This window comes from Streptomyces sp. NPDC088733 (genome assembly GCF_044751185.1).
Lineage (GTDB): Bacteria > Actinomycetota > Actinomycetes > Streptomycetales > Streptomycetaceae > Actinacidiphila.
Window position 1 is genome coordinate 113,294 of the sequence record NZ_JBIVLH010000002.1, and the last position, 111,898, is coordinate 225,191.

General features: G+C 72.1%; 106 protein-coding genes, 2 tRNA genes and 1 pseudogene (2 of these 109 cut by a window edge). 55 read left to right on the top strand and 54 right to left on the bottom strand.

Annotated features, from left to right (window positions below):
• On the bottom strand, positions 1-987 hold the 5' portion of the coding sequence (locus tag ACIP64_RS03870; protein ID WP_401581431.1) for an oxidoreductase. Its footprint begins 15 nt before the window's first position; 987 of the gene's 1,002 nt are visible here — the first part of the coding sequence; the start codon lies at positions 985-987; its stop codon lies beyond the left edge, outside the window.
• 127 nt (positions 988-1,114) lie between these two features.
• On the opposite strand from ACIP64_RS03870, the gene ACIP64_RS03875 reads away from it, so the two are divergent.
• On the top strand, positions 1,115-1,531 hold the full coding sequence (locus tag ACIP64_RS03875; RefSeq protein WP_401581433.1) for a MerR family transcriptional regulator: 417 nt from the start codon (positions 1,115-1,117) through the stop codon (positions 1,529-1,531).
• On the opposite strand, the gene ACIP64_RS03880 is transcribed toward ACIP64_RS03875, so the two are convergent.
• Both ACIP64_RS03880 and ACIP64_RS03885 read right to left on the bottom strand, forming a co-directional pair.
• On the bottom strand, positions 1,474-2,418 hold the full coding sequence (locus ACIP64_RS03880; protein ID WP_401581436.1) for an NAD-dependent protein deacetylase: 945 nt from the start codon (positions 2,416-2,418) through the stop codon (positions 1,474-1,476). The genes ACIP64_RS03875 and ACIP64_RS03880 overlap by 58 nt on opposite strands.
• A 58-nt stretch (positions 2,419-2,476) precedes the next feature.
• Positions 2,477-2,998 carry a universal stress protein gene (locus ACIP64_RS03885; RefSeq protein ID WP_401581439.1) on the bottom strand — a complete coding sequence of 174 codons (522 nt, stop codon included), beginning with the start codon at positions 2,996-2,998 and terminating at the stop codon, positions 2,477-2,479.
• Between the two features lie 357 nt (positions 2,999-3,355).
• Here ACIP64_RS03885 and ACIP64_RS03890 point away from each other — a divergent pair, with 357 nt between their 5' ends.
• Positions 3,356-3,817 (top strand): DUF3558 family protein, encoded by a 462-nt coding sequence (locus ACIP64_RS03890; protein WP_401581442.1) that lies wholly within the window; start codon positions 3,356-3,358, stop codon positions 3,815-3,817.
• Between the two features lie 123 nt (positions 3,818-3,940).
• On the opposite strand, the gene ACIP64_RS03895 is transcribed toward ACIP64_RS03890, so the two are convergent.
• Complete coding sequence (locus ACIP64_RS03895; RefSeq protein ID WP_401581443.1) at positions 3,941-4,816, bottom strand: helix-turn-helix transcriptional regulator; 876 nt, start codon at positions 4,814-4,816, stop codon at positions 3,941-3,943.
• A 140-nt stretch (positions 4,817-4,956) separates the two neighbouring features.
• Here ACIP64_RS03895 and ACIP64_RS03900 point away from each other — a divergent pair, with 140 nt between their 5' ends.
• Both ACIP64_RS03900 and ACIP64_RS03905 read left to right on the top strand, forming a co-directional pair.
• Complete coding sequence (locus ACIP64_RS03900; RefSeq protein WP_401581445.1) at positions 4,957-5,385, top strand: nuclear transport factor 2 family protein; 429 nt, start codon at positions 4,957-4,959, stop codon at positions 5,383-5,385.
• A gap of 524 nt (positions 5,386-5,909) precedes the next feature.
• Positions 5,910-6,344 (top strand): NUDIX domain-containing protein, encoded by a 435-nt coding sequence (locus ACIP64_RS03905; RefSeq protein ID WP_401581448.1) that lies wholly within the window; start codon positions 5,910-5,912, stop codon positions 6,342-6,344.
• Positions 6,345-6,582: 238 nt separating this feature from the next.
• On the opposite strand, the gene ACIP64_RS03910 is transcribed toward ACIP64_RS03905, so the two are convergent.
• A complete protein-coding gene (locus ACIP64_RS03910) occupies positions 6,583-7,467 on the bottom strand; it encodes an HAD family hydrolase (protein WP_401581451.1) in 885 nt (294 codons plus the stop codon).
• Between the two features lie 245 nt (positions 7,468-7,712).
• On the opposite strand from ACIP64_RS03910, the gene ACIP64_RS03915 reads away from it, so the two are divergent.
• Positions 7,713-9,251, top strand: coding sequence for a carboxylesterase/lipase family protein (locus ACIP64_RS03915; RefSeq protein WP_401581454.1), 1,539 nt, complete (start codon positions 7,713-7,715; stop codon positions 9,249-9,251).
• On the opposite strand, the gene ACIP64_RS03920 is transcribed toward ACIP64_RS03915, so the two are convergent.
• Positions 9,241-10,758, bottom strand: a complete 1,518-nt coding sequence (locus tag ACIP64_RS03920) for an FGGY-family carbohydrate kinase (protein ID WP_401581457.1) — start codon at positions 10,756-10,758, stop codon at positions 9,241-9,243. The genes ACIP64_RS03915 and ACIP64_RS03920 overlap by 11 nt on opposite strands.
• Before the next feature lie 223 nt (positions 10,759-10,981).
• Here ACIP64_RS03920 and ACIP64_RS03925 point away from each other — a divergent pair, with 223 nt between their 5' ends.
• Positions 10,982-11,899: an NADP-dependent oxidoreductase gene (locus ACIP64_RS03925; protein WP_401581459.1), complete on the top strand. Its 918-nt coding sequence runs from the start codon at positions 10,982-10,984 to the stop codon at positions 11,897-11,899.
• Positions 11,900-12,175: 276 nt separating this feature from the next.
• On the opposite strand, the gene ACIP64_RS03930 is transcribed toward ACIP64_RS03925, so the two are convergent.
• On the bottom strand, positions 12,176-13,345 hold the full coding sequence (locus tag ACIP64_RS03930; RefSeq protein ID WP_401581462.1) for a PP2C family protein-serine/threonine phosphatase: 1,170 nt from the start codon (positions 13,343-13,345) through the stop codon (positions 12,176-12,178).
• An 849-nt stretch (positions 13,346-14,194) separates the two neighbouring features.
• On the opposite strand from ACIP64_RS03930, the gene ACIP64_RS03935 reads away from it, so the two are divergent.
• Positions 14,195-14,857 (top strand): enoyl-CoA hydratase-related protein, encoded by a 663-nt coding sequence (locus tag ACIP64_RS03935; protein ID WP_401581465.1) that lies wholly within the window; start codon positions 14,195-14,197, stop codon positions 14,855-14,857.
• Between the two features lie 4 nt (positions 14,858-14,861).
• Here ACIP64_RS03935 and ACIP64_RS03940 read toward each other — a convergent pair whose 3' ends face one another.
• A complete protein-coding gene (locus tag ACIP64_RS03940; protein WP_401581468.1) occupies positions 14,862-15,638 on the bottom strand; it encodes a class I SAM-dependent methyltransferase in 777 nt (258 codons plus the stop codon).
• A 322-nt stretch (positions 15,639-15,960) separates the two neighbouring features.
• Between ACIP64_RS03940 and ACIP64_RS03945 the strand changes: the two genes are divergently transcribed.
• Both ACIP64_RS03945 and ACIP64_RS03950 read left to right on the top strand, forming a co-directional pair.
• Positions 15,961-17,382: a hypothetical protein gene (locus tag ACIP64_RS03945; RefSeq protein WP_401581470.1), complete on the top strand. Its 1,422-nt coding sequence runs from the start codon at positions 15,961-15,963 to the stop codon at positions 17,380-17,382.
• Between the two features lie 38 nt (positions 17,383-17,420).
• The gene (locus tag ACIP64_RS03950) at positions 17,421-17,945 is read left to right on the top strand and encodes a DUF4232 domain-containing protein (protein ID WP_401581472.1); all 525 of its coding nucleotides are present in this window, start codon (positions 17,421-17,423) and stop codon (positions 17,943-17,945) included.
• A gap of 82 nt (positions 17,946-18,027) precedes the next feature.
• Here the strand turns inward: ACIP64_RS03950 and ACIP64_RS03955 are convergent, their stop codons facing one another.
• From ACIP64_RS03955 to ACIP64_RS03970, 4 genes are all read right to left on the bottom strand, one after another.
• Complete coding sequence (locus ACIP64_RS03955) at positions 18,028-18,324, bottom strand: GYD domain-containing protein (RefSeq protein WP_401581474.1); 297 nt, start codon at positions 18,322-18,324, stop codon at positions 18,028-18,030.
• Positions 18,325-18,453: 129 nt separating this feature from the next.
• Positions 18,454-19,119 carry a GntR family transcriptional regulator gene (locus ACIP64_RS03960; RefSeq protein WP_401581477.1) on the bottom strand — a complete coding sequence of 222 codons (666 nt, stop codon included), beginning with the start codon at positions 19,117-19,119 and terminating at the stop codon, positions 18,454-18,456.
• Positions 19,120-19,187: 68 nt separating this feature from the next.
• The gene (locus ACIP64_RS03965; protein WP_401581479.1) at positions 19,188-19,787 is read right to left on the bottom strand and encodes a DUF309 domain-containing protein; all 600 of its coding nucleotides are present in this window, start codon (positions 19,785-19,787) and stop codon (positions 19,188-19,190) included.
• A gap of 71 nt (positions 19,788-19,858) precedes the next feature.
• Positions 19,859-20,623: an alpha/beta hydrolase gene (locus ACIP64_RS03970; RefSeq protein WP_401581482.1), complete on the bottom strand. Its 765-nt coding sequence runs from the start codon at positions 20,621-20,623 to the stop codon at positions 19,859-19,861.
• A gap of 309 nt (positions 20,624-20,932) precedes the next feature.
• On the opposite strand from ACIP64_RS03970, the gene ACIP64_RS03975 reads away from it, so the two are divergent.
• The 4 genes from ACIP64_RS03975 (at position 20,933) to ACIP64_RS03990 (ending at position 26,407) form a co-directional block, all read left to right on the top strand.
• Positions 20,933-21,256 carry a CATRA system-associated protein gene (locus ACIP64_RS03975; RefSeq protein ID WP_401581484.1) on the top strand — a complete coding sequence of 108 codons (324 nt, stop codon included), beginning with the start codon at positions 20,933-20,935 and terminating at the stop codon, positions 21,254-21,256.
• Positions 21,257-21,302: 46 nt separating this feature from the next.
• A complete protein-coding gene (locus ACIP64_RS03980) occupies positions 21,303-22,844 on the top strand; it encodes a CATRA conflict system CASPASE/TPR repeat-associated protein (RefSeq protein WP_401581485.1) in 1,542 nt (513 codons plus the stop codon).
• 76 nt (positions 22,845-22,920) lie between these two features.
• Positions 22,921-25,602, top strand: coding sequence for a CHAT domain-containing protein (locus ACIP64_RS03985; RefSeq protein ID WP_401581487.1), 2,682 nt, complete (start codon positions 22,921-22,923; stop codon positions 25,600-25,602).
• A gap of 37 nt (positions 25,603-25,639) precedes the next feature.
• The gene (locus tag ACIP64_RS03990; protein ID WP_401581489.1) at positions 25,640-26,407 is read left to right on the top strand and encodes an NUDIX hydrolase; all 768 of its coding nucleotides are present in this window, start codon (positions 25,640-25,642) and stop codon (positions 26,405-26,407) included.
• Between the two features lie 21 nt (positions 26,408-26,428).
• On the opposite strand, the gene ACIP64_RS03995 is transcribed toward ACIP64_RS03990, so the two are convergent.
• Both ACIP64_RS03995 and ACIP64_RS04000 read right to left on the bottom strand, forming a co-directional pair.
• Positions 26,429-26,860, bottom strand: a complete 432-nt coding sequence (locus tag ACIP64_RS03995) for a response regulator (RefSeq protein ID WP_401581492.1) — start codon at positions 26,858-26,860, stop codon at positions 26,429-26,431.
• The gene (locus ACIP64_RS04000) at positions 26,857-27,216 is read right to left on the bottom strand and encodes a hypothetical protein (protein WP_401581494.1); all 360 of its coding nucleotides are present in this window, start codon (positions 27,214-27,216) and stop codon (positions 26,857-26,859) included. Before ACIP64_RS04000 ends, ACIP64_RS03995 begins: the two co-directional genes overlap by 4 nt.
• Positions 27,217-27,365: 149 nt before the next feature.
• On the opposite strand from ACIP64_RS04000, the gene ACIP64_RS04005 reads away from it, so the two are divergent.
• Positions 27,366-27,899, top strand: a complete 534-nt coding sequence (locus tag ACIP64_RS04005; RefSeq protein WP_401581497.1) for a GNAT family N-acetyltransferase — start codon at positions 27,366-27,368, stop codon at positions 27,897-27,899.
• A gap of 84 nt (positions 27,900-27,983) precedes the next feature.
• Here the strand turns inward: ACIP64_RS04005 and ACIP64_RS04010 are convergent, their stop codons facing one another.
• Positions 27,984-28,991 carry a serine protein kinase RIO gene (locus tag ACIP64_RS04010; RefSeq protein WP_401581498.1) on the bottom strand — a complete coding sequence of 336 codons (1,008 nt, stop codon included), beginning with the start codon at positions 28,989-28,991 and terminating at the stop codon, positions 27,984-27,986.
• 249 nt (positions 28,992-29,240) lie between these two features.
• Between ACIP64_RS04010 and ACIP64_RS04015 the strand changes: the two genes are divergently transcribed.
• Together ACIP64_RS04015 and ACIP64_RS04020 are read left to right on the top strand one after the other, a co-directional pair.
• Positions 29,241-29,615 carry a DUF6328 family protein gene (locus ACIP64_RS04015; protein ID WP_401581500.1) on the top strand — a complete coding sequence of 125 codons (375 nt, stop codon included), beginning with the start codon at positions 29,241-29,243 and terminating at the stop codon, positions 29,613-29,615.
• Positions 29,615-30,175: a hemerythrin domain-containing protein gene (locus tag ACIP64_RS04020; RefSeq protein ID WP_401581502.1), complete on the top strand. Its 561-nt coding sequence runs from the start codon at positions 29,615-29,617 to the stop codon at positions 30,173-30,175. The genes ACIP64_RS04015 and ACIP64_RS04020 overlap by 1 nt, the downstream gene beginning before the upstream one ends.
• Positions 30,176-30,205: 30 nt before the next feature.
• Here the strand turns inward: ACIP64_RS04020 and ACIP64_RS04025 are convergent, their stop codons facing one another.
• A complete protein-coding gene (locus tag ACIP64_RS04025) occupies positions 30,206-30,838 on the bottom strand; it encodes a UdgX family uracil-DNA binding protein (protein ID WP_401581504.1) in 633 nt (210 codons plus the stop codon).
• A 391-nt stretch (positions 30,839-31,229) separates the two neighbouring features.
• Complete coding sequence (locus ACIP64_RS04030) at positions 31,230-31,433, bottom strand: cold-shock protein (protein WP_319662387.1); 204 nt, start codon at positions 31,431-31,433, stop codon at positions 31,230-31,232.
• A 290-nt stretch (positions 31,434-31,723) separates the two neighbouring features.
• On the opposite strand from ACIP64_RS04030, the gene ACIP64_RS04035 reads away from it, so the two are divergent.
• Entirely contained in the window at positions 31,724-33,778 is a 2,055-nt protein-coding gene (locus ACIP64_RS04035) for a PQQ-binding-like beta-propeller repeat protein (protein ID WP_401581506.1), read from the top strand.
• A gap of 13 nt (positions 33,779-33,791) precedes the next feature.
• On the opposite strand, the gene ACIP64_RS04040 is transcribed toward ACIP64_RS04035, so the two are convergent.
• A complete protein-coding gene (locus ACIP64_RS04040) occupies positions 33,792-34,322 on the bottom strand; it encodes a YbhB/YbcL family Raf kinase inhibitor-like protein (protein ID WP_401581509.1) in 531 nt (176 codons plus the stop codon).
• 243 nt (positions 34,323-34,565) lie between these two features.
• On the opposite strand from ACIP64_RS04040, the gene ACIP64_RS04045 reads away from it, so the two are divergent.
• From ACIP64_RS04045 to ACIP64_RS04055, 3 genes are all read left to right on the top strand, one after another.
• Entirely contained in the window at positions 34,566-35,639 is a 1,074-nt protein-coding gene (locus ACIP64_RS04045; RefSeq protein WP_401581512.1) for an NAD(P)-dependent alcohol dehydrogenase, read from the top strand.
• Between the two features lie 80 nt (positions 35,640-35,719).
• Positions 35,720-36,106: a nuclear transport factor 2 family protein gene (locus ACIP64_RS04050; protein WP_401581515.1), complete on the top strand. Its 387-nt coding sequence runs from the start codon at positions 35,720-35,722 to the stop codon at positions 36,104-36,106.
• 153 nt (positions 36,107-36,259) lie between these two features.
• The gene (locus ACIP64_RS04055) at positions 36,260-39,394 is read left to right on the top strand and encodes a carbohydrate-binding protein (protein WP_401581517.1); all 3,135 of its coding nucleotides are present in this window, start codon (positions 36,260-36,262) and stop codon (positions 39,392-39,394) included.
• Between the two features lie 89 nt (positions 39,395-39,483).
• Here ACIP64_RS04055 and ACIP64_RS04060 read toward each other — a convergent pair whose 3' ends face one another.
• Positions 39,484-40,302 (bottom strand): SDR family NAD(P)-dependent oxidoreductase, encoded by an 819-nt coding sequence (locus ACIP64_RS04060; protein ID WP_401581519.1) that lies wholly within the window; start codon positions 40,300-40,302, stop codon positions 39,484-39,486.
• A 193-nt stretch (positions 40,303-40,495) separates the two neighbouring features.
• Between ACIP64_RS04060 and ACIP64_RS04065 the strand changes: the two genes are divergently transcribed.
• Positions 40,496-41,386 (top strand): helix-turn-helix transcriptional regulator, encoded by an 891-nt coding sequence (locus ACIP64_RS04065; protein ID WP_401581521.1) that lies wholly within the window; start codon positions 40,496-40,498, stop codon positions 41,384-41,386.
• 36 nt (positions 41,387-41,422) lie between these two features.
• On the opposite strand, the gene ACIP64_RS04070 is transcribed toward ACIP64_RS04065, so the two are convergent.
• Complete coding sequence (locus ACIP64_RS04070; protein ID WP_401581524.1) at positions 41,423-42,190, bottom strand: SDR family oxidoreductase; 768 nt, start codon at positions 42,188-42,190, stop codon at positions 41,423-41,425.
• A gap of 66 nt (positions 42,191-42,256) precedes the next feature.
• Positions 42,257-43,165, bottom strand: a complete 909-nt coding sequence (locus ACIP64_RS04075) for an NmrA family NAD(P)-binding protein (RefSeq protein WP_401581526.1) — start codon at positions 43,163-43,165, stop codon at positions 42,257-42,259.
• A gap of 118 nt (positions 43,166-43,283) precedes the next feature.
• On the opposite strand from ACIP64_RS04075, the gene ACIP64_RS04080 reads away from it, so the two are divergent.
• Positions 43,284-43,847, top strand: a complete 564-nt coding sequence (locus tag ACIP64_RS04080; protein WP_401581529.1) for a winged helix-turn-helix transcriptional regulator — start codon at positions 43,284-43,286, stop codon at positions 43,845-43,847.
• Positions 43,848-43,885: 38 nt separating this feature from the next.
• Positions 43,886-44,545: an MSMEG_1061 family FMN-dependent PPOX-type flavoprotein gene (locus ACIP64_RS04085; protein ID WP_401581531.1), complete on the top strand. Its 660-nt coding sequence runs from the start codon at positions 43,886-43,888 to the stop codon at positions 44,543-44,545.
• A 97-nt stretch (positions 44,546-44,642) separates the two neighbouring features.
• Here ACIP64_RS04085 and ACIP64_RS04090 read toward each other — a convergent pair whose 3' ends face one another.
• A complete protein-coding gene (locus tag ACIP64_RS04090; protein ID WP_401581534.1) occupies positions 44,643-45,707 on the bottom strand; it encodes a PP2C family protein-serine/threonine phosphatase in 1,065 nt (354 codons plus the stop codon).
• 319 nt (positions 45,708-46,026) lie between these two features.
• On the opposite strand from ACIP64_RS04090, the gene ACIP64_RS04095 reads away from it, so the two are divergent.
• The gene (locus ACIP64_RS04095) at positions 46,027-46,716 is read left to right on the top strand and encodes a hypothetical protein (RefSeq protein WP_401581537.1); all 690 of its coding nucleotides are present in this window, start codon (positions 46,027-46,029) and stop codon (positions 46,714-46,716) included.
• Positions 46,717-47,054: 338 nt separating this feature from the next.
• On the opposite strand, the gene ACIP64_RS04100 is transcribed toward ACIP64_RS04095, so the two are convergent.
• The 4 genes from ACIP64_RS04100 to ACIP64_RS04115 all read right to left on the bottom strand — a co-directional run bounded on the left by ACIP64_RS04100 (position 47,055) and on the right by ACIP64_RS04115 (position 50,458).
• Positions 47,055-47,513 carry a MarR family winged helix-turn-helix transcriptional regulator gene (locus ACIP64_RS04100; protein WP_401581539.1) on the bottom strand — a complete coding sequence of 153 codons (459 nt, stop codon included), beginning with the start codon at positions 47,511-47,513 and terminating at the stop codon, positions 47,055-47,057.
• A 208-nt stretch (positions 47,514-47,721) separates the two neighbouring features.
• A complete protein-coding gene (locus tag ACIP64_RS04105; RefSeq protein WP_401581542.1) occupies positions 47,722-48,537 on the bottom strand; it encodes an aldo/keto reductase in 816 nt (271 codons plus the stop codon).
• 169 nt (positions 48,538-48,706) lie between these two features.
• A complete protein-coding gene (locus ACIP64_RS04110) occupies positions 48,707-49,126 on the bottom strand; it encodes a heme-binding protein (protein ID WP_401581544.1) in 420 nt (139 codons plus the stop codon).
• Positions 49,127-49,255: 129 nt separating this feature from the next.
• Positions 49,256-50,458, bottom strand: coding sequence for an MFS transporter (locus ACIP64_RS04115; RefSeq protein ID WP_401581546.1), 1,203 nt, complete (start codon positions 50,456-50,458; stop codon positions 49,256-49,258).
• A 566-nt stretch (positions 50,459-51,024) separates the two neighbouring features.
• Between ACIP64_RS04115 and ACIP64_RS04120 the strand changes: the two genes are divergently transcribed.
• Positions 51,025-51,513 (top strand): hypothetical protein, encoded by a 489-nt coding sequence (locus ACIP64_RS04120; protein ID WP_401581549.1) that lies wholly within the window; start codon positions 51,025-51,027, stop codon positions 51,511-51,513.
• A 96-nt stretch (positions 51,514-51,609) separates the two neighbouring features.
• Positions 51,610-52,122, top strand: coding sequence for a signal peptidase II (locus ACIP64_RS04125; RefSeq protein WP_401581552.1), 513 nt, complete (start codon positions 51,610-51,612; stop codon positions 52,120-52,122).
• 16 nt (positions 52,123-52,138) lie between these two features.
• Here the strand turns inward: ACIP64_RS04125 and ACIP64_RS04130 are convergent, their stop codons facing one another.
• The gene (locus tag ACIP64_RS04130; protein WP_401581555.1) at positions 52,139-52,702 is read right to left on the bottom strand and encodes a TetR family transcriptional regulator; all 564 of its coding nucleotides are present in this window, start codon (positions 52,700-52,702) and stop codon (positions 52,139-52,141) included.
• Positions 52,699-54,177 (bottom strand): MFS transporter, encoded by a 1,479-nt coding sequence (locus ACIP64_RS04135; protein ID WP_401581558.1) that lies wholly within the window; start codon positions 54,175-54,177, stop codon positions 52,699-52,701. Before ACIP64_RS04135 ends, ACIP64_RS04130 begins: the two co-directional genes overlap by 4 nt.
• Before the next feature lie 416 nt (positions 54,178-54,593).
• On the opposite strand from ACIP64_RS04135, the gene ACIP64_RS04140 reads away from it, so the two are divergent.
• Entirely contained in the window at positions 54,594-55,091 is a 498-nt protein-coding gene (locus tag ACIP64_RS04140; protein ID WP_401581560.1) for a hypothetical protein, read from the top strand.
• A 67-nt stretch (positions 55,092-55,158) separates the two neighbouring features.
• On the opposite strand, the gene ACIP64_RS04145 is transcribed toward ACIP64_RS04140, so the two are convergent.
• Positions 55,159-55,539, bottom strand: a complete 381-nt coding sequence (locus ACIP64_RS04145; RefSeq protein ID WP_401581563.1) for a hypothetical protein — start codon at positions 55,537-55,539, stop codon at positions 55,159-55,161.
• A 94-nt stretch (positions 55,540-55,633) separates the two neighbouring features.
• Here ACIP64_RS04145 and ACIP64_RS04150 point away from each other — a divergent pair, with 94 nt between their 5' ends.
• Complete coding sequence (locus tag ACIP64_RS04150) at positions 55,634-56,164, top strand: GNAT family N-acetyltransferase (protein ID WP_401581565.1); 531 nt, start codon at positions 55,634-55,636, stop codon at positions 56,162-56,164.
• 82 nt (positions 56,165-56,246) lie between these two features.
• Here the strand turns inward: ACIP64_RS04150 and ACIP64_RS04155 are convergent, their stop codons facing one another.
• A complete protein-coding gene (locus tag ACIP64_RS04155; protein ID WP_401581568.1) occupies positions 56,247-57,257 on the bottom strand; it encodes a multicopper oxidase domain-containing protein in 1,011 nt (336 codons plus the stop codon).
• 280 nt (positions 57,258-57,537) lie between these two features.
• Between ACIP64_RS04155 and ACIP64_RS04160 the strand changes: the two genes are divergently transcribed.
• On the top strand, positions 57,538-59,952 hold the full coding sequence (locus ACIP64_RS04160; RefSeq protein ID WP_401582380.1) for a ThuA domain-containing protein: 2,415 nt from the start codon (positions 57,538-57,540) through the stop codon (positions 59,950-59,952).
• A gap of 53 nt (positions 59,953-60,005) precedes the next feature.
• The gene (locus ACIP64_RS04165; protein WP_401582381.1) at positions 60,006-62,165 is read left to right on the top strand and encodes an OmpL47-type beta-barrel domain-containing protein; all 2,160 of its coding nucleotides are present in this window, start codon (positions 60,006-60,008) and stop codon (positions 62,163-62,165) included.
• Positions 62,166-62,239: 74 nt separating this feature from the next.
• Here ACIP64_RS04165 and ACIP64_RS04170 read toward each other — a convergent pair whose 3' ends face one another.
• From ACIP64_RS04170 to ACIP64_RS04180, 3 genes are all read right to left on the bottom strand, one after another.
• Positions 62,240-62,881: a TetR/AcrR family transcriptional regulator C-terminal domain-containing protein gene (locus ACIP64_RS04170; protein WP_401581570.1), complete on the bottom strand. Its 642-nt coding sequence runs from the start codon at positions 62,879-62,881 to the stop codon at positions 62,240-62,242.
• Between the two features lie 131 nt (positions 62,882-63,012).
• A complete protein-coding gene (locus tag ACIP64_RS04175) occupies positions 63,013-63,390 on the bottom strand; it encodes a nuclear transport factor 2 family protein (protein WP_401581572.1) in 378 nt (125 codons plus the stop codon).
• A 32-nt stretch (positions 63,391-63,422) separates the two neighbouring features.
• Positions 63,423-64,970, bottom strand: a complete 1,548-nt coding sequence (locus tag ACIP64_RS04180; protein ID WP_401581574.1) for an MFS transporter — start codon at positions 64,968-64,970, stop codon at positions 63,423-63,425.
• A 206-nt stretch (positions 64,971-65,176) separates the two neighbouring features.
• On the opposite strand from ACIP64_RS04180, the gene ribB reads away from it, so the two are divergent.
• From ribB to ACIP64_RS04200, 4 genes are all read left to right on the top strand, one after another.
• On the top strand, positions 65,177-65,833 hold the full coding sequence (gene ribB, locus ACIP64_RS04185) for a 3,4-dihydroxy-2-butanone-4-phosphate synthase (RefSeq protein ID WP_401581577.1): 657 nt from the start codon (positions 65,177-65,179) through the stop codon (positions 65,831-65,833).
• A gap of 4 nt (positions 65,834-65,837) precedes the next feature.
• Positions 65,838-66,524: an HAD family hydrolase gene (locus tag ACIP64_RS04190; protein ID WP_401581579.1), complete on the top strand. Its 687-nt coding sequence runs from the start codon at positions 65,838-65,840 to the stop codon at positions 66,522-66,524.
• A gap of 266 nt (positions 66,525-66,790) precedes the next feature.
• Positions 66,791-66,865: transfer RNA gene (locus tag ACIP64_RS04195), tRNA-Met, on the top strand.
• A gap of 66 nt (positions 66,866-66,931) precedes the next feature.
• Positions 66,932-67,252 (top strand): hypothetical protein, encoded by a 321-nt coding sequence (locus tag ACIP64_RS04200; RefSeq protein ID WP_401581582.1) that lies wholly within the window; start codon positions 66,932-66,934, stop codon positions 67,250-67,252.
• A gap of 13 nt (positions 67,253-67,265) precedes the next feature.
• Here the strand turns inward: ACIP64_RS04200 and ACIP64_RS04205 are convergent, their stop codons facing one another.
• Positions 67,266-69,476, bottom strand: coding sequence for a HelD family protein (locus ACIP64_RS04205; protein ID WP_401581584.1), 2,211 nt, complete (start codon positions 69,474-69,476; stop codon positions 67,266-67,268).
• Positions 69,477-69,708: 232 nt separating this feature from the next.
• On the opposite strand from ACIP64_RS04205, the gene ACIP64_RS04210 reads away from it, so the two are divergent.
• Positions 69,709-69,780: transfer RNA gene (locus ACIP64_RS04210), tRNA-Pro, on the top strand.
• 3 nt (positions 69,781-69,783) lie between these two features.
• Complete coding sequence (locus tag ACIP64_RS04215; RefSeq protein WP_401581587.1) at positions 69,784-72,069, top strand: hypothetical protein; 2,286 nt, start codon at positions 69,784-69,786, stop codon at positions 72,067-72,069.
• 317 nt (positions 72,070-72,386) lie between these two features.
• On the opposite strand, the gene ACIP64_RS04220 is transcribed toward ACIP64_RS04215, so the two are convergent.
• Together ACIP64_RS04220 and ACIP64_RS04225 are read right to left on the bottom strand one after the other, a co-directional pair.
• A complete protein-coding gene (locus tag ACIP64_RS04220) occupies positions 72,387-73,631 on the bottom strand; it encodes a hypothetical protein (protein ID WP_401581590.1) in 1,245 nt (414 codons plus the stop codon).
• Positions 73,632-74,063: 432 nt separating this feature from the next.
• Positions 74,064-74,927 (bottom strand): alpha/beta fold hydrolase, encoded by an 864-nt coding sequence (locus ACIP64_RS04225; protein ID WP_401581593.1) that lies wholly within the window; start codon positions 74,925-74,927, stop codon positions 74,064-74,066.
• 61 nt (positions 74,928-74,988) lie between these two features.
• On the opposite strand from ACIP64_RS04225, the gene ACIP64_RS04230 reads away from it, so the two are divergent.
• From ACIP64_RS04230 to ACIP64_RS04245, 4 genes are all read left to right on the top strand, one after another.
• Positions 74,989-75,492 (top strand): MarR family winged helix-turn-helix transcriptional regulator, encoded by a 504-nt coding sequence (locus tag ACIP64_RS04230; protein WP_401581595.1) that lies wholly within the window; start codon positions 74,989-74,991, stop codon positions 75,490-75,492.
• 196 nt (positions 75,493-75,688) lie between these two features.
• Positions 75,689-76,828, top strand: coding sequence for an ABC transporter ATP-binding protein (locus ACIP64_RS04235; RefSeq protein WP_401581597.1), 1,140 nt, complete (start codon positions 75,689-75,691; stop codon positions 76,826-76,828).
• Positions 76,825-77,478: an ABC transporter permease gene (locus ACIP64_RS04240; RefSeq protein WP_401581599.1), complete on the top strand. Its 654-nt coding sequence runs from the start codon at positions 76,825-76,827 to the stop codon at positions 77,476-77,478. Before ACIP64_RS04235 ends, ACIP64_RS04240 begins: the two co-directional genes overlap by 4 nt.
• Positions 77,475-78,143, top strand: a complete 669-nt coding sequence (locus ACIP64_RS04245) for an ABC transporter permease (RefSeq protein ID WP_401581601.1) — start codon at positions 77,475-77,477, stop codon at positions 78,141-78,143. The genes ACIP64_RS04240 and ACIP64_RS04245 overlap by 4 nt, the downstream gene beginning before the upstream one ends.
• A gap of 70 nt (positions 78,144-78,213) precedes the next feature.
• On the opposite strand, the gene ACIP64_RS04250 is transcribed toward ACIP64_RS04245, so the two are convergent.
• The 4 genes and pseudogenes from ACIP64_RS04250 to ACIP64_RS04265 form a co-directional block, all read right to left on the bottom strand.
• A complete protein-coding gene (locus ACIP64_RS04250; RefSeq protein ID WP_401581603.1) occupies positions 78,214-78,816 on the bottom strand; it encodes a GTP-binding protein in 603 nt (200 codons plus the stop codon).
• Positions 78,806-79,241 (bottom strand): annotated as a pseudogene (locus ACIP64_RS04255) (DUF742 domain-containing protein); the annotation flags it as partial. The pseudogene ACIP64_RS04255 and the gene ACIP64_RS04250, both read right to left, overlap by 11 nt.
• A 37-nt stretch (positions 79,242-79,278) precedes the next feature.
• Positions 79,279-79,740, bottom strand: a complete 462-nt coding sequence (locus ACIP64_RS04260) for a roadblock/LC7 domain-containing protein (RefSeq protein ID WP_319662430.1) — start codon at positions 79,738-79,740, stop codon at positions 79,279-79,281.
• Complete coding sequence (locus ACIP64_RS04265) at positions 79,737-82,274, bottom strand: ATP-binding protein (RefSeq protein WP_401581604.1); 2,538 nt, start codon at positions 82,272-82,274, stop codon at positions 79,737-79,739. The genes ACIP64_RS04260 and ACIP64_RS04265 overlap by 4 nt, the downstream gene beginning before the upstream one ends.
• Before the next feature lie 315 nt (positions 82,275-82,589).
• Between ACIP64_RS04265 and ACIP64_RS04270 the strand changes: the two genes are divergently transcribed.
• Positions 82,590-83,552, top strand: coding sequence for an ABC transporter substrate-binding protein (locus tag ACIP64_RS04270; protein ID WP_401581607.1), 963 nt, complete (start codon positions 82,590-82,592; stop codon positions 83,550-83,552).
• A gap of 11 nt (positions 83,553-83,563) precedes the next feature.
• Complete coding sequence (locus ACIP64_RS04275; protein ID WP_401581609.1) at positions 83,564-85,186, top strand: aromatic amino acid ammonia-lyase; 1,623 nt, start codon at positions 83,564-83,566, stop codon at positions 85,184-85,186.
• 15 nt (positions 85,187-85,201) lie between these two features.
• Here the strand turns inward: ACIP64_RS04275 and ACIP64_RS04280 are convergent, their stop codons facing one another.
• Both ACIP64_RS04280 and ACIP64_RS04285 read right to left on the bottom strand, forming a co-directional pair.
• The gene (locus ACIP64_RS04280) at positions 85,202-85,858 is read right to left on the bottom strand and encodes an FMN-dependent NADH-azoreductase (protein WP_401581612.1); all 657 of its coding nucleotides are present in this window, start codon (positions 85,856-85,858) and stop codon (positions 85,202-85,204) included.
• A 39-nt stretch (positions 85,859-85,897) separates the two neighbouring features.
• Positions 85,898-86,623, bottom strand: a complete 726-nt coding sequence (locus ACIP64_RS04285) for a DsbA family protein (protein WP_401581614.1) — start codon at positions 86,621-86,623, stop codon at positions 85,898-85,900.
• Positions 86,624-86,787: 164 nt separating this feature from the next.
• Between ACIP64_RS04285 and ACIP64_RS04290 the strand changes: the two genes are divergently transcribed.
• Both ACIP64_RS04290 and ACIP64_RS04295 read left to right on the top strand, forming a co-directional pair.
• A complete protein-coding gene (locus ACIP64_RS04290; protein WP_401581617.1) occupies positions 86,788-87,168 on the top strand; it encodes a winged helix-turn-helix transcriptional regulator in 381 nt (126 codons plus the stop codon).
• 182 nt (positions 87,169-87,350) lie between these two features.
• A complete protein-coding gene (locus tag ACIP64_RS04295; protein WP_401581618.1) occupies positions 87,351-88,100 on the top strand; it encodes a hypothetical protein in 750 nt (249 codons plus the stop codon).
• Here the strand turns inward: ACIP64_RS04295 and ACIP64_RS04300 are convergent.
• Positions 88,097-88,483: a hypothetical protein gene (locus ACIP64_RS04300; protein WP_401581620.1), complete on the bottom strand. Its 387-nt coding sequence runs from the start codon at positions 88,481-88,483 to the stop codon at positions 88,097-88,099. The two genes, ACIP64_RS04295 and ACIP64_RS04300, sit on opposite strands and share 4 nt — an antisense overlap.
• A 221-nt stretch (positions 88,484-88,704) precedes the next feature.
• On the opposite strand from ACIP64_RS04300, the gene ACIP64_RS04305 reads away from it, so the two are divergent.
• Positions 88,705-89,763, top strand: a complete 1,059-nt coding sequence (locus ACIP64_RS04305; RefSeq protein WP_401581622.1) for an MBL fold metallo-hydrolase — start codon at positions 88,705-88,707, stop codon at positions 89,761-89,763.
• A 31-nt stretch (positions 89,764-89,794) separates the two neighbouring features.
• Here ACIP64_RS04305 and ACIP64_RS04310 read toward each other — a convergent pair whose 3' ends face one another.
• Positions 89,795-90,283, bottom strand: a complete 489-nt coding sequence (locus tag ACIP64_RS04310; RefSeq protein ID WP_401581624.1) for a MarR family winged helix-turn-helix transcriptional regulator — start codon at positions 90,281-90,283, stop codon at positions 89,795-89,797.
• Between the two features lie 108 nt (positions 90,284-90,391).
• Here ACIP64_RS04310 and ACIP64_RS04315 point away from each other — a divergent pair, with 108 nt between their 5' ends.
• Genes ACIP64_RS04315 through ACIP64_RS04325 form a run of 3 tightly spaced genes read left to right on the top strand, consistent with a single transcriptional unit; the run spans position 90,392 to position 93,230 of the window.
• The gene (locus ACIP64_RS04315) at positions 90,392-91,441 is read left to right on the top strand and encodes an LLM class flavin-dependent oxidoreductase (RefSeq protein WP_401581626.1); all 1,050 of its coding nucleotides are present in this window, start codon (positions 90,392-90,394) and stop codon (positions 91,439-91,441) included.
• Positions 91,434-92,465 (top strand): LLM class flavin-dependent oxidoreductase, encoded by a 1,032-nt coding sequence (locus tag ACIP64_RS04320; protein WP_401581628.1) that lies wholly within the window; start codon positions 91,434-91,436, stop codon positions 92,463-92,465. Before ACIP64_RS04315 ends, ACIP64_RS04320 begins: the two co-directional genes overlap by 8 nt.
• A 51-nt stretch (positions 92,466-92,516) precedes the next feature.
• Entirely contained in the window at positions 92,517-93,230 is a 714-nt protein-coding gene (locus ACIP64_RS04325; protein WP_401581630.1) for an NADPH-dependent F420 reductase, read from the top strand.
• Positions 93,231-93,266: 36 nt separating this feature from the next.
• Here ACIP64_RS04325 and ACIP64_RS04330 read toward each other — a convergent pair whose 3' ends face one another.
• From ACIP64_RS04330 to ACIP64_RS04360, 7 genes are all read right to left on the bottom strand, one after another.
• Positions 93,267-93,677: a DUF732 domain-containing protein gene (locus ACIP64_RS04330; protein ID WP_360907800.1), complete on the bottom strand. Its 411-nt coding sequence runs from the start codon at positions 93,675-93,677 to the stop codon at positions 93,267-93,269.
• Positions 93,678-93,808: 131 nt separating this feature from the next.
• Positions 93,809-94,915, bottom strand: coding sequence for a DNA alkylation repair protein (locus tag ACIP64_RS04335; RefSeq protein WP_401581632.1), 1,107 nt, complete (start codon positions 94,913-94,915; stop codon positions 93,809-93,811).
• 209 nt (positions 94,916-95,124) lie between these two features.
• The gene (locus tag ACIP64_RS04340) at positions 95,125-97,923 is read right to left on the bottom strand and encodes a DUF5682 family protein (RefSeq protein ID WP_401581635.1); all 2,799 of its coding nucleotides are present in this window, start codon (positions 97,921-97,923) and stop codon (positions 95,125-95,127) included.
• Positions 97,920-99,032, bottom strand: coding sequence for an AAA family ATPase (locus ACIP64_RS04345; protein ID WP_401581638.1), 1,113 nt, complete (start codon positions 99,030-99,032; stop codon positions 97,920-97,922). The genes ACIP64_RS04340 and ACIP64_RS04345 overlap by 4 nt, the downstream gene beginning before the upstream one ends.
• A 21-nt stretch (positions 99,033-99,053) precedes the next feature.
• Positions 99,054-100,517 carry a VWA domain-containing protein gene (locus tag ACIP64_RS04350; protein ID WP_401581641.1) on the bottom strand — a complete coding sequence of 488 codons (1,464 nt, stop codon included), beginning with the start codon at positions 100,515-100,517 and terminating at the stop codon, positions 99,054-99,056.
• On the bottom strand, positions 100,514-101,905 hold the full coding sequence (locus ACIP64_RS04355) for a hypothetical protein (protein ID WP_401581644.1): 1,392 nt from the start codon (positions 101,903-101,905) through the stop codon (positions 100,514-100,516). The genes ACIP64_RS04350 and ACIP64_RS04355 overlap by 4 nt, the downstream gene beginning before the upstream one ends.
• On the bottom strand, positions 101,905-102,375 hold the full coding sequence (locus ACIP64_RS04360) for a hypothetical protein (protein ID WP_401581646.1): 471 nt from the start codon (positions 102,373-102,375) through the stop codon (positions 101,905-101,907). The genes ACIP64_RS04355 and ACIP64_RS04360 overlap by 1 nt, the downstream gene beginning before the upstream one ends.
• Before the next feature lie 222 nt (positions 102,376-102,597).
• Between ACIP64_RS04360 and ACIP64_RS04365 the strand changes: the two genes are divergently transcribed.
• Together ACIP64_RS04365 and ACIP64_RS04370 are read left to right on the top strand one after the other, a co-directional pair.
• Entirely contained in the window at positions 102,598-102,936 is a 339-nt protein-coding gene (locus ACIP64_RS04365; RefSeq protein ID WP_401581649.1) for a hypothetical protein, read from the top strand.
• Between the two features lie 150 nt (positions 102,937-103,086).
• Positions 103,087-103,368: a hypothetical protein gene (locus ACIP64_RS04370; protein WP_401581652.1), complete on the top strand. Its 282-nt coding sequence runs from the start codon at positions 103,087-103,089 to the stop codon at positions 103,366-103,368.
• A 32-nt stretch (positions 103,369-103,400) separates the two neighbouring features.
• Here the strand turns inward: ACIP64_RS04370 and ACIP64_RS04375 are convergent, their stop codons facing one another.
• A complete protein-coding gene (locus tag ACIP64_RS04375) occupies positions 103,401-104,858 on the bottom strand; it encodes a hypothetical protein (RefSeq protein ID WP_401581655.1) in 1,458 nt (485 codons plus the stop codon).
• A 697-nt stretch (positions 104,859-105,555) separates the two neighbouring features.
• Here ACIP64_RS04375 and ACIP64_RS04380 point away from each other — a divergent pair.
• Both ACIP64_RS04380 and ACIP64_RS04385 read left to right on the top strand, forming a co-directional pair.
• Positions 105,556-106,302 (top strand): SDR family NAD(P)-dependent oxidoreductase, encoded by a 747-nt coding sequence (locus ACIP64_RS04380; protein WP_401581658.1) that lies wholly within the window; start codon positions 105,556-105,558, stop codon positions 106,300-106,302.
• Positions 106,303-106,388: 86 nt separating this feature from the next.
• Positions 106,389-106,910 carry an ATP-binding protein gene (locus tag ACIP64_RS04385; protein WP_401581660.1) on the top strand — a complete coding sequence of 174 codons (522 nt, stop codon included), beginning with the start codon at positions 106,389-106,391 and terminating at the stop codon, positions 106,908-106,910.
• Here ACIP64_RS04385 and ACIP64_RS04390 read toward each other — a convergent pair.
• Together ACIP64_RS04390 and ACIP64_RS04395 are read right to left on the bottom strand one after the other, a co-directional pair.
• The gene (locus tag ACIP64_RS04390) at positions 106,888-107,382 is read right to left on the bottom strand and encodes a MarR family winged helix-turn-helix transcriptional regulator (RefSeq protein WP_401581663.1); all 495 of its coding nucleotides are present in this window, start codon (positions 107,380-107,382) and stop codon (positions 106,888-106,890) included. The two genes, ACIP64_RS04385 and ACIP64_RS04390, sit on opposite strands and share 23 nt — an antisense overlap.
• Positions 107,383-107,576: 194 nt before the next feature.
• The gene (locus ACIP64_RS04395) at positions 107,577-108,095 is read right to left on the bottom strand and encodes a MarR family winged helix-turn-helix transcriptional regulator (protein ID WP_401581666.1); all 519 of its coding nucleotides are present in this window, start codon (positions 108,093-108,095) and stop codon (positions 107,577-107,579) included.
• 466 nt (positions 108,096-108,561) lie between these two features.
• On the opposite strand from ACIP64_RS04395, the gene ACIP64_RS04400 reads away from it, so the two are divergent.
• From ACIP64_RS04400 to ACIP64_RS04410, 3 genes are all read left to right on the top strand, one after another.
• The gene (locus tag ACIP64_RS04400) at positions 108,562-110,103 is read left to right on the top strand and encodes an MFS transporter (protein ID WP_401581669.1); all 1,542 of its coding nucleotides are present in this window, start codon (positions 108,562-108,564) and stop codon (positions 110,101-110,103) included.
• 16 nt (positions 110,104-110,119) lie between these two features.
• Entirely contained in the window at positions 110,120-110,803 is a 684-nt protein-coding gene (locus tag ACIP64_RS04405) for an alpha/beta hydrolase (protein WP_401581670.1), read from the top strand.
• A 137-nt stretch (positions 110,804-110,940) separates the two neighbouring features.
• On the top strand, positions 110,941-111,898 hold the 5' portion of the coding sequence (locus ACIP64_RS04410; RefSeq protein WP_401581672.1) for a hypothetical protein. It continues 134 nt past the right edge of the window; 958 of the gene's 1,092 nt are visible here — the first part of the coding sequence; it begins with the start codon at positions 110,941-110,943; its stop codon lies beyond the right edge, outside the window.

Sequence of the window (111,898 nt, forward strand, 5' to 3'; positions counted from 1 at the left end):
CGTGGCCGTGTTCGCGGCGCGGGAGGTGTCCCAGTCGATGCCGGTCAGCTGCTGCGAGCGCTCCCACAGGCGGCGTCCGAGCTCCGGGTCCTGAGCCGCCGCCGACAACGGCACCGGGTGGGGGTGCCCCGACCGTCCGCCCCGGCCGTCGGGCCCGATGTAGGTGCCGGTGGCGAGACCGGGCTCGGTCGCCGCGTACAGCTGCGGCAGGGCACCCATCTGCGGACTCTGCGCGAAGAGTCGACCGGACATGCGCATGAGCAGCCCCGTGATGCCGCTCCCCTTGCTCTGCATCGGCGTGTTGCTGTAACCCGGGTGTGCGACAAGGCTGGTGATCGGCGTCGGCGACGCCTGCTCACGCCGGGCCAGCTCCACGCCGAAGACCGCGTTCGCCAGCTTCGACGCCGAATAGGCCGCGAGGGGCGTGTACGTCCGTGTCCAGGCGACGTCGTCCATATCGAGTTCGCCCTTCTCGTGCAGGTACGAGGTCACGGTGACCACCCGCGGCGACGGCGAGCGCCGCAGCACCGGTGCCAGCAGCGCCGTGAGCGCGAAGTGGCCGAGGTGGTTCGCGGCGAAATGACGCTCGGCGCCCTGCGCGGTGACACCGTGCCCGACCATGGAGATGCCCGCGTTGTTGATCAGTGCGTCGACGGACTCCTCCCGGCCGATCTCCTCCGCCGCCCGGTGGATCGAGTCCAGGTCCAGCAGGTCGACCTGCCGCACCTCCGCCTCGGCCCCCGGGTATGCGCTGCGCAGTGCGGACGCCACCTGCTCTCCCCGTGCCGCGTCGCGCACGGCCAGCAGTACCCGGCCGCCGTGCGCCGCGAGCTCGCGCGCCGTCACCAGGCCGAGGCCGCTCGTCGCACCCGTCACGACGAAAGTCCGGCCCTTCTGCCCGGCCATGCGCTCCGCGGTCCATCCGCCGGCGCCCGGCTTGCCCTTGTCCGGCCTGGAACCCGTCGTCGTCATGTCGCGATCTCGCATTTCTCCTCGAAGCGGCCTCGGTCAACGCGCCTGAGCAGGGCTGGGCCGTGGAAAAAAGCTAAACCTTTCCATTAATGTGAAGGTCAACCGGCGCGCGATCGCCGGCCGACACCACGAAGGAGAGTGCATGAAGATCGGAGACCTTGCCGCAAGGACCGGCGTGGCACCGCGGCTGCTGCGGTACTACGAAGAGGTCGGCATCCTGCACCCCTTCCGGGGCGCCAACGGATACCGCACCTACGGCGAACCGGCCATCGACCGCGTCCTGCAGATCCGCGAACTCCTCGAGGCCGGCCTCACGACGGACATGATCCGCGAGGTGCTCCCCTGCCTGGAGGCCGGGAAGGTGAAGACCGACCCCTCGAACTGCCCGGCGGCCAAGGACCTGGACGGACTGCGCCGCCAGCTCAGCAGCATCGAACGCCGCATCGACGTGCTGCAGCGCAACCGGCAGGCCATCCAGACGTTCCTCCGTGCCTGGGAGGACTACGCCGTCGCCGCGCCCGCGTCCGCCACCGCGGCTTCGGACCCGGCCGCGGAGTGAGCGGGCTCGACGGGGACGCCCAGCCGCCCGGCGACGGTGGTGAGCGCCGTTCCCAGCGGGAGCGCGACCCGGGTGAGCGCATGGCGGTCGCCGCGCGTGACGTCCCGGTTGACGATCAGCACCGGCTTCCCCTCCTGGGCCGCCTGACGAACGAACCGCAGCCCGGACATCACCGTCAGCGATGATCCCAGCACCAGCAGCGAAGCCGCCTCGCTCACCAGCGCGCGGCACTGCTCGACCCGCTGCTGCGGCACGGCTTCGCCGAAGAAGACCACGTCGGGCTTGAGGACACCGCCGCAGACCACGCAGGGCACCACGTGGAAGTCCCCCACCTGATCGTCGGTGAGGTCGGCGTCGCCGTCCGGATTGATCGCCGCGGCCACCGGCTCGAAGCCCCGGTTGGCCTCCTCCAGCCGCCGGGCGAGCTCGCCGCGCGGGCTGAACGCGCCGCAGGAGAGGCAGACCACCCGGGCCAGGCTTCCGTGGAGTTCGACGACCCCCTCGCTGCCGGCGGCCTGGTGCAGGCCGTCCACGTTCTGGGTGATCACACCGGACAGCAGGCCGCGCCGCCCGAACGCCGCCACCGCCCGGTGACCCGCGTTGGGCCGGGCCCGGCCGAAGGTGCGCCACCCGAGATGGCTGCGCGCCCAGTACCGGCGCCGCGCCCGGGCGTCCCCGGTGAAGTCCTGGTAGGTCATCGGGGTGTGCCGGCTCAGGCTGCCGCCCTCGCCCCGGTAGTCCGGGATGCCCGACTCCGTGGAGATGCCGGCCCCGCTGAGCACCAGCACACCGCCGGCGCCCAGCGCGTCGGCGACCGGCTCCAGATCCGTGGTGGCCGCAGGCAGGTCCTCGGTGGGGGTCCAGCTCAAGGTGGGGCGCATACGCATGCCGCCAGGGTACGGAACGGACGGGCGCCGGCGGCTGCCGCCTCGGTACGCCGGCCGGTCAGGGGACGACGATGACCGGCCGCTGGGCGCGGTGGGCCAGGGTGCGGGAGATCGAGCCGAAAAGCCTGCTGCCGGGCCCCCGCGACTGACCCACGATGATGGCGCGTGCCCGGTACTTGCGGCCGGCCGTCTCCAGCTCGTCGGCGATGACACCGCTGCGCCGGACTAGGGTCCAGGGCACATCCGCCAGGTGCTCCTCGCGGGCGAGCCGGCGCGCCAGCGTGCGCATCCCGTCCGGCCCGCCCCGCTGGACGCGCGGCGCCTCGAACCCGAAGAAGGACGCGAGGGCGTTCTGCCTGGTGACATGGACGACGATGAGCACGGTGCCGGCACGCCGCGCCATCCCGGCCGCGTAGGACAGCGCCCTCCTGCTGGACACGGAGCCGCTGTAGCCGACCAGGACGCCGTACCTGTCCATGGTCGTGTGAACGCTGTCACAGCCGAACGCCTGCTCCCAGGCACCGGCCGACCACGGGAGCGGGCCGTCGCCGTCACGTTCGGGAGCATCATGGCCTGCCATGAGAAACCTTTCCGGGAACGTCGTCCGGGACGAAGCGCGACTGCTTCGCCGTCCTCAGGCACGACCGGGAACGCCGGTGATCCGTGACAACCGCCCGCCGGGAACGCGCGGGGCGTACCGACGCCCGGACGCCTCGACGCATGAGCGCCGAGGGAGTTGAACGCCCGGTGCCACCCCTGTGATCCAGTGGTGACACTCGGTTGCCCGCCTGTGACACCGGTCCGCAACCCGTCCCGTCAGGGGTGACGTCTTCTTGATCGAGAGCGCGGGTCGTGCCGGCGGACCGGACACACGCACCGCGGACCGTGTCCACCGAGGGCCGCGCTCCATCCGTTGCACCACGATCGGAGGACAACAGTGAAGTCTTCACCCCTGGCGATTGTCGGCCTGGTGCTCCTGGCCGCGACGGCCACCGCCTGCGGCTCGTCGGACACTTCTTCCTCGGCCTCGGGCACCTCCGCTCCGGCGACCGGAGCGGCCTCCGGCAAGGACTCCTCGCAGAGCGGCAAGAAGGTCGACGCCTGCACGCTGCTCAAGCCCGACGAGATCACGCCGATCATCGGCGAGAACGACGGCGGGCACCCTGATGCCGGTGTGGGCGAGAGCGTGTGCAACTGGGAGAACCCGGACACCTACCAGTCCGTGACGCTGAGCATCGGCTCCCCGAACACGGCCGGTTCGGAGCAGATCGACAACTCGATGATGACGGGGTTCACCCTCGACGACCGGCTCTGCACCATCCAGGTCGTCACCCTCAAGCGGGACGCGGACAAGAAGACCGAGGCGAAGCTCATCGCGCTGCTCCAGGACCGCATATGACCCCCTGATGCAGAGGCCGCGCAGACAGTCGTCGCCGAACACCTTTGACATGACAAGAGCGGATCGGGCCGGGTACGGCCATCGCGCCGTACCCGGCCGATCCGTCGTCCGGCACGCCGCCCATCACGCCTGCCCGGCGTCCTGCTCCCGCCCGGACGTGGCGGACCAGGCGGCGAGCAGCTTCAGGCCGTCCGCGGCCGCGGTCCCGGGAGGCGCGCTGTAGACGACCACGCTCAGGCCGCTGTCGTCCGGCAGGCTCATGGTCTCCTGGTCGAGTTCCAGGTCACCGACAAGCGGATGGTGGAGGCGTTTCGTGGTGTCGCGGAAGACATGCACGCTGTGGGACCCCCACAGCACCCGGAACGCGTCGCTGCGGGTGGACAGTTCACCGATCAGGTTCGACAGCTCGCGGTCGTGGGGGCTCTTCCCCGCCTCGACGCGCAGCGCGCCGACGGCGAAACGGGCCATGCGCTCCCAGTCGGTGTAGAACCGCGTGGCAGCGGCGTTGAGGAACGCGAACCGGGCGACGTTCGCCCCGCACACCGGGTCGGCGAACATCTCCGCATACAGGGCCCGGCCCAGCGGGTTGGCGGCCAGCGTGTCGAGCCGGTTGTTCATCACGTACGCCGGCATCTCCGGCATCCCCTCGACGATCCGCGCCACGCTGGGCCGCACCGCCGAACGGGTCTCCCGCCGCGGGGCCCGCACCTGGGGCGCCGGGCCCGCGGCGCGGGCGAGGTCGCGCAGGTACATGCGCTCGGTGTCGTCGAGCCGCAGCGCCCGGGCGAGGGCGTCCAGCACGCTGTCGGAGACGCCTTTCAGATTGCCGCGCTCCAGGCGTGTGTAGTACTCGACGCTCACCCCGGCGAGCGCGGCGACCTCGCCCCTGCGCAGCCCGGCCACCCGCCGCTGCCCGTACACCGGCAGACCCGCCTGCTCGGGCGTGATGCTGTCGCGTCGGGAACGGAGGAATGCGCTGACTGCGTCCCGGTTGTCCATGAGGACAGGGTAGGCAGGCAGCGTGAGGGGTGGGGGTCCCTGCCAGTACCCCTCACGGCAAGGACTCCCCCGGCGCCGCCGTCCGGCGTTGCATGGTGCGTGCCCCGATCCTCCGGGGCCCGAACGAAAGGACGCCCAAGATGAGCGAGCGGACCGAGGCCGTGACGGAGAACCCCGCGGACGTCGTACGCGGGCTGTACGACGCGTTGGCCAAGGGCGACGTGGCGGGTGTGCTGGCCAGGCTCGCCCCCGGGGTGATCGTCGACGAGCCGGCCCAACTCCCGTACGGCGGTGTCCACCGGGGCCGCGAGGCCTTCGCGCAGTCGGTCCTGGGCGCGATGACGGCCCACGCAGGCGTCGCCATCACCGATGCCCAGGTGTTCCAGGGCCCGGCCGGCGTCGTCGGAACACTCACGGGGACCCTCACCGCGCACACCACCGGCGAGGTGTTCCCGCTGACCATGGTGGAGATCCACCAGGTCGCCGGCGGCGTGGTGCACAAGATCGACGTCTACACCAAGAACCCCCACGAGCTCGCCGCGTTCTACGCCCGCGCCGCAACCCGGTAACCCGGAAGCCCCGGAGCCCGCTTCGGCCCCGGCTCCGGGGAAACTCCCCGTCTGGACCCGCAGAACATCCTCATCGGGGCGGGGCACCCCGTGTTCGACGGGGTCGAAGCCAAGCGCGTGGATCCGGCGGTCATCCTGGGACAGCTGATCGCTGCCATTCATCGGATTCCCTGGCGAGTGGACCTGGTGGAGGCGACGACCGTGTGGCCGGCCTCCCCCACTCCGGGCCCCCACGGCCTCGTGGACGAGGACAACCCGGGGGTGACGGGACCCTGGGTATCAGAACTCCGTCCCCCGACACGGGACGCTCTGGCGGCTTTACGCGACGCCGACATGCCCGCCGTTGTCGCCCGCTGGGTGCAGGCGGAGGAACTGCACGGAGCGGACGTGGAGGCCGTGCAGCCGCTGGCCGAAGAGCTCATCCTGCTTGCCAGGCGCGCTCGCCGAGTCGGCGAACAGCTCTACTGTGGGACATCTTTGCAAGGCCGCCGAGCCGGAAGAGCGAATGCACTACCGTCACGAGGATGAAGGTGCGGCACAGAGTTCGCGCGGTTCTCCTTGACCACGATCATCTGGTGTTCCTGCGACGCGGATGGCCGGGCGGGTCCGTCTACTACACAACTGTGGGCGGGGGCGTCGAACCCGGCGATGACAGCCTCGAAGGCGCCTTGCGTCGCGAGGTCATGGAGGAAATCGGCGGCACCATCGGCCCGGCCGGCGAGTTCCTGACCACGACCGAGCCCGGCGAGCGGATCACGGTCGTCCAGCACTATTTCCGTGCCGACCTCGTGGACATGGACGTGAGCCGCCGCAACGGCCCCGAGCTGGACGACCCGAATACGGGGGACTTCTCGCCGGTGCGCGTCGCGTTGGACGTGGCAGCCGTGGCGGCGCTCGACCTTCAACCGGTCGAGCTCGCCGATTACTTGCGGGACAACCTCACGTCGTGGAGCGTCTGACCGCCGCCTCTTCGGGAGACTGCAGACGTTCATGCCCTGCTTTTTGGGCTCTCGATCTGGCGACGAAACCGGAGTGGACACATGCAGGCCGCACGATGTCGCACCAACCATCTGCCAGGGAAGTCGGCAGGGCCTCAATGCGTGGAAAGCACCGATAGCATCGCAGCGTGTCCTCCCCGCCACAGCAGGGTCGTCAGCACGTATCGGCGGGCATCGCGGCTTTGGTTGGATTCGGCTCCTACGCTCTGCACCCGGTACGGGAAGCTTGCACGCTGACCTCCGATCCGTACGGCCCCGCCTCCAGCCTGAGCAGCGTCAAAGCCTCGGGCAGCGGCCGGTGCGGGGAAGAACGCAGGTGTTTCCTGACCTGGCTCAGGGCGACATGACGCGGGGCGTCGAGCGCATGCCTGGGCTGCAGCCCGCTGTCAGTGGGTGCGAATGCCGCAGGCCGCGAGTGCGAGGTGCAGTCGTTCCTCGTCGCCTTCGTCAACGGCGGGACGAGCAGGGTGGGGATCCCGGCTTCGACGGCTGCGCCGTCGTGGCTGGGGCGATCGCCGACCATCAGTGCCTCTTCGGGCTGTACTCCGAGCCGGCTGAGGGCGACGCGGAAGATGGCGGGGTCGGGCTTGGCCACGCCGTGTTCAAAGGACAGGACAAAATCGTCGATATACGCATCAAGGCCGCGCTCCACGAATGCGGGGCGGATGTCGACGTGGATGTCGCTGATGATCGCCACTTTCAGGCGGGCTGCCTTGAGCGCCGCGAGAGTAGGTTCGACATCGGAGGCAAAGGCGTTGTCGACCGCATCGGACAGTGCGGTGTACATCTGGTCGCCCAGGGCCGAGTCCGCTCCTGCGGCATCGATCCACCGATCGTAGCTGTCGCGGTGTGCTGCCGCCGACAGGTCGGCTCCCGCCCAGCCCTGCACGACGTGAGGGAGCTCGCCTGCTGCACTCAGGGCCGCACTGATCCGCTGGATCTCCGCCTCGGAGGAGTCACGCCCAAGTTGCCGCAATGAGTGTCGGATCCACGAAGCCCCCCTGTGCCCGGTCCGGGTGGGACCCCACTTGGGGACGATGAGTGTTCCGACCCAGTCGAACAGAACGGCTTTGAAGAAGGGCATGTCTCCCCCGTGGTCATGCGGCCCGCGATCGCCGGCGAGGTGTCACCCGTCCTTGACCGCATCACTCTGGCGAAGTGGCTCACAGCGTACTCGCGGTGATCTTGTTCGGCTTCGCCTCACCCGGCGCCGCAGCCCGTCCCCCCGAAAAACCGCTGGCGCCGCATCCCCTCGCCGTGGAGGATCCGCAGGGCCGGGGGTGTCACTGCCAGAACTCACCCCCTCCGCCCGCCTGAGAGGACGTTGTGATGACCGTTGCCGAGTCCGGCCCGACCGGGTCGCGGCCCGAGGTTCTCGCGGTGGGTGGGAGGCTGCGCGGGAGCCGGGAGGCGGGCGTGGCGGTGTTCCGGGGCATTCCGTTCGCCGAGGCCCCGGTCGGGGCGCTGCGCCTGGGCGCGCCGCGACCGGCGGAGGGGTGGAGCGGGGTGCGGGAGGCGGTCTCGTACGGTCCGCCGCCCCCGCAGGGCGGCCACTTCGGCATGGACGCGCTCTCGGGGGACGCCGCGGGCGGCGACTGGCTGACGGTCAACGTCTGGTCGCCCGAGCCGGATCCCGGCGCGGACCTGCCGGTGATGGTGTGGATCCAGGGCGGCGGCTATGTGTTCGGCATGTCCGGCCTCCCCGAGTACGACGGCGGCCGGCTCGCGCGCGACGGCGGTGTCGTCGTCGTGACGTTCAACTACCGCGTGGGGATGGAGGGCTTCGCGCAGATCGAGGGGGCGCCCGCCAACCGGGGCCTGCTCGACCAGGTCGCGGCTCTGGAGTGGGTGCGCGACAACATCCGGGTCTTCGGCGGGGACCCGGGCCGGGTCACGGTGTTCGGCGAGTCGGCGGGCGGTGGGTCGGTCGCGGCGCTGCTGGCCATGGACCGTGCGGCCGGGCTCTTCCAGCGGGCCGTAGCGCAGAGCGTGCCCGGCACGTTCTTCTCGCCGGAGCTCGCCGCGGACATCACGGCCGCCTGTGCCGCCGAACTCGGGCTGCGGCCCACAGTGGCCGATCTGTCCGGCGTCGCGCCGGACCGGCTGTCCTCCGCCGGTGACGCGGTCGGCGCCAAGATGGGCCAGTGGGCCGCGCGGTGGGGCCTGCCCGCCCACCGGGCGATCGCCTTCTCCCCCGTCGTCGACGGCGACGTCCTGGCCGTCACGCCGTGGCAGGCCCTCGCCGGCGGCGCCGGCCGCGGCATCGAACTCCTCGTCGGCCACACCCGCGACGAGCACCGCCTGTTCACCCTCCTCGGCGGTCTGCTCGGCGAGGTGGACGAGGAGCAGGCCGCCGACGCGCTGCGCGTCTTCGCGCCCGGTCCCGACGGCGTGCGGCGCTACCGCGACGCCTTCCCGGCGGCGGGCCCGGACGAGCTGTACGAACTCGTCCACTCCGACTGGCTGTTCCGCATGCCGTCGCTGCACCTCGCCGAGGCGCAGTCGGCCGCCGGAGGCCGCGCGCACGTCTACGAGCTGGTGTGGCCCGCCCCCGGTATGGGCGGCATGCTCGGCGCCTGCCACGGCCTGGACGTACCGCTCGTCTTCGGCAACCTGGACCGCGGGCAGCCGGCCATGCTGATCGGTGAGGCGCCCTCCCCGGAGGCGGAGGGGCTGTCCGGCCGGATGCGGGCCGCTTGGACGTCGTTCGCCGCCGACGGCGACCCCGGATGGCCCGCGTACGACAGCGAGCAGCGCCTCGTGCGGCTCTTCGGCGGTGAGCCGGCCGTCGCCGCGTACCCGGAAGAGGCGTCCCGCCTCATCTGGCGGGACCACACCTTCGCCGCGCTGCCACTGCTCAGCCGCTGACGCCGCCCGGCCGGGCGGGCCCGGTGACCTGGCCTCCTTCGGCTTCGCGCCGGAACCGGGCCAGGGCATGGACCGTGTCGCGGGTCGCCGGATACAGGTCCCGGTACAGGCGGTGCAGCCCGTCGTACACGGCCCCCGCCTCCGGGTCCGGTGTGCGCCGCTCGCGCACCGGATTCCACATCGCGGTGTCCGCCTCGCCGGACAGGCCGGCGGCCAGCCGGGCGGCCCCGTAGGCGGCGCCGACCGTGATCGTGGGAATGTCCTGCGGCAGCCCGGTGACGTCGGAGACGATCCGCGTCCACAACTCGCCCTGCGTGCCCCCGCCCACCGCGACGACCCGCCGGATCCCGGCGCCCGCCTGCCGCATGGCCTCGATGTTGTGGCGCACTCCGTGCGCGGTCGCCTCCAGCGCGGCCCGGTAGAGGTCGCCGCGGGTGTGCTCGACGGTGAGACCGGCGATCACCCCGCGGGCGTCGGGGTCGGCGATCGGGGTGCGCTCCCCGGCGAGGTACGGGAGCATCGCGAGGCCGCGCGCACCGACGCCGCTGTCGGCGGCCTCCGCCAGCAGGGCGGCGTGGCCGGGTGACCCGAACAGGCCGCGCAGCCACTCGGTCACCGCTCCGGACGTGGCCATGCCGCCGGCGAGCGAGCGGGTGCCGGGGAACGCACCGACGGTGCTCCACAGTTCGGGCACGCGCAACTGCCCGGTGACGGTGGCGACGAGGAACATCGTCGTGCCGTACATCAGCATCAGGTCGCCCGGGTGTGTCGCGTCGACGCTGACGGCCTCGGTCCAGGCGTCGATGGTTCCCGTGATGACGGGCGTGCCCGGCAGGAGCCCGGTGGCCGCCGCCGCACCGGCCGTCACCGTTCCGGCCTGTTCCCCGGGCCAGCGCAGCTCAGGCAGCTCCGCGTGCGGCCATACGGCGTCCACCCACGGGCGGTACCAGTCCTGCGCCCGCGCGTCGTAGAACGGGACGGACTGGCTGGCCGAGTGGTGGTCGAGCACATAGGCGCCGGTCAGCCGGTGGGCGAGAAGGGAGGCCGGCATGAGCAGGCGCCGCGCGGCCGCGAACACCTCCGGCTCGTGCTCGGCCACCCAGGCCACCTTGGGCCCCACCGCCTGCGTCGACAGCACACTGCCGCACCGGTCGAGGACGGCCTCCCGGCCGAGCTCGGCGTCGAGCCGGGCGATCTGCGCGACGGCCCGCGTGTCCACACCGTAGAGCACGGCCGGGCGCAGCGGCCGGCCCGCGGCGTCGGCCAGGCAGACGCACGGGCCCATGCCGCTGACACCGACCGCCTCCACCCGCACGCCACCGGTCAGGAGCTCGCGCGTGATGCCGCGGAACTCCTGCCACCACACCTCGGCGTCCATCTCGGCGTGTCCCGGCCTCGGGCGGGAGACGGCGTGCTCGCGCACCGCGGTCGCGCGCACGGCGCCAGAAGCGTCGACCAGGACGCCCTTGCTGCTGGATGTGCCGACGTCGACACCGAGAAAGGCCATACCTGCATGTCCCCGCGCAGGTGGACCGTCACTCCGGGTACGCTGTCCCGCCCTGCGGACGGCGTGCGCCGGCCACAGGAACGCCGCAGGCGGTGCCCCGCCCCTCCAGGGCGGGAATACGGGCCCCTCGCTTGGCCTTTGCACGCGGTGGCACGGTCGGCGCCGGCTTCCCGGCGCCCGGCCGGCAGGTCTTGTCCGGACGAGAGAGTGCGGTGGTCACGCGATGCGGGCGGTGCGGTTTCACGAGTACGGCGGGATCGATGTGCTGCGGGTGGAGGAGGTCGAGCGGCCGGTGCCCGGGCCCGGGCAGGTGCTGGTCGAGGTCCGCGCGGCCGGGATCCAGCCCGGCGAGGCGCACATCCGCGCGGGCGCGCTGCACGCCCGCTGGCCGGCGGTGTTCCCGTCCGGGCAGGGCAGCGATCTGGCCGGTGTCGTGGTCGAGGCGGGCCCGCACCTCCGGGGCTTCGCCGTGGGCGACGAGGTCCTGGGCTTCACTCACCGGCGGGCCAGCCACGCGCAGTTCGTCGTGGTCGACGACGTGAATCTGGTGTCCCGTCCGGCGGGGCTGGCGTGGGAGGTGGCCGGGGCGCTGTACGTGGCCGGCACGACCGCCTACGCCACCGTGTTCGCGGTGGACCCCGGCCCGGAGGACACCGTCGTCGTCTCCGGTGCGGCGGGCGGCGTCGGATCGCTGGCCGTCCAGCTCGCGCGGCGGCGCGGCGCCACGGTGATCGGCCTGGCGAGCGAGCGGAACCACGCGTGGCTGAGGGACCACGGTGTCCTGCCGGTCGCGTACGGACCCGGTGTCGCCGAGCGGATCGGCCAGGCGGCCGGCGGCAAGGTCGACGCGTTCATCGACACCTTCGGCAACGGCTACGTGGCGCTGGCGGTCGAGCTGGGCGTGCGGCCCGAGCGGATCAACACCATCAGCGACTGGCAGGCCGCGGCCGAGGTCGGCGCACGGACGTACGGAGAGGGTGCGGCGGCGTCCGCGGTCGTGCTGGGCGAGCTGGCCCGGCTGGCCGTGTCCGGCGGGCTGGAGGTGCCGATCGCCCGCACGTACCCGCTGGACCAGGTGCGGGACGCCTTCCACGAGCTGGAGCAGCAGCACACCCACGGCAAGATCGTGCTCCTGCCCTGACCACGCGCACACCGGCCACGGTGGCTCCGCCGCGACGGGGGAGACACGGCGGAGCCACCACGGCCAGTGTGCGACGGGGACCGCGAGGGCGGGTCCGATTCGGCCAAGTGCCTGGTCACCGCGGTGCAGCGGGTTGACGCGGGGCACATCCCGCCCTTCAGGGGCAGACCACGCGTCGGTGAAGGCGCATGCTGAAGGTGCGGCCCCGCTCGCGCTTGCCGGGTCTCCATGCCCATCGCAGCGGGGTCGCCCGCCGTTGCCGCTTTCGGTGGTGCGTCACCGCGTACACGGGCCCCGCCAGTCCAGGCAGAGGATCGTGGCGTCGTCCCGCAGGTGCCCCAGGCACGCCTCCAGCACGGCGGCGGTGGCCGTGATGACCACTTCGCGGGGGTGCTCGGCGGCGGTGTCGCGGATCAGCGCCGCCAGGTCCACCGCGCCGGCCCGGCGTTCCTGCATGCCGTCGGTGTAGAGGACCAGCCGGTCGCCGGCCCGCAGGTCGAGGGGCTGGACGAGGAAGGGGGTGCGGGCGGGCACGCCGAAGGGCAGGTGGACGTCGACGCGGACCTCCTCGACCGCGCCGTCGCGCAGCCGCAGCGGCCACGGATGGCCCGCGTTGACCAGCTGCGCGCCGGTGCCGTCCATGGCGATCCGGATGAGCTGGCCGGTGGCGAAGCCGCTGCGGCTGTGGTCCAGGAGCGTCCGGTGCACCCGGTACGCCTGCTCGGCGAGGTCGCAGCCGGCTCTGCGGGCGCCCCGGGAGGCGTTGACCAGGAGCGTGGCCAGCAGCGCGGATTCGACGTCGTGGCCCATCGCGTCGGTGATGGAGACGTGCAGGATGTCGTGCTCGACCGCGTAGTCGTACGTGTCGCCCCCGATGGAGTCGGCGGGCACGAGCGCGCCCGCCAGGGCGAACCGGTCGCCCTCGCAGCTGGCGGCCGAGGGCAGCAGCCCGTGCTGGATCTCGGCGGCCAGGCTGATGGACGTGGTGCGCCCGGCCCAGTGGTAGAGGTCGGTGAAGCGCCGGTCGGTGACGATGAGGTACGCGAGCGCGTGGGCGGCCTCGCCGACCTGTGCCAGGACGTCCGCGTCGGCGCCGGGGAGCGTCAGTTCCAGCAGGCCGAGGGCTTCGCCCCGATGGCTCACCGGCACGACCAGGCGCAGGCCCTGCCCGTCGCCCGAGTGCTGCACGATCCGCTGGCCGCGCAGCGCCTCCTCGTACGGGGTGCCGGACAGCGGGATCTGCTCCGCGCCGCGGCCTCGCCGCGACTGGCCGCCGTCGCCGATCCGCACCAGCTTCCGGCCGATGACGTCGGCGAGGAGGAACGACACGGAACGCGCCCCGAACCGCTCCCGCAGGTTGCGGCCGATGACCTCGACGGAGTCGGCCGGCGCGACCGCCTCGGCCGCCGCGAGGACCTCGCCGAGTCGGAGCTGCTCGTGGGTCACAACGGTCTCCCTGCTGCCGGGGCCTTCGGCCACCCGCCCCGGCATCCCTGCCTCTGCCCACCGTCTACGGCCCATGCTGGCACGGCGCGGGCGTCCCCGCCGACGCGAAGCCGGCGCCGGGTCCGGCAGCCGTGTCACGGGTACGCCCGGACGGTCACGGTGGGTGAGTACGGTATCCGTGACCGTGACGGACCGGCTCGTCCGCGTCGGGGCCGCGGGTTCATGACCGGTCGCCTCTCGGGTACCGCGGCGGCGCCTCCGCCGCGTCGCCGGCATCGTGCGAGCCGAAGTTGCCGAACCCCTTCATCGAGTGCGGACGGCGCCGGATCCCCGGCTCGGGCCACTCGTCCGGCACGCGCCTCTGCCGGCCGCTGTGGCGGACGCCGTCCTGGTGCCCGGGACCGCGGTCCGACGACCGGCCCGTCTCGTGCTCGTCGTACGGGTGCCACGCTCCGGCCCGGGGTTGCGGCCGTTGTGCGGGGGCCGGCTGCCGCGCGCGGTGACGGCGGCCGAGGACAACGGCGCCGACAAGGATCCCCGACGATCACGCCCACGATCAGCGGCACGATGCCGACCACGAGGTGGTGCGCGGCGGCAAGCTGAAACCCGTTCATCGATCCCGTACGTCGCGGCCACCCGTCCCGCACCGCTCAACGCCGTCTCCCCGAAGGGGGCTTGTGCGCGCCGAGCATGCTGTCGATGCCGGGGTCGCCGCGGGTCGGCCCGTCATGGACCATGGAAGCGGAGCCTCCTACGGGCCGCGGCCTGATCGCGGTGCCGCACCGGTCGACGGAGCTGGGCTCCGGACAGGACACGGCCACGGACTCGGCAGACCCCCGGGAGCTGCAGATGCCCACCCTTGACCGCCAGGAGAACGTCTTCGTGCTCGACATCGGGGACGGCGAGAACCGCTTCCATCCCGACTGGCTCGCCGCGGTCGGTGCCGCCCTCGACGAGGTGGAGAAGGCGGAGGGGCCGCGCGCCCTGGTGACCGCCGCGACGGGCAAATTCTTCTCCAACGGCCTGGACCTGGAGTGGCTCGGCGCCCACGCCGAGCAGCAGGAGAGCTACCGGAACTCCGTCCACGGGCTCTTCGCCCGCGTGCTGTCCCTGCCGATGGTCACGGTGGCCGCGCTGCAGGGGCACACCTTCGCCGCCGGCGCGATGCTCTCCCTCGCCCACGACTTCCGTGTGATGCGTGCCGACCGCGGCTTCTGGTGCCTGCCCGAGGCCGACATCAACATCCCCTTCACGCCCGGCATGTCCGCCCTGATCCGGTCCCGCCTCGCGCCGCAGACCGCGCACGAGGCCATGGTCACCGCCCGCCGGTACGGTGGCACGGACGCCGCGGCCGCCGGCATCGTGGACCGGGCGGTGGAGGAGGGCGCCGTGCGTTCCGCCGCCCTGGAGCTCGCCGCCGCGCAGGCGGGCAAGGCGGGCGACACCCTCGGCACCATCAAGGAACGGATGTACGCCTCGGCGCTGGCCGTCCTGCGCGGTACGACCGGCTGAGCGCTCACGCGACGGGCAGGCCCTGCTCCGCGTGCAGGACGAAGAACAGGAAGCACAGGAACCGCGGCTCGGCCGCGATGGCCTCGGGGAACAGCTCGCGGGCGGCGGGGTCGGGATCCGGCTCGCTGACGACCGTGATCCGGAAGCCCGCCGCGGTGAAGGCGTCGGTCATCGCGTGGAGGGGCCGGTGCCAGAGACTCATCAGGGCGGTTCGGCCGCCCATCGTCCATTCCTCGGTCCAGTTGGTCGTGTCGAAGTAGTTGTGCTCGGCCTGGCGGCCGGCCTCGCGGTGCATGAGCGCGATCACGAAGGGGTGGTCGACGGACACGAGCAGCCGGCCGCCCGGCTTCAGTACGCGCCGTAGCTCGGCCAGCGCCGGCCCCCAGTCCTCCAGGTAGTGCAGCACCAGGGAAGCGACGGCGTCGTCGAACGTGCCGTCGGCGTAGGGAAGGGGCCCGGCCAGGTCGGCGACCCGCAGGTCCGCGTCCGTACCGAGGCGGCGCCGGGCCAGCTCCAGCATCCCTGCGCTCGCGTCGAAGCCGCTCATGACGGCGCCGCGGTCGCGCAGCGCCGCGGACAGCGCCCCGGCGCCGCAGCCCACGTCGAGGATCCGCCGGCCGGCCACGTCCCCGGCAAGAGCCAGCATCGCGGGCCGTTCGTAGTGGGCGTTGACGAGGTTGGTCTCGTTCTCGCTCGTGTACGCCTCGGCGAAGCCGGTGTAGTCGTTGACCGCGGCGCGCTCCGCGTGGCTCGTGGGCGCTTGCCGATCGTCGGAAGTCATGGAGCGAGGGACGTTCGCCGCGGCGGTTCGGTTCCCCGCCCGCCCGCGCGCCCGCGCGCCCGTGCACGGCCACGACCATGTCCCCCGTCTTCCGCCGGCAGTTCCGCGCGGACGAGAACTTTCCGCGTCCCGGGTGCATCTGAACGGATCAACAGGTGCGCCGAGGATCAACGGCGCCCGGCGGCTTGTACGGCGAAGGGCAGTGGGGCGTGGCGTGCTGGGGGTCTCCGCAGAAGACGAACGCGACCGCTGCCCCGGGCCGGGGAGCCGCGTCGCACCGGGCCGCACGGCCCGGCTTCAAGTGGAGAGGATTCATGGACGCGTGAGCAGATTCATGTCGCGGGACCGGATCGCGCGGATGCGGGGAACGTTGCCGAACCGCTTCGCCAAGGTCTCGCTGGTGGCGGTGGCCGCCGCGGCGCTGACCGCCGCCACCTTGCACCCCGGGCTCGCCGCGGCCTCGTCGCCGTCGCCGTCCCCGGTGCCGACCGGCACGGCCGGCGCGCCCTCCAACGCCCGTGCCAACAGCGGCGAGAGCGTGTCCGCGCTGCGCCAGGCGGTGGGCACCGGACGGCTGCTGGACTCGCACGGTGTGCGTTCGGTGTGCCCGCGATGCCATGCCGAGGTGGTCACGGAGCACAAGGGCAGTGACGCGCCGCTGCGTTCCCCGCTGCCCGCCGGCTACGGTCCCGCCGACCTGGGCAAGGCGTACGGACTGCCCCGTACCTCGTCCGGCAGGGGCATCATCGCCGTCATCAACGCCGGCGTCGACCCGGCCCTGGAGAGCGACCTGGCCGCCTACCGGCGGACGTACGGACTGCCGCCCTGCACGAGGGCGTCCGGCTGCCTGCAACTGCTGGACTACACCGGTGGTGCCCAGCCCGCCCCGCAGACGGACCCCCACGGCGCCTTCGTGGAGGAGGAGGTGGCGCTGGAAACCTCGCTCGACCTCGACATGGCCTCGGCCGCCTGCCCGTCCTGCCGCCTGATGGAGATATCGGTGCCGTGGCAGGACGCCGAGGACGACAACGACGTGTCCACCGGTGACTTCGCCCGGGCGGTGAACACCGCGGTGGCGCACCACGCTTCGGCCGTCAGCATCAGCTACGGGTACTCAGCGGACGTGACGAACACCAGCGGCCGCACGCTCGCCGCCCTCCACCACAAGGGGGTGGCGATCACCGCGTCCACCGGGGACTCCGGCTTCAACGGCGGCATCCACCAGTCGTGGCCGTCGAACCTCCCGTCGGTCATCAGCGTCGGGGGCGTCACCTTGCCGGCTTCCGGCCCGGCGACCGCGTGGTGGGCCGGCGGCAGCGGATGCGAGACGCGGTTCCCCGCGGCCGGCGGCCAGCCGTCCTCGGTGACCGCGGCCTGCGGCGGGCACCGTGCCGCGGCGGACGTGTCGGCGGACGCCGACGCCGCCACGGGCGTGGCGGTCTACGACACGTACGCGCCAAGCACCGGCGAACCGTACAACTGGGTGATCGCCGGCGGGACCAGTGCCTCCGCGCCGTACATCGCGGGCCTGTTCACCCGGGTGGGCCACCTCGCCGCGGTCGACGGACCCCGGACCCTCTACCGCGCCCCTGCCGCCGCCTTCACCGACATCACCAGCGGCAACAACGAGGCGTACCACACGTGCGCCGACTACCCCGGGCTCAGCGCGTCGGTCTGCAACGCGCGCGCCGGCTGGGACGGTCCGACCGGCCGGGGCATGCCGCACGGCCTCGGCGCCTTCTGAACACCCCTCTCCCACCCCTAGGAACTCCCATGCGTCGAATGACCCTTGCCGCAGCGGGCGCGGCGGCGATCGCCGCGGCCGTACTGACCGTTCCCGGCATCGCGAGCGCGAAAGTCTCCGGTACGTCGGCGACACCGCGGCCCTGCCGCACCAGTGACGTCTCGTTCTACTTCGGCGGGCTCACCTCGGGCCTCAGCCGCCGCGCCTTCGACATCACCCTGCTGGCGCACGACGGCATCGCCTGCACGCTCAGCGACACCCCCCAGGTGAGCCTGAGCGGACCTCCCGACCAGACCGCGGCGATCCCGCTGTACGTCAGCGGCCGGGGCGGCACGCTCGTGCTGCGCCCGGACTCCCCTCTGCACGCCACCGTCCGCTACAGCAAGCCGGACCTGCCGGAGCACACGCTCAAGGTCAACGCGCTGCATCTGTCGATGCCGGACCACAGCTCGCTCTCCACGTACTTCGCCGTCCCCGGCGAGACCGACATCAGCCAGGGCGGCGTGGTGATCACGTCCTGGACGACGGGCATCGGTCTGGGCCAGGGCGAGGAGTTCGAGTGACGGGGCCCCTCGACGGGCCGGCGTGACATGCCCGCGGACGCGGAGGCCGGCATCGGCCTCCGCGTCCGCGGGCACCGGGGTCTCAGACGGAGGCCTTGGCGACGACGCCCTCGATCTCGTCCCGCCCGAAGGCCCGCATCGTCGTGCTGCGGACGTTGCCCACCACCCCGAGGCGCAGCAGCGCGGCGGCGGCGGTCTCGTCGTCGGGCGCCTCGACGATGGCCACGAGGTCGTGCGGGCCCACCGTCCAGTAGATGCCGACGAGCCGCGCCCCGGCCCGCTGCAGTGCGGCACCGAAGGCGTCGGCACGCTCCGCGGTGTCCGCGGAGGCGCGGATCCCCTGGTCGGTCCAGTTCAGCAGCGTGATGTAGGTCGGCACGGTCACTCACCCCGGAAAGAGAGATATGTCCGGCAAGAGCCTATGCGCGCCACCGGGCCGTCGCATCCGGCGTCCGTCGGACCGGCCGATCGGGCTCCCAAAGGGTGTGCCACCCGCGGGCGCCCCGCGTCAGACGGCCGGGCGCGGGGGGAAGCGGGTTCTGGCGTCCTTGGTGTGGGCGCGCATGACGCGCTGGGCGCGGGCGTCGTCGCGGGCGGCGATCGCGGCGATGAGCTCGCGGTGCTCGGCCCAGGCCTGGTGGACGATGGGCGTGTAGTAGCGGCGCACCCGGTTCTCGACACGGGCCGCCAGGTCCGCGAGGACCGCGTTGCCGGCCAGTTCCATGACGCACGCGTGGAACGTGGCGTTCGCGGCGACCGCCCCGTCCACGTCGTCCGCGGCGACCGCCGCCTCGCCCGTCGCGCACAGCTCGCCGAGCCGTTCGATGCCCTCGGCGGACGGGCCGGCCGCGGCCAGGCGCGCCCCCTCGGTCTCCAGCAGGGTGCGGACGACGAAGAGCTGGTCGGTCTCCTCCCCGGTCGGCTCGTGGACGAAGGCGCCCTGCGCGGGGCGGAGGTCGACCCACCCTTCGGTGTTCAGCCGTTGCAGCGCCTCGTGCACGGGCTGCCGGGAGACCCCGAGCCGGGCCGCGAGCTCGCTCTCCACCAGGTGCTGCCCCGGACGCAGCGACCGTGAGCCGACGAGATCCAGCAGGGCCTGGTAGACCTGCTCGCGCAGCGGTCCGGGGCGCTCCAGCCTGGGCACGGATCCGTGCGGCAGCCCGTTGAACGGCATCGCGGCCTCCAGTGTCCCTACTCCCGCGCCTTCACCCGGCGTTGGGCAACGTACCGACCCCCGGCGCCTCAGCTCAAGCGCGGGGGCGGCTGCGTGCGGTGCTCGTCCGCGGCCCGCGCCCGGGACCACGTCACCAGCGCGCCGACGTCGACACCGTGGGGCGACGTGCCGGCGTAGGGCGTGAGCCCGTCGGCCGCTCGGGACAGCAGGGCCGTGGCGCCCTTGGTGTTCCCGCGCGCGGCGTGCGTCAGGCCCACCGCGAGCTGGGCGAGTGCGCGCCACAGGGCCCGCTCCTCGCCCGGGGCGGCCTTCCACATGTCCTCCAGGACCTCGTGGGCGTGGAACGGGCGGCCGGCGTCGAGCAGCCGCTGCGCCTCCACGAGCGTCTCCTCCGGGGAGCGGGGCACTCCCTCCGGCTGCCGGGCGACCCCTTCGGCACCGTACGGCAGGGGCCTGCCCAGGCCGTCCCTCGGCCGGGCGTTGCGTGCCCGGCCGGCGCTGTCGCGGTCGCGGTCGGCCGCGTCCGGCCCGGGCTCGTCCCCCAGGCGCACGCCGCAGTGCTCGCAGACGGCGCTGCCCGGCCGTTCGCGGACCCGGCCGCACTCGGGACACACCAGGTGCAGCATGCAGGCGGGCTCACCGCCCTGGTGCCACGGCTCATCGCTCATGAGCCCATTGTCGCGCGGTCCGCCCGGTGTGCGGCGCCCGGCCGGCGGGCCGGGCGCCGCGACCGCGTGCGTCAGGCGGTCGAGGGGACCGTCCGGCCGAGGTGCCGGGCGAAGAACCTCACCGCGCTGTCGGCCTCGAACCGGGGCAGTTCCTTGTGCCGTCCCGCGTTGGCGTGCAACGTCTTCTCCTTCGAGGCGAAGGCGTCGAACAGCGCGAGACCGGCCTCGCGCGGGATGTGCTCGTCGTCCCACTGCAGGGCGAACTCGACGGGCACCGTGATCCGCCTCGCGTGCGCGGCCAGGGCATCGGGCCAGTGCTGGCCGAAGACCGCGGCCGTGATGCGGGGTTCGGCGGCCACGAACGGCACTCCGATGGCGGTGCCCATGTTGATGCCGTAGTAGCCGACGGGCCCGTCCGCGCCGATCTCGGGAAGTGCCTGGAGGGCGTCCAGGGTCGCCCGCCACTCGGGGACGGCGAGGTCGGCCAGGTGGGCGTTGTAGCGGACGACGACCGGCCCTTCCGGTTCGCCTGCCGCCCTGGCCCGGTACAGCTCGGCGATCTCCGCGTCGTCGTGGGCCGTGCGCGGCCGGTCGCCGTGACCGGGCGCGTCGACGACGGCGACGTGGAAGCCGCAGCCGGTCACCAGGAGCCGGGCGCGGCCCGACATCGCCGCGTGCTTCTTGTGGGTGCCCCCGCCGTGGCCCATCAGGATCAAGGGCGCGCGATCGGCGCCGGAAACCGGCGACCAGAGGACTCCGGGGACGCCGCCCACGGTGAAGTCCCGCTCGCGCATGCCGTCGGACGGGACGTCGGCGGTGAACTGGGGAGAGTGCACAGGTGTTGCCTTTCGGGAGTGCCTTGGTGTCGAGGCGCTCCCGGCGACGCCTGCGTCAGTCGCCGGCCATGACGCGAAGGGGGAGCACCCATGCCGATACAGCGTTCACGGGTCTCACCTCCTCGGGCGGTGTCACGGTCAACTGCAAGGTAGCAGGCCGGGCATGGTCCGCTCCACCCCCTTTTCCAGCGGCAAGTGCACGGCCCTTGCGGAGAATTCCGTCCGCGGACGACCACGGAGCGCTACCCTGGGGATCTCGTTCAGTGACCAGGCGCAGTGCGGCAACGGGGGCCTTCGGTGGATGCAGACGTGACGCGACGCGTCGTCAACCGCTTACGGGCGCTGGACGACTGGTTCCTGTCGGCCGAGGGCTGGCTCGACGTGGGAAGAGTGCTCGGGGAGTTGGACGCGGCGGTCGCCGCGGACTCTCCGGGCGCGGTCGACGAGGCTCTCACAGGGTTGCAGGCGCTGGAGTCCGCCTATCGCGCCCAGGCCCTGCCCGGTACGCGCAAGACCCTCATCCCCCCGGACCGGCGCGAGCAGCGCAACGTCCTGGTGGGCAGGCTCACCCTCGATCTGGACGGCCCCGCTCAGCGGGGCGGCACGACGGGCACGACACCCTCCGCCGACTGAGCGGCTCCCGCCCCCGCCCGGAAGCAGGTAACGCCTGGTGCACGGCATGGTGAAACCGTCACTGATCATCACCTGCTTCGTGCCGGCCGTCCCGGAGCCGGGGGACTCCGCGCCCCTCGACCACCTCGCACGCCTGTGGGCCGCGTGCGGCAGGCTCGGGATGACGTCGGCGTTCGGCGGCCTGCCGCTGCCCGACCGGCCCTTCCCCGATCCGCCGGTCCCCGCGGCGGACTTCACCGTCCTGGCAGCGGCGGCACGCGACGACACCTCCCCCGGCCTGCACGCCGCCTTCCTGTTCGCCGAGCACGACGTGCTCGGGCTGGTGGCCCTCCTCGCGCCCAACGACCTGGATGCCGGACTGCCGCAGTGGACCACCCTGCTCGGCGAGTGGACGGCGGCCTCGGCCGGGGCAGGCGTCACCGGTCCCCCGCCGGACGGGATCCTGGGCGAGTTCCGGGTGTTCACCGCCCTGTACCGGAACGAGTCGCCCCGCTCCCGTCAGTCGACTGCCGAACTGGTCCGCCGGCATGGGCCGTTGCCCGGCGAGAGCGACGACACCTGGTGGCGTGGGCACGACGTGACGGAGCACGGGTTCTCGATCTGGCGCACCGGCCGGGGAGATCCGAGGGACGCGCTCGCGCACTTCTGCGTGCTGGCGCCGATGCGGGCGGAGCGCGCACTGGACGAGTGGGCGTGGGCGGCGGAGGGCGAGAACGGCCTGCGCCCGCTGACGCACTATCTGATGCATGCCTCCAAGGCGGGCTACGAGGCGCGCCGGTACGAGGAGTACGTCTCCGGGGAGCCCCTCCACGCGCGCCGCGCCCGCAGCGACCGGGAGGCGCTCGCGCTGCTGCGGGCACTGGAACCCAGTGCGTCCGGCCACCCGGTGAGCCTGCGCGCCGTCCTGGCCGCGGCCGCCGTGCTCGACCGGACCCAACTCGGGCCGCAGGGCGCGCTGTGGACGATCACCCGCCACCGGGAGCTGGCCCGTACGGTGGCCATCGCGGTCGCGAACATGCGCCTTCACGCGCCCCGGCTGCGCCGCGTCGGGGAGGGGAGTTCCTGGCCCGCGCGCGACCTGGCCGCCGCCGACGCCCTCATCACCCAGATCGAGAACGACCAGGAGTACCTCACGGCCGCCCGCGAACGGGCCGAGGCGGCGCGCGCGGCGGCCACCGCGGTCACCGACCGGGCGCTCAACGAGTACCGGAACCGGCTGAGCCTGGTGCAGACCTCGGTCCTGGGCTCCGTGCTGACCGCGCTGACCGTGGTGCAGACCCTCGGCTACCACCTGCCGCTCCCGCACGCCGCCCAGTCACCGACGATCCTCGTCCTCGCGGCCGTGGCGCTCTTCCTGCCGCTGGCCGTGCTCAGGCAGGCCGCGATCCCGGCGGTCGCCCTTCCCTACCGCTGGATCGACACGCTCGCCTCGGGCCTGCTCGGATCCTCCCTGTGCTGGCTGGCGCTGACGGCCTGGGGCATCCAGCACGGCGACGGCCTGCTGCCGGCCGTCGTGACGGCGCCGGTCTGCGTCGCCGTGGGGCTGGCCGCCGCCCTCGCCCACCGCCGGGCGGAGCAGCGCGGTTGAGCCCCCGGCCGTCCGCCCCCGCCGACCGCTGCCCGTCATCACACCCGTCCTCACAGAAACGGGAGCCGCAGACGCCATGACCCTGTCGACGAGCCCGCAGCCGGAAGGTTCTTCCCCCACGGTTGCCGCGATCCTCGCCCTCATCGGCGAACTGGACGTCGAGGACCTCGTCCTCCGTTTCGACGTCGACTTCGACGTCCCCATGCGCCAGGAGGACGCCTTGCGCCTCCTGACGCTGACCGGGGTCCTCGACCGGTCGCCGCAGGGCGACGTCAGGGACACCGCGCGCCGGGTGGGGGCCCACTGGTGCGAGATCGTCCGCGCGGACGTGGCGTACCGGCTCTTCTCCGGCCTGCAGCTGATCAAGGCCTCGCGCGCCGACGCCCAATGGCTCCACGATCTCCACCGCCGCGGCGGCCTGCCGGCCGACGACCTGTTCGCCCCCTACGCGCTCGCCCGGTGGTTCGACGCGGAGGGGCGGATCCGGTACCGGCTGGGCAGCTTCACCTCCGCCCGGATCTCGTTCGGCACCGCCGTCGACATCGCGCGGGAGGCGGGCCTGTGGTGGGCCCTGCCGGATCTGCGCAGCAACCGCGAGCGGGCCCGGTTCGAGGAGCAGGGGCAGCCCGCCCGGGAGGGCGGGAAGGGATCGGCCGCCGCCGGGTTCGTCGCGGAACTCGAGGCGGTCATCGGCGGGATCGAGGACCTGGCGCGGCGGCACGGGGTCGATGTCGCCGTACCTCCCGTGCCCGGCACTCCCGCCCGGCACCGGGAGTTCCTCCGGGGCTACTCCAACGCGCTGCACAATCTGGCCATCGCCCTGCGGGAGGCCGGGCGGCCGGACCGGTCGCTGGAGGTGACCGCGCGGTCTCTGGCGATCTCGCAGGGGCTCGGGGACTCCTACCGGATCGCGCAGTCACGCACCAACCAGGTGCTGTGCGACCCGGACAACGCCCGGTCGCACTTCGAGGAACTGCTGACCCTGCCCTGGGAACGCGGGAAGTCCATCGCCCGGCAGAACCTCGCCCTGCGCGACGGCGGCGCCTCGGGACTGGCGGAACTGGGACGGCTGCTCGACGAGGCGGAACGGTACGACTCCGCGGACGGGCACCACGCGGGTCTCGACGTCGACTTCTACGCCTACACCGTGCGCGGTTACCAGCGGACCGCCGCGGAGCTTCCGCCCGCCGACCGCCCGGACGACGTTCTGGCGCGGCGGCTGCGCCTGGCGCGTTCGGTCCGGTCGGCCATCGCCCTGCCCGCGTACAAACGGGCGTACGCCCGCCACATGCGGCCGGCGTTCCTCCATGCGATCGCCGACGCCGTCGTCCGCGGCGACGGCTCCCAGGGGGACCAGGAGAAGATCCTCTCCCTGGTCGAGGAGTCCTCCGGCCGTGAACTGCTGGACCTGCTCGGCTCCTCGCGCCCTTCTTCTTCCGGGCCGCCGGCCCACCGCATCGCCGGAGCCCCGTCGCCCGCGCCCGCCGGCGGCGGCGGACCGAAGGTGCGCGCCGCGCTCCAGCCCGCTTCGCCCGAGCTGGCGCGTGCGCTGCGCGAGGTGCTGGCGGAACGCGAGCGGGAGTACGAGGAACGCTTCCTGGACGCCCCGTTGACGTCCGTCGCCCACGACGAGGACGTCGCACACCGTCTCGTCCAGTACACACTGAACCACCCGGGTTCCTGCGTAGTGCGCTACTTCCGCTACGCCGCCCCCGACGGCGCCGGGCCGGGCGCCGCGGCGGTGCCCGACGCGCTCGGCATGATGGTCTGCCGGGACGGACGCCTGACCACCGTGCCCGGCATCCCCTACGAGAACGTCGCCCGCCTGGCCGACCAGGTGTGGGCGGACATCTCCGACCCCGCCTCCCCGTGGCCCTCCGAGCAGACCTGCCGCCGGATGTGGGACCTGCTCGTCGCGCCCGTGTGGGACCGCGTCGGCGACGGCGGCGCCACGACCCACCTCACCCTGATCCCCACCGACCACCTCTTCGCCCTGCCGCTCCACGTCGCGGTCGGCCCCGGCGACACACGGCCGCTGGCGGCGCGCGTCCCGCTCTCCCATTCTGTCAGCGTGGCCGCCTTCGTCACCCAGGGCAGGCATCTGCTCAAGCGCCAGCTCATGGAGGACGACGACGACCTGGCGGCCCTGCTGTCCACCGACTCCGACGCCTCGGGCCGTGAACTCGTCGGCACCGGGTGGCGCGGCGAGCACGTGGTCGTGGCCGGAACGCCTCCCGAGGGGCTGGAGTTCGCCCGGCCGGCGCACGCCGCCGACTGGGACGGTCTCGGCACCCTCGTCGCCCGCGAGCCGGAGTTCTTCGTGTACGCGGGCCACGGGACCTACCTGGACGGGCCGGAGGCCGCCGGCCCGCTGCTGCACCTCGGCGGCCAGGACGTGCTCACCCAGTTCGACCTCGCCCTGCACCTGAGCCTGCCCCGCAACAAGCTGACCGTCCTCGGTGCCTGCGTGGCGGGGCAGGGCATGCGCTCCGACGGGGGCGACGTGCTGGGCTTCATGCGCTCCCTCGTCATCAGCGGCGCCGGAGCCGTGTGCCTGCCCCTGTGGTACGTCCTGGACACCGCGATGGTCGGGACCGTCCGCGCGCTGCTCGCCGGGAGCCGGCAGGTCCTGGGGGACGCCGATGCCGCGCCCTTCGACGTCGTCCAGGCCCTCCACGAGCACTACCTCTCCGTCGCGCTCGACTATCCGGACCTGGCCGGCCGGATCCAGCACATGCCCCTGGCCCTCTATCTGTGAGACCCCGACACGGCACCACGAGAGACGAGGCGGACACATGACGGAGACCGACAGCGAGGACATGCGGGCCCGGGAGCGCAGGGAAGCACGGCTGAGCGCCTACGCCGCCCTGCGGGAGCAGCGGCCGGAGCTCTTCGTCAACCCTCCCGGAGCCGCCTACGAGATCCTGCTCGACCGCGGGGACCAGGACCGCGTGGCCCGCGAAGTGGGCGAACTGGCGGTCGCCTTCGGATTCCCCGAGGAGTGCGCGGACATCGGCGTCGTCTACCGGGACCCCTACGTCTGCCTGGTCCGCGACGCCGTGCGCTTCCGCTCCGGGCGCGTCAACACCTATATCCGCTTCGTGTCCGGGGCCGAGGGGGGAGGCGCCGCCGTCCTGCCCGTCCTGGACGACGGAAGGATCGTCCTGCTCCACCACTTCCGGCACGCCGACCGGGACTGGCACTGGGAGATCCCCCGCGGATTCGGCGAACCGGGCGAGGGCGGTGCCACGACCGCGCGCCGCGAACTGCTGGAGGAACTGGGCGGCGACATCACGGAGATGATCCGCCTGGGCGAGTACAGCGCCGACACGGGACTGCACGGTGGCCGCGACCAGCTCTACCTGGCGCGGCTCGCCTCGTCCTCGTTCTCCGGGAGCCTCGGCCCCGACGCGCACGAGGAGGGGATCGACTCCCTCCGGGCGCTGTCCCCCGGCGAGATGCGCACCATGCTCGCCGAGGGCCGCATCCACGACGGCTTCACCCTGGCGGCCTGGGGCCTGGCCACCGCCCGCGGGTTGCTGGGCCCGGCGGGCGGCGCCTGACCGGCACGGCGGTCTCCGGCTTTACGCCCGGGGCAGTCGGGTGACGGTGTCGAGGTAGAAGGCGTCGATGCTCTGCACGGCCCGTTCGAAGTCGTCGAGGTTGACAGGCTTGGTGACGTAGGCGTTCGCGTGCCGCCGGTAGGCGGCGGTGACGTCGTCGGGCGCCGACGACGTCGTCAGCACCACCACCGGGATGGTCCGCAGGTCCTCGTCGGCCTTGATGACGGAGAGGAGCTCGCGGCCGTTCATGCGCGGCATGTTCAGATCCAGCACGATCAGGTCCGGCCGCGGGTTGGCCGGGTCGCGCAGGTACTCCAGGGCGGCGGCGCCGTCCTGGGCCTTGCCCGGACGGCGGGTGCCGCGCGCGGTGAGGGCGTCCTCGATGAGCATCACGTCGGCGGGATCGTCCTCGACCAGCAGCACGTCGTGGGGGCGAACGGGGGCGAACGTCATCGGGAGCTCTGGGAGTCGGGCGTTGCCGTGGGCGACGAGGTGTTCAGCCCCGGCCAGCGGCGACGGGCGCCCTGCCGGGTCATGTTGGACGCCCTGCCGATCTGCGGGTAGCCGGCGCCCGCGTCGGCCGCCTCGTGGGCGGCGGTCTCCTCGAGACGCTCGACGGCCTGCCTCAGGTGGATGAGCATGTGCAGGTGCGCCAGGGCCTCCGCCTGGGCCGGCGCCTGCTCGCCCCGGCCGGGAAGCGGCTGGAAGGCACGTCGGACCAGGTCGCGGACGAGGTCGTCGACCGCGCTCGTGGCGAGAGCGGCGATCTCCTCCTCACTCATCCGCAGCGAGAAGTGAATGCCGGGCATGCCCACACAGTAGGCGACACCGGTATCGATGGACAACATCGGTTGTCAGGGGACGCCGAGCGGCGTATACGCACCGTCGCCGTCCCCATGGCCCTGACCGGCGCCGCGCCGGTTGCCGTCGCTCCCCCGCCCTTCGGGACAATGGACCCATGACCGAGATCCAGACCCCCCGCCTTCTCCTGCGCCGCTGGCAGGACGACGACCTGGTCCCCATGGCCGAGATCAACTCCGACCCGGGCGTGATGCGCTGGGTCGGCGACGGCTCCGTGCGCGACCTGGAACAGACGGCGGAGGCCGTCGAGCGGTGGGAGGAGGAGTGGGACGAGGAGGGCTTCGGCCTCTTCGCGGTCGAGCTGCTGGCCTCCGGCGAACTGGCCGGGTTCACCGGCCTGACCCTGCCGGAGTTCCTGCCGGAGGTGATGCCCGAGGTGTCCGTCTGCTGGCGGCTGGGCCGGCAGTTCTGGGGTCAGGGCTACGCCTCGGAGGCCGCCCACGCCGCGATGGAGTTCGCGCTCCAGGACCGGGGCCTGGAGCGCCTGCTCGGCATCGCCCGGATCGGTGACACCGCCTCGGAGAACGTCATGGGCAAACTCGGCATGACGCCGCTGCGCGAGACCACCCACCCCGAGTACGGCCTCCCCTTGCGTATCCACGCCATCGACCTCACCGAGTTCCAGGCCTGATACGCGGCACCCGCGCGGACCCGGACCCGGGCAGGGGTCCGGGTCCGGGTCCGGGCCGGCGGGCACAACGCGAGCCGCGGGCGCTCAGTCCAGGCGCGCGTCGAAGGCGAGCGCCCGCGCCAGTTCCTCGACACGTCGTTCCGCCAGCCCGCGGGAGACGAACCAGGCGCCGACGTTGCGGACGTCCCGCTCCAGGAACGAGCGGCCCCGCGGGTTGGCGATGACATCGACGATCTGGGGCACGTCGATGACGACCAGACGCCCCTCGTGGACCAGGATGTTGTAGGCCGAGAGGTCGCCGTGCGCGTATCCGTCGCGTGCGAGCAGCGACAGGCTGCGGCCGAGCTGCTCCCACAGGTCGTCCAGCTCGGCTTCCTGCGCGCGGATCTGGGCCAGGCGCGGAGCGGCCGTCCCCGACGGGTCCCCGATGAACTCCATCAGGATCTCGGTCCCGAGGATCTGCACGGGGTAGGGCACGGCCACCCCCGCCGACCACAGCCGGGACAGCGCCGCGAACTCGGCGCCGGCCCACTGGCCGGCGATGGCCTCCTTGCCGAAGGCCGTGCGCTTGGCCATGGCCCGGCTGACCCGTGACTCCTTGTGGCTGCGCCCCTCCAGGTATCCGGAGTCGCGGTGGAACATGCGGTGCTGCCCGTCGCGGTAGCGCTTGGCGGCCATCAGGGTGCGGCGGCCGGTTCCGGGCACCGACCGCTCGATCAGGAAGACGTCGGCCTCCTTGCCCGTCTTGACGATGCCGAGCTCGGTGTCGACGGCGGCCAGGTCCGTCACCACCCACGAGGGGCGCGGCTCGGGGCCCTTCTCGGTCGGGGTCGACCGGTCCCAGGTGGACCAGCGGTCGCCCTGGGGAGGCCCGTCGGGCGAGGCGGTGGTGTCCTGGCCGTAGGTGTCCTCGTCGCCTTCGGCGAAGGCATCGGCGGTGCTGTCGGCACTCCCGGCTGCGACGGGCCACCGCTCCGCGTACTCGGGGAAGGCCCCCTCGAACGCGGCTTCGTCGTCACGGCCGTTGCGCCGGTTCTTGCCCTTGGGGCGGATACGGGCGAAGGACTCGCCGTCGGCAAAGCGCTCACGCACTGTGGTGATCTCCTGTGGAAAGGACCCACCGGAGGGCGCGTCAGCGAACGCGCGGTATCAGCCGGTGGGAAGGCAACGAGGGAAGGCGTCTGGCGCGCACACGAGGGCGCGCCGCATCACGGCGGCAACCACGACGACGCACCCCCTCTCTCTCGTCACGACCGGGCCGCATTCCGCGCCCGGCACTCCAGGATCGTCAGGATCCTAGCGGGCGCCTCACACCGCGCAACCGATTTGTTTCCGGCCCGCATGTATTCGCCCCCTGGCGTGCCCCGGCCCGGTCGGGCCCCCTCCACGCTGCGGTGGGCGTCGAGGTATCGGAAGGCGATCTGCATCGTCACGGTCGTCCTGGGAGCCTGCGCGACGGGGGTGCTGATCGGCCCGGTGTCCTTCAGCCGCCTGGCGTCGGGGCGGCGCATCGAGCCCGAAGCCGTCCGCTGGACGGCGCGGCTCACGTTGGCCGGGTGGTCCTGCTCCGGTACCTGCTGTGCCGGTTCGTGCTCCCGCTCTGGGCCCGCATCCGGCTCGCCGCGGACTGAGGCCCGCGGCAGTGACGGACGCGTGCCCGCCGCGAGACCGGGCAGCCGACTGAGAGGAAGCCTCCGTCCGGAAAGGAGATCGTGATGGGACACGGCGGCAACGTCATCGCAGAGCTCACGGCGGACCACCGCGAGGTCGAGGAGTACTTCACCCGCCTGCGGGCCCTCCCCCTCGGCGACAAGCAGCGCCGCGACGTGCTCGACGACCTGACCATCGAGCTCGTACGGCACTCGGTCGCCGAGGAGATGTACCTGTACCCGGCCGTCCGCGAGCACGTACCCGGCGGCGGGCCGATGGCCGACAAGGAGATCCAGGAGCACGCCGAGGTCGAACAGGTCCTGAAGGACCTGGAGGACGTCGACGTGGACGACACGCGGTTCGACGCCCTGGTGCTCAAGCTGATCACCGACGTCACGGAGCATGTGCGCGAGGAGGAGCAGCAGCTCTTCCCCAGCCTGGCCCGGGCCTGCACCTCCGAACGGCTCATGGAACTGGGAAACCAGGTCCGCCGGGCCAAGAAGGTCGCGCCCACCAGGCCGCACCCGAGCGCACCGGACACCCCTCCGGTCAACAAGCTCCTCGCCCCCGGCGCAGGCCTCGTCGACCGGGTCCGGGACTTCGTCGGCGGACGCGGCACGTCCTGACCGGCCCCGGCACCGGCGCCGGCCCGCCTCTCAGGACAGGAGGGCGGCCACGATCCGCAGGTCGGCGACCAGCCCCTGGAACATCGCCTCCCGGTCCTCGCCGGCGCGCAGCACCGCCGCCGGGTGGACGGTCGCGAGGAGGCGCGCGCCGTCGAGCGGCACACCCGGCGTCAGCAGCTCGCCGCGTTGGCGGGTGACCCGGAACTCCGGTCCCATCAGGGCCTTGGCGGCGGTGGCGCCGAGGGCCACCACGATGTCCGGGGAGAGCAGTTCGAGCTCGGCGGTCAGCCAGGGTCGGCATGCGGAGACCTCGCGCAGGGTCGGCTGCTTGTGGATGCGCCGCTTGCCGCGCTCGGGCACGGTGAACTTGAAGTGCTTGACGGCGCTGGTCACGTAGACCTCGCCGGGATCGATCCCGGCCTCCGCCAGCGCACGGTCCAGGACCTTCCCGGCGGGACCGACGAAGGGTCTGCCCTGACGGTCCTCCTGGTCCCCCGGCTGCTCCCCCACCAGCACCGCGCGCGCCGACGGCTCACCCCGGCCGAAGACGGTCTGCGTGGCATCGGCGTACAGCGGGCAGCCACGGCACCCGGCCGCCGCCCGCCGCAGTCCGGCCAGGTCGACGCCGCGGGGGACGTAGGGGCCGGCGTCGTATGCGGCCATGACGGGCGCCTACCCGGTACGACCCGCGCAAAGCGTACATCCGGGGCATCCGATGCCGACCGGGGTGGTGACCGGGGCCTCGATCCTCGCCGCGGTCGATCCGGTGTCCCTTGTCGGACCGGACTCCAGCCCTGAGGTGGCGGGCCGTGAGGTGCCGCTCCGTCACCCGTCGGGCCGATGACAAGGTGACACGCCGTGCGGGAACGGGACTCGGCCCTTATGGTCGAAGAGCAGGCAGGACTGGCACTGGAACACTGCATCCACGAACGGCCGCCCCTCGTCGGGGGCGGCCGTTCGTTGTGCGCGTCCGGCCCGGGCCGGACGCACGTGTGCGGGGCCGTCCCCCGGAGAGGGCGGCCCCGCACGAAGTTCTCGCCCGGAGGGGCAGGAGTCAGCCGCGGACGATGTTCTCCGCCTGCGGGCCCTTCTGTCCCTGCGTCACGTCGAAGGTGACCTGCTCACCCTCGACGAGCTCGCGATAGCCGTTGCCGGAGATGTTGGAGTAGTGGGCGAAGACGTCCGGCCCACCTCCGTCTTGAGCGATGAAGCCGAAGCCCTTCTCCGAGTTGAACCACTTCACGACGCCTGATGCCACTGTGTTCGTCCCTCACATCATGCTGATGCGACGCACCCGATGGGTACGCCGGCGGATCCCGTATGGGGTCCTGGTATCTACTTACCCGATGATCCAGTTCCTCCGCCACCAAATACGCCGCGTCGTGTCCCACACACGCAGGGAAACGGGCGAAACGGGTGGTCGTCCGCCGTCCCTGCCGGAGGTGGGACGGCCGCGGCCGGAGCCGGCCGGAGGCGGTCCACTAGCATGCCCTGGTCCTGCTTCCGAGTCCGGTGAGGCAGGGCGGGGGTGACCGGGTGGGGGTTGGCGTGGGGCGCGTTCTGGCGGGCCGGTACGAGTTGCGGGCCGAGTTGGGCCGGGGCGGGATGGGCGAGGTCTGGTCGGCCCGTGACCGGGTGATCGGCCGCGACGTCGCGGTCAAACTGCTGCGGTCGCACGCGACGGGTGACAACGCGACGCAGCTGTTCTTCCGTGAGGCGCGGACGGCCGGCGCGCTCAACCATCCCGGTGTGGTCACCGTCTTCGATCTGGGCCAGGACGCGGACGGGACGCTGCTCCTGGTGATGGAGCTGGTCAAGGGGCGCAATCTGCGGCAGGTGCTGAACGAGGCCGGGACGCCTTCGATCGCCGAGGCCGTCACCTGGGCGGCGCTCATCGCCGACGCCCTGGCGGCCGCCCATGAGGCGGGCATCGTCCATCGCGATCTGAAGCCGGCCAATGTGATGCTGACCGGGTCCGGGGGCGTGAAGGTCCTGGACTTCGGCATCGCCCGCCACGTGGACACCGGCACGCTGTCCGACACCCGGGTCATGGGCACCTTGGCGTACATGCCGCCGGAGCGGTTCGACAAGGGCCGCCAGGACGCCCGGGGCGACCTGTACGCGCTCGGGTGCGTTCTGCACGAGCTCCTCACGGGCAGCAGCCCTTTCGGCGACCTGTCGACGAGTGCGCTGATGTTCGCCCATGTGCACCGGGAGCCGGAGGCGCCCAGTGCCCGGCGGCCGGAGGTCCCCGCGGTCCTCGACGAGCTGATCGCGCGACTGCTGGCGAAGAAGCCCGATGACAGGCCCGCTTCTGCCGTGGAGGTGCGTGACATCCTTCGCGCCATGACGCCCTCCGGGGCCGCGGCGTCGACGGCGGAGCCGGGGAAGGAACCCGCACGGACGGCCCCGCTCACCGAGGCGGACCCGGGCGCCGGCGCGGTGTCCTCCGACACGGACCACCCGCCGGATCGCCCCCCGGGCCGTCGCGCGCGCCGGCTCGTGACGGCGTGTGCCGCGCTGCTCCTGACGGCGGGTGCGGGCGTGGGAGTGGCCGCCTGGGTCGGGGGCGGTGACCACGGAAGGGGCGATCGGCACGACCCGGTGGGCGCCGGGAAGAAGCCGCAGGTGAAGCAGGTGTGGGCCGTCAGCCTCGGGGAGAAGGTGTCCGCCAGGCCCGTGGTGGCCGGCGGGACCGTGTACGCGGGAGGTGAGGACGGCACGGTGTACGCGCTGGACGCGGCCACCGGCCGGACGAAGTGGTCGTACGGCGCCGGAAGCTGGAAGGACGCGTCCCCCGCGGTGGACGGCGGCACCGTGTACGCCGGCGGCAAGGACGGCAGCCTGTACGCGCTCGACGCGGCGACCGGCCGGCTGAAGTGGAAGTCCTTCACCCCCTTCGGGGTCCGGTCCACTCCGGCGGTGGCCGGCGGTGCCGTGTACTTCGCGACCGACAACGGTGAGGTCCACGCGGTGGACGCCGTCACCGGCAAGGAGAAGTGGACCTACCGCACCGGCGCGAAGATCATGTCCTCGCCCGCGGTGGCCGACGGTGCCGTCTACATCGGCAGTTACGACTACCGTCTGTACGCGCTGGACGCGGCCACGGGCCGGAGGAAGTGGTCGTACGACACACGGAGTTACCTCGACGCAACCCCCACCGTCGCCGACGGCACCGTGTACGTGTACAGCGATTACCGGCACACCACGTACGCGCTCCGCGCCGACACCGGGCAGCCGCGGTGGACGAACGAGGGCGTCGACGTGCAGGCGGGCGCGGGCGGCGTGATGTTCGGCTGGGCGGCCGGCGCGGTCGACGACACGGGGACCGCCGGGAAGTTCGCGGCGGTCGACGCGGCCGACGGCGGCAAGCGGTGGCTCGTCAGGCTCACGGACGCCGCCTTCGCGACAGGCTCCGCGGCGGTGGGCGACACCGTTTACGCGGGCGACGGCAAGCTGTACGCGGTGGACACGGCCTCGGGCAAGGTCCGCTGGTCCTACGCCGCCGGCGGTCAGGTCACTTCGGCACCGGCCGTGGCGGACGGCGTCGTCTACGTGGCCGGGGACGACGAGAAGGTGTATGCGCTGACCGCCGGGGACTGACCGCGCGCTCCGTTCACGGCCGCTCGAAGGTGCCGTGCATCATGGCCCTGGCGACGGCGTGGTCGAACAGAAGGAAGTCCATGTAGGCGGGGGTTGATGTCGCGGAGATCTCCAGCCCTTCCACGTCGACGGCGTGCACGACGAGGAAGTAGCGGTCCGGGCCGTTGCCCGGAGGCGTCGCCGGGCCGAGGTATCTCCGGTGCCCCGCGTCGTTCAGCAACGTCATCGCGCCACCGGGCAGATCCCCGCCGTCACCGGCCCCGGCCGGGAGAGCGGTCACGGAGGCGGGCAGCCCGGCCACCGCCCAGTGCCAGAAGCCCGAGGCGGTGGGGACGTCGGGGTCGAACATCGCCACCGTGAAGCTGCGCGTCCCCTCGGGGAAGCCGGACCAGCTCAGCTGGGGCGAGACATCCGACCCGCCCGCTCCCAGGATGCCGCTCACCTGCTCGCGGGCCAGTCGCCCGCCGTCGGCCACGGACTCGGAGGTCACGGTGAATTCCGGGATGGGCGGCAGGAAATCGTAGGGGCCGTACGGTTTGATCATGGCAATCCTTCGGGAACGCCGAATCGGGCAGTCCCGACCCCGGGAAGCGGGCGGCGAATCCTGGTCAAGAACCACCATTTTACCGCCCCCTCGCATCGCCGCACGTCACCACGGGTGTCGGCCGGACACCGGATGCGGGGCACGAACAGGCACGCGAGCATGGAGGTATCCGGAGCGGCGGGCGCGGCGGCCGCGGCACTGCGGGTTCCAACGCTGCCTGCCGGTGAAAGCGAGGCACATTCCATGCAGATGCGAGCAGCCCGGATGTACGGATATCAGGAACCCCTTCGAATCGACGAGGTGCCCGTGCCCCAGCCCGGGGCGGACGAGATTCTGCTGAAGGTCGCCGCGACAGGCATGTGCCGGAGCGACTACCAGCTCCTCGACGGCTACTTCAAGGTCCCGTTCCCCGTCGAGCTCCCCTACATCCCCGGTCATGAGGTCACGGGACGCGTGGCGGGACTCGGCAGCGGCGTGCCGAAGACGGCGGGCTACTCCGAGGGGGACATGGTCGTGGTCAACCCCAGCTGGGGAGACGGCACCTGCCGGCAGTGCCGCGAGGGCAACGAGCAGTTGTGCAGCGGCGACGGCCGCTGGGTGGGCTTCGGCCCGCCCGGGGGCTTCGCCGAGTACATGGCCGTGGAGTACCGCCACGCGATCCCGGTCTCGGAGGAGGCCGCGAAGACCCCCGAGCTCCTGGCCCCGATGACCGACGCGGGCATGACCCCGTACCGCGGGATGCGCAAGCTCCGCGACGCGGGCAAACTCGGGCCCGGCCGCACCGTCGCGGTCACGGGCATCGGCGGGCTGGGGAGTTACGCGGTCCAGTACGCGAAACTGCTCGGCGGCGGCGCGACGGTGGTGGCGCTGGCCCGCAAGGACAGCAAGCTGGACGTGGCGAAGGAGAACGGCGCGGACTACGGGATCAACGTCAAGGACAAGTCCGCGCAGGCCATCCAGGACGAGCTGGAGCAGCTGACCGGCCGGCGGACGATCGACGCCGTCCTGGACTGCGTCGGCAGCACGGAGTCCGTCTCCATGGGGTTCGACCTGCTCGGCCCGGAGGGCGCGCTGGCAGCGGTCGGCCTCATGAGCCACCGCGTCGAGCACAAGCAGTTCCCCTTCATCGGCACGGAGCTGACCTATCTCGGCTCCTTCTGGGGCAACCACCTGGACCTCGTCGAGGTGCTGTCCCTCGCCGACGCCGGACTCGTCAAGCACAACGTCACCAAGGTCGAGCTCGAGGACGTCAACGAGAACCTCGAGGCCCTGGGCCGCGGTGACGTGGTCGGCCGCCGGGTCATCGTCTTCGACTGACGTCCGCCGAGGCGTCATTGCGCCGCCCGGCCGATCGCGCAGGGAACTCGCCCGGCACCGCCGTGATCGGAGGCAACGCGATGGGGGACCAGGAGAACCGGGCGGCGCTGGACCGGCACTGGGCGGCGTCGGCCGCCGGGGACCAGGATGCCGAGCACGAGATCTATCACGACGACGTGATCACCGACTATCCCCAGTCCGGTGAGCGCATCCAGGGTCGCCGCGATCTTCAGGCGCTGCGCTCGCATCATCCGGCCGAACTCGACTTCACCGTCCGCAGGATTCTCGGCAGTGGCGATCTCTGGATCACCGAGTACGTGATCGCGTACGACGGGAGGCCCACGTTCACCGTCAGCATCATGGAGTTCCGCGAGGGCAAGGTCGCCCACGAGACCCAGTACTTCGCCGATCCGTTCGCCCGGCCCGACTGGCGTGCTCAGTGGGTGGAGTCGATGCCGGGTCCGTGACGAGGTCGCGCTCAAGGCGGCAACAGCCGCCCAACGTGTCAATCTTCCACTGATGTGCACGGATTTTGCTGCGCCTGCTCGGAACCTTGCAACCCCCGGTAAGGGTCGGTACGTTCGGGTCGCCGGTTCTCCACGTTCCTGAAGGAGCTTCAGATGCGGGCGATCCCCAGACGTTCGCGCGGCGCACGCCGCGCCGGGCACAGGTTGGTGGCGATCGCCCTCGCGGCGGCCGCCGGCCTGTGCGTTTCCGCCTTACCCGCGGGCGCCGCCGCGCAGCGGGCCGACCAGGCGGCGTCGAGCACGGCCGGCGCCGCCGCAGCCGGTGCGACGACCGCGTTCAGGATCTACGAGGCCGAGGCCGGCACACCGGGCGGCGGCGCGACCGTCACCTCGCTGACGTCGCCGCCCACCACGCAGTACTCCAGCGCCGCCCTCGAAGCGTCCGGCCACGCCTATGTGCACCTGAGCGGTACCGGGAACTCCGTCCAGTGGACCAACACCACCGGGGCGCCCATCAGCTTCCTCAACGTCCGCGCCGCCATCCCCGACTCCCCCTCCGGCGGCGGCACGACCGCGACGCTGAACCTGTACGTGGACGGCGTCTTCCGGCAGGCCCTCAGCCTCAACTCCAAGCAGACCTGGGTGTACGAGGGCAACAACAACTACAACACCAGCGACAACCAGAACCCGGCGGACGGCAGTCCCCGGGTCTTCTGGGACGAGTCGCACGCCTTCGTCACCGGCGCGCCGATCCCGGCCGGCGCCACGTTCTCGCTCCGGAAGGACGCGGCGAACAGCGCGTCCTTCTACGACGTGGACTCCGTCGACGTGGAGAACCCGCCGGCTCCCCTCGCCCAGCCGGCGAACTCGATATCAATTGCCAGTTGCGGTGCGGTCCCCGACAACACCCCGACCAACGGCGCCGCCGACAGCCAGGCGGTGGACAGCCGGGCCGCGATCCAGAACTGCATCGACCAGGCCCAGTCGCAGGGCAAGGTCCTCTGGATCCCGCAGGGCACCTTCTACGTGAAGGGCACCACCGGCCTGACCGCGCGGGGCATCACCATCGCGGGCGCGGGCCTCTGGTACAGCACCGTCTACCGCGACGTCCCGGTCCCCAACAGCACGCCGCTGGCGGCGCTGTTCGACGTGACCTCCTGCACGGTGCAGAACTTCCACATCGACGCCAACGCGGTCAGCCGCAGCACCATCGGCGGCGACGGCGGCGCGATGGACACCACCGGCACCAACTGGGTCGCCGACGGCATCTGGACCCAGCACACCATGTCCGGCTTCTGGGCCTCGGGCACCGGCGGCACCGTCCGCAACAGCCGGCTGACCGCGATCTGGGCGGACGGCATCAACGTCAACAACGTCTCGCTCGGCGCCGACACCGGCAACAACCTCACCGTCACGAACAACTTCGTCCGCGGCACCGGGGACGACGCCATCGCCATCAACTCGGTCCGCTACAACACCAACGGCGACGGCTCCCAGACCTTCTACCAGCCGATGACCGACGTCACCGTCAGCAACAACACCTCGATCGCGCCATGGGGCGGCAAGGGCATCGGCATCTACGGCGGCAGCGGCCACCACGTCACCGGCAACTACATCAGCGACACCGCCCGCTACATCGGCCTGGGCGCGGGCCGGTTCGGTGTCAACGGCAGCGACCTGCTGTCCGCGGAGGTCTCCGGCAACACCGTGGTCCGCTCCGGCGGCAACGCCTACAGCCAGGGGCAGCCCGCGTTCCACATCGGCAACGGCGGCGACGGGCAGAACACCGGCGTCGTCGACCATGTCACCGCCACCGGCAACACAGTCGCCGACTCGCTCTACGACGGCATCGGCTTCTCCACATCGGCCAACACCCTGCTGCAGGACAACACCGTCACCGGCCCCGGCCGCAACGGCATCGCCGTCTCACCGCCGTTCTACCCCGCGCCGACCGGCTCCGCCGCCATCACCGGCAACACCGTCACGGGCCTGCGCGCCGGAGCCACGGCCTTCGTCAACAACTCCGGCGGCTTCACCGCCACGCTGACCGGCAACAACTGGGAGCCCTCCGGACCGGAGGGCCCCTACGGCGGCACTCCCGCGGCGGTCCCCGGCACCGTCCGGGCGGAGAACTACGACACGGGCGGCCAGGGCGTCGCCTACAACGTCACGAGCGTCAACGGCACCGCCAACGGCTACCGCGCCGACGGCGTCGACCTGGAGGCGACCTCGGACACCGGAGGCGGCCACAACCTCGGCTGGACCGCGGGCGGGCAGTGGTTCCGCTACACCGTCGACGTCGCCGCGGCGGGAACGTACACGGTGGGCCTGCGCGTGGCGGCACCCTCGGCGGTGACCGGAGCCCTGCACCTGTCGAATGCCTCGGGTGCCGACCTCAGCGGTGCCGTCGGCATCCCCGCCACCGGCGACTGGCAGAACTGGGCCACCGCCACCACCAGGGTGACCCTGCCGGCGGGCCGCCAGGTCCTGACCCTCCAGCAGGACAACGGCGGCTGGAATCTCAACTCCTTCACCTTCACCGCGGCAGACGGCTCCCCTCCTGCCACTCTGTCGGCCTCGCCCACCTCGCTCGCCTTCGGCGGCCAGGCGCTGAACACCACCAGCGCCGCGCAGTCCGTCACCGTCACCAACACCGGCGGCACCGCGGCCTCGATCTCCTCGGTCACCGCCGGCGGCGACTTCGCACGGACCAGCACCTGCGGGACGTCCATCGCCGCCGGGGCCTCCTGCACGATCGGCATCACCTTCACCCCGACGGCCACCGGCACCCGCACCGGTACGGTCACCGTCACCAGCAACGCGGCCAACAGCCCGACCACCATCGCACTGTCGGGCACCGGAACCGGGGGCACGGGCGGCAACCTGGCCGCGGGACGGCCGACGAGCGAGTCCAGCCACACCGACGTCTATCCCTCGTCGAACGTGACCGACGGCTCCCGGTCGACCTACTGGGAGAGCGCCAACAACGCGTTCCCGCAGTGGGTGCAGGTCGACCTCGGGGCCGCCCGCAGCGTGTCCAGGATCGTGCTGCAACTGCCCGCCGGCTGGGGGGCGCGGACCCAGACCCTGTCCGTGCTGGGCGGCACCGACCCGTCCAGTCCGACCACCGTCAAGTCCTCGGCCGCGTACACCTTCGACCCGGCCACCGACAACACGGTCACGATCACCTTCCCCGCCACCACCCAGCGCTACATCCGCCTGAACATCGGCGCCAACACCGGCTGGCCGGCCGGTCAGCTCTCGGAGTTCCAGGTCTGGTCCACCTGACCGGCCGCAGGACCCGCCGCACAACGGCTCCCTGCCCCCGGACGCAGGCCGCGTCCGGGGGCAGGGGCGTCCGTACGCGCCCGCGGTACTCAGCCGGCCGCCGCGGGCACGAAGGACTCCCAGCGGTCGAGCTCGGCCAGACGGGAGCGCAGCGACGCCCGGATCTGCTCGACGGCGTCCGCGCCGACGGCCAGGCGCAGGGGCGGCTCGTCCATCGACGCGACCGCCATGATCGCGTCCGCCACCTTCCCGGCGTCGCCGAACGCCGACGGGGGCAGCGCGGAGAAGTCGTCGAGGAACTTCCCGACGGTCGGCGCGTACGCCTCGTGCGGGGGGACGACCAGCAGGCTGGTGGCGAACTCGGTCGCGAAGATGCCGGGTTCGACGATGGTCACCTTCGCACCCGTGGGGGCGAGTTCGTGCGCGAGCGCTTCGCTGGCGAGTTCCACGGCGGCCTTGGAGGCCGAGTACAGACCGGAGGAGGCCCATGCGAGCTGGCCGTTGAGCGAGGAGATCTGAATGATCCGGCCGCGGGACGCGCGCAGTGCCGGGAGTACGGCGCGCAGCACGGCGAGGTTGGCCAGCACGTTGGTGTCGAAGATCGCGCGCGCGTTGTCGGCGTCGATCTGCTCGACGGGGCCGAACAGCCCGTAACCGGCGTTGTTCACCAGGACGTCCAGCCCGCCCGCCGTCCGTACGGCGTCGGCCAGTGCCTGCTCCGCGCCGGGCGCGGTGATGTCCAGCGGGAGCGTGGTGACCCGTCCCCGCGGGGCCCGGTCCGCCAGGTCGTCGAGCCGGTCGCCGCGCCGACCGACGGCGATCACGAAGGCGCCGCCGGCGAGCGCGCGCTCGGCGACCATGCGGCCGAAGCCCGAGGTCGCGCCGGTGATGAGCCAGGTCGAAGTCATGTCGGAAGCTCCCTGCGAAAGGCCGTGCGGCGTGCACGGCGGCGTTGGCTGCGGGACCGGAAGTGGCGTCCCGCACCCCAGCCAAGCGCCGGCGGAGACCGGTGGCGGGCCGGGAACCGGCCCGCTGCTTCCTGGGATCCGGAGGGCCAGGTTCGCCGGGGCACGCCGCCCCGGCAGGAGGGACCATGGGGGAATGGACCGCAACGAAGGGCTCGGCGACTTCCTGCGCGCCCGGCGCGCGGCGATGGATCCGGAGCGACTCGGTCTGCACGACGCGGCGCCGCGGCGGGTCCCCGGGCTGCGCCGGGAGGAACTGGCGGCGCTGGCGGGTGTCAGCGTGGACTACTACACGCGCCTGGAGCAGGGCCGGCCCATCACTCCCTCGGAGTCCGTCCTCGACGCCCTGGCGAACGCCTTCCAGCTCGATCCGGCGGAACGCAGCTACCTGCACGCGGTGGCGCGTCCGCAGGCCGCCGGGACGGTCCGCCGGACCCCACGCGCCGGGCAGAAGGTACGTCCGGGGATCCACGCGCTTCTCGCCCGGCTCGAGGACACCCCGGCCCTGGTCCTGGGGCGGCGTACCGACATCCTGGTCAGCAACCGGATGGGCCGTGCGCTGCTCGCCGACTTCGACGCGATGCCCGCCAGGGACCGCAACGCCACGCGCTGGATCGTGCTCGACGAGACGGCGCGCTCGCTCTTCGGCGACCGGTGGGAGAAGGTCGCCTCCGAGTTCGTGGGAACGCTGCGCATGGACGCCGCCCGGCACCCCGACGACCCCCGCACCGCCGAGCTGGTGGGCGAACTGTCCATGAAGAGCGAGCGTTTCCGCCGGTGGTGGGCCGCGCAGAAGGTGGTGCGGTTCAGCCACCACACCAAGTACCTGCACCATCCGGTCGTCGGCCCCCTCACGCTGCGCACCGAGGCGCTGGCCTTCCCCGGCGACCCGGACCAGACCCTGCTGACGTTCCTCGCCGATCCCGGCTCGCGCTCGGACGAGGCCCTGACGGTGCTGGCCTCGTGGGCCGCCGGCCGCAGCGGTGCGGACGGCGGCGTGCCGGCCCGCGGGGTGCCGCACGACTGAGCCGTACGGCCGCCCCGCGGGCCCGGCGCCTCCGCCCTACCAGTCGAGAGCGGCCGGCATGAACGGCTCGTTCTCGGGCGCCTCCTTGCGGGCCTTCAGGGCCCGTTCCGCGGGAGCGCCGGCGGGCACGCGCAGGGGAGGGTCGGGCTGTTCGATCGTGTCGGCAACGACGACGGCGACCTCCTCGGAGGTGATGACCTCGCCGCGCAGGGTGGGGAGTTGCCGGTACAGCGGGGCGTACGGGCTGTCCTCCGGGACGAACGACCGCGCCTGTGTGACGCCGGTCGTGGCCACGGCGCCCGGCTGCACGATGCTCACCTTGACGCCGAAGTGGCCGGTCTCGATGGCCAGGGTCTCGGCCATGGCCTCCAGGGCCCATTTGCTGGCGCCGTACGGTCCGATGATCGGCAGCACGAGACGTCCCTGGATGCTGGAGACGAAGACGAGGCGGCCGGATCGCCGTTCCCGCATCGCCGGCAGCACCCCCTGCGCCACGCGCAGTGCTCCGAGGGCGTTGAGCTGGTAGAGCCGTTCGACCTCGGCGAGCGGGGCGGTCTCCAGCGGTGCGCGCACCGTCGCGCCGGCGTTGCTGACCAGCACGTCGATCTCGCCGGCGGCCGCCAGGGCCCGGTCGACGCTGTCCTGATCGGTGACGTCGAGGCGCAGGCGCTCGGCCACGGGGAGATCGGCCAGAACCTCCGGGCGGCGGGCGGTGGCGATCACCCGATGGCCGCGGTGCGCCAGTTCGACGGCGATGGCCCGGCCGATTCCTTGGGAAGCGCCGGTGATCAGCACGGAAGACATGCGGTTCTCCTTATTGGTGAAAGTCGATGGGTGGTGGTTGCGCGCGGGGCCACGGACGGCCGCGCGTCAGGGGGCGGGCACGTAGTAGGGGCCGCTGGTGTCGAAGTCGTGCCTGTGCTCACCGACGAACTGCTCGACGGACAGCGGGGTCCGGCCGCCGATCCGCTCGACGTTGTCGTTCGTGCCGGCGAACACGCCGTTCCGGTAGTCGACGGCGACGTTGCTCAGGTGCTGGACGCGGTGGGCGTCCATCCCGCGTTCCGCCATGGCCGAGGCGAACTCCTCGACGCTGATCGGTTCGTAGCGCACCGGGACACCGAGTGTCCTGGTCATGACCTCGGCGATGGCGTAGTGGTCCAGTTGGGCCGGGCCGTGCAGGGTGAGGACGGCGCGGTCGTGCGGCTCGGGGTCGAGCAGCAGGGCGGCGATCACGTACGACTGGTCGGCCGCGGCGATCGGGGCGTGGCGGCCCTCGCCGAACGGGAGCCGCAGGCGTCCCCCGCCGTCGCGCCGCTCCCACCACAGCGGGAGCCACTCGGCGAAGAAGGTCGGCCGGATGTGTGCCGTGAGCAGGCCGGTCGCGTCCAGCAGCCGCTCGGACATCCAGTGCTGCCGGGCGGCGTCGCTGCCCGCCTCGGCGCGGGCGGAGATCTGCGACATGCCGACCACGGAACGGACTCCCGCGTCGGTCGCCGCCTTGGCGAAGCAGGTGGTCGCCTCGATCAGGCCCGGGAGGACCGGATAGCACAGGTAGGCCCCCGTGACGCCCCGCATGGCCTGGCTCACGGCGCCGAAGTCGCGCAGGTCCGCCACGGCGATCTCGGCGCCGGCCTTCGCGAGCGCCTGGGAGCGCCCGTCCTCGCGGTGCACCAGGGCGCGGACGCGGTGACCGCGCTCCAGCAGCAGCTGGACCGTTCCGACCCCGGTCCTGCCGGTCGCACCGGTGATCAGGAACAGCCTGTCGTCATTGATCATCAGAACCCTCTCCGGCATACCCGCCCCACGCGCCCGACAATGCAGTTCAGTCAGTGAACTAAGGTCACCGTAACACCGGCCAGTTCAGTGAGTGAACCAATGGAGGTAAAATGCGGGTATGACGCTTCCCAGCACCTACCCGGACAGCAACTGCTCGCTGGCACGAGCGATGGAGGTCATCGGCGAACGATGGACCCTTCTCATCGTCCGCAACGCCTTCTACGGGGTGCGCCGCTTCGGGGACCTCGCCACCCAGCTGCGGATCCCCCGTGCCGTCCTCACCGGCCGGCTGAAGCTGCTCGTCAGGGAGGGCGTGCTCACCAGGGACGACGACGGGGCGGGAACCGTCGAGTACCGGCTGACGGCCAAGGGCATCGCGCTGTGGCCGATCGTGCGCGCCATGATGGCCTGGGGCGATGCGTACTACTCCCCCGCCGGCGTGAAGCGCGCCTGGCACCACGACGCGGACGGCGGCCTCCTCGACGGCGAAGGCCGCTGCCAGGCATGCGGCTCCGTCGCGGCGGTCCCCGAGATCCGGATGGAACCCGGCCCCGGCTTCCACGTGGCCGCCGACGCGGACCTCGATCCCGTGTCCGCCCAACTCGTCCGCCCCCGGCGGCTTCTCGAACCGCTCCCGGCCTCCCGTACGCGCCGGACCGACGACGACAGCGCCGCCGGCTGAACCCTGCGCCGGCAGGTCCGCCCCATAGGGTCGGGGGCATGACGCCATCCCTTGTCAGCAGTGCATTCGACTCGCTCCGCCTCGACGCCGTACGCGACCAGGAGGCGCTGCGCCAGGCCTACGCGCTCCCCGGCGACGCCGCCGTGCGCAAGCAGATGACCGAACTCACCGAGCAGACCGGGCGGCTGATCGCCTGCGCGTCGCTGGTCCTGGTCGCCAGCGCGGACGAGGAGGGCAACTGCGACGTCTCACCGCGCGGCGGTCCCCCCGGATTCGTCTCCGTCCTGGACGCACGAACGGTGGCGATACCGGACGCGACCGGCAACAAGCGCCTGGACACCCTCCAGAACGTCGTCGCCACCGGCCGGGCCGGGCTGCTGTTCGTCATCCCGGGACGCACCACCACGCTCAGGGTGAACGGCCGCGCCTGCGTCTCCACCCGCCCGGAGCTGCTGTCGCAGCTGACCGCCGTGGGCAAGCCGCCGGCCAGCGCGCTGGTGGTGGGGATCGAGGAGGTCTACCCGCACTGCCCCAAGGCGCTCCTGCGCAGCGCGGCCTGGAAGCCGGAGCAGTGGCTGCCGGCGGACGCCCAGCCGACCTCGGCCGAGGTGACACTGGCCCAGCTGCGGATGCCGGAGCTGACGATCGCCGACATCGAGCGGACGGAGGCGGATTCGCTGAAGTACCGGTACGAGTGACGGTCCGGCGAGGCGCCGGGGTGGCCCCCCGTGGCCGGTGCCCGCGCGGTGGCCGCACGGGTACCGGTACCTGCCTACGTGATCCTGCCCGCCGCGTTCACCCGGCGGCCCCGTGCAGGGCCTCACCCACGGGCTGGAGCCGCGCGGCCGCACCCGGTCCCTCCAGGCGGGTCAGCGCGACCATCGCGAGGTCGTCCGCCGGAAGCGTGCCCGAGTGGGCGACGAGGTCCTGGAGGATCTCCCCGAGCACGGCGGGCAGGGAGTCGTGGTGTGCCGCGTCCTGCCGGGTCCACCCCCAGTCCCGTGCGCGCTCCAGCAGCGGATAGTGGCGCCCGGCGGCGTCGCGGGCCTCGATCAGGCCGTCCGTGTAGAGCAACAGCGTGTCCCCCACGGCCAGTTCGAAGGACTCCTCGATCGCGCCCAAGCCGGGCAGACCGTGCAGTCCCAGCGGCAGCGACGGGCGGCCCGGCACCAGGTCGACACCCCCCTCGCGGGCCCGTACCGGCGACGGATGTCCGTGATTGACCATGCGGGCGAACCGCTCGCCGTCCGGGATCTCCAGGAGCAGCGCCGTCACGAAGCGCTCGTTCGTGTCGCGGGCGCCGTCGTCGGCCTCCGCCAGGTGGCGCAGGAAGCTCTCCTCCAGACGTGCCGACAACTCGGGCAGGCCCTCGGCCCGCGGGGCCCACTCCCGGAAAGCGCCGAGCACGGCCGCGACGTCCTCGAACGTGGGCAGGCCCTTGCCGCACACGTCGCCGATGATCAACCGCGTCGCCCCACCCGTGCGCGCGACCGCGTACAGGTCGCCGCCGACCTGACCGCGACCGCCGCAGGCACGGTAGACGGACGCGAGCCCGAGAGCGCCGATGCGCCGGGGAAGGGGCCGCAGCAGGACCCGCCGCACGGTGTCGGACACGGCACACGCCTGCGCCGCCCGATGGCGGTAGCGGTCTTTCAGACGGCCCAGCACGACGGCCACGGCCCCCGCGGTGAGAAGCGGCGCGATGCCGCACGCGAGGCTGGGATGGCCCAGCGGCAGAATGGCGAGCACCGCGCACACCACGCTGGCCGCGAGGACGGAGGCCAGGAGACCCGCGACGGTCAGGCGATGAAGCGGCCGGCCCTCCTCCCCCGCTCCCTCGAACTGTTCGATCTCCGTCATCGATCTCACTCCCTCATGGTTGGTGCGCCGGGTCCGGGAACCGCGGGGGTCCGTGAGCGGCCGCAGCCCTGCGCATCGGGTCCCTTTCGTGGCGGGACACCTCGACCGTAGGTCCGGCCCGGGCGACCCTCCTTGCCCCGTTGCGCACGGCGCATTGCCCGCCCGCGCAGTCCCCGGCAGTGGCCGCGTACACCGACCGGAGACGCAACGGCCAACTGCGCATAACGGGCCCGTCGCACGGAAGCCGGCGACAGGTGCATAAGCTGCGCCGGCCATCCCGTTCAGCCCGACAGATCAGTCGCCACCTGCAAGGAACCCTTTGTCCCACCGCAAGCTCGTCCACATCGTCGGAACGCTCCTGTTCACCGCCGCTCTCGCCGCCTGCAGCTCCACCACGCCCCCGGCCTCCGCGGGCGCCCCGCCCGCGACGCGGAGCACCCCCGGTTCCCCCGCGGCCGGCACACCCGGCGCGGCCCCGCCCGGCCCCGGTGCGCACTTCCTGGCGAAGGAGAAACTGGGTGCGGCCCTGCTGCCCCTGTCGGACCTGCCCGCCGGCTGGTCCGCGGGCAAGGGCGACGGGCTCGGCGCGAACCAGAGCTTCTGCGACTACACGCAGCCCCACGAGGCGCAGGTCACCGTGGACAGCACCTTCCGGAACGGCACCGGGGGCACCGCGGCGGTCGCGACCGTCCAACTGCGGCAGTACGCCACCCCGAGCGACGCCGCCGAGGTGCTGGACGCGATGGAGCAGGCACTGCAGTCCTGCCGCGAGCGGACGCACAACGGCTCCGTCGTCACGTACACGCGCACGGGCGTCGACAAGCTCGGCGAGCGTTCCCTCGGCGTACGCGTCAAGGACGGCGGGTCCACCACCCTCCAGCAGTTCGTCCTCGACGGACCCGCGCTCGTCAACGCCGGCACCCGGACCACGTCGGACGCCGACGCGGACACCACCGCGCTGCTGCTCCGCAAGCAGGTCGACCGCTACGAGGCCGCGGCCCTCCGCTGACCGCCCGCCGACCGGGCCCCGCACAGGAAGCCTGGGACTTGTCCAGCCGATGCGAATACTCGCCGTCCACGTCGGCCTACGCCTACGGGCCCGTACGCGAGCTGTTGCGACGCCGGGGCATCCGGCACACCCTCCCGGAGACGACCGACAGCCAGGCTGCCCGCCGGCACAAAGGCTCACGCGGCGGACGGCCACCCGGCTTCGACGAGGAGCGGTACAAGAAGCGCAACACCGTCGAGCGAGCGACCAACCGTGGCCGCCCCGCCGGGCACAGTCGCAGCGGCGACCAACCGGGCACCGACCGCGCGTCTGACACCACCTCGCCGGGAACGGATCGATCAGGAGGCGGGGGGGACGTTTTCCCGCAGACGGTCCAGCAGGCGATCGAGGCTGTCGAGGTCCTGCTCCCCGAATCCGGCGAAGACATCCCGCAGGTTGCGTGCGTGCGCGACGGAGGCCCGGTTCACCACCTCACGGCCGGACGGGGTGACCACTGCGTACACCACCCGGCGGTCGGCCGGGAGAAGACGGCGCTCCACGTATCCTGCGGCTGCCATGCGATCGATCAGCCGGGTCACACCGCCACTGGTCAACGCGATCTGCTCGCCGAGAACGCCCATCGTCATCTGCCCGTTCTCCGAGCGGGCGAGACGGAGCAGGACCTCGAACCACACGTGAGGCAGTCCGGCCTCCGCCTGCAGGGCGCCGCCCAGCCGGCGTTCAAGTCGACTGTAGGCCTCTACCAGACGACCGAATGTGGTGATCAGGCGGTCGTCGATCGCATCCGAAGAGGTCATCCGAGGAATATACAGCGGAGCCTTTCGGGCACCGGTGGCCACGGCTTCGCATGTGCCTGTCCGTGCACGCCCGGCATGGTGATGATGCGACAGGCTTCGATGCCGCCCGGTGTGCGTCGGGGACGGGCCGCTCCCGCCGCCGGAGCCCGGCATCGCGGACTCCGGCAGCGACCCGAGCGGCCCGGCAACTCAGCTTGTTCCGTGGGGATCAGTTGACAGTGTCGGGGTCCGGCCCGGTGCGGGTACCGTTGCCGAGCCCGCCGATCACGGCCATATCCGCGTTGGTGAGTTCGAAGCCGAAGACATCGAAGTTCTGGCGGATGCGCTCGGGTGTCGCCGACTTGGGGATGACGACATTGCCGAGCTGCAGGTGCCAGCGCAGGACGACCTGGGCCGGGGTCCTGCCGAGCCGGCCGGCGATGGCCGTGATGACCGGGTGCCCCAGAAGGCCGCCGCGGGCGAGCGGGCCCCATGCCTCGGTCACGATGCCGTGTCGGTCGTGGAGCGCCCGCAGCTCTGTCTGCTGCAGATAGGGATGCAGCTCGATCTGGTTGACCGCCGGGACGGTTCCGCTGTCGTCCAGCAGGCGCCGCAGGTCCGCAGTCCGGAAGTTGGAGACCCCGATGGCGCGCACCCGGCCGTCTGCGAGGATCTTCTCCAGTGCCCGCCATGTGTCCAGGTAGGCATTGCGTGCCGGGGCAGGCCAGTGGACGAGGTACAGGTCCACGTAGTCCAGTTGGAGCCGGGCGATCGAGGCCTCGAAGGCGGCAAGGGTGCTTTCGTAGCCCTGGTCGCTGTTCCACACCTTGGTCGTGACGAACACGAGGTCCCGGGCTATGCCGGACGAGCGCAGCGCCCGCCCGACGTCGGCCTCGTTGCCGTAGGCCGACGCCGTGTCGATGCTGCGGTAGCCGCTTTCCAGGGCCGTGGCGATCTCCCGTTCGCCCACCTGGAAGCCACCGAAGCCCAGCCGGGGCATGGCGACGCCATTGTTCAGCGTGATCTGGGGGCCCGTCTTGGTCATGGCGCTGATCCTTTCGCGCGTCGGCCGGCCCGGTCGGCTCCGGCCCGGAGGGGGCGCTGTGAGTGGGTGTGCGACTGACGCGGGGGTGGTCTGTCATGGGTACAGGGACGGCTGACCGCCGGATTTCCGGTGGATGGGAGCCGGCGGTCAGCGGCCCGGGGTGGCAACGTCAGCCGAGGGTCTTCACCGCGGCGGTGGCGAAGGAGTGGTCCTGGTCGGGAGTGCCTCCGCCGACGCCGATGGCGCCGATCAGCCGGCCGTCGCGGTGGAGGGGGATGCCGCCGGCGATGAACAGCAGCGGCCGGTCGAGGGCGGTGGGCAGCGTGTGCAGGGGCCCGCCCGGCTGTACGGCGCCGACGAGGTCGACCGTGGGGGTGCTCAGCTGGACCGACGTGTAGGCCTTGGCGCGGCTGGTCTCACCCGAGATCAGTACCGCCTGCTCGTTACGGCGGAAGGCGAGGAGCCGGCCACCGGCATCCAGGACGGCGACGCTGACCGCGACACCGGCTGCGTCCGCAGCGTTGCCGGCGGCGTCGATGAGTGCGTAGGCATCCTGGGCGGTGAGGGGGGCGACAGCGGTGGTGCACATGGGATCTCTCCTTGGTAACGGGTTGTCGTCAAGAGGCGGTACTGGTCGTTGATGCGGTGGTGACTGTTCTGCCGGGCGTGATCAACGTGGTTGCCAGGCCCATGCGGACGGTGGCCGTGCTGGGCCGGATCAGTGAGTGACGACCGGGCGTTCGGCCGTCGGAGCGCTAATGACGGCGGTGTGCGAGCCGCCGCGACGTTCCAAGGCGGCGGAGAGGACGGCGATCAGCAGGGCGGCGCCGGCGAGGGCCGCGCCGACCCCGTTGGGGGCGGTGTAGCCGAGCCCGGCCGCGATGACGATGCCGCCGAGCCAGGCAGCCAGGGCGTTGCCGAGGTTGAAGGCGCCGATGTTGACGGCCGAGGCCAGCGTCGGGGCGCCGTGGGCATGGTCCAGGACGCGCTTTTGCAGGGGCGGGACGGTGGCGAAGCCCAGGGCGCCGATCAGGGTGAGGGTGACCGCGGCGGTGATCCGGTTGTGCGCGGTGACCGTGAAGAGGCCGAGGACGAGAGCGAGGGCGCCCAGGGAGACGTAGAGCATCGGCATCAGGGCACGGTCGGCGTACTTGCCGCCGACGAGGTTGCCGCCGACCATGCCGAGGCCGAAGAGCACCAGCAGCCAGGTCACCGATCCGTCGGAGAATCCGGCGACGTGCGTCATCATCGGGGCGATGTAGGTCACGGCCGCGAAGACTCCGCCGAAGCCGAGGACGGTCATCGCCATGGCGAGGAGGACCTGGGCGTTCTTGAAGGCGGCCAGTTCGTGACGCAGTTGGACGCCCTCCGGCTTGGGCACGTCGGGGACGAGGCGGGCGACGCCCGCCAGGCCCAGGACGCCGATGGCGGCGACGATGCCGAAGGTGACGCGCCACCCGGCGGACTGTCCGACCAGGGTGCCGAGCGGGACGCCGATGACGTTGGCGACGGTGAGGCCGGTGAACATCATGGCGATCGCGCCGGCCTTCTTGTCCGGGGCGACCAGGTCGGCGGCGACGACGGATCCGATACCGAAGAAGGCTCCGTGGGCGAGGGAGGCGATCACCCGGCCGATGAGCATGACGGCGAAGGACGGGGCGAGGGCGGAGAGCAGGTTGCCGGCGATGAACAGGCCCATCAGCAGCATGAGCATCCGCTTGCGGGGGACCTTGGTGCCGAGCACGGTCATCAGCGGCGCGCCGAACATGACGCCGAGCGCGTAGCCGGTGACGAGCAGGCCGCCGGTGGGGATGGAGACTCCGAAGTCGTGCGAGACCTGGGGCAGCAAGCCCATGATCACGAATTCGGTCGTTCCGATGCCGAAGGCCCCGATCGCGAGAGCCAGAAGCGCGAGAGGCATGAGGGGACACCCTTCCCGAAGATTGCAGGTGCGCTTATCTGAGTCGACAGTAATTGCACACGCCGAGTATTGCAAGGAGTGCTTGATGGCGTGCGAGGTGTATGGGCAGGAGCTTCCTACTGTCGTGGGGGGGGGTCTGTCGTGCAGGGGCCGATGCGTGGACAGAGGAAGCCCCATGACGGCGATGGACCCCGAGGGCATCGGCCTGGCGCGGGGACGGTGCGCCCTGTCCCTGCTGCACGGGCAGGATCGAGACGCACATCGAGCGCGCGAGACGAAGCAGGTCGCACACGCCGTCGTCCTCAGCCAGAGCACCACCACACGCCTGGTCACCCGGCTAGAGGACCGCGCCCGCCCGAGCGTTACCTCTGCCCCGCCGACCGCAGGGGCATCCGCACCGACGTCACGCCGGCCGGGACCTTCTCGTTGACCTTGCCCCAGAGGGTGCCCGCAGCCAACCGATCCGCCAGCCGCATCCGCTGCCCTGCACGAACCGCATGCGGACGGACCCCGGCCGCGGGAAAACCAGGTGCGTCCCACCGCGGGGACCTCCTACCGTTCCCGGTATGCGCGTCGTCTTCACCAAGGGTCCCGGCACGAGCTACGACATCGCGGTGCACCGCGAGACCGGGGCCGAACTCGCCCCGCGCAACGGGCCCGGTGGGCACCGGTATCTGCCGCACGACCTGGTGCACTTCCTCGTGGAGGCGGAGGCCGGCATCAAGCTCGGGGTCTACGGGCGCCTCGCCGCGGGGGACAACGGCCTGTTCTGGCCCGCCGATCCCGCGGAGCGCGCCAAGGCGGCCCGGCGCCGCAAGTCGAAGCCGGTGAAGTCGTCCCCCGAGGCGCAGGCGGACATGGCCCGGTCGGAGCACCTGGCGGGCATCGCCGTGCCCGTGTGGGAGGTCCGGAACGGGCACGCGCAGTCGCTGCCCGCGTACGTCCCGGCGGGCGAGATCCCCGCGGAGGTCGAACGAATCGTGGCCCGGTTCGCGGAATACGCCGACCGCTGGCAGGCGCTGCCGGTAGGGGGTTCGCTGACCCTGACCTGGTGAGGTCGGCCTGGCGTCCCCTCTTCCCGGGCGACCGCCCCGTTGTCGGCGGCAGCGCGTACGCTCGGTGGACGGCTGTCGGTGATCAGGAGGTGGGCGGTGCGGCGGACGTACCTGCTGTGGACGACTGCGGCGGCCGGATTCGCCGTGGACCAGGTCACGAAGGCGATCGCCGCGGTCGCCGTGGAGGGCCACGAACCCAGGCACGCACTGGGCGGTGCGGTGACCTTCACCGCGTTCCGGAACCCCGGGGCTGCCGGCTCCTTCGCGCCCCGCGCGACCTTGGTGTTCGCGCTCCTTGCGGCCGTCGTGCTCGTCCTCGTCGCACGGGTCGCGCCCTCCGTCCGGTCCACGGGGTGGGCGGTCGGTCTCGGGCTGATCTTCGCGGGCGCCGGAGGCAACCTCGCCGATCGCCTGTTCCGCACACCTGGTTTCGGCCGCGGCGCCGTGCTGGACTTCATCCAGGTCGGCTCGTCGGGCATCTTCAACCTCGCCGACCAGTGCGTGACCGCCGGTGCGGCACTCGTCCTCATCCAGACCTTCCGCGGTGTTCCGCTGCGCACCGTCGCGTCGCGCTCCCCCGCGAGCGCGAGCCTGCCGCTGGAGCAGTGAGCACGCCCCGCCACCGTCAGGTGTCGAGACCCTCGAGCGTGGTGCGCAGCAAGGGCAGCAGGTCCTCCAGCTCGGCGGACGCCAGTTCGTCGAGCGTTCCCGCACCCCGGGCCAGCAGCACCCCCAGGAACGCGGCGACCGCGGTCTCGGCCCGCAGTCGGGGCCGGTCCAGACCGTTGGCGGCGAACCGCTCCCGCAGGGGGTCGACGAGCCGCAGATACAACTGGACGCGGGCGGCGTCCTGGACGACTGGGTCGCCTTCGGCCTGGACGGCCGACCGGAAGACGGGGCCCGCGCCGCGCCGGTCCGCCCGCTCGAGGAGTGCACGGAGCCGATCGGGTCGCAGCAGGTCCGGCGGGGCCGCGTCGCCCAGTTCCGCGCGCAGCACCTCCGTGTACAAGCCGCTCTTGTTGTTGAAGTACCGGGCGATCATTGCCGGATCGACACCCGCGCGCTCACCGATGTCGCGGATGGTGGTCCGGTCGAAGCCCCGCTCGCTGAAGAGTTCACCCGCCGCCCGGAGCAGCAGTTCGCGGCTGCGCGCGGAGTCCCGCCTGCGCGACGGCGTACGGTCGTTCACCGCCTCGCCTCCTTCCGGGCCGCGTCCTCGCCCACCGTCCGGGACACGGGCACCACCGCAGACGCGGTGGCAGCGGCACGCTTGAGCCGCGGCGGGAGCACGGCGGTCACCAGGATCATCGCCGCCCACACGCCGCAGGCCAGCAGTGCGGCCGTCCGGTAGCCGTCGCCGGTGGGCAGCATGCCGCCCGCGACGGTGTGAGCCTCCAGGACGGTGGCGCTCAGGACGCTTCCGGTCGAGTAGCCGACGTAGCGCAGCACCTGGTTGAAGCTCATCGCGCTGCCTGTCTCGTGCGCGGGGACGGATCCCACGATCATGCCCGGCATGACGGCGAACATCCAGCCGATCCCGAACCCGGCCACCGCCATGATCGCGAACAGTTCCCACAGCTGTCCGCGCACGAGGGCGAAGGCCAGCACCGCGGCCAGCGAGACCGCGCACCCGAGCGGCAGCACGAGGGCGGTGCCGACGCGCCGGGCCACCAGCGGCACCACGCGGCCGGCGGCCATGCTGGCGAGCGAGAACGGCAGCAGCACCAGCCCGGTGAGGGCCACCGAGGCCCCGAATCCGTAGCCGGCCGCACGCGGCGTCTGCACGAAGCGGGTCACCAGCGACAGCAGCAGGTACATCCCGAGGCCGGCCACCAGGGCGGTCGCATTGGCGGTCAGCACGGTGCGGTCCCTGGTCAGCCGCAGGTCGACCAGCGGCCGCGCGGTGCGCAGTTCGTGCACGACCCAGACCCCGAGCAGCAGTACGCAGACACCCGCCAGGGCGAGCAGCCGCGGCGAGCCCCAGCCCCAGAGCTCGGCCTCGCTCAGGGCGAGCAGCAGCCCGGCGAGCCCGGCGCCGAGCAGCAGCGCACCGGGAACGTCCAGCCGGGGCGCGGCACCACGTGGGGACGGCGGCAGCACCACGACGGCGGCCACCAGCGCGGCGACGCTCACCGCCGCCCCGAACCAGAAGCCGGCGTGCAGCCCGAAGGACTCCGTGATCACGCCGGTGAGCGGGTAGCCCAGACCGACCCCGGCGACGGTGGTGATCGACAGCAGGGCCACCGCGGGCCGCGACCGCCGCGGCGGCAGGGCGTCCCGGGCGGTCGCGATGGCCAGCGGGACGAGGCCGAGCCCGACTCCCTGCAGCGCCCGTCCGGTCACGAGGCAGCCGAAGCCCAGCGGCAGCGCGGCAAGGAAGCAGCCGGTCAGTACCGCGACCAGGGCGCCGAGGATCACCGGGCGGCGGCGCGGGCCGTCACCGAGGCGGCCCATGAACGGCGTGACGACGGCTCCGACGAGCAGCGTGACGGTCAGCGACCACTGGGCGTCGCTGAGGGAGACGTGCTCCTCCGCGGCGATCGTCGGCACCAGCGGGGCACCGAGGCTGCTCACCACGGCGACCAGCATGCCGAGCGAGACCAGCACCGGCACCAGCGCTCGCTGCCGCCCGGTCCGCGGGTCCGCTGTCGCGGGACTGTTCACGTCACTCCTCGATGTCATCAGTCGAAGTCATCAACTGAAGTCATCGGGCGATGACATTTATTCCCGGGCGGCAGGCGGGCAGGTGGCTACGCCGCGCCGGCGCCGGGGGACCGCACGGGAACAGGCCGCCCTGTGAGGAAGTGGAAGCCGCCTCCGGTCACCGTGGTACCCGGTGGGCGCCGGACGGTCGCTGCGGAATCGCCCTCCGTATTCGCCGGCACCGGCCGGCCGGCGACCCTCCTTGTGCCGGCAGGTCCCGGGCGGGCCGCGAAGAAGCACGGGTGGCCCGCGCTCCGCGCAGCGTGCGGCGGCGGGTCGGGTTCCTCTTGCCTGACGTTTTGTCAGAATGTCGTCGGGGGCGATCCCAGGCCCGGGCCACACTCGTGCCCGGGGTGCGAGGAAGGCGAAGGAACGAAGTGGACCTCGGCCAGTACAAGGACAATGTGGCGCGTGCGGCCGAGGAGGCCCGCGACTGGTTCTTCCACCAGTACCTCCCGGCCTGGACCGCCGTGGCCGCGGACCCGTCCGCCGATCCCCGGGTCGTTCTGGACTTCTGGGTCCCTCCGCTCAGCGTCTCGGTGGACGACCCCGACCCGGCCCGCGCCGTGTACGACTGGTGCACCGACCCGGACGCGGTACTGGTCTACCTTGCCGCGCAGCAGGAGCCGTTGCGGGCCGCCGGATACACCCACACCGATGTTCCCGACAGCCGAGTGACCGCCTACAGCTCGCACTCCGCCGGGATCGACGTGATCTGGTCGCGCCGTACTGCCGACAACACCGAGATCGAACGCCTCGGAGTCCACTTCGAGGTCCGGCGTCACTCCTCCGGTACCTGGCGCATCATCGCCATCGCCGCCCACCCGACCGACGCCGACCGCATCGCGGACACCTTCGTCGCCCTGACCCCCTGATCCGCCCCCTACGCGGGGCCCGACGTCAACGGCACGTCCACACTGACCCGTTCACCTCGTACCGCCCCTAGCGGGGGTCGAGCCCGAGCCGGCACGTCGGACAGGTCGCCGCCCGCCGCGCACGGCTGCCCGCCCCGGCCGACACGAGCGCCGCGACGGCCAGAACGGCGGCGGCGGCCACCAGACCGAGCCACGGGGGCCTGACGGCCGACGGCCACGCGAGGTAGAAGATCAAGCCCGCCGTCAGGTGGACGGGCGGCGGGAACGACATCGGGTGGAACAGCGCCAGGACGGCGACGACCACCGCTCCTACCTGTGACACGGCCAGTGTGCCGAAGAACGTGCCGACGCGATGGCGCACCACCGGCGGGACCCGTTGCTCGCAGGTGCGGCAGTACCGCTCGGTGACCTCGACCACCATCCCGGCCACGCCCCACCCCCAGTGCATTCCGGCCAACGGGATCGTCCCAGCGCCCGCCCCGGCGGTCAATGCGCGGCACCCGTCACAACGCCGCGGAACGCGCGGGTGCTAGCGTCCCCGCATGCCCGAACTGAGCGCACCCACAGGCCGGTTGCATGCCTCATGGCTGGCCGCGCGTGACGAGTGGTCTCCCGGTGCCCACCAGGACGGATCGGGCCTGCGCCTGGCTCCCGACGGCGACCTCGGCAGCCCCGAGGTCTTCTCGGAGTGGGTCGCACGGCTGCGGCGGCAGGCGGACAGGTCCGCGCCCGTCGGGGAAGGGCGCGTGCATGCCACCCATTGGTGGATCACCGAGGGCGACACCTACCTGGGCGCCGTTGATCTGCGGCACTACCTGAACGACCTCCTGCTCGATGTCGGCGGGCACATCGGCTACAGCATCCGGCCCTCCGCACGCAGGCGCGGCGTGGCGACATGGGCCCTGGGTGCGGTGCTCGCGGAGGCCCGTGCGATCGGCCTGGACCGGGTCCTCGTCACGTGTGACGACGGAAACGTGGGGTCGGCACTCACCATCGAGCGCAACGGTGGCGTCCTGGAGGACGTCCGCACCACCGGCACGGGCCTCAAGCGCCGTTACTGGATCACCCTGTAGCCACCGGTCCAGGGGGACGGCGAGGGCGCGCCACCCGGAAGCCCGCACAGTGCGGCTTCCGGATGGCTGCCCCCTGCCCCGGTCAGTGGTGCGCGTGCTGCCCCGCGGAGACGTCCGCGTCCTGCGCGGCGCCAGCGGCGTGATGCGGCTCGTAACCCGGGATGGTCCCGTCGGGTTTCGCGACGAGGAACAGGCCGGCCATGCCCATGTCCGAGTGGCTCTGGACGTGGCAGTGGTACATCCACGCGCCGGCGCCGACGTGTTCGCCCGCGATGATCTGGAAGCCGAAGGAGTCGGCGGGCCCGGTGATCTTGTTGTCGACGACCCGGCTGGGGTCGTCCGGGCCGGTCAGGAGGCCCGTCCGGTTGTCGGCCCAGCGATGACCGTGCATGTGGAAGGTGTGGTAGTACTCGCCGTGCGTGATCATGACGATCTCGACCCGGTCGCCCACCGTCGCCTCGAAGTTCGGGGTCTCGTGCGCGGCCCTGTTGTTGATCGTCATGTCGTTGAAGACGATCGTGAACTGCTTGTCCGGCAGGATGTCGCCCTTCCTGCGCACCACGACCGGGCCGTAGAGGCCCTTGCGGATCCCGCCCGTTCCGTGATCGGTGCCGACGACGTGGTCGTGGTAGTGCCAGTAACCCGCGCTGCCCGCCTGCCATGTGCCGTCCTTGCGCCGGCCGGGTGCGTGGGTGCGCCAGGTGTACGTCCGCGTGCCGCCGGGCTCCACGTGGCCGCGGTTCATCCGGGTGCCGTCGCTGGCGACGTCGTAGTCCACACCGTGGACGTGGAGGCTGGCGTCCACGTCCGTGGTGTTCTCGAACTCGATGTGCAGCGTGTCGCCCTCGACGAGTTCGATCAGCGGGCCGGGCACGGTGGCCTTGCCCTTCTCCAGGCCGTATCCCATCCGACCGTTCGGCAAGGTCTCGGCGTAGAGCTTGAGATGGCGGACCTGGCCGCCGGCCGGTGCGGTGGGCGGCGGTGACTCCGCCGAGGAGGCGGGTGGCGCGGACGCCACCGACAACGAGGCCGTCCCGGCGGCGGCGACCACGCCGCCCGCCAGCAGCCGCCGGCTGAAACTCCTTCTGTCCATGGCCATTCCGGACACTCCAGTGCCGTGAGGGGACGGACGGGGCGCGAGGACCCCCAGGGACGGCCACACCGTAGAGCAGTGATCTTCGTTTATCCACACCCAGGACAAAGATGGTGGGATTCCGCCTATTGCTGTTGGCGAACCGTCGAAAGCCGTCTAGCTTCATGCGCTGTTGCTGTGCCACAGAAGTGACCACAGAGGAGTGCGAACCATGCAGAGCGCACCACATCACCGGTCGAGATCGCGGCGCGCCGCGGCCACCGTCCTGGTGGTCGGCACCATGGCGGCGTCCCTGATCGGCGGCAACGCCGCCACGGCCAGGCCGTATCCAGAGCCGGCACCGGCATCGTTATCCCTGCCGTCCCCACCGGGCGGCAAGAACGTCAAGGTCCTGGTGTTCCACGCGTCGGCCACCGAGGAGTCGCCGACCGTCGACGCGGGCATCGAGGCCATCGAGGCGATCGGCCTGTCGGGTCCCGCCGCACAGCGGTTCAAGATCGTGGCGACCGACGACGCCTCGGTCTTCACCAGCCCGAAGCGGCTGGGGACCTTCAACGCGGTGGTCTTCCTGACCGGGGGCGGCGACGTCCTCGACCCCGAGCAGGAGGCCGGCCTGGAGTCCTACATGGAGACCGGCGGCGGCTTCCTCGGCATCCACGACGCGGCCAGGACCGAACCGTATTCGGACTGGTTCACCGGGCTGATCGGAGCCCGGCCGGCCGCCACGAGTCCGGACGGGGTCCAGCGCGCCACGGTCGAGGTCCCCGACCGGGTCCATCCCGCCACCAGGGACCTGCCGGTGGAGTGGAAGCGGCCCGACCAGTGGATCAACTGGGCGGGCAACCCGACCGGCAAGGTGCACACCGTCGCCAAGGTGCGGGAGGCGAGCTACCGGCCGGGGACCGGCGCCAACGGCGCCGACCACCCCGTCTCCTGGTGCCGCGACTACGACGGCGGCCGGTCCTTCTACACCGGCATGGGCGGCACGGTGGAGTCCTTCGCCGAGACCGACTTCCGCGACCACCTGCGCGGCGCCCTGCTGTGGACGACGCGGCTCTCGCGCGCCGACTGCAAGGCCACCATCGACGCCAACTACGCGGCGGTGCGGGTCACCCAGCCCAACCAGCCCGGCCGGCAGGACCAGATCGGCGAGCCCCACGGCATGGTCGTGGCGCCCGACGGACGGGTGCTGTACATCGGCCGGGGCGGCGGCGTGAACGGCGCGCCGGTCGTGACCGACTGGAACAGCCCCGACATGGGGAAGGGTCTCGGCCAGATCCACGTGTACGACCCGGCGACGAAGAAGGTGACGCTCGCCGGCGCGCTGACCGTCTTCGGCAACAAGGGCGGCGGCGACGAACTGACCAAGGTCGAGGAGGGGCTGCTAGGTATCGAGCTGGACCCCGCCTTCGAGAGCAACGGCTGGGTGTACCTGCACTACACCCCGCACTCCGGCCTCGACCGCGACCGCCATGTCGCCGAACGCCGGGTCTCGCGCTTCACGCTGGACCTCGCGAGCAACACGCTGGACCTCGCCTCGGAGAAGGTCCTGCTCAAGTGGCCCGTCCAGGTGCACAGCTGCTGCCACGCCGGCGGCGGGATGGCCTGGGACTCCAAGGGCAACCTCTACATCGCCACCGGCGACAACAACTCGTCCGGATTCAGCGACGGTTACTCCGGCAACAACCCGCAGCCCAACTTCAAGGGCCTGTCCTTCGCCGACGCCCGGCGCACGGCGGGCAACACCAACAACCTCAACGGCAAGATCCTGCGCATCCACCCGGAGCCGGACGGCACGTACACGCTGCCCGAGGGCAACCTCTTCACCGGCAAGGAGCAGGACGAGGGCGGCGGCAAGACCCGTGGCGAGATCTATGTCATGGGGGTGCGCAATCCCGCCCGCATCTCGGTCGACAAGAAGACCGACGTCCTCTACGCGGGCTGGGTCGGCCCGGACGCGGGCGCGCCCAGCACCACCTGGGGACCGGCGAAGTACGACACGTTCGCGGCGATCACCAAGGCGGGCAACCACGGCTGGCCCTTCTGCATGGGCAACAAGCAGCCCTACCGCGACCGCAACCTGCCGGATCCGTCCAGGCCGCTGGGCTGGTACGACTGCGACGCCCCCAAGAACGAGTCGCCGAACAACGACGGCCTGGTGAACCTCCCGCCGGTCACGGGCAACACCATCTGGTACTCCCCGCAGGGCGGCGCGCCCGACTTCCCGCGGAATGCCGCCGGCGTGCCCAGCTACAAGAACGAGGAGGCCACCTACCTGCTGCCGTGGCTCAAGGGCGGCGGTCAGGCGACCATGGACGGCCCGGTCTACCGCTACGACGCCAAGACCGCCGGCGCCGACGCGTGGCCGCGGTACTGGGACGGCAAGTGGTTCGTCGGTGACTTCTACGATGCGGACAACCCGCGGCACGCGGTGCTGACCGACCCCAAGACCGTCGGCAAGGGCGGACTTCCGGTCACGGCCGAGTCGCTGAAGAAGATCGTCCCGGTCGGGCAGGGCGGCATCCGCAACCTGATGGACTGGAAGTTCGCCCCGGACGGTTCGCTGTACGTCCTCGACTACGGGCGCGGCTTCTTCACCTCCGACTCCCAGTCCGCGCTGTGGCGTGTGACGTACAAGGGCGGCGACGCGACCCCCGCCGCCGCGGATCTGGCCAGGAAGGCGGCCGAACAGTGAGACGGCGACCTCTACGCCTGTGGACGGCCCTGCTGGGCACGCTGCTGTTGATCATGGGGCTGACCTCGACGACCGCGTACGGGCGCAGCGACGACCGTACGGCGGCGGGCGGGACCGCGGCCGCGGCCCAGGTGCTCACCTGGACGGCGAGTTCGCGCACCGACCGGTACGCGAGCTTCCCGACCACCGCGGTGGCCGGCCCCGCGACGCTCGTCTTCGAGAACAGCGCGGCCACCGGCAATGACATCGGCATGCCGCACACGCTCACCTTCGACGTGTCGGACCCCGAGTACAACCACGACGTCCCGGTCAACATCCTGGCCAACCCGAACGACGACAGCGACGGCCGGCACACCGTCGACGTGACCCTCACCCCCGGTCGCTACCGCTTCTTCTGCAGCATCCCCGGCCACGGGCAGATGCAGGGCATCCTCACGGTGACCGAGCCGGGTGACGAGGACACCACCGCGCCCACGACGGCGGCCGAGGTCGCGGGCCAGAAGAACGCCGACGGCGCCTATGTCGGTTCGGCCACGGTCACCGTGACCGCGACCGACGACGCGTCGGGCGTGCGCACGGTGGAGTACGCGATGGGCGACGACGGCCCGTGGCAGCCCTACACCACGGCGGTCGTGGTGGACCAGGTCGGCTCGCACACCGTCCGCTACCGCGCCACCGACCAGGCGGGCAACGTCGCGGCCGAGAAGTCCGTCGACTTCGGTGTCGTCGCACCGCCCACCGACGACACCACCGCTCCGGAGACCTCGGCGACCGTGAGCGGGGAGAAGGACGCGCAGGGCGACTACCTCACGATGGCGACCGTCACGGTCACCGCCTCGGACACCGGGTCGGGCGTCAACACCATCGAGTACGCGATCGGGACCGGCGGCGCCTGGCAGGCGTACACCGGCCCGGTGATGGTGCATCAGCTCGGACCGCAGACCGTCCGCTACCGGGCGACCGACAAGGCGGGGAACGCGGCGGCCGAGAAGTCGGTCTCCTTCACCGTCGTGGCGCCGCCCACGCAGGACACGACCGCGCCGGAGACCTCGGCGGCGGTGGCCGGCACCAAGAACTCCAACGGCGCGTACGTCACGAGCGCCAAGGTCACCGTCACCGCGACCGACGCGGGCTCCGGCGTCGACCGGACCGAGTACTCGCTGGACGGCGGCCCGTACCTCGCGTACACCGCTCCCGTCGTCGTCGACCGGATCGGCTACCACACGTTCTCCCACCGGGCGACGGACAAGGCGGGCAACACCTCCGCGGCCCGGCAGGAGGCCTTCACCATCGCGCAGGGCGGCGGCGTGCCGGCGCCCGACTGCCCCGAGTACGACGAGCGGCTGACCGTGATCGTGGGCACGGTGGACTCGGGGGTGCCGAACCGGCTCACCCGCAGCCGCTGCACGATCAACGAGCTGATCGAGGACGAGAAGGACTGGTCCTCGCAGGCGCTGTTCCTCAAGCACGTCGACGGCGTGCTCGACAAGCTGCTGGCCGACAACGTCGTCGACCAGCGGGAGTTCAACAAGATCACCAAGGCGGCCAAGCAGTCGAAGATCGGCAAGCCCGGGCAGACGCAGGGCTACCGCGATCTGTTCGACGGCACGGAGGCGTCCCTGGTGAAGTGGGAGCAGGTCGGCGGCGGGCGGTTCACCCTGTCCGGCGACCGCGCCATCACCAGCAGCACGACGGTGCCGGGCATGGGCATGCTGTGGTTCCCGGAGCGCACGTACGGCGACTTCTCGCTGAAGCTCCAGTTCCGCGACGACGCCCCGGGCACGGGCAACGCCAACGGCGGTGTCTTCGTGCGCTTCCCGAACGTCCACGGCCACCCGGAGGAGTCCCGCCCCGAGTGGGTCGCCATCAACTACGGGCACGAGATCCAGATCCTCGACCGTCCGGACGGCGACATGTACAAGACCGGCTCGGTCTACGGCTTCGACCGCGTGGGCCTGGGCGGTGCCGGCGTCACCGAGAAGGGCACCTGGAACGACTACGAGATCCGCGCGGAGGGCCAGCACTTCACGGTCCTGCGCAACGGCGTCGTGATCAACGAGTTCGACAACGTCGGCGGCCAGGTCTTCACCCCACCGCGCGCGGGTGACCCGGGCACCGACGGCCGGCGGTACGCCACCGGCTACATCGGCCTCCAGGTCCACAGCACGACGGACGTGATCTCCTACCGCGACATCCGCATCAAGGAGCTGTAGCCCGGAGCCCCCTCGGGGGCGGGCACCGTTGACGGACACCGCGCGGGCGGTGTCCGTCGACGGTGCGAACGGGGTCACCGGCCTTGCGCGCCGGGTGGCGTGCGTGCCGCATCGACGGCCAGGCCGTCGAGGAAGACATCCAGCCCGGTGAGGAACCGCCGGCCGGCGTCGACGGCGTACATGGAGCGCAGCGAGGTGTCCGCCTCCTCCGGCGCGTGGCCGGCCTCTGCCTGGGTCAGCAGCGCCTCGAAGGAGGACTCGGGCAGGCTGTCGCGCGCCTGCTCCTCGATCGTGTGGCCGAGCACGTAGTAGAAGAGGGCGAAGGCGAGCGTCGACGCGCGCTCGGGGGCGATGCCCGCGTCCAGCACGGTCGACGTCAGCGCCCGTCCGGCGCGGAGGGTGTGCGGCTGCGTCACGAAGGTCCCGGCGACCAGTTGGGCCCCGTCGCGGCGGGACCGCAGCGCCTCGCGCAGCGCGCCGGCGAGCGCCCTCAGGCGCTCACGCCACTCCAGGGCCGGGTCGGGGAGGTCGACGGTGGACAGGATCTCCTCCGCCATCGCGTCGAGCAGCGCCTGCTTGTCGTCGAAGTGCCAGTACAGGCCCCCGACGCGCACGCCGAGCGAGGTCGCGAGCCCGCGCATGGTGAGGGCGTCGAGACCGACCTCGTCGAGGAGTTCGAGCGCCCGGCTGAGAACTTTCGCCCGACTCAAACGCATGCCTGTTCCCTACGGATGGTGGCCGGTCGTGGAGACCGCCTCTGGTGGCCCGGGAGGACCGGTCGCCCGGTCCTGCGGACGCCAACCCTACTGATCGAGAGCCGCGGCACCGGACGCACCGGCCGGCTCCGTCACAGGGGCTCCACCAGGCCGGCGCGCCACTCCGGCGACGGATCGGAGCCCAGTTGGCTCCAGTACTCACGGCCGGCCACGATCCTGCCGTCCCGCACCGTCCAGAACGACGCCACCCGGTGCACGCCCATCGTCTCGTGCGGAACCTCCACCTCGGAGACGACCTCTTCGCCTTCGGCAACGACCCGCAGCACCCGGATCGACCACCCCTCCGGATACTCCGCGTTGATGCGCACATACCGCTCCCGCCCGACGATCCGCTCGCCGCTGACCGGCCACTCCACCACCAGGTCCTCGGCCAGCAACTCCCCCAGCCCGGTCCAGTCCCGGGCTTCCATGCGTTCCCACAGCGCGCGAACGATCTTCGAAGCATCCATGGCCTCATCCTGGCAGCCGGCACCGACAGGCGTCAGGGCATCGCCGGCGCGGGCCCGGTGGTGATCCGCTCGCGCTGGGTACGGCCGCGGGCCCCGATGAGGACCGTGGCGACGAGGGCCGCGGCCGACACCGCGGCCGCGATGAGGGAGACCTCGTGCATGGCGCCGAGGAACGAGGGCCCAGCGGCCCGGGCGACCACCGGGTTCCCCGTTGCCAGAGCCGAGGTCAGCGAGTCGGTCGCGGCCGCACGCGCACCGGCCGGGACTCCGGCGAGCCGGCCGCTCATCGCGCCCGAGAAGCGCGACCACAGGATCGACCCGAGGACCGCCACACCAAGCGCACTGCCGAGCTGGCGCAACGTGTTCAGCAGCGCGGACCCGGCACCGGCGCGCTCGGCGGGAACGGAGGAGGACGCCAGCGTCGTCCCCGGGGAGAGGACCAGGGCGAATCCCAGCTGCAGCGCGAAGGCGTCGGCCATGAACCAGGCGAGGTTCGTGTGCGCGCCGAGCCCGGCGACCCCGGCGAAGGCGACGGTCATCAGGCCGAGCCCGGCCGCCATGGTGAGCCGGGCCCCGGTCCGGCGCGTCACACGCCGGGACAGCGGGGCTCCCAGGACGAGCCCGGCCGAGAGCGGAATCAGCAGGAGCCCGGTCCGCAGTGGCGAGCAGCCCCGTTCGACCTGGAGGTAGAACGTGGTGATGTACAGGTAGCCGAAGACGACGAACGACCCGAGGGTCAGGGCCGTCGCGGCGACGGTGAACGACGTGTGCCGGAACAGGGCGACGTCGACCAGTGGCTCACGGTGACGGATCTCCATGAGGACCAGCCCCGCGAGCACGACCGCACCGGCGAGGACGGGCAGCCAGGTGCCGGCCGAGCCCCAGCCGCTCCCGCCGACGTGGACCACCCCGTAGACCAGCAGCGCGATCCCGGCGAGCGACCCGGCGACGGGCACCATGCGGAGCCTGCCGGTGCCGCTCCCCCGAATCCCGGGTATCCAGGCCACAGTGGCCAGGAGCGCGAGCAGTCCGAAGCCCGCGACCAGTTCGAGGACCGAGCCCCACCACAGCCCGGCGCTGAGCATCGCCCCGCCGAGCAGGGGGCCGAAGGAGAGGGACAGGCCGGACGCCGCGGCCCAGATCGCGATGGCCCGGGAGCGCTGCTCCGCGGGGAAGATGCGGAGGATCGCGGCGAGGCTGGTCGGCATGATCGTGGCGGCGGCGACGCCCATGAGCGCCCGCAGGACGATCACCCACGCGACCGAGTCGAGAACGCCGCAGACAGCGGTGGTCACCGTGAACGCGGCCGTCCCCAGGACCAGGAGCCGCTTGAGCCCGAACCGGTCGCCCGCGTTCCCCGCCACCAGCAGGAAACCGGCGAAGGTGAGCGTGTAGGCGTTCAGCATCCACTGCTGCCCGCTGCCGCTCGCCCCCAGAGCCGCCTGCATCTCCGGCAGCGCCACGTTCAGGATCGTGCTCCCCAGCAGTACCGCCGACACCGCGAGCGTGAGCGCGAGCAGCGCCCGCCCGGGCCGGGCGGCGATCGCCGCCGCCGTCGCCGTCGTGGTCGGGCTCGTCATGGTGACACCTCTCATCCCGTCACTTGAACACTGTTCTACTTGAACACTGCTCAAGTTACGAGGCCGAACCGCCGAGGTCAAACAGCGGGCAGGACCGGACGCCGCGACGGGGTGAAAACACGTTCGGCGTACAGAGGTCTCAAGCTTTCCTATTCGGCCACCGATACAGCCGGTAGCAAGGGGGGTTACGAGGAAGGTTGGTTCCTGTGACGTCAGCATCGACGCCGCAGTCAGTCGCACGCCTGGACTCATTGCCGGCCGCAATCAAGGACCTGCAGGCGGGCCGGCCCGTCATCGTGGTCGACGACGCGGACCGCGAGAACGAGGGCGATCTCGTCATGGCCGCGCAGTTCGCGACCCCGGAGACCATGGGGTTCTTCGTCCGGTTCACCGGCGGCCTGATCTGCGCGCCGATGGCGCCGGAGATCGCCGACGCCCTGAAACTGCCGCTGATGGTCCCGCCCGGGCCAGGCAGCGGGGCCCACACCCCGGCGTTCACGGTGTCCGTGGACGCCGCCGGTGTCGGGTCCGGGATCTCCGCCGCCGACCGGGCACTCACCGCGCGGACGCTTGCCGCGCCCACCACCCACCCCGACCAGCTGATCCGGCCCGGACACGTGTTCCCGCTGCGCGCCCGGCCCAAGGGCATCGCCGAACGGCGCGGCCACACCGAGGCCACCGTCGACCTGCTGCGCCTGGCCGGGCTGTCACCGGTCGGCATGATCAGCGAGGTGTGCGCGGACGACGGCTCGGTCGCCGCGCCGGACCGCCTCCGCACCTTCGCCGACGAGCACGGTCTGACCATCGTCTCGATCGAGCAGTTGTCGAGCCGGCTGCGGCCAGCCGGCGCCACGACGGCGTGACCGGATGCACCGCGCGACGGTCTTCGACCTGGACGACACGCTGATCGACAGCGGGGACGCGTGGGCCCGTGTCTGCGCGGCGTTCGCCGCCCGCCACGGCCACCGCTGGGGGCCGGCGGACGACATCGCCCTGCACGGCAACGGCGGGTGGCCCGCGTACGTCGCGGGCCTGTGCGGCGGGGCCGCCGGCCCCGCCGAGGTCGTCGAGACCTGCACCACCGCGATGGCCGGCGAGATCGCGGCCGGCCGGGTCCGCGCCCTGCCCGGGGCGGTCGACCTGGTCCTCGAAGCCGAACGCCACGGCCCCGTCGGACTGGCCAGCGCCAGCCCGCGCCGCTACGTCCTGGCGGACCTCGGCAAGCTGGGGCTGGCGGGACGGCTGCGTGCCGTCGTGTGCGGCGAGGAGGTGACCCGGGGCAAGCCGGCCCCGGACGCCTACCTGCTCGCCGCCGCAGACATCGGCGTCCCGGCGTCCGCCTGCCTGGCTGTCGAGGACTCCCCCAACGGCATCCGCTCGGCCGCCGCGGCCGGCATGTCCGTCCTCGCCATCCCGCGCGGCGGCGCTCCGCTCCCCGCCGCCGTCGCCCACCTGCCCGCCGCGCAGGCCCCCGACGCGGCGGCGGCCCTGCCCCTCCTGACCCGCCTCCTGACGCCCCGCCCCGGACCACTGGTCCGCGAAGCCGGCCCCTGAGCCGGCACCCGCCGCCGGTCCGGGGCCCACGCCCCGGACCGGCGCTCCCGGCGCTGCGCCTTCTGAGCCAAGTGCGGCTTCCCCGAGACCGGTGGCACGCGCGCTCACGACTACGGCGACGGCCATCCCGCCGGACAGGCCGAGTACGAACGAGCCTGCCGAACGGGGTGAACCGGCCTCAGGAGCGGGGCCGCACGGCACGTCCCGGCGCCGGTGCGGTAATTCCCTGCGGCCCCTACTTCCCTGCTGTAGGCTTGAGTTACCGACGCGGGGTGGAGCAGCTCGGTAGCTCGCTGGGCTCATAACCCAGAGGTCGCGTGGTTCAAATCCCGCCCCCGCTACGAATATTCGGCCCCCTCCGGCATCGCGCCGAAGGGGGCCGTCTCCGTACGGAACGCGAGGCATCCGTGACCCGAGAGCTGTACAACGTCCGGCTGGTGCCCGCGGAGGACGCGCCCACCCCGCTGACCGACGAGGAGGAGCAGCGGGCGCAGAACACGTTCTTCCACGAGCTCGGCAGCGTGATCGCCGATCGCGGATGGGTGCGCTTCCCCGCCTATTCGCGTGAGGAGCGGCGGCGGCTCGTCGCCGTCGCCCACCGGTTGAGCGCCCATTGGGGCCGCGAGGTCCGCGTGGAGGCCGAGGACCACTGCGCCCTCGTCCTCTTCCTGCCCGGGTACGGCCCGCAGGCACCCGCCGTCCCGCGCGCCGCGGACGGCGAAGCCTGACGGGCCGGCGAGCTCAGCGCAGTGACTCGGGCAGTTCCTCCCGGTGGAGGATGCCCAGCCGCTGCGTCGCGCGGGTCAGTGCCACATAGAGGTCACTGGTGCCGAACCGCCCCGGCTCCACGACCAGGACATGGTCGAATTCCAGGCCCTTGGCCTCACGCGGGCCCAACAGCACCACCGGATGCGTCAGATCGGGCTCCGCGCCCGCCGTCACCCCGTCGAGCGGGGCGGCGATCTCCTCGTGCAGCGCGGTCGGCGCGATCACCGCCAGGCGCCCGTGCTCGGGCGTCAGCTCCTCGACGGCCCGCGCCACTGCGCCCGCCAGGTCCGCGCCCGCGTCCCGGATCCACGGCTTCTCACCGGTGGAACGCACCGAACCGGGCGGCTCGAACGAGGGGTCCTTCGCCTGGACGACCCTCGCGGCGAGCTCCATGACCTCCGCGGGCGTACGGTAGTTGACCCCCAGCCTGACGTGCTCGAAGCGGTCACCGACGTACGGCTCCAGGATCTTCTCCCACGAGCCGACCCCGGCCTCCTCCGAGGTCTGCGCCGGGTCACCGACCAGGGTCAGCGAACGGGTCGGCGAGCGGCGCATCAGCAGCCGCCAGGCCATCGGCGAGAGCTCCTGCGCCTCGTCGACGATGATGTGCCCGAACGCCCAGGTCCGATCGGCGGCGGCACGCTCGGCCGCGCTCCGGTGATCGGCCTCCTCGTGCCGCTCGGCCATCCGCTCGGCGTCGATGATGTCGTGGGCGGCCAGGCGCTCGGACTCCTCGTCCTCGAACTCGTACGTCTCCGAGCCCCGGGACAGCTCCAGGACGCCCTGCGCGTAGGCGACCCGCTCCTGCCGCTCGGCCTCGGCCGCGGCACGGGCGGCGCTGTCGTCCGTCCCCAGCAGTTCCGCCGCCTCGTCCAGGAGCGGCACGTCGGCCGGGGTCCACTCCCCCTCGTCCGGCCCGCGCCGGACGGCCTCGGCGTCCTCCGGCGACAGGTACACCGGCTGGGCCAGGTAGCTCGCGAGGAAGTCCTCGGGCGTGAGCGCCGGCCACAGCTCCGCGACGGCGGAGCGGACCTCCGGGCTCGCGGCGACACCCTTGCCGAGCTGCGCGATGTCGTCGGCGCCGAGGAAGTTCGGGCCGCCGTAGGGGTCCGCGCCGATCCGTTCGGCGAGCTGCGCGGTGAGCGCGTCGATCACGTGGAACGCGAAGTAGGGGCGGGCGAGGTTGTGCGGCAGCCGGGTCTCGCGGGCCGCCTCCCGGGCCTGGTAGGCGATCTCCCAGTCCAGGACGAGTTCCCCGTCGTCGTGTGCGATGACCACCGGCGCGCCGGGCTCCGGCAGCTGCTGCCGGTCGCGGACGGCCAGGGCGAGGACCTCGGCCATCCCCGCCCCGCCCTTGACCGCGGCCGCGCGGGGGCTGTCGGTGCCGCGGGCGTGGACACCCGGGAAGAGCTCGGCCTGCGTGGCCAGCATGACCCCGGTCTCGCCGAGCGCGGGCAGCACTTCGCCGATGTAGCCGAGGAAGGCCGCGTTGGGGCCCACGACCAGCACCGCGCGCTTGGCAAGCAGCTCGCGGTGCTCGTACAGCAGGTAGGCCGCACGGTGCAGCGCGACCGCCGTCTTGCCCGTGCCGGGACCGCCCTCGACAACGAGGACACCGCGGTGCGGCGCACGGATGATGCGGTCCTGCTCCGCCTGGATGGTCCGCACGATGTCGCCCATGCGGCCGGTGCGGGCGGCACCGAGCGCGGCCAGCAGCACGGCGTCCCCGCTGGGGTCCTCGAATCCGCTGCGTTCCGCGTCGCGGAGATCGAGGATCTCGTCGTGCAGCTCGGTGACCGTGCGGCCCTCGGTGGTGATGTGCCTGCGCCGGCGCAGATCCATCGGGGTGTGCCCGGTGGCGAGATAGAACGGCCGGGCGACCGGCGCCCGCCAGTCGATCAGCAAAGGCGTGTGGTCGGCGTCGTCCTCACGGATTCCGATACGGCCGATATGGTGCACGGCACCGTCGCGCAGATCGATGCGGCCGAAACAGAGCGAACCGTCCACCGCGTTCAGGGCCGCCAGCAGACCCGAACGCTCCGCGACCAGCACATCCCGTTCGAGACGCGCTTGCAGACCGTTCCCCACCGGCGTCAACGCGTCCTCGACACCGTGTGCCGCGACCCCGCGCAGGGTGTCGACACGGTCGTAGACCCGGTCGATGAATTCCTGTTCCCTCTGCAATTCAGCGTCCCCGCGAGTTGACAAAACGGCTCCCTGCCCGATACGGTGTTCCAAGTGGCCCCCAGTGAGGGGCCTTTTCTGTTGATGCACAGAACTCCCCAATATACGCGACGAAATCCCCGGCCCGCAATTGCCGACCGGGGATTCACTGTTTCCGGCGGCTTCCCCGGCGGGCCCCGCGCGGGGAAATCGCTTGGTCAGGACCCGGGGCGGGCTCTACTGTCGCGTGCATCGGCGTGTAGCTCAGCAGCAGAGCACCGGGCTCGGGACCCGGAGGGCGCAGGGGCGGAACCTGCCACGTCGGCGTATGGACAACAACGCTGAGCAGCAGCCTCCCTTCGCATCGGATGGCGCGGCCTATCCGCGGAACAGGCGCGCGCAGGCCTTCCTCACCGCGCTGACCCACCACGACGCCGATACCCGGCGCCGTGCCGCGGCCCGCGTCGAGCGCTGGCGGGCGGTGATCGACGGAATGGCCGACGGGCGTCTGGCCATCGGCTCGCGCACCCCGGTGGCCGGACTGCCCGCGTGGGTGACCCCGAAGGTTCTGCGGGGCGGCTTCGCCACCCCGGACCCGAGCGCGGAAGGCCCGCTGCTGCCGTACGAGCGCGAGGCCGCGCGCTCGGCCGGTGTGCCCGCCGACCGCTCGGCACTGTTCGCGCACTGCCTCACCGAACGGGGACTGGACCGGCTCTGGGCGCTGCTCGACAGCGGCCGCTACGAGGTCGCCCTGCCCGAGGAGGCCGCCCTGCTCACGGTGGCCTGGCTGGTGCGCGCCGGCGACGTGACCGCCGCGGCCGGCCTGGTCCGCGTCCTGGAACCCTTCGCAGGACGGCTGCGCTTCACGCCGCGGCCGTCCGCCCTGCCCCCGCCGGACCCCCGCGCGGTGCACCGGTGCACGGTAGGCGACGCCGGTGGGACGCTGGCACGGCGCCGGCCCCACGCCGCCGTCGAGACCCAGCGCGAGGCGCTCACGGTCTGGCAGCCCTTCGGCGACGAACTCCTCACCCACTGGCTGGAGACCGCGGGCACCGGCAGCGTGCTGGACCACGTCCCCGACGGCACCTGGCGGGAACGCGGCGCGGACCTCCTGCGCCGTTACCGGGACCTCGCCGCCGTCCACACCCGCTGCACCAAGCACCGCGACCCGACGGAGAATCTGGGGATCCTGCTCGGCGCCCTGGAGGAGACCGTCGCCGGGCGGCCGCTGGCCCCGCGCCGGCTGGGCCTGCTCCGGCACGCGGTGGAGTCCATGGTGCGCCGTCGCGGCCTTCCCGGCTCCGAGCGCCACACGCGGCTGCGCACCCGGCAGGCGGTCCAAGCGGCCCTGCCCTCCCACCACGCCCTGGCCCAACTCGTGGCGCGCAGACTCTCCCTGCTCCCCCAGGACATCGGCGCGGCCGACACGGCACGGCTGGTCGCGGCCGTCACGGAGCACGAGGCGGACGAAACCGGCCTGCCCGCAGGCACGGCGGTCCCGCCGGCGATCCGGCGTGTCGTGGAGGCGGCGTCGAGCGCGCCCGTCGGCACACTCGTGGAGCGCGGTGTGGTGCCCTCGGCCGAGGTCCTGGCCGAACTGGTGCCGCAACTCGTCGCAGCGGCCGGCGCGCAGGCCTACCCGGACCCCGCGCTGCGCACCCTTGCCGCCGCGAACTACCGGGCGTTCCGGAACCGCCGGTCGCTGCTCCTGCACCACCTCGCCCATCAGGTGCGGATCGAGGAGCTGCCCTGGGTGCAGGCGGTGGCGGGGTACCGTGTCGCGGAGGAGGGCCGGGAGCCGGCGCACATCGTCCTGCGCGAACTGGGGGAACTTGCCGTCCAGGCGTTTCCCGGCACGCTCCTGCCCAATCCGCTGGTTCGCGAACTGAGCGTGCTGGCCCGGCAGGCCGAGTCCGGCGCGCCGTTCGTCGAGGAACTCGCCGCGGACATCTTCGAAGGCACCTTCACCCCGAAGTTCCTCGCGGCGGCGCGGGTCGCCGCCGAACTCCTCGGCGGCACCCTGTACGAGCGGTACTACGCCGTCGACTACGCGGCCGTCCGCAACCTCGCGATCACGGAGACGGGCAGGGCCATGACCCGTACCGGTGGCCAACCGGCCGCCGGTTCGCGCGCGTTCGCCGAGCTGTGCGCCTTCCGGGCCGGCCGCGCGAGCGCGGAGGGGTGGTCGGTGGCGGCGAACGGCATGGTCATCGAGCAGGCCCAGATCCTCACCACGCACAATCTGGCCACGCTGGTCGGCCGTGTCGGCATCACGCCCCGGCCCGGCTGGGACGACCTGGCCCGCCGCTGTTTCACCAGCGTGTGCCGGACCACGGCCCGGATCCACAACAACCCGCGACCGCTGCCCACGATCAAGGACGCCGCCTACGCATGGCGGCAGATGCTGTTCCACCTGTCGCTGTGCCCGCCGGCGGTGCAGGAACGCGTCATCGCGGACCTGGACGAAGAGGCGGCCCGGCAGCCCGGCCATGTCGCGGCCCGGCTCGCCCCGGCGCTCACCGGGCTGCGGCAGGTCGCCGCCGGGGGCAGCGCGGACAGCGGCACCGGACGCCGCTTCCTCGGCTGGACAACCGGCGACCACTGGATGCGGTGAGCGGGACCGGGGCATGCCCCGGTCCCCCTCCTCACAACTCCTGGCGGGCCACGGTGCGACAAGGCCACGGCAGCTCGCGAAGCGGGGGCCGGGCACGTCTCATGGCGAATGCAGCCGTTCAGCCCGGCACAGCTGGAAGACGTCGCTCTCGGTGTCGAGTTCGAGCACCCCACTTGCCGAGGGGTCGACGCGCTCACTCGTGGAGCCGGACGTGATGGGGACAACGATCCGGTCGCCACCGGGCATGGTGACCGTGAGCGCCGGAACCCCACGCGTCCGCGGCGACATCCCTGAACGCGGGTGCGCAGCCGACCGCGTCAGGTCGGCAGGTGCAGGGGGATGATGTCCGGCTTGCCTCGATGACGCAGCGTGGCGGTGTCCGCAGCCGAGAAGGTGCGCAGGACCCGCGAGGCGACCTCCACGCCGCGGGCGAGGTCGTCGCGGATCAGGATAGCGAGGTGGTGCTCCACGAGGACGTAGCTCCCCTGCTCCGGTTGCAGAGTGCTGCCGCCCAGCTCGGCTGTGCCGAGGTCCGCCTCCTGGAGAGCGGCGTTCAACTCCCCTGCGACCTGCGGGCCGAAGCGCTCCGGCCGCCCCTTGACCGGCAGCGTGAGCGACAAACGCCAGGACTGGCTGCCCGACAGCGGGCTTGGGCCGAACCACCGGGCCACAAGCTCGCCTTGGGGCAACCCGGCCAGAGTCTCCACGGCCCAGCAGGCCTCTGTCCGGTCCATGGGATCGCCGACCGCGCGCAGAAGAACCGGGTCGGCAAAGCCGGCCGCGGTGAGCGCATCGGCCAGTGCCGGCAGGTGTTCGTGTCCGTCGGCGGCAAGGCAGCGGTCGAGGGCCCCGCGCACTGCCGGCTCCACGAGCGCGGGTGCAGCGGCCGTCGCGGCCGTGCGTTCACGGGCGTACGTGAGGAGTGCCGACCACGCGGCGAAGGGGAACTTCTCGGAGGACGGAGTCCGCAGGGAGTACAGCGGCAGACCGTCGGTGCTGTCCTGGTCGACCGCGTCGTACCCGTCGGCCAGGGTCGTCCACGCCAATCCCGTTCCCCTGAGATCCCGCAGGTCGAACCACTCGCGTGTCTCCTCACGCACCCTGCCGGTGCCGCCGGCCCCGGGACGCATGGACTCGAACGCGGCGTCCACCAGGGGCGTGATGGTGTCCAGGTCGTCGTTCTCGTCCAGGAAGGCGAAGCGGCACAGCAGCGCCAGCATCGGGCCGGGGTGACGTAGCTCCGCGTCGTGGAGGGCAACGGCACGGCACAGCAGATCCAGTTCCCGCCAGGGCATCACATGCGGGTGGAAGTGGGCCTGGTCGTCCCAGCCGACGTTCGCCGGCTCCGGGAGACCGGGTGCCTCCACATCGAGGTCGACGTACTCGGCGGGGGTGACGTCGAGGACCAGCGCGAAGCCCCCGCCGGTCGGGAACCGCGTGATGTACGCCTCTTCGTCCTCGGCATCGTCGTCGCGGACGTCGGGCGCATCGTCGTCGAAGAGATACAGGGGCCAGAAGTCCGGACCGGCCATGCGGGCCGCCAGAGCGTCATCGAGAGGCATGCGGTCAGGCTAGAGCGCGGGACCGACACAGCTCCCTGCGGAAGCGCCGGAGCCTTCGCGACCGGCCGCATCCTCCCGCCTCCCGGAAGGACTGCGCGATCGACGACCGGGGGCGGCCCCGGCGTTCATCCGCGGCTCTGTCGCCGCCTGGGGTGAGGACGGCGGCACGCCCACAGCGCAACCGGCGGGGCGGAGGCGGAGACCGCGCTCGGCTGCTGCCGGCGGACCTGCTCGCCGCGATGCCCGCACGCTTTCGGCAACTGCCTCGGCAGGACGTCCCGGGCATCCGTGGCCGCCGCACGTTCGGGGCGGGACCGTCGGGCAATTGCGCGTCCCGGCTGCGGGGACGGGCGGAGGGTCAGCCGCCGCCCGTCCCCGTCGAACCGCCCTCCCCCAAGGGCCGGAACGCGAACCCGGCCGGGGACAGCCGACTCAGGCCGTGGACTCGGACGGCGACTGGTGCAGGGAGTTCACCGCGTCCGGGTCCTGCCAGAAGGTCGTGAGCAGGCTGACGAGGGCCGGTGCCGCTTCCAGCAGCGGTGCGACATGACCGGCACCGGGCAGAACGGCCCACCCGCCGCTGGGCAGCCGGGCGGCGGCGGCCGCCGCGGCGTCGGGCAGCCAGGTCGCGTCGTCGGCACCGGCGACGAACAGCGTCGGCGCGGGAACGGAGGTCAGGGTCGGGGTCAGGTCCTCACGCTCGAGGCTCGCCGACCGGATGGCACGGGCCATCCCCCGCCGCTCCGGCCCGGAGAAGGCCTCGGCGATCAGGGCGGCCGTCCCGGGATCGGCGCCCTCGCCCAGCAGGGCCGTGGTGAGCGGGCCGAGCACGGGGCCGACCGCGCCCACGGCACGGTAGATCGGCACCAGCAGGTTGATCTGCCGCCGTTCCGGGGCGGTCAGCGCGTGGACGGGCGCGCCGATGGTGGCCAGGCTGCGGACGTGCCGCGCATGGGCGGCGGCGAAGGTGATGCCGACGTGTCCGCCCCACGCGTTGCCGACCCAGTCCACCGGCTCGTCGATGCCGAGGTGCCGGAGTACGTCGAGGGCGGCGCCGGCGCAGTCCTCGAGGGTGAACAAGTCCTCGGGAGCGGCACTTCGGCCGTGGGCCGGGCCGTCGACGATCACGAGCCGGCGCGTGGCGGCCAGCGGCTCCCGGACGCGGACCCAGGTGGTCGAGTCGACGAAGAGGCTGTGCCAGAGCAGTGCCGGCGGGCCGGATCCGATCGTCTCGACGCTCAGTGGTCCGAGCCGGGTGGGTACGGACTCGACTGCACCGGGCGAAGGCCGGTCCATGGTGCCCTCCAAAAACGTTTCGGTAGCAGAAGCTTCGGTAACCGAAGTATCCTTCGGGACCATGGCCTCGTCAAGCGATCTCCCTGTCGACCGGCTCGCCGTCGGCCAGCTCCTGGTGCGACTGCTCCGGGAGTTCAGGACCGAGATGTTCGCGTCGGCCGCGGCGCGTGGCTACGGCGATCTGCGCGAGCCGCACCTGCAGATCTTCGGCAACGTCGGCATCGACGGGATCCGCCTCACCGACCTCGCCGCGCGGGCGCAGTTGAGCCTGGCGGCGGCGTCGGAACTGGTCAACGAGCTCCAGGATCTCGGCTACCTGGAACGGCGTCCCGATCCCAGCGACCGGCGGGCCAAGCTGATCTTTCCCACCGTGCGCGGCCGCCAGGCCCTGGACGACGCGGGCGGCCGGGTCGCCGAGATCGAGCAGCGCTGGTCCGCCGCGGTCGGGCCCGAGCACTTCGCGGCGGCCTGCCGTACTTTGCAGCACCTCCTCGACGCCCTCACCGGGACGCAGGACGGCCACGCGTCCGCGACGGCGCCCAAGGGGCCCGCGGCCAGGCCCTGATCACCAAGGCCGCCGACTCCGGGGCGAACGGCGCGGCGAAACAGCGGCGCCCCCCCCCGGGGGCATGGGCACCGCGCGCGAGGGTAACCGAGCAAAAGCGCCGCAACAATGGGCGTCTACAATCTCCCCGCAACGGCCCGCGCGTCCGTGGCCGAGAGCGGGCAGCTTCTGCCAGACCCGAAGGGTATTCGGCGTTTTGATACGGATAGAGTCAGTTACCAAGCGGTACCCGGACGGCACGGTGGCAGTCGACGGGCTCTCACTCGAGATACCGGACCGCTCCATCACCGTCCTCGTGGGACCGTCGGGCTGTGGCAAGACCACCACGCTCCGGATGATCAACCGGATGGTCGAACCCAGCGAGGGAACGATTCTCCTCGACGGCGTCGACATCCAGAAGCAGCCCGTCAACACCCTTCGCCGGTCAATGGGTTACGTCATCCAGAACGCCGGGCTGTTCCAGCACCGCACCATCCTGGACAACATCGCCACCGTTCCCCGGCTGCTCGGCTGGGACAAGCGGCGCGCACGGACGCGGGCGGCCGAGCTGATGGAGCGGGTAGGGCTCGACACCTCGCTCGCCAAGCGCTACCCGTACCAGTTGTCGGGCGGCCAGCAGCAGCGTGTCGGTGTGGCGCGGGCGCTCGCCGCGGACCCGCCGGTACTGCTGATGGACGAGCCCTTCTCCGCCGTCGACCCCGTGGTCCGCAAGGGCCTCCAGGACGAACTGCTGCGCATCCAGGAAGAGCTGGGCAAGACCATCGTCTTCGTCACCCACGACATCGACGAGGCCATCAAGCTGGGCACCACGGTCGCGGTGCTGCGCACCGGCGGCAGGCTCGCCCAGTTCGCGCCGCCCGCGGAGCTGCTGTCCGCCCCCGCCGACGCGTTCGTCGAGGACTTCCTCGGCACCGACCGCGGCATCCGCCGGCTGTCCTTCTTCTCCTCCTCCGCGCTGGAGTTGAGGACCGAGCCCGTGGTCGCCCTGGACGCCGACGCCCAGCAGATCGCCGCCCGCACCACCGCGGACGCGCCCTACCTCCTCGTAACGGACCTGGACGGCAGGCCGCTGGGCTGGAGCGAGCCCGGGCTGCTGACCGCGGGGGCGATCGATCCCGCCCGCCTCCTGCCCTACGGGCGGCCGTTCGAGCACGGCCGGGAGTCGCTGCGGGCCGCGCTCGACGGCGCCGTGCTGTCGCCGACCGGCTGGTCCGTCGGCGTGGACGGCACCGGCCGGGTCGTCGGCGTGGTCTCCCAGCAGACCATCAGCGAGGCCATCCGCGGCGCCCACGCCGGGGACCGCGCGAACCGTACCGACGCCGAGGTCGCGGGATGAGCGGCTTCTTCGACATCCCGAGCGACCTCCAGCACAGCTGGTTCGGCCTGATCGGCCTGCATCTGCGCGAGGCGCTGCTGCCGGTGCTGGCGGCGCTGTTGATCAGCCTGCCCATCGCGCAGCTCTGCGTCCGCTACCGCTGGGTCTATGCCCCCACGCTGGGTGTGACGACCGTGCTGTACGCGATCCCGTCGCTGGCCTTCTTCGTGGTGCTCATCGACTACACGGGCCAGACCGAACTGACGGTGATGATCCCGCTCGCCGTCTACAGCCTGGTCGTGCTGGTCCCGGCGATCGTCGACGGCGTCCGCTCGGTGCCGCAGGAGACCCTGGCCGCGGCCACGGCCATGGGCTTCGGCCCCGTACGCCGTTACGTCCAGGTGCAGTTGCCCATCGCGGTGCCGGCGATCATCGCCGGCCTGCGGGTGGCGGCCGTCTCCAGCATCAGCCTCGTGAGCGTCGGCATGCTGATCGGCAACCAGGGCGCGCTGGGCAACCTGCTCAACGACGCACAGATCTACCACCGGCCCGAGCTCGCGGTGAACTCCGTGGTGACGACGGCCGTGCTGGCGGTCGTGGTCGACGCGGTCCTCGTCGCCCTGCGCCTGCTGCTGACCCCCTGGATGCCGAAGGAGAGCGCGGCCCGGTGAACGTACTGCACTTCATCAACGCCTTCTTCAGCGACAGCGCCCACTGGCACGGCTACGACGGCATTCCCACCCGCGTCGTCGAGCACATCCAGTACTCCCTGGAGGCACTCGCCCTCGCCGCCGTCATCGGACTGCCGATCGGCCTGGTGACCGGCCACTACGGACGCGGCGGCAACACCTTGGCGATGACCGCCACGGCCGGCCGCGCGCTGCCCACCTTCGGCCTGCTCGTCCTGGTCGTCACCTGGCTGGGGTTCGGCCTGGGGCCGGTCATGATCCCGCTGGTCGTGCTCGCCGTGCCGCCGATCCTGGTGACCACCTACGAGGCGATCCGCACGGTCGACCCCTCGTCGGTCGACGCGGCGCGGGGCACCGGCATGGAGGAGTCGAAGATCCTCTTCCAGGTGGAACTCCCGGCCGCGCTCCCGCTGATCCTCAGCGGCCTGCGCTCGGCCGCCATCCAGATCGTCTCCACGGCCACCATCGCCGCGTACGTGGGCCTCGGCGGCCTCGGCCGGTACATCATCGACGGCCTCTACCAGCGCAACTACGAGAAGGTCGTGGGCGGCGCCACCCTGGTCGCCGTGATGGCCCTGGCCACGCTCGCGGTCTTCTGGGCGATCGCCCGGCTCACGGTGTCGCCGGGAGTGCGCCGCCCCGCCTGACGCCGGCAGCACCACACACGAACGGGCCCGGGGCGATCCTGAATCGCCCCGGGCCCGCGCGTGTCGGGGTTCAGCCGCCGGTGCGCGCCAGCGCCAGCTCCAGCACCACCAGCAGCGCGTCCCGCACCGAGCCGCGCTCGCGGGCGTCGAACACCACCACCGGGACGTGCTCGGCGACGTCCAGCGCCCAGCGGACCTCGTCCAGCGAGTGCTCGACGCGTCCGTCGAAGGCGTTGAGCGCGACGGCGAACGGGATCTGCCGGTGCTCGAAGTAGTCGACGGCCGCGTAGCAGTCGTCCAGGCGGCGGCTGTCGACGATGACGAGACCGCCGACCGCGCCCTCCACGATGTCGTCCCACATGAAGCCGAACCGCTCCTGCCCGGGCGTCCCGAACAGGTACAGCTTCAAGGTGGGGTCGATGGTGAGGCAGCCGAAGTCCATGGCCACCGTGGTCGTGGTCTTGCGCGGGGTATGGCTGAGGTCGTCCACGCCGGCCGCCACCTCGGTGATGGCGGCCTCGGTGGTCAGCGGCTCGATCTCGGAGATGGAACCGACGGCCGTGGTCTTGCCCACGCCGAAACCGCCCGCGATCACCATCTTGACCGGCAGCGGCGGTCGTACGACGGCCTGCGCGGCCGTGCCGCCACCGGTCAGCGGTTCGGTCGGTGTCACGGAGTAACCCCCCGGGAGTCGGAGACGGCCCGCAGGCCGTCGATAACCCTGCGCAGGACGGATGCGTCATGGGTGGCACCGAAGTCGGGCACATGGACCGTGAGCTGTCCCGCGGCGCGCAGGTCCTCGGCGAGGACCCGCACCACGTTCAGATGCAGCCGCAGCCGGGCCGCGAGTTCCGCGATGGACTGCGGCTGCCGGCAGGCGGCAACGATGTCGTGCTGCTCGAAGGTGAGTTCGTCCAGCGTCTTGAGTCCGGCGACGGTGGCGACCACCTGGGTCTCCACCGGAACCGGCCGGGCGGTCGCGGGTGCCACCCGGCCGGCCGTGAGGAGGAACGGGCGGACGGCAGAGGCCGGGCCGACCGGCTCGGGGACCGGAGGTGTCGCGCCGTCCTCGCCGGCCGGTGTGGGACCGTCCGCCATAAGTCGTGTCTTCCTCTCCGGACCGGGCGGCCGCCGCTCAGCGAGCCGAGGCGGCGCCGACGGTGTTCTTCAGTTCGAGCACCAGTTGCGGGCTGAGCGCGGTGCCGGCCCGGTTGGCGAACAGCGTCATCTCGTACGCGATGTTGCCGAGCTTCGCCTCCTTGTCGGTGACGACGCCGAGCACGGCGCCGCTGCCGATCGCGGAGACGATGACGTGGCCGCCCTCCAGGTCGATGATGACCTTGTTCAGACCGCCGAGGCCGTAGTTGCCGGAGGCGCCCGCGGCCAGGCTGGTGATGCCCGAGACGATGGCGGCCAGCCGCTCGGAGTGGGCGCGTTCGCGCAGCTCCGACACGGCGATGAGCAGCCCGTCGGAGGAGACCGCGATGGCGTCGACGACGCCCGCGGTCTCCGTGGCGAAACGGTTCAGCAGCCAGTTGAAGTCAGCTGCGGCGGCCTGCAGGTCGGTCGTCGGCGTGTCACCTGTCGGCGTGCTCACTGCTCGGCTCCTTCCGGGTGGTGGTTCGGGCGGTGCGCAGGAGGCGCCGCCGCGTTTCCGGGTTCGGCACCGGTGGCGGCGGTGCGGTCGTCTCCTACGAAGTGGGTGCCGGTGTCGCTGTCGCGGTGCGCGCGCTCGACCGCGGCCTCGAACTCCTCCAGCGCGGACCGCACGGCCTCGGCGTCCTCGGGCTGCGCGGGCTGCGATCCGGACGGCTGCGCGGCCGTACCGGCGGTCGTCCGCAAGGTGGCACCGCGGACCCGGCGGCGCAGGGCGGGCTGCCCGGCGGAGTCGTCGGCCGGCGTCTCCTTGCGGGGCCCGGGCACGAGCGGCCGTTTCTCGGCGGCTCCGTTCGCCTCCCTGCGCGGCACACGGCGTGGGAGCGGAGCGCCGTCACCGGTGCCGGCATCGGCGGTGCTCCGGCTCGCGGCCGCATGAGGGCCCGTGGACGGGACCAGGTCGGTGACCGGGGCCGCCACGACGGGCCTGGCGGCCGGTGTGACCGGCGAAGAAGCCGGCGCGCTCGCGGCCGGGCTCGTCGCCGGGCCTGTGGAGTCCACCGCGCTCATGCTCAGCAGCAGGGTCGCGGGGATCGCGACCTCCGCGGTCACACCGCCGCCGGGGGTACGTGACAGGGTCACCCCCACCTCCCAGCGGCGCGCCAGCGTACCCACCACGAACAGGCCGAGGACCTTCGTCGGTACGAGGTCCAGGCGCTCGCGGCGGATCAGCCGGGCGTTCTCCTCCTCGAGGCGCTCGGCGCTCATGCCGAGGCCGTGGTCGGCGACCGCGATCAGGGCGTCCCCGTCTCCGGAGCGCACCGTCACCTCGACGGGGCTGCCCGCCGGGGAGAACGAGACGGCGTTCTCCACGAGTTCCGCCACCATCAGCGTGAGGTCGCCGATGATGTCCGGCTCGACCATGGCCTCGGTCTCGGCGTAGAGCCGCACCCGCTGGTAGCCCTCGATCTGGCCGAGCGCGGCGCGCACCACGTTGGTGAGCGCGGTGGGGCCCGAGTCCAGGACGGTCTCCCGGATGCCCGCCAGCAGCATGAGGCTGTCGGCGTTGCGGCGCAGGCGGACCGCGATGTGGTCGATGGAGTAGAGCCGCTCCAGCAGGGCCGGGTCGGTCTCGCCGCGTTCGACCGCGTCGATCAGCGCGAGCTGACGCGTCGTCAGGTTACTGACCCGGCGCCCCACGTTGCCGAACATCTCGGCGACGTTGCGGCGGCTGAGCACCTGGCGCTCCAGCAGCGCGGCGGCGGTCGTCTGCACCTGGTTGAACGCCTGGGCGAGATCGCCGATCTCGTCCCGCGCCGTGACGGGCACGTCGCGCACCCGCGGCGGGCCGGCGTCCTCGGCGTCGTCGTCGGCCACGCGCGCGAGCTCGCGGCTCGTGGCGGACGAGACCCGCTGCGCGGCCGCGGTGAGCGCCTGCACGGGGCGGACCACCGACCGGCGGACCACGACCGACAGCGCCAGCCACACCAGGAAGCCGAACAGTGCCACGGCCAGCAGGAGGGCGGCCCGCCACCACGCGTCGCCGGAGGCGGTGTCGGCGGTGTCGGCGATCTGGTCGATGAGCGAGGAGGTGATCCTCAGCCGGTTCTCCGCCTGCGCCGGATAGGCCGGGTAGTCGGCCAGCGCGCCGGTGAACGCCCGGTGGACCTCGGCCGGGGTGTCCGCCTGCAGGGAGCTGGGGTCGATCTGGAGCTCGGCGTACGCCTGCGCGATCAGGCGCTGGGGCACGGTGCGCTCGATGCCCCCGAGCTCGTCGGCCTGCTGCTCGCTGGCGAACCGGGCGAAGCGGTCGGCCTGGTAGATGTACAGCTGGTAGGAGCCGACCGCGGCGTTGAACTCGATGAGGGCGTTGGCGTCACCGGTCGTCGCCGAGAACACACTTGTCTCGAAAGAGCTGTGCGCGGCGTCCGCGCGCAGCAGGGAGTCCAGCAGATTGCCGGTGAAGGTGGCCGCGAGCGCCGCGTTGCGGTCCAGGCCGAGGCCGTCGATCAGGCCCTTGGCCACGCCGGTGTAGGCGGGGTCGATGTTGTCGGCGGGCAGGTAGCTCTGCTCCACCGTCTCGCGCAGGGTGGTCAGGCCCTCGATCTCCCGCAGGGACTGCGCCTCGGATTCGGGCAGCCGGTCCCCGAAGGTCCGGCGCACCTTCTCCACCTGCGCGTCCACCGAACGCTGCGCCGTGCGGTACGCGTCGGTCGAGGGCCGCGCGCCGGGGCCGGCGGCCTCGAACCGCACCGAGAGCAGGATGGCCTGCTGGTGCTCGGCCTCCACCCGGTCGGCCAGGGTCGCCACCTGGGTGCTGTCGCGGACCAGTTGGGCCGCGGCCGCGGCGTCCCGCGCCCGCCCCACCTGGTCGGCGATGAGATAGGTGAGCAGCACGGCCACCACGGCCAGCGGGACACCCACCAGGACGTTGAGCTTGCGCCGGAAGGGCCAGCGGTCGGCGAACCCCAAGGGCCCGCCGCCCGGCGCCGGGGCAGCCGGGCGTGCGGGCTCGTCCACCTGCACCGTGGGCACCTGGCCTCCTTCAGGGGGTGTGGTCGATGGTGCGCAACGACATCGAAGCGGCCCCCGCTGACAGCTGTGGCCGATGCAACAGCGGTGAATGTATCGCGCCTTCGAAGCCGCGTTCGCCACGGCTCATGTCAAGAGTTCGTTACAAGGCAACCGTTCACTCTCCACATTTGCGCATCAAGGAGGCTAATCGGTGACCCGAGTGCTCTTGACTGGGCGGGAACCGGCTGGGTTGGATCAGGATCGTACGTGTGCCCGCACGCCGCACGGCCTGCCACAACCCAGCCCCCACCAATCGCCGAGCCCGGATCGAGAATTGTGACTTCTTACGCGAAGAGCACCAGGTCAAGCACGAGCAGCCGCAGCGTGGCCGCCCTCGCACTCGCGGCCGCCACGGCACTCGTCGCCGGGTGTTCGTCGTCCTCCGACGACAAGTCCGACAACCCGCTCTCGGAAGGCAAGCCCGGCGGCGACACCGTCGTCGTCGGCTCGAACAACTTCGCCGAGAGCATCCTGCTCGCCGACATCTACGGCGAGGCCCTCAAGGCCAAGGGCATCAACGTCACCTACAAGCCCAACATCGGCAGCCGCGAGACCACGTACGGCCTGCTCAAGAACGGCTCCATCACCGTCCTGCCCGAGTACAACGGCGCCCTGCTGGCCTACCTCGACAAGGACGCCACGCCGAAGACGGTCGAGGAGACCACGGCCGCCATCGGCGCCAAGCTCGACCCCAAGCTGACGCTGCTGGAGCCCGCGCCGGCGCAGGACAAGGACTCGGTCACGGTGAACGCGGCCACGGCCGCGAAGTACAAGCTCACCGCCGCCTCCTCGATCGCGGACCTGAAGGCCATCGCCAAGGACCTGGCCATCGGGGCCTCCCCGGAGTTCCAGACCCGGCAGCAGGGCCTGGTCGGCCTGAAGGACGTCTACGGACTGGAGTTCAAGTCCTTCAAGGCGCTGGACGCGGGCGGCCCGCTGACCGCGGCGGCGCTGACGAAGAACACCGTGCAGGTGGCGGACATCTTCACCACGGACCCGACCATCGCCAAGGAGAAGTTCGTGGTCCTCCAGGACCCGCAGAACCTCTTCGGCTTCGAGAACGTGCAGCCGCTCGTCTACAAGTCCGGGCTGGACCAGAAGGGCGTCGACGCCCTCAACGCGGTCTCCGCCAAGCTCGACACGGCCGCCCTGCTCGACCTGGACACCCAGGTGCAGTCGCAGAGCAAGGACCCGCTGGACGTGGCCCAGGCCTGGCTGAAGTCCGTCGGCCTCGGCTGACCCACGGCTCCATGGACACGACTCTGAACGGCTCGACGCGGGTGCCCCCGGATCCCGAGGGCGCCCGCGTCGAGCTGGACGGGCGTGGCCTGACCGTGCCGGACGTGGTGCGGCTGGCCGACGCCGCCGCCACGCCGGACGTACCGCCCGGCGCCCTCGACCGGGTCCTGCGCTCCTGGCAGGCGGCGGGCCGGCTCGCCGCCTCGGGACGGCTGTACGGCCGGGGGACGGGCGTGGGCGCCCACCGCTCGGTGCCGGTCACCGCCCAGGACGAGGCCGAGCACGGTCTGCGCCTGCTGCGCAGCCACGCGGGCGGCGCCGGCGCGCTGCTTCCGGCCCGCCAGGTCCGGGCGATGCTCGCGGTCCGCGCCAACCAGCTGCTCTCCGGCGGCTCCGGCATCCAGCCCGCCTTCGTCACCGGCCTCACCGACGCGCTGCGCCTGGGTGTCCACCCGGAGGTCAACGAGTACGGCGGCCTCGGCACCGGCGACCTCACCGCCCTCGCCCAGACGGGCCTCGCCCTGATCGGCGAACGCCCCTGGCTGACCGGCCGCCCCGGCGGCCAGGAACCGCAGACGGACGAGGACGCCCTCCCCGGCGATCTGCCGCCCGGGTTCCCCGTGCAGCGGCGCCACCGGAGTTCCCGGAAGCGGCCCGACGACGCGAGTCCCGCGGAGCCGTCCTCGCAACTGCCCGCGCCCGTCGTGCCCCAGCCCGGCGACGCCCTCGCGCTGCTCAGCAGCAACGCGCTCACCCTGGGCCAGGCGGCCCTCGCCTGCCACCACCTCGACCTGCTGCTCCGTGCCACGCACGCCGTCGCCGCGCTGTCGCTCGCGGCGGTCTCCGGCTCGCTGGAGGCGTACGCGCCCGAGGTGCACGCCCTGCGCCCCTATGCCGGAGTCGCCCGTGCGGCCGCCGAGGTGCGCAGGCTGCTCGGCGTGCCCGGCAGGCCGTACGGCGCCGGCCGCCGGATCCAGGACCCGTTCGGATTCCGTGCCTTCCCGCAGGCCCACGGCCCCGCCCTGGACGCCGCCGACGCCCTGCGCCGGATCGTCGAGGTCGAGATCAACGTCCCGTCCGAGAACCCCCTGATCTCCTCCGACGGCACCGCGGCCCATCATCACGGAGCCTTCTACGCCGCCCCGCTCGGGCTCGCCCTGGACGGGCTGAACCTGGCCGTGCTGCAGACGGCGCAGCTGTCCACCGCCCGGCTGACCGCCCTCGGCCGACCCGACCTCACCGGCCTGCCCGGCTTCCTGGCCACGGGGCCGGCCAGCAGTTCGGGCGCGATGATCCTGGAGTACACCGCCAACTCGGCCCTGGCGGAGCTGCGCTCCTGCGCGACGCCCGCGTCGGCCGGCCACGCGGTGCTCTCGCACGGTCTGGAGGAGGCCGCGAGCTTCGCCTCCCAGGCCGCCCGGCAGTCGCTGCGCGCCGGGGACGCGTACACCACGGTGCTGGCCTGCGAACTCGTCACCGCGGTACGGGCGCTGCGGCTGCACCCGGCGCCGCCGGCCGCGCTTCCCGCGTTCACCGTGGCCGACGCCGTGCTCCCGGCCGGGACCGAGGACCGGCCGCTGACGGCGGACGTGACGGCCGCGGCCGCACTGCTGCCGGTGCTCGCCGGGCTGTGAGGGCGGAACACGTCGTCACCCGGAACGGGGCAGCCCGGACCGTCCGGTGATCTCCGCGGCCTGCCGGCGTGCCTGCGCATGCGCCTCCTCCAGTGAGGCACGGTGCTGCGGGAGCAGGTGCCGGAGCGCGTCCATGGTGCGGGCGTAGGTGAGTTCGGGTGTGAGGGAACGGACGTCCAGGGCCAGGAGGTTCGGGTCGCCGAGCACCGTCCGCAGCGCCGGGACGAGGAAGTCCTTGCCGTGCTGGGGCGCGCCGGGGCCGTAGCCGCCGCCCCGGGCGGAGACGACGACGGCGGGGCGGCCGGCGCTGCGGGCGCCGCCGGCCACGCCGATCGTCCTGCCGACGATCATGATCTGGTCGAGCCAGGCCTTGAAGACCGACGGCATGGAGTAGTTGTAGAGCGGCACGGCGAAGAGGTAGGCCTCCGCGCCGAGGAACTCCTCGACCAGTTCGTCCTGGAGGAGCGCGGCGGCCTTCTGCTCGGGTGTGTGCTCGTCGGCGGGGGTGGTGCGGGCCGTGATGCCGGCCGCGTCCAAGTGGCCGACCGGGGTGAGCGCGAGGTCGCGGCGGACCACGTCGCCGCCCCAGGCGGCGGTGAAGGAGTCGGCGACCTGGCGGGAGACGGAGGCGTCCCCGGAGTCGGAGGCGTCGATACGCAGCAGGTAGGACATGGTGGTGGCTCTTTCGTACGGAGAGATGGATGGGCGAGGTCAGGGCACGGGACGGTGCGGGGGGACGGCGCATCCGTCCGGGCCGCACGCGTCGCCGGCCGCACCGAGGACCTCCAGCGGCCGTGGCGCGGGGTGGGCCGCCTCCCAGGCCCGTTCCATCGCCGCCAGCAGCGCTTCGGTGCCGACGGCGCCGGGGACGGCGTGCGTGCCGCCCAGCGTGATGAAGGGCATACCGCGGGCGCCCAGGCGCTCGGCCGCGCGCTGGTCGGCGGCCACCCGGGCCCGGTAGCGCCGTTCGTCCAGCACCTGGGCGGCCTCGGCGCGGTCCAGCCCGGTCCCGGCGGCGAAGTCGAGCACTTGGCTCTTGGTCCACAGCTCGCGGCGCGCCCCGAAGTGGGCGCGGAACATCGCCGTCCACACCTCGCTGCCGCGGCCCTGTTCCGTGGCGAGGGCGAGGAGTTCATGGGCGTAGTCGGTCGGTCCCAGCGTCCGGTCCAGCGCGTGGTAGGGATCGAGCCCCTCTGCGTGAGCGGCACCCTCGATCGACGCGAAGATCCGCTGCGCTGCCCGCTCGGGGACGTTGTGCTGCCTCAGCAGCTGCCGCTGGGAGACGCCCTCCCGGGGCAGGTCGGGGTGGAGCTGGAACGACCGGTGGACGACCTGGACCTCCCCGGCGTGCTCGAAACGCTCCAATGCCAGCCGCAGGCGGTGGTCCATCAGCCCGCAGTAGGGGCAGACGATGTCCGACCAGAACTCGATCCTCATGGTGGGCTCCTCCCGAAACTCACTATCTGTTCGTAGCCCCACTGTGGATTAGGATGACAAGCGATACAAAAGGCACATCCATGTGCGTGGACCACCGCGGAGAGGCGGCTGACGTGGGAACCGGCGGCGAGCTCCGGCAGGGGCGCACGAATGTACGGGCGAACGTGCGGCGCGTACCGGGCCCGTGTGCCCGCTGGGACGACCAGGACGCCGACTTCATCCGCGAAGTGCTCGACCTGGTGGGCGACAAGTGGAGTGTGCTGATCATCGGCACGCTCTCCGACGGACCGGTGCGCTACTCCGAGCTCGCCCACGCCATCCCCGGCATCTCCCAGCGCATGCTCACGCTCACCCTCAAGCAGCTCCAGCGCAGCGGTCTGGTCGACCGCACCGCGTACGCCGAGGTCCCACCCCGCGTCGAGTACTCCTTGACCGATCTCGGCAGCTCACTGCTGTCCACGGTGCTGGAACTGGCGGCCTGGTCCGCCGACAGGCACGCGGAGATCCGGCGGCACCAGAACGCGTTCGACACGGGCAACGCATAGGCGTCGGCGGGTCGGCGTTCCCTCACGCCACTTGCGGTGACGGAATATCACACGACCCTCACGCATCCACCCTGACTCGGCCGGGCATATCTACAGATAACTCATCAGATTCGGCACCTTCGGCTGGTTCCACCGCCCCGCGCTCCGCGCACGCGGCGGCTGCCACTGGGAGGGGTGGGCATGTGGGCATCGTTCACGTGATCTTGGCCGTCCTGGCCCTTCTCCTCATAGGCGTCGGGTGGCGGCTGCTCCGGTATCCCGGCGGCTGGCACTTCGCGTTCTCCGGAAACCACGACAAGCACAGGGACGGCCTGAACCGCGAGCGGCGGGCCGTTCGCGAACTGCGCAACAAGGCCCGGCGGGAACTGGCCGTCGCGGAGGCCCAGGTGGCCCGCGCCGAACAGGCTCACCGGAAACGCATCAGCGACGCCGAGCGGCGGCTGAAGGGCCTGCGCCGGCAGGGCCAGGGCGCCTTGCTCGCGACACTGGGGCATCTGTCCCTGCACGAACACGTGATGGTGATCTCCGGGACGGGGACGAAAGTCCTGCCACTGGGCGGCACGCAGGTGCAGTTCGAGCGCAGCGACATCGGCCGCCACATCTACCTCAGGCGCCCGGACGGCGTGCACTTGGAGTCCTACGCCGTCGACCAGCACAGCGAGGACAGCGTGCGGCGCTTCAGCGTGCGCATCGAGAACCAGGTCGCCAAGGAGAACCGCTTCCTCACGGAACGCGCCGCGTCGATCAAGAAGGCCGAGGACGAGCTCAAGGAGGCGCGGGCCGACACCCTGCCCGCCGAGCGGGCCCGCCGGCATCTGGGCGTGGTGACCGCACGCCAGAGCCGCGACAGGGCACTCGACGACGCGCTCGACCGGCTCGAGACCGCCCGCGACCAGTGGCAGGCCCTCACCGGCCGGCGTCCTCCGCGTTAGGGCGTCCCCTTCGGATCATCTGATTGCTCTACTCCTGGACGTGCCGTTCGGCCTCCAGCATCCGGTGAGGGCGAGTCGCATCGGGCAGCGAGGGTGACCTCGGCGGTCCATGACCAAGGCTCCCGGGGCGGCTCCCAGCTCACCTCGACGTGGGTGTCGTGGAAATCGCGCGCGAGTTCCGTCACCATCGCCGCCGCCGCAGACCGCGCGTCTCGTGGGTCGGTGTCGATCGGCACGTCCAGCCGTCCGCAGAGCATTCCGCTTTCGGTGAGGACACTGGTGCGCCAGCCCTTTGACGTCGCCAGGAGGACGATCCCCTTCGGAATGCCCCAGGCCGCCCGCTTCTTCTCCTTCTTGCGTCCCGCCATGTCGCCATCCAACATCGTCGGGGTCGTGGTGATGACTCTGGGTGGAGGATGAACTCCGCGACGCGGTTCGGTGCCTGTCTCGCACAGCAGGCTGAATCGTTCTGGACGCATCGTCGAATCGCTCAGGGGCCGCACTGGCAGGGGCCGACGCGTTCCGCCGCACACGCCACCCCGCACGGCCGCGGAGGCCGCGTCGGCGCACCATGGGAGTGACGAGCCGAAAGAAGGCTGATCACATGTGTCATTCCCCGGGCAGCCCCTCCGAGGTGGCCGGCGCCACCCCCCGCCCCGCCCACGGGCCCGCGGTGGACCCGATGCGTCTCGAACCGGTCGACGAAGTCGAGATCACCATCCTGGTCGACAACGTCTACGACGCGCTCCTGACCGGGGATGATGACACACGGCGCCCTTCCCTTGCCGTCGGTGTCGAGGCGGCGCCGCACTTCGAGGAGGGCCGCACCTTCGTCGGGCTCACCGCCGAGCACGGCTTCTCCGCCCTCGTCACGACCAAGCGGCTCGGGCACGCCAGCACCCTGCTGTTCGACACCGGGCTCTCGCCGACAGCGATGGTCGGCAACGCCGACCGGCTCGGGGTGCGCCTGGACGAACTGCACGCGGTGGTCCTGAGCCACGGCCACTTCGACCACGCCGGGGGCCTGGCGGGGCTCGCCGCCCGCCTGCGCTCGGCCATGCCCATGATCGTGCACCCCGAGGCATGGACCCACCGCCGCACGGTCGCGCCGGGTGGGCAGATCCTGCCGTTCCCCACCGTCAGCAAGAAGGCCCTGCGCGAGGAGGGCTTCGATGTCATCGAGCGGCGCGTGCCCTCGCTCCTGCTCGACGACAGCGTCCTGATCACCGGCGAGGTCGACCGGACCACGGAGTTCGAACGGGGCATGCCGCCGGGCCACCAGGCGTGGACCGGCGACGGCTGGACGCACGACGCCAAGATCATCGACGATCAGGCGCTCGTGGTGCACCTCCGCGGCCGCGGGCTGGTGGTCCTGACCGGCTGCGGCCACGCCGGCGCGGTCAACATCGTCCGGCACGCACAGCGGCTCACCGGGGTCGAGCGTCTGCACGCCCTGGTCGGCGGCCTGCACCTGAGCGGTCCGGCCTTCGAACCGGTCATCGGGCCGACGATCAGCGCGCTGACACAGCTGGCGCCCGGGCTCGTGGTCCCCGGCCACTGCACCGGCTGGCGCGCGCAGCACGCGCTCGCCGCCGCGCTTCCCGCCGCCTGGTCCCAGAGCTCGTCCGGCACCTCGTTCCATCTCGCCGGCGCCGCCGCATGACCCTCGCTCCGGCTGGGCCGCGCAGCAGGCCTCAGGAGGCCCCGGGCGAATCGTTCCCGGGCGCGTCCAGCCGTCCGCGCAGCGCCTTCGCGATCTCACCGGCGGCGGCCAGCTGCTGCGCCGTGAGGGGGTCGACGAACAGTTCCCGGACGGCCTTGAGGTGCGGGAGCGTGGCCCGCCGGAAGCCCTGGGCGCCCTCGGCGGTGAGCACGACCTCGGCGCCCCGGTTGTCGGTGGCGCACTCCACGCGCCGGATCAGCCCGCGGCGTTCCATGCGTCCGAGGTGGTGCGACAGGCGGCTGCGTTCCCAGCCGACGGCGGTGGCCAGTTCGGAGGAGCGCAGTTGGTGCCCCTCCGCCTCCTGCAGTGCCAGGAGCACCGCGTAGTCGCCGGTGGACAGTCCGGAATCACCCTGGAGCCGTGACGCCAGCTCCGAGCGGAGCCGTTCGGTCGTCTCGACGAAGTCGCGCCAGATCCGCAGTTCTTCGGTGGTGGGCAACCGCCCGTGTCGCCGTTCCATGCCGACCGCCCCTCTGTTTGACATGTCAATCATATCGATGCATGCTTGACACGTCAATCACCGGCCGCCGGGAGCGCGGCCGTTTCCGGGGGCGGGGAGGAGAAGATCATGCCGGGCACTGCCTTCGAACTGGGCCTGAACTCGTTCGGCGAGGTCGCGACGGACGGCGGTCGCGTGCTCAGCGACGCCGAGACCGTCCGGCTGCTCGTGGAGGAGGCCGCTCTCGCCGAGGCCGCGGGACTCGACGTCTTCAGCATCGGCGAGCACTACCGTCCGGGCCACGTCGACACCGCCACCCCCGTACTGCTCTCCGCGATGGCCACCGCCACGGAGCGCATCAAGCTCGGCACGTCCGTCACCGTGCTCAGCACCAACGACCCGGTGCGCCTGTACCACGCGTTCTCCACCCTGGACGCCGTGTCGGACGGCCGGGCCCAACTCGTCCTCGGGCGGGCGTCGGTCACCGAGTCCTTCCACCTCTTCGGCCACGACATCGCCGACTACGACCGGCTCTTCGACGAGAACCTGGACCTGTTCATGCGCCTCCAGCGGGAGGAGACGGTGACCTGGTCCGGCACCGTCCGCTCACCGCTGGTCGACCAGCACCTGCGTCCCCGGATGCGCAGCGGCGGGATCCCCACCTGGATCGGTGTGGGCGGCAGCCCCAACTCCACGATCCGCGCCGCCCGGTACGGTCTGCCGCTGATGCTGGCCATCATCGGCGGGCGTCCGCAGCGCTTCGCCGGCCACGTGGAGCTCTACCAGCGGGCGCTGGCGGAGTCCGGCCACCCCGCCCTGCCCATCGGCCAGCACTCGCTCGGCCTTGTCGCCGACACCGACGAGGAAGCGGCAGACACCTGGTGGCGGTACTGGGAGCCGGTCGTGACCGCGCTCGCCGAGGAGCGCGGCTTCTACAAGCCCACACGGGAGCGCTACGAGGAGGAGATCCGCGACGGCGCGCTGTACGTCGGCTCCCCCGAGACCGTGGCGCGCAAGATCGCCCGGACCGCCCGCGACCTGCACCTGAGCCGCTTCGACCTCAAGTACGACATCCTCCGCCTGCCCCGCCGGGCCCGTGCCCGCACCATCGAACTCCTGGGCCGCGAAGTGGCCCCGCTGGTCCGCGAACTGCTCACGAAGGATTCCGCTGATGTCTGATCTCGTTTTCGGCCTCGACACGTTCGGCGACGTACCGGTCGACGGCACCGGCGCCCCGGTCTCCCACGCCGCCGCCATCCGGCAGGTCCTCGACGAGGCAGTCCTCGCCGACCGGATCGGCGTCGACGCCATAGCCCTCGGCGAGCACCACCGCCCCGAGTACTCGGTGTCGACCCCGGAGACCGTGCTCGCCGGCATCGCCACGCGCACCGAGCGGATCAAGCTCGCCTCGGGCGTGACCGTCCTCAGCTCCGACGACCCCGTCCGCGTCTTCCAGCGCTTCTCGACCGTCGACGCCCTCTCCAACGGGCGGGCCGAGGTGATCCTGGGGCGCGGGTCCTTCACCGAGTCCTTCCCTCTGTTCGGATACGACCTCAGCGACTACGACGTGCTCTTCGAGGAGAAGATCGAGCTCTTCGCGAAGCTCCTCGACGAGAAGCCGGTCACCTGGAGCGGCACCACGCGCGCGCCGCTGAAGGACGCCGACGTCTTCCCGAAGACCGAGTCGGGCCGCCTGACGACCTGGGTCGGCGTGGGCGGCTCGCCGCAGTCGGTCGTCCGCACCGCGCGCTACGGCTTCCCGCTCATGCTCGCCATCATCGGCGGCGCCCCCACGCGCTTCGCGCCGTACATCGACCTGTACCGGCGCGCGGCGGAGCAGTTCGGCACGACGGCCCACCCGGTGGGGATGCACTCCCCCGGTTTCGTCGCGGACACCGACGAGGAGGCCCGCGAGGGGTTCTGGCCCGGCTACAAGGTGATGCGCGACCGCATCGGCAAGCTGCGCGGCTGGCCCCCGGTGCGCCGCGAGGAGTTCGACGCCGAGGTCGAGCACGGCTCGATGTACGTCGGATCGCCCGAGACCGTGGCCCGCAAGATCGCCGGCGCCGTCGGCGACCTCGGGGTCGGCCGGTTCGACCTCATCTACACCGTGGGCCCCCAGCCGGCCGGCGCCCGTATGCGGGCCGTCGAGCTCTACGGCACGAAGGTCATCCCCATGGTCCGCGACATCCTCGCGGGCTGACGCCGGACGCCACGCCAAGAACCGCGAAGAACCGTGAGGAACGGAGACGACATGAACACCGAGGGCGTGCGCACGATCGGCATCCTGGGCGCGGGAAAGGTCGGGACCGTGCTGGGCCGGCTGGCCCTGGCGGCCGGTCACCGGGTGCTGATCGCGGGCTCGGGCGACCCCGCCGCCATCGCGCTGACGGTGGAGGTCCTCACCCCGGGCGCCGTCGCGGTCACCGCCGCCGAGGCCGCAGCCCGCGCCGACATCGCCGTCCTGGCGCTGCCGCTGGGCAAGTACCGCAGCGTCCCGGCCGAGGCGCTGCGGGGCAAGCTCGTCATCGACGCGATGAACTACTGGTGGGAGGTCGACGGCATCCGCGACGACCTGACCGACCCCAGGACCTCGTCGAGCGAGACCGTCCAGGCGTTCCTGTCCGGGTCGCGGGTGGTGAAGGCGTTCAACCACATGGGGTACCACGACCTGGAGGACGGGGCACGGCCCGCGGGTGCGCCCGGGCGCAAGGCGATCGCCATCGCGGGCGACGGCCCCGACGACCTCGCCGAGGTCGCGAGCCTCGTCGACGCGCTCGGCTTCGACCCCGTCGTCGCCGGGCCGCTCGCCCAGGGCGTCCGCCTCGAACCGGGAACCGAGCCCTTCGGTGCCAATGTCGACAGCGCCGAACTCACCGCCATGCTCGCGCGGTTCCCGGAGACCGAGCGCGGTCGCACGGTCACCGAGGCCCGGGCGGCCGGTCCGGCCGCGGACCCCGTCGGGTAGCCCCTCGCGCGCCCGGCCCCGGACGCGCACCGCGGTTCAGCGCATGTCGGGGCAGATGAATTTCTGTGCCGCCCGGACGATGCGCCGTGCCTCCGTGGGGGCCACCTGGTGCCCCGCGTGGCTGAAACGGTCGGCGGTCCTGGCGATCACGGCGCCTCGGTTGACGTCGGCCGCGAGGAGTACACAGATGTCCCGGCCCGCCCAGATGGCCGGGTCCATGCCTCTGGAGTCCAGCGCGGGATCGATGTCGCCGATGGCCTTGAGGTAGGCGTCGCGGTGCGCGGGAGCGGGATACGACGGGACGGCGCCGCCGGCCACCGCGTCCGCGAGGACCTTCTCGGAGACGTGGGTCCCCGAGGAGGCCGGCTCGGACCGCTGCGTACCAGCGGAGCACGCGCAGACGGTGATCAGCATGGTGGCCGCGACGGCAAGGCGGAGAATTCTCATCGCTCCACAGAACCGGATCGCCGCCGCGGATGTCGGCCCACGGGGCCACGTGGCCGGGCCGCTCAACCGAATGGCGCACACCAACCGGCGGAACGATCAGGACGTGCGGTGGACGGCCCGCCGGTCCGCACTCACACGGGGACGACCAGGTCGAACCCGGCCTTGCCCTGGGCCACACCGTTGATCTGCAGTTCGAGCTCGTGGCTTCCGGGGTGGAACACGCGCGTGCTGATCCGCTTGAAGGAGTGCCGCCGGCTGATGGACGCCCGCTCCCCCGCGCCCAGGGTCCTGGTCGTCAGTTTGAAGACCTTGGGGGCGGTGGTGCCGTTGGCCTTCCGGTAGCGGATGACGTAGTCGATCGCCAGCTTGGCCGGGGTGTCGCCCGTGTTCTCCAAGTGGAAGGTGAAGGTCAGTTCCTCCCCCACGGTCACCCGCGTCGCGGTCAGTTCGGGCCCGGTGAGGGCGACGTCGGCGGCGGGTTCGAATCCCAGCAGGGCCAGGGCGCCCGGGTGGCCCTTCTTGATCGCCGTGCGCAGGGCGTGCCGGATCAGCCGGGGCGTGTGGTCGTCGGGGTCCGCCGCCCAGCGTGTGACCACCTCGACGGCGAGGTCGGGGTCGCCGTGGCTGATGTCGTTGACGTGGTTGGCGACCGAGCGCCGGACGTACTCGGAGGGGTCGCGGTACAGGGCGTCGAGGATGGGCAGGGTCGCCCGGGGCCGGGCGGTGATCCCCGGGACGCGGACCGCCCAGGGCAGCCTCGGGCGGGTGCCTTCCGTGGCGAGGCGCCGGACGTGCTCGTCCGGGTGGCGCACCCACTGCTGGACGATCGCGAGAGCGCGATCCAGGTCGGCCATGAGCACACGCCGGATGGCGAATTCGGCGGTCAGCCGCGGAGTGAGGTCGGCGAGCAAAGCCAGCGCGGAGTCGAAGGCTTCCGGCTCTGCCGCCTCCAGGGCGCGGGAGACGACGGCCTCCGTGACGGGCCAGATCATCCATCCGGTGAATTCCGGGTCCTCGAGCGCGGTGCGGACGACCGCCTCGGTGCGGGGGTACCCGTCGGGCAGGTCCACCAGCAGGGCGTCGCGGAGCAGGTCACTGCGTTCCCGCAGCGCCAGTGCGTCGAGACCCGCGGCGGCGGAGCGCACGGCGGCCGCGCCCCGGGTCCCGTTGGCCTTTTCCATGCAGAGGCCGAGTCCCGCCGCGGCGGCCTGGCCCAGCAGTTCTTCCGCGAGGGGCACCGGGGCGGTCCTTTCGGTTGTCCCGGCTCGGTACATGTGGCCGGGGGTGAGTGGCGCGCGGCCGACGGCACGAACGCGCGCACAGTTGCTTCGATCCTAGCAGTCACTCGTGGCGGGCCATGACGGGCTCGGCCGCTGGGCCTGCCGGCTGCCCGCGGATCCGGACGCGACCGGCCGGATCCGCCGCGCGGGCTCTCTTCCCACCGCACTCACGCGCCTCCCAGCAGGGCCTCCAGTGCCGCGGCCGTGTCCGGATGCCGGGCGATCAGCACCGCGCCGGACGGACCGGGCTCCGCCGTCGACCACGTCCCGTCACAGCCCAGGAGGTCCGCCACCGCGTCGCAGGTGGCGGGGTGGGCGGCGAGCAGCACACCGGCGCGGCCGCCCCCCGCGGGCAGCGCCCGGGCCAAGGGCTCCGGCCCGGGCTGTGCACGCCAGGGCGGCACCCACGCGTCGAGTGCTTCGAGCCGGCCGGGGAAGGTCCGCCCCGCCTCGCGGATCAGCAGCGGGGCCAGTTCGGCGCCGCTCGACCGCAGATGGGAGATCAGGAGCGGCAGCCACGGCAGGAGCACCGGATCCGGCAGCCGACCGAACGCGTTCGACACCGCCTCCACGACGAAGTCGGCGAGTCCCGGAACGGGCTCCAGGCTGTGCAGGAAACCGCTGAGGTAGCGCGGGTAGGCGGGCACCACCAAGGGGTTGCCGAGCAGTTCGTCGCACCGGGCCCGGAGGTCCGCGCGGGAGAGGGTGCCCAAGTGCACCTGGGCCGCCCACAGCAGCGCCGTCCTCGACGGATCCCGCGGGTGGGACTGCGCCACCGCCAGCTCCAGTTGGGTCCGGTCGCAGCCGAGCGACAGCGCCAGGCTCTCCATGCCGAACAGGAAGCCCAGCATCGCCGCGACCTGGCCGACCGTGGCGTCGTCGTCGGTGAACGCCGTCGGCAGCAGGGTGCAGTAGTGGGCGTATCCGGTCTTGGTGAAGGACTCGATCCACGGCGGCAGCACCGGCTCGCTCGTGCGGTAGTAGGCGAGCAGCCGCCGCACCCTGCGCAGCACCTCGGGCGCGCCGTCGACTCCGCGTTCGGCGGAGAGCACGTCGAGGGCGTGGTTGCCCAGTTCGTCGGCGATGCGGCGGCTGCGCAGGTACAGGGTCGCGTCCTCGACGCCCTCCAGGACCGTCGCGGCGGTAGCCTGCGGGCCGTACGCCTTCCGGCGCAGCCGCTGCTCCAGTACCTGCTCGATGCTGACGCCCTCGTAGCCGAGCTCGATGAGCGCGCGCTGGTGGGTGCCCAGGGCCACGTCCCAGGACTCCTGGATCGGCTGCTCGCCGAGCTTACGGTCGCCCATGATCGGCCGCGCCGTGCCGTGCGGCATCAGGTAGCGCAGCATCCACAGCACGTCGGAGCACGACGCCAGTTCCGGGCGGCCGGCGATGTCCAGCAGCGCCCGTTGCACACCGCGCTGCTGGAGCCTCAGGCCCAACGGTGCGAGGCGGTCGTGGACGTCGCGGGCCAGGGGCGGCAGCGCGTCGTAGCCGACCTGCCCGATCCGGTCGCCCCCCATCATGATCTCCACGAGCCGGCGCACATCGCGCCGGCCGGGCACGGCGTCCTTCTCGATGCAGGTGACGGCCGCGTCCTGGAAGTCGTAAGGCGTCGGTCTGGCCCGGTCGCGCATGCCGGCCAGCAGGATCGACGTCTCGAACACGGCGATGGCGTCGGCGGTGGAGGCGAGGTACCCGTTGCGGCGCGCGGCGCGGACGATCTCCACCGACCAGCCGAGCAGTTCGGCCTCGTCCAGCCGGTCCAGGACGGGCGGGCGCCGGAGGAAACCCGTCAGCTGGTCGGAGGGCGGTACCTCCGGCACCGGGGCCGTCGCGGCCTTCTTGGCCGGTGTCTTCTTGGTGCCGGCCTGCCCGCTCAGGCGGTACGGCTTCACGTGCGTCCGCTTGAGGTTCTTCGCCCAGACCGTCGCGGCGATCGACACCGACCCCGCGGCGAGGCCGAATTGCGCCTCGATCGCCGCGTGGCTGGACGGGATCAGGCCGTGCAGCCACTTTGTGCCGCTGCGCGGGCCGATCTCGAAGGTGTCGGTGCCGTCGACGCCGAACTCCGCGACCCGGCTCGCCGCGTGGAAGGCACCGCAGACATAGAGGCAGTCCGCCGGATCGGTGCCGGTCGCGGCCAGGTGCTCGCGCATCCTGGTCCACATGTGGCGCTCGCGGTCCTCGTCCACGCGCACCCGGGCGGGGTCGCCGGGCGCGAGGCGCCGGAAGAGGCTTCCTATCAGCAGCATGACCTGCCGGTACGTGTCGTGGTCGCTGTCGCCGAGCGGCAGTTCGACGTACTGGTGCCACCACTCCGACCAGTGCCGGACCCGGCCGTGGCGCAGCAGGTGCTCCTCCAGTTCGGCGAAGCGCGGCCGCAGGTCGCCGATCTCCACACCGACCGCGTCGCCGTGCAGCGCCGCCTCCTCCTCGGCGGGCGCCGCGTCCGGATCGGCGGGCCCGGCGGGGAGCTCCGCCCGGGCGTCCCACTGGAAGACGTGGTCGGAGGAGCGGTCGACGAGGACCAGCTCGACACCCGGGGTGTCCAGGGCGTAGGCGATCGCCTGGTACTCGGCCGACGCCTCGGTGATCGGCGCGACCACGGACAGCGGAGCCCAGTCGGCGGGGAAGCCGTCGACCTGGGTGGCGAACGCCTGGACCGCCACCGGGAGCCTGCAGTTGCGCAGTTCGGTCAGCAGCGGTGCCATGTCCTCGCACAGCTCCAGGTAGACGACCTTCGGCTGCTTCTCCCGCAGGCGGCGCGCCATCGCGACCGCCGAGGCGGGCGAGTGATGGCAGACGGGGAAGATCTCCAGCGGCTCGCGCACCGCGCGGTCGACGTCGTCGACGATGCCGAGCAGGATGCTCTCCAGGGTGCCGGGCCCGTCGTCGGCGAAGGCCGTGGCGGCCTCCTGCAGCTGTGTGCGCAGCGCCTCGAAGGTCCCCTCGTGCGCGGCGCTCATGACAGGGTGGCAATCGCGTCGCGGCCGCCCTCCAGGAACTCCGGCCAGGAATCGCCCTCCTCCTTGCTGCGCGGCTCGACGACGCCGTGCAGGTACTTGTTGAGGATGGCCAGGTCCTCGGGCGCGCGCCGGGCCAGGGACCCGACGAGCGAGGAGGCCAGCGTGCGGGCGGTCAGGGCGCGCTCGCCGAAGAAGTTGCTGTGCAGGATCGAGTCCTCGAGCACGCCGATCTGCTCGGCGGTCGACAGCGCGGACTCCAGCTTCTCGTCGTCGCTGCCGGCCGCGGCCGCCGAGGCCCGCAGGTCGGCGAAGCTCTGCAGCAGCACGTCGAGCAGCGTCGGCGGCACGTCCAGCTCGATCCGGTGGCGGCGCAGCAGTTCCTCGGTGCGGAAGCGGACGATCTCCGCCTCGCTCTTCTTGTTCGTCACCACGGGGATGCGCACGAAGTTGAAACGGCGCTTGAGGGCGGAGGACAGGTCGTTGACGCCCCGGTCACGGCTGTTGGCGGTGGCGATGACCGAGAAGCCGGGCTTGGCGAAGACGATGCCGTCGCTGTCGAGTTCGGGAACCGAGATGTACTTCTCGGAGAGGATCGAGATCAGCGCGTCCTGGACATCGCTGGTGGAGCGGGTGAGTTCCTCGAACCGGCCGATCGCCCCGGTCTCCATCGCCGTCATGATCGGAGAGGGGATCATCGACTCCCGCGACTGGCCCTTGGCGATCACCATGGACACGTTCCAGGAGTACTTGATGTGGTCCTCGGTGGTGCCGGCGGTGCCCTGGACGACCAGGGTGGAGTTGCGGCAGATCGCGGCCGACAGCAGTTCGGCCAGCCAGCTCTTGCCCGTGCCGGGGTCGCCGATGAGCAGCAGGCCGCGGTCGGAGGCGAGCGTGACGATGGAGCGCTCGACGAAACTCCGGTCGCCGAACCACTTCTGCGAGATCTCGCGGTCCAGGCCGTCGGAGCGCTCGGAGCCCAGGACGAACAGGCGGACCATCTTGGGCGACAGCCGCCAGGAGAAGGGCTTGGGGCCGTCGTCGACGGACTCCAGCCAGTCGAGCTCCTCGGCGTACTTGGTCTCGGCGGGGGCACGCAGCAGATCGGACATGGGGAGGGGGCCTTTCATGAGCTAGGCGAGGAACGTCTTGAGCTCGTGGACGAGCTTGCGGATGTGGCCGGAGAGCACGGGCGTGCCGAGGGCCTTGAAGCGCTCCCGGAACCAGGGGTTGACCTCCTGGCGGCCGGAGCTGGTGACGGAGCCGACCGGGATGAACTTCACCCCGGAGCGGTGGACGGCCTCGATGCCCTCGAACAGCGGCTGCGAACGGTCGAATTCGTAGAAGTCCGAGATCCACACCATCACGGTGTTCCGCGGCTCGGTGATCTTCGGAAGGGCCATGGCCATCGCGACGGGACCGTCGTTGCCACCCCCGAGGCGGGTGCGCAGCAGCACTTCGAAGGGGTCGCTCACCCAGGGGGTGAGGTCGAGGGCGCGGGTGTCGTACGCGATCAGGTGGACGTCCACCTTCGGCAGCCCAGCGAAGATCGACGCCAGAATGGTGCAGTTGACCATCGAGTCGACCATCGAACCCGACTGGTCCACCACGACGATCAGCCGTTGCGGGGTCGTCTTGCGGGCGGTGTGCCGGTAGTAGAGGCGGTCGACGTACAGCCGCTCCTCCTCCGGGCTCCAGTTGGTGAGGCTCTTCCAGATGGTCCGGTCGAGGTCGAGGTTGCGGAACACCCGCTTGGGCGGGACTGAGCGGTCCACGGCCCCCACCGTGGTCTGCTCCACCTGGGTGCGCAGCACCTCCGCGACCTCGTCGACGAAGCGGCGGATCAGGGACTTGGCGTTGGCCAGGGCCAGGCCGGAGAGGTTGCTCTTGTCCCGCAGCAGTTGCTCGATGAGCGACATGCTCGGGGTGAGCTGAGCGGCGAGCTCGGGGTCGGCCAGCACCTCGCGCAGCTGCATCCGCTTGACGAGGTCGGCCTCGATCGCGCCGAGTTCCGGGCCGATCGCCGGGACCAGCCCGCCGGGACCGGGGGTCGCGACCCCAGGGCCGGTGCCGGTGGCCGCGGCGCCCTGGCCCCCGGCGGGTCCCGTTGTCCTCGCGCCGCGGCCGCCGCGCAGCTCGCCGGGCCGGCAGCCGAGGGCCCGTTCCAGCCAGCCGGCGTCGGCCTGCCAGCGTGCCAGCTGCCCCGCGCTCACCGGCCCGGAGCCGGTGGCGAAGACGTTGAGCAGCACCTTGGACACCAGCGCCGCGCGCCGTACTTCGGCGGCCCGGTCGCGCGCGTCGTCGCCGGTAGCGGGGTCCGGCGCGGGGCCCCGCGCCATCAGGCCGTCGAACTCGGCGGCCAGTTCCGGGTGCCGCTGCACGACCGCGTCGACGGAGGTCTGCGGGTCGAGGAGCGCGGACGGCAGACCGATGTCCTCGACGACGGCGAGGCTCGCCGATTCCAGCGCGGGCTGCTCCTCGTGGTCGAAGAGGCGGGCCAGGAGCCGCCAGTAGAGGACCTGACGACGGCTTTCCTCCGCGGCCGCCTCATGGCTGTGCGCCGGGCCGGCCGTGGAGCCGGTGATCTGCTCGGTCATGTGCGCAGCAGCCTTCCTGCGCGTTCCCGCAGCACGGCCACGGCGTCGGTGGCGGCCTTCTCCGCCTTGGCACCGGCCTTGTCGGTCGTGCCTCCGGCCCACCCTCCGGCGTGGACGGCGACCGCCTTGTTCCGTACGGTCGTCTCCACGGCCAGGGGCTGGACACGGAACGTTCCCGCGTCCCAGCGGAGCAGCCCGATGCACGCGCCGGACGCGGCGACGGCCTCGGGGGTGAGGGGCCCGGCGACCGGAATGCGGTCGGTGTCGACGGCGAGAGACCGCCCCGCGACGGTGAACACCAGGTTCTGGTCGTCCTTTTCGACGGCGTAGCCCTCCAGGAAGACGGGGACGGCGATACGCGCCGGGTGGCGGTCCAGAGGCGCGGTCGCCGTCTCGCCGGCGGTGGGCAGCGAGACCCGGGCGGTGGTGAAGGCCTCGGCCGGCTCCCCGGGATTCGCGTGCTCGTCGCTCCAGAGCAGGTCGCCCTCGGCGGTGACCGGCATGCCGGCGAGGTCCATCGAGCGGCCCTCGCCGGCGGCGGCGAGGAGCGACATGTGGGGCCGGAGCAGTTGCCAGATGCCGGCGCCGACGATCGTGTCGGGCTTCGGCACGGACACGCCGGCTCGCACCAGGCGGGCCGCGCCGCCGTCCGCGGGCTCGAACACCGCGTGGACCTGGGCCTGTGCCGCGGTGTCGTGCTCCTGGAGGTCGACGCCGAGGGGCAGGAGGCGGCCGGTGACCGTGCCGGCCGGTCGGGCGTCGGCGGCGCCGGGCAGGGTCAGCAGCATGGCGCGTGACCACAGGTCGGCCCAGCGGCGCAGCGGGAAGTGCTCCATGGACGCCCCCGGGCACGAGGCCGCCAGCTCGGCGGCGAAGCCGTCGAGCAGCGTCGCGAGTCGCCGCAGGGCCGGGTCCGGGAGCATCGCGGAGACCACGGGCGTCGAGCCGGAGACCACGTCGTGGTCGAGGCCCTGCCACCCGGAGCGCGCCAGGTCGCAGAGCCAGGAGCGGGCGGCGGCGCGCAGGTTCGCGGCCTGCTGCCCGCCGGGGGCCGCCGGGGCGGCGTCCTCGACGCGGGACCGCCCGGTCGCCTCCGCGACGCGAGCCGTCAGCGCGTCGTGGACGGAGCCCAGCAACGCGGTGCGTGCCGCGGCCAGAGCGACGAAGTGGTCGTCGCCCGCGACTCCGCCCGCCGCCTTCTCGGCCGCCTCGGAGACCCCGGCGGCCAGCGGCGTTCCCGCGACGGCGTGCGCGAGTTCCGTCAGGCCGGCGGCCTGTGCGGGCTGCGGCCGGAGCAGCCCGGCGACGAGGACCCGGTCGAAGGCGTCGACGGCCGCCAGGGCCTCGTCGAGCCCGTCAATGGTTTCGAGGAGCAGGTCCGCGCGCATCACGCCACCGCCCGGGTCGGCGGGAACCACTGCATCTCGGGCAGCGGTGCGGTGGTGGGGGCGAGTTCCAGGTAGGCCAGGTGCCGCAGGAACCGGCTGAAGACGAGCGCGGCCGCCTGGGTGTCGCCCTGGGCCGGGTGTGCGGCGGTCATGGCAGCGGTGACGGTCTCCGTACTGGGCTCCCCCGTCGCCGTCTCGACCCGCAGATAGCGCGCCACGCGGGCGGCCCCGTACTGCAGGACCGCCTCGCTGATCAGCGCCCGGATGTGGTTGCAGAAGGAACCCCGCGCACCGCCGCAGGGCCGGTTGTTGTTGGTGCTGCAGGCGAACGCGTAGCTGCCGGCCGAGACCGACGAGACGTACACCCGCTCGACGTCCGAGCCGCTGGACACCACGCCCTGCAACCGCCCGTCGGCCAGCTCGACGAACGGAACCTTGGCGAGCTTGCGCGGCCGTGCGGGTGCCGTCACCCGCGCCGTGCTCGACCTCTCCCGATCTGACAACGCCCATCTCCTGTGCACCAAGGGGGAATCCACGCCGCACCGGCGGGACACGACTGAACATACGGGCGATCACTGACAACGCGGTTCGCGGAGGCGGGCCGGCGGGATCGGACGGGGTGTCAGAGGGTGCGGGTAGCCTGCGGGGCAGTTGGCGGAAGACAACGGGCCCGATACGGATGAGGACGCGGCATGGCACCTGAGCGCATAGGCAAGGTCTCCGAGACCCCGATCGGTCTGAAGGGGGGCGGAGAGGCCGTGCTCACTCTCGCGAACGTCGCTGTCGCCGCTCTGCACCCGTATGAGGACGACCCGAGGTACGAGGTGCTGGTGGCGGTCGCCGGGCGGAATCTCCCCGTGGTCGCCCTGGTGCGCAACGCCCTGGGCGGCCGGGACCCCGGCAACACGAACGTCGCCGAGACGGCCCTGCGCAGGCTCGGGTTCACCGTCCTGGTCAAGCGCAGGTTCGACAACGCCACGGGGGAACCGGTGCGGCTCACGCGGGCGCAGATCGACGGTTCCTCGACCTGACCTGCCCGCCGAGGATGCGTCAGGTCCTTCGTGCGGCGGCCCCAACCGTCCGCGCGCGGCCGCAACAACGACCCGCCCCCACGCCCATCACACGGTCTCCGTATGATCCCCACATCTGATCCACATGTGGAGCCACCCGGGGGACCCGTCATGACCTGGTCGATCACAGCCATGTGGCACGCGTGGACGGCGCGCCGACAGGGCTGGGACCCGGAGATCGTGCGCGCGCTGCGACTGCCCGTCCCCTCCCCCGTCCAGGACACCGCCCGGGGACTCGTCCACGCCGGACGCTGGAACGACGCCCTCGACCACATCCGGCAGTCCACCGGACACAACCGCCGCGACGCCCGCTGCATCGCCCGCGCCCTCCAGTACGGGTGGCGCCTCCCCGTCCCCCGCGCCGCCCGGCAGCCCCGCGGTCCCCGCCGCTGAGACAGGGGGCACCGGCGCGCCGCGCCCGTCGCTCACAGCCCTTCCGCGGTCAACAGGGCATCCATCCACTTCTCGGGCAGCAGGACCGAGGTGCCGGCCTGCTCCGCCACATCGCGCTGCTCATCGGCAAGGAGCCGGGGAAGGCAGCGGAGCGGCAAGTGCGGATTGCCTGCCGCCACGGAACGGACCCATGGTTCGACGTCGACGGCAAGTGCTTCCAGGGTCTCGGCCGGCAGAGCGGTCGCCGCGGCGGCGGCCCGCAACTCCGCCCGCTCAGCCGTCGCGAAGCGCGCGTACGCCTGCGTGGGGAAATCAGGTCTTCCCAGGATGCCGGGCCTCACCTTGCGGTGATCACCGTGCTCCCGGACGATGCGCTCGAGTTCCGCGGGTGAGGGGGACGCCGCGCACAGCGCGGTGATCCGCTGGACGTGCGGGTCCGGATCGTTGAGCAGGCGATCGACGGCCGCGGCAGGGAGGTCCCGCACGCCGGAGGCCACGCCGTAACGCAGGAAGGACAACGGCGAGTCCAGCAGGGCCAGCCGCTCTTCCACGGATACCCGGTGCAGCCAGCGCAGTTCGTGCCCCATCCATGCCGCCCCGAGCAGCGCGTCGACGACGAACCACTCGTCGTCGCTCTCCGCGCCGGCGAGCACCTCCTCGTGCAGCCGGATCCGGGTCTCGTGCGGAGTGTGCTGCGAGACCAGGAGCGCGTGCCGCACGAGCGCATTGTGGTCGTCCGCGAGCTCGTCCCGGAGTGCTTGCGGCAGGTCAGGGTTGCCTGCCACGCCGGCGCGCACCTCCTCTTCGGGATCACGAGCGAGTTCCAGGGCGATCGCGGGTGTGAGGGTGATGTGCTGCGCCACGAACGGCCGTGTCTCCGGCACCGCGAGCAGCGCGAGATGAAGGTCCGCGGGCGGGACCGGATGCCAGGGAGAGCAGACGGCTTTGCGGACCGCAGGATCGGGATCCGTGAGCAAGGTCCGGTGGACCTCGGAAGGCGGTGCTTTCCACCAAGTGGCCACGGCGACGCGCACCTTCACAACGGCATCGGCAGCCAGCCGAGTACGGACCTCGTCCGGTGTCCGCGAATGCGCGGCCACCTCGGAACGGACCCGTGGATCGGGATCACCCGCCAATTCGGTCAGCAGGCCGACGGGTGTCTCGTAGCCCGGCTCGATCAGTGTCCTGGCGAAGCGCCTGGCCGCTGTCGCGCGCACTTCGGCGTCGGTGTGCGCGGCAAGCCGGCGTCGCACCGAAACGGGGAGGCGCGCGTTCCGGCCGAGCGCGACCGCCGACTCGCGGCCGCCCGTCTCCAGGAGCACGGTCGCGAGTTCCTCGGTCATCTGCTCGCGGCGTCGGGCGATTTCCTCGGCTCCCCATGGTGCACGGGCGAGGCGGTGCACCATCCGGTCCGGCGCCGCCGGATTGCGCGCCAGCCCCTTGAGGACGCGCCGACGGACGAGCGTGGTGACTGCCCGCAACTCTTCCATGTGCACTCGTTCCTTTGACTCGCGACCGATGAGTGACCGCCCCTTCGAGGGCGGCCCTCGGGATCTGCCTCGTCCGGCGCGGGGTGGGCGGCAGGTGGGCGACGAGGAGGCGGTAGTAAAAGGCACCGTAGACCAGGTAGATCCACGTGTCGGCATCGGTTCCGCTCGCGGTCGCGCTACTCACCGGCGCTTTTCGTCTTGCGGGCGACGGGGCGCCCTCCCAGGCCACTGGTCTGGTCACCCTCGTCGCCTCGGTCGCCGGCATGTGGCCCCGCGTGTCCCTGCCTGCCATCGCATCCGGTCTCGCCCTGACCGGTCCCGGACTGCCGCAGGGCGGCCTCGCCCGCGGCGTCGCCTCGCTGGGCACCCTACCTGGGGCTCGCCGGGGCCGGAAAGGACGGCGCCCTGACAGCCTTCGTCATTGCGGCCTACATCCAGACGGCGGTGGCACTGGTGCTGTCGGCCGGGTCCCGCGCCGCGCCCGCTTCCGCACGTCCGGGTGCCGCAGTTGTGGCAGTGGAAGCCGCACGTAGCCACGAGGCAGGGTTCCGCCACTTCACATAATGCAGGGTCCTACATCAAAACAGGGATCTCATTCAGGAATGGACACTGGCTATAGCCTGTTAGCATCCTCAAATACAGGATCCTTCAATAATGCCGGATCCGACATCACATCTCCCCGAAGGAAAGAATGATCATGGGTATGTCCGGACGTACGGCCCTCGTCACCGGCGCCACCGCAGGCATCGGACGTGCGGTCGCTGTGCAGCTCGCGCAGGAGGGCGCCGACGTCATCGTGCACGGCCGTGATGCCGAGCGCGGTGCGGCGGTGGTCGCGGAGATCGAGGCCGGCGGGGGCTCCGCACGGTTCCTCCAGGCCGACCTCGGCAGCACCGAGGACGTGCTGCGTCTGGCCGAACAGGCCGGTGACGTGGATGTGCTGGTGAACAACGCCGGCATCTACAAGTTCCAGTCGACCGCCGAAATGACCGCGGAGCTGTTCGACCTGCAGGTGAACCTGAACACCAAGGCGCCCTACCTGCTGGTACGGGCCCTGGTCCCCGGCATGGCCGCGCGGGGCTGGGGGTCGGTGGTGAACATCGGCACCGTCGCCGCCTCGGTGGCCACCAGCCACACCGGCATCTATGCCGCGTCCAAGGCCGCGATCGAGCAGCTCACCCGCATCTGGGGGGCCGAGTACGCCACGCAGGGCGTGCGGATCAACACCGTCTCGCCCGGCCCGGTGCGCACGCCGGGCACGGATGCCGACCCGGCCACGTTGAAGGCGATCGCCGACGGCATGTCGGCCATGGGGCGTGTCGGTGAGCCCGAGGAGATCGCCGAGGCCGTCCTCTTCCTGGCTTCCGACCGCGCCAGCTACATCACCGGCGCCACCCTCGAGGTGACCGGCGGCCGGCCCGCCATCGGGCCCAAGGCCGCCTGAGCCCCGGCCCGGGGCGGGACGGATGGTCATCCCGCACCGCCCCGGGCCCCTCACCCAGCAGGATCAGCCGACTGAAGGTGATCATCGTGGGCAGTCACGCGGAGCGGCTCACCGCGCCGCACAGCACATCGCCGGGGGCCGACCGCGTCGCATGCGGCCGGCCGGGCGAGCACTCCCCGGCATCCGCCGCGCAGCTCTTCACCCGTGACACCTGCGCGGTGCGCCGGGCGCGTCGATTCGTCGCCCGCACCCTGGACGACTGGGGTGTGACCGAACGCGCCGGCGACGTCGTCCTGTGTGCCGCGGAACTCGCCGCCAATGCCTGTGAGCACACGCGGCCCGGAGCCGAGCAATTCCTGGTGAGGGTGCTGCTGTGCGAGGGCGCTGTCCGCGTGGAGGTGCACGACAGGGACCCGCGGCGGCCCGAGCCGGGGAATCCGGATGCCGGAACACCGTCCGGGCGCGGTTTGATCATCGTCAACGACCTTGCCGACGGATACGGAGTCGACGACAAACCGGCACACGGCAAAGCCGTTTGGGACCGCTTCGCCATGACGGGCCACGAGAACGTGCAGCCCTCCCGCGCTACTCCGCGACGTCGGCGGTGACTTCCGGGGCGAGGTCGGCGACACGGTCGAGGAGTTTGATCAGCTGGGCGTACTCCTCCCCGGACATCGCCTCCTGCAGTCCACGCTCCACGCTCGCGGCGAATCCGCTCGCGGCAGCTGCCCGCTCGACCCCGGCCGGGGTGAGGGAGACGAGCATGACGCGGCCGTGATCCGGTGAGGCGTGCCGCTCGACCAGCCCCTTCAGCTCCAGGTTCTTCACGATCCCGGTCATGGTCTGCGAGGTGACCAGTGCCTCGCGGGCGAGCTGGGTGCACGACTTCGCGGCACCGCCGGTCAGGTAGCCCAGCGCCGTGCACTGCGGGGAGGTCAGGTCCAGCTCTCGGATCCCGACGAACTTGCGTGCGCTCAGCGCCTGCTCCGCGCGCTTGAGGTGAAAACTCAGCATGCTCGCAGGATCGGTCGGTGCGGCCAGGGCGTCGGACGCCGCGCGCGCCTTCTTCTTCGCTGCCATCGCCGACCGCCCTGCCTCTCCTGGAGTTTTCGCCAAGCATAACGCTGAGCCAGTGTAGGAACCTCAATGGGAACAGGTCCCACCACCGCCTGCGGGCCGGCCCGGCCGCACTCCGCGGGCGAGTGGTGGGCTTCCCCCGCCCGGTCCCACAGGCCCGGCGTGCGCGCGGTCGGGCCGCGCACACGCCGGGCGCCTCACCGCCTCGCCGCCTCGCCGCCCCGCTCTCCGGCGCGCCCCGGGACCTGGGAGGCGAGTTCCGCGACGCGGTCGAGGAGCCTGACCAACTGGGCGTAGTCCTCCTCGGGTATCGCCTCGCGCAGACCGTGCTCGACCCGCTCGGCGAACCCGCCGACGGCTGCCGCCCGTTCCTTCCCCGCGGGAGTGAGTGTGACGAGCATGACCCTGCCGTGGTCGGGCGAAGGGTTCCGCTCGACCAGACCCTTCAGCTCCAGGTTCCGCACGATCCCGGTCATGGTCTGCGGGGTGACCAGGGCCTCGCGGGCCAGCTGAGTGCACGACTTCGCGGCGCCGCAGTTCAGGGAGTTCAGGACCTTGCACTGCGGGCCGGTGAGGTCCAGTTCACGCACCCCGCGGGCTTTGCGTGCCACGATCGCCTGCTCGGCGCGCTTCAGGTGGACGCTCAGCGCACCCCCGGTCGCCGCCGGCCGGACCGCGTCTCCCGGCCTCTCGCGTGGCTTCTTCGTCGGTGCCATGGCCGATCGGACCGCCTCTCTCATCTCCGCGCCCACTCGGCGCACTTCGTCGTCCCGGGACGGGTCTGCCCACGCCCCGCGCCGAGCGCCCCTCGGCTCGCACAGGACACCCACTCGTCACAGGATCCTTATCTGTTGTAGAGTCCTGTGATTATGAAATACACGACTCGACACAAGCGTACTCATACCAAGCAGCGCCCTGCATGGCTCACGCTGCTGATCGTCTCCCTGGCCGTCTTCAACGTCCCCGAGGCCCTGACCGGCGCGGGTGTCGCCCTCCCGGGCGTGGCCGCGCAGATGCACTCCAGCGCGCAGGCACTGCAATGGGTGGTGGTCGGCTTCAACGTGACCTTCGCGTCGCTGATGCTGGCCTTCGACACCCTCGCGGACCGCGTCGGGCGCCCCTCGGCTCGCACAGGACACCCACTCGTCACAGGATCCTTATCTGTTGTAGAGTCCTGTGATTATGAAATACACGACTCGACACAAGCGTACTCATACCAAGCAGCGCCCTGCATGGCTCACGCTGCTGATCGTCTCCCTGGCCGTCTTCAACGTCCCCGAGGCCCTGACCGGCGCGGGTGTCGCCCTCCCGGGCGTGGCCGCGCAGATGCACTCCAGCGCGCAGGCACTGCAATGGGTGGTGGTCGGCTTCAACGTGACCTTCGCGTCGCTGATGCTGGCCTTCGGCACCCTCGCGGACCGCGTCGGGCGCCGCCGCATCTTCCTCATAGGCATCACCGTGTTCGGTGTCGCCGCCGCGGTGTGCACCTTCGCCGGGTCGATCCTGGTCCTGGACATCGCACGGGCCGTCGGCGGAATCGGCGCGAGCGCCACCCTGACGGCCGGGTCCGCCCTCATCGCCTCCCGTTTCCACGGGGCCGAGCGGGTCCGCGCCTTCGGGATCTTCGGCACCGCCATCGGGGCGGGACTGGCCTTCGGCCCGCTCATCTCCGGCGCGGTGGACTCCGCGACGGGCTGGCGCGGCGTGTTCGCCATCCCCGCGGCCCTGGGACTGCTCGTCGCCCTCGTGGCCCGCCCCATGCTCGACGAGTCCCGCAACGCCGCGGCCCACCGGCTGGACTGGCCGGGCACCATCACCTTCACCGCCGGCCTGTTCCTGTTCATCTTCGCCCTGGTGGAGGCTCCCGCCTTCGGCTGGATCTCCCCCGTCGTCCTGGGCTCCCTGGCCGCGTTCGTCGCGCTGATGCTGGTCTTCCACGCCGTGGAGAAGCGGCACCCCACCCCCATGTTCGACCTGTCCCTGCTCCGCCATGCCCGCTTCATGGGCGTCAGCCTCGCCGCGATGGCCCTGGCCTTCAGCCTGCTGCCGCTCCTGGTGCTGCTGCCCACGTACTTCAGCGCCGTCGAGGGCTACAGCGCGCTGCACGCGGGAGGAGTTCTGCTGCTGTTCACCGCGCCCATGGTGCTCATGCCGATGTTCGCCGGCCTCGTCAACCGCGTGCTGTCGATGCGGGCCCAGCTGACCGTCGCCATGGTGCTCGTGGCCGGCGGCATGACCTGGCTGACCGTGATCGGCCCCGGCGTCGGCATCGGCACGCTGGCGGGCCCCCTCCTGGTGACGGGCATCGGCTACGGCGGCACCTTGGCGGTGCTGGACGGCGCGGCCATCTCCAGCGTGGAACTGCCCAAGGCCGGCATGGCGACGGGGATGTTCAACGCCTTCCGCCTGACCGGGGACACCGCCGCGGCGGCCGTGGGCGGATCCCTGCTCGTGAGCGTCACGGCGGCCCGGCTCACGGGCAAGGTGCCCGATCCCGACGCCGTCACCGAGCGGCTCAACGGCGGCATTCACACCACATTGCCGGCGGCGACCGACGCCTTCACCAGCGCGCTGCACGTCGTGCTCTGGCTCGGCGCCGCCCTCGCCCTGATCACCGTCCCCGTCCTGCTGCGCACCATGCGCCCTCAGTCGTCGCCCTCGCTCGTGGTGGCCCGCTCCGAAGGCGTCGCCGCCGAGGAGCCCGTGGCTGAGCAGGTGCACTGACACTCACGGAGGAACCGTGCGCACCGTCGCACCAGAACTCTCGGGCGGCGTCCTGGACGTCCAACCGCCGCACCCCGTCCGCGCCGCAACGCCGCGGCCCGGCCTGCACCGGCTCGCCACTCCCACGCGGCCGGCGCTGCTGTACGTACCGGACCGGCTCCCGCTCCAGCCACGGCCCCTGCTGGTCGCCTTCCACCAAGCCGGCGGTGCGCCCCGCGACATGCTCACGCTGCTGCGTACCGAGGCCGAGCGACGCGGGGTCCTGCTCCTGGCCCCCGGCGCCGCCCGGCTGACCTGGGACGCCGTCAGGGACGACACCTACGGCGCCGACGCCGCAGCCCTGCGCCGTACCCTGGCCGCTGTTCTCGGCCGCCTCCCCGTCGATCCCGACCGCATCGCCGTCGCCGGTTGCGCCGACGGCGCCTCGTACGCGCTCGGTCTCGGCCTGGCCAACGGCGATCTGTTCACCCGCGTCCTGGCCTACTCCCCCGGCCGCATCCCCGCGGGCCGCAGAACCGGCCGGCCCACCGTGTTCATCTCCCACGGAATCCGCGACACCCTTCCGCCCGCGGCCTTCACCGGTCGTCGCACGGCGGCCGAACTCGAGGAGGACGGGTACCACGTCGACTATGTCGAACATCCCCACGGCCACGGCACCCCCGCGGACGTCGTGAGGACGTCGGCCGAACTCCTCGACTGATCCGCCGGCGCGGGCCCGGAGGCACCGCACCCAGGTGCCTCCGGGCCGGACCGGCCACACCACCCGGGCATCCCACGGGCCCCGCGCACACCGTCCCCCGCACGCGGAACCTGGTTCCCGACTGTTAGCGTGCGCCCGTGTCCTCAGCCATAGCGCGCCTGGTCGGCGAACTCGTCACGCACATGGAGTCGGGTTCCGCGCGCGGATATCAGGCCGCGTTGCGGGAACTCGCGGAGACCGCACGCGCGGGTGGGCCCGAGAGCCTGACCGCCACTGTGGAAGCGCTCGCACCATTGCTGCCGGGCCTGAGCGGTGACTTCGCCAAGACCGCTGTCCTGGCGGGCGCCTGCGTCGAATGGGGCGCGTCTCCCATGGCCCTCGTCGACGTCCTCCCGCGACGAGCCTCAGAGGCCATGATGCTCAACGCGGTGGTACCGGAATTCTGGGAAAAAGCCGCCCCCCGCCGGAGGCCGCTGCCCGAACCGGTCAGCGCCGGTACCGCGGAATTGCTGCGGACATTGACCCGGCTCACCCGAGGGCGCCGCGGTCTGGACAAGGACACCGTGGTTCGGATCGCCATGTCCTGGTTCGACATGGAGGACTGGCTCAAGGCCCTGATCACCGTCCTGGCCCGGACGGACTTCCGCGCAGCAGTGCCCGAGGACGTCAAAGCCGAGTTGCGGGAGCATGCTGCCGCGGTCGCCCACCGCTCCCAACGTGCCGGCTGGGCAGGCGCTCTGGCCGCCGTTCTCGATGACGAGCCCCTTGTTGTCCTGGACCCTCGCGCCCGGCGGGGATACGCCCTCACGATGGGGGGCGTCGGCGACAACGGGCAGTTGCACATCCTGCTGGCGGACCGCCTCATCGGGGATCCCGGACGAGGCATGGTCACCGGGGATCGTCCCGAACGGTCCTGGGTCGACGCGGCCACCGACGGCGATCCCCGTCTCGGGCCCCACGCTCATGCGATCCGTGCCTTCCGGCTCTTCGACGGCAAGGGCAATTACGTCAGCCCGGAAGGGATCCCGGCCGACATCGAGCCTCTGGACGGCACGCGTGTTCTCGTCCTGCACCCTGCCAACGGGACGTACGGGT

Excerpts from the sequence above, each read along its gene's own strand:
- ACIP64_RS04115 (WP_401581546.1), bottom strand. The coding sequence starts at position 50,458 with ATGCCTCTCGCGCTTCTGGCTCTCGCGATCGGGGCCTTCGGCATCGGA.
- ACIP64_RS04155 (WP_401581568.1), bottom strand. The coding sequence starts at position 57,257 with ATGGACAGAAGGAGTTTCAGCCGGCGGCTGCTGGCGGGCGGCGTGGTC.
- ACIP64_RS04070 (WP_401581524.1), bottom strand. The coding sequence starts at position 42,190 with ATGTCTTCCGTGCTGATCACCGGCGCTTCCCAAGGAATCGGCCGGGCC.
- ACIP64_RS03960 (WP_401581477.1), bottom strand. The coding sequence starts at position 19,119 with ATGCCGTTCAACGGGCTGCCGCACGGATCCGTGCCCAGGCTGGAGCGC.
- ACIP64_RS04015 (WP_401581500.1), top strand. The coding sequence starts at position 29,241 with ATGTATTCGCCCCCTGGCGTGCCCCGGCCCGGTCGGGCCCCCTCCACG.
- ACIP64_RS03895 (WP_401581443.1), bottom strand. The coding sequence starts at position 4,816 with ATGGACAACCGGGACGCAGTCAGCGCATTCCTCCGTTCCCGACGCGAC.
- ACIP64_RS04370 (WP_401581652.1), top strand. The coding sequence starts at position 103,087 with ATGACCTGGTCGATCACAGCCATGTGGCACGCGTGGACGGCGCGCCGA.
- ACIP64_RS04050 (WP_401581515.1), top strand. The coding sequence starts at position 35,720 with ATGGGGGACCAGGAGAACCGGGCGGCGCTGGACCGGCACTGGGCGGCG.
- ACIP64_RS04275 (WP_401581609.1), top strand. The coding sequence starts at position 83,564 with ATGGACACGACTCTGAACGGCTCGACGCGGGTGCCCCCGGATCCCGAG.
- ACIP64_RS04300 (WP_401581620.1), bottom strand. The coding sequence starts at position 88,483 with ATGTTGGATGGCGACATGGCGGGACGCAAGAAGGAGAAGAAGCGGGCG.
- ACIP64_RS04175 (WP_401581572.1), bottom strand. The coding sequence starts at position 63,390 with ATGGATGCTTCGAAGATCGTTCGCGCGCTGTGGGAACGCATGGAAGCC.
- ACIP64_RS04305 (WP_401581622.1), top strand. The coding sequence starts at position 88,705 with ATGTGTCATTCCCCGGGCAGCCCCTCCGAGGTGGCCGGCGCCACCCCC.
- ACIP64_RS04380 (WP_401581658.1), top strand. The coding sequence starts at position 105,556 with ATGGGTATGTCCGGACGTACGGCCCTCGTCACCGGCGCCACCGCAGGC.
- ACIP64_RS04395 (WP_401581666.1), bottom strand. The coding sequence starts at position 108,095 with ATGGCACCGACGAAGAAGCCACGCGAGAGGCCGGGAGACGCGGTCCGG.
- ACIP64_RS04375 (WP_401581655.1), bottom strand. The coding sequence starts at position 104,858 with ATGGAAGAGTTGCGGGCAGTCACCACGCTCGTCCGTCGGCGCGTCCTC.
- ACIP64_RS04025 (WP_401581504.1), bottom strand. The coding sequence starts at position 30,838 with ATGGCCGCATACGACGCCGGCCCCTACGTCCCCCGCGGCGTCGACCTG.
- ACIP64_RS04325 (WP_401581630.1), top strand. The coding sequence starts at position 92,517 with ATGAACACCGAGGGCGTGCGCACGATCGGCATCCTGGGCGCGGGAAAG.
- ACIP64_RS04315 (WP_401581626.1), top strand. The coding sequence starts at position 90,392 with ATGCCGGGCACTGCCTTCGAACTGGGCCTGAACTCGTTCGGCGAGGTC.
- ACIP64_RS03915 (WP_401581454.1), top strand. The coding sequence starts at position 7,713 with ATGACCGTTGCCGAGTCCGGCCCGACCGGGTCGCGGCCCGAGGTTCTC.
- ACIP64_RS04280 (WP_401581612.1), bottom strand. The coding sequence starts at position 85,858 with ATGTCCTACCTGCTGCGTATCGACGCCTCCGACTCCGGGGACGCCTCC.
- ACIP64_RS04180 (WP_401581574.1), bottom strand. The coding sequence starts at position 64,970 with ATGACGAGCCCGACCACGACGGCGACGGCGGCGGCGATCGCCGCCCGG.
- ACIP64_RS04045 (WP_401581512.1), top strand. The coding sequence starts at position 34,566 with ATGCAGATGCGAGCAGCCCGGATGTACGGATATCAGGAACCCCTTCGA.
- ACIP64_RS04165 (WP_401582381.1), top strand. The coding sequence starts at position 60,006 with ATGGGGCTGACCTCGACGACCGCGTACGGGCGCAGCGACGACCGTACG.
- ACIP64_RS04240 (WP_401581599.1), top strand. The coding sequence starts at position 76,825 with ATGAGCGGCTTCTTCGACATCCCGAGCGACCTCCAGCACAGCTGGTTC.
- ACIP64_RS04150 (WP_401581565.1), top strand. The coding sequence starts at position 55,634 with ATGCCCGAACTGAGCGCACCCACAGGCCGGTTGCATGCCTCATGGCTG.
- ACIP64_RS04005 (WP_401581497.1), top strand. The coding sequence starts at position 27,366 with ATGACCGAGATCCAGACCCCCCGCCTTCTCCTGCGCCGCTGGCAGGAC.
- ACIP64_RS03990 (WP_401581489.1), top strand. The coding sequence starts at position 25,640 with ATGACGGAGACCGACAGCGAGGACATGCGGGCCCGGGAGCGCAGGGAA.
- ACIP64_RS04340 (WP_401581635.1), bottom strand. The coding sequence starts at position 97,923 with ATGAGCGCCGCGCACGAGGGGACCTTCGAGGCGCTGCGCACACAGCTG.
- ACIP64_RS03875 (WP_401581433.1), top strand. The coding sequence starts at position 1,115 with ATGAAGATCGGAGACCTTGCCGCAAGGACCGGCGTGGCACCGCGGCTG.
- ACIP64_RS04055 (WP_401581517.1), top strand. The coding sequence starts at position 36,260 with ATGCGGGCGATCCCCAGACGTTCGCGCGGCGCACGCCGCGCCGGGCAC.
- ACIP64_RS03950 (WP_401581472.1), top strand. The coding sequence starts at position 17,421 with ATGACCCTTGCCGCAGCGGGCGCGGCGGCGATCGCCGCGGCCGTACTG.
- ACIP64_RS04190 (WP_401581579.1), top strand. The coding sequence starts at position 65,838 with ATGCACCGCGCGACGGTCTTCGACCTGGACGACACGCTGATCGACAGC.
- ACIP64_RS04060 (WP_401581519.1), bottom strand. The coding sequence starts at position 40,302 with ATGACTTCGACCTGGCTCATCACCGGCGCGACCTCGGGCTTCGGCCGC.
- ACIP64_RS04120 (WP_401581549.1), top strand. The coding sequence starts at position 51,025 with ATGCGCGTCGTCTTCACCAAGGGTCCCGGCACGAGCTACGACATCGCG.
- ACIP64_RS04080 (WP_401581529.1), top strand. The coding sequence starts at position 43,284 with ATGACGCTTCCCAGCACCTACCCGGACAGCAACTGCTCGCTGGCACGA.
- ACIP64_RS03965 (WP_401581479.1), bottom strand. The coding sequence starts at position 19,787 with ATGAGCGATGAGCCGTGGCACCAGGGCGGTGAGCCCGCCTGCATGCTG.
- ACIP64_RS03935 (WP_401581465.1), top strand. The coding sequence starts at position 14,195 with ATGCCCACCCTTGACCGCCAGGAGAACGTCTTCGTGCTCGACATCGGG.
- ACIP64_RS03885 (WP_401581439.1), bottom strand. The coding sequence starts at position 2,998 with ATGGCAGGCCATGATGCTCCCGAACGTGACGGCGACGGCCCGCTCCCG.
- ACIP64_RS04390 (WP_401581663.1), bottom strand. The coding sequence starts at position 107,382 with ATGGCAGCGAAGAAGAAGGCGCGCGCGGCGTCCGACGCCCTGGCCGCA.
- ACIP64_RS04105 (WP_401581542.1), bottom strand. The coding sequence starts at position 48,537 with ATGACCAAGACGGGCCCCCAGATCACGCTGAACAATGGCGTCGCCATG.
- ACIP64_RS04065 (WP_401581521.1), top strand. The coding sequence starts at position 40,496 with ATGGACCGCAACGAAGGGCTCGGCGACTTCCTGCGCGCCCGGCGCGCG.
- ACIP64_RS04400 (WP_401581669.1), top strand. The coding sequence starts at position 108,562 with ATGAAATACACGACTCGACACAAGCGTACTCATACCAAGCAGCGCCCT.
- ACIP64_RS04365 (WP_401581649.1), top strand. The coding sequence starts at position 102,598 with ATGGCACCTGAGCGCATAGGCAAGGTCTCCGAGACCCCGATCGGTCTG.
- ACIP64_RS04170 (WP_401581570.1), bottom strand. The coding sequence starts at position 62,881 with ATGCGTTTGAGTCGGGCGAAAGTTCTCAGCCGGGCGCTCGAACTCCTC.
- ACIP64_RS03925 (WP_401581459.1), top strand. The coding sequence starts at position 10,982 with ATGCGGGCGGTGCGGTTTCACGAGTACGGCGGGATCGATGTGCTGCGG.
- ACIP64_RS04310 (WP_401581624.1), bottom strand. The coding sequence starts at position 90,283 with ATGGAACGGCGACACGGGCGGTTGCCCACCACCGAAGAACTGCGGATC.
- ACIP64_RS03900 (WP_401581445.1), top strand. The coding sequence starts at position 4,957 with ATGAGCGAGCGGACCGAGGCCGTGACGGAGAACCCCGCGGACGTCGTA.
- ACIP64_RS04160 (WP_401582380.1), top strand. The coding sequence starts at position 57,538 with ATGGCGGCGTCCCTGATCGGCGGCAACGCCGCCACGGCCAGGCCGTAT.
- ACIP64_RS04145 (WP_401581563.1), bottom strand. The coding sequence starts at position 55,539 with ATGCACTGGGGGTGGGGCGTGGCCGGGATGGTGGTCGAGGTCACCGAG.
- ACIP64_RS04345 (WP_401581638.1), bottom strand. The coding sequence starts at position 99,032 with ATGTCCGATCTGCTGCGTGCCCCCGCCGAGACCAAGTACGCCGAGGAG.
- ACIP64_RS04040 (WP_401581509.1), bottom strand. The coding sequence starts at position 34,322 with ATGATCAAACCGTACGGCCCCTACGATTTCCTGCCGCCCATCCCGGAA.
- ACIP64_RS03910 (WP_401581451.1), bottom strand. The coding sequence starts at position 7,467 with ATGCCCTTCTTCAAAGCCGTTCTGTTCGACTGGGTCGGAACACTCATC.
- ACIP64_RS04230 (WP_401581595.1), top strand. The coding sequence starts at position 74,989 with ATGGCCTCGTCAAGCGATCTCCCTGTCGACCGGCTCGCCGTCGGCCAG.
- ACIP64_RS03880 (WP_401581436.1), bottom strand. The coding sequence starts at position 2,418 with ATGCGTATGCGCCCCACCTTGAGCTGGACCCCCACCGAGGACCTGCCT.
- ACIP64_RS04330 (WP_360907800.1), bottom strand. The coding sequence starts at position 93,677 with ATGAGAATTCTCCGCCTTGCCGTCGCGGCCACCATGCTGATCACCGTC.
- ACIP64_RS04020 (WP_401581502.1), top strand. The coding sequence starts at position 29,615 with ATGGGACACGGCGGCAACGTCATCGCAGAGCTCACGGCGGACCACCGC.
- ACIP64_RS04320 (WP_401581628.1), top strand. The coding sequence starts at position 91,434 with ATGTCTGATCTCGTTTTCGGCCTCGACACGTTCGGCGACGTACCGGTC.
- ACIP64_RS04110 (WP_401581544.1), bottom strand. The coding sequence starts at position 49,126 with ATGTGCACCACCGCTGTCGCCCCCCTCACCGCCCAGGATGCCTACGCA.
- ACIP64_RS04220 (WP_401581590.1), bottom strand. The coding sequence starts at position 73,631 with ATGCCTCTCGATGACGCTCTGGCGGCCCGCATGGCCGGTCCGGACTTC.
- ACIP64_RS04085 (WP_401581531.1), top strand. The coding sequence starts at position 43,886 with ATGACGCCATCCCTTGTCAGCAGTGCATTCGACTCGCTCCGCCTCGAC.
- ACIP64_RS04000 (WP_401581494.1), bottom strand. The coding sequence starts at position 27,216 with ATGCCCGGCATTCACTTCTCGCTGCGGATGAGTGAGGAGGAGATCGCC.
- ACIP64_RS04075 (WP_401581526.1), bottom strand. The coding sequence starts at position 43,165 with ATGATCAATGACGACAGGCTGTTCCTGATCACCGGTGCGACCGGCAGG.
- ACIP64_RS04285 (WP_401581614.1), bottom strand. The coding sequence starts at position 86,623 with ATGAGGATCGAGTTCTGGTCGGACATCGTCTGCCCCTACTGCGGGCTG.
- ACIP64_RS03920 (WP_401581457.1), bottom strand. The coding sequence starts at position 10,758 with ATGGCCTTTCTCGGTGTCGACGTCGGCACATCCAGCAGCAAGGGCGTC.
- ACIP64_RS03995 (WP_401581492.1), bottom strand. The coding sequence starts at position 26,860 with ATGACGTTCGCCCCCGTTCGCCCCCACGACGTGCTGCTGGTCGAGGAC.
- ACIP64_RS03905 (WP_401581448.1), top strand. The coding sequence starts at position 5,910 with ATGAAGGTGCGGCACAGAGTTCGCGCGGTTCTCCTTGACCACGATCAT.
- ACIP64_RS04355 (WP_401581644.1), bottom strand. The coding sequence starts at position 101,905 with ATGCGCGCGGACCTGCTCCTCGAAACCATTGACGGGCTCGACGAGGCC.
- ACIP64_RS03980 (WP_401581485.1), top strand. The coding sequence starts at position 21,303 with ATGGTGAAACCGTCACTGATCATCACCTGCTTCGTGCCGGCCGTCCCG.
- ACIP64_RS04215 (WP_401581587.1), top strand. The coding sequence starts at position 69,784 with ATGGACAACAACGCTGAGCAGCAGCCTCCCTTCGCATCGGATGGCGCG.
- ACIP64_RS04350 (WP_401581641.1), bottom strand. The coding sequence starts at position 100,517 with ATGACCGAGCAGATCACCGGCTCCACGGCCGGCCCGGCGCACAGCCAT.
- ACIP64_RS04100 (WP_401581539.1), bottom strand. The coding sequence starts at position 47,513 with ATGACCTCTTCGGATGCGATCGACGACCGCCTGATCACCACATTCGGT.
- ACIP64_RS04225 (WP_401581593.1), bottom strand. The coding sequence starts at position 74,927 with ATGGACCGGCCTTCGCCCGGTGCAGTCGAGTCCGTACCCACCCGGCTC.
- ACIP64_RS03985 (WP_401581487.1), top strand. The coding sequence starts at position 22,921 with ATGACCCTGTCGACGAGCCCGCAGCCGGAAGGTTCTTCCCCCACGGTT.
- ACIP64_RS04090 (WP_401581534.1), bottom strand. The coding sequence starts at position 45,707 with ATGACGGAGATCGAACAGTTCGAGGGAGCGGGGGAGGAGGGCCGGCCG.
- ACIP64_RS03940 (WP_401581468.1), bottom strand. The coding sequence starts at position 15,638 with ATGACTTCCGACGATCGGCAAGCGCCCACGAGCCACGCGGAGCGCGCC.